At 52.9% G+C, this 115,343-nt stretch carries 99 protein-coding genes and 1 riboswitch (1 of these 100 only partly in view); of the genes, 2 read left to right on the forward strand and 97 right to left on the reverse strand.

The window, feature by feature from the left end; all coding sequences use genetic code 11:
* The 49 genes from FLT43_RS14580 to spoIID form a co-directional block, all read right to left on the reverse strand.
* Nucleotides 1-132 carry the 5' end (the start) of a nucleotidyltransferase family protein gene (locus FLT43_RS14580; protein ID WP_087440220.1) on the reverse strand. 921 nt of this gene lie to the left of the window's left edge, so the window shows 132 of its 1,053 coding nt (coding positions 1-132); it begins with the start codon at nt 130-132; its stop codon lies off the left edge, out of view.
* On the reverse strand, nt 129-791 hold the full coding sequence (locus tag FLT43_RS14585; RefSeq protein ID WP_087440221.1) for an acetyltransferase: 663 nt from the start codon (nt 789-791) through the stop codon (nt 129-131). Before FLT43_RS14585 ends, FLT43_RS14580 begins: the two co-directional genes overlap by 4 nt.
* Nucleotides 788-1,858, reverse strand: coding sequence for an N-acetylneuraminate synthase (gene neuB / locus FLT43_RS14590; protein WP_087440222.1), 1,071 nt, complete (start codon nt 1,856-1,858; stop codon nt 788-790). The genes FLT43_RS14585 and neuB overlap by 4 nt, the downstream gene beginning before the upstream one ends.
* Before the next feature lie 17 nt (nt 1,859-1,875).
* Nucleotides 1,876-3,033 carry a UDP-N-acetylglucosamine 2-epimerase gene (neuC, locus tag FLT43_RS14595; protein WP_087440223.1) on the reverse strand — a complete coding sequence of 386 codons (1,158 nt, stop codon included), beginning with the start codon at nt 3,031-3,033 and terminating at the stop codon, nt 1,876-1,878.
* Nucleotides 3,026-4,198 (reverse strand): LegC family aminotransferase, encoded by a 1,173-nt coding sequence (locus tag FLT43_RS14600; protein WP_087440224.1) that lies wholly within the window; start codon nt 4,196-4,198, stop codon nt 3,026-3,028. The genes neuC and FLT43_RS14600 overlap by 8 nt, the downstream gene beginning before the upstream one ends.
* A 17-nt stretch (nt 4,199-4,215) precedes the next feature.
* Nucleotides 4,216-5,223 (reverse strand): NAD-dependent 4,6-dehydratase LegB, encoded by a 1,008-nt coding sequence (locus FLT43_RS14605; protein WP_087440225.1) that lies wholly within the window; start codon nt 5,221-5,223, stop codon nt 4,216-4,218.
* Nucleotides 5,210-7,087 carry a motility associated factor glycosyltransferase family protein gene (locus FLT43_RS14610; RefSeq protein ID WP_164776345.1) on the reverse strand — a complete coding sequence of 626 codons (1,878 nt, stop codon included), beginning with the start codon at nt 7,085-7,087 and terminating at the stop codon, nt 5,210-5,212. The genes FLT43_RS14605 and FLT43_RS14610 overlap by 14 nt, the downstream gene beginning before the upstream one ends.
* A complete protein-coding gene (locus FLT43_RS14615) occupies nt 7,080-7,673 on the reverse strand; it encodes a DUF8042 domain-containing protein (RefSeq protein ID WP_087440227.1) in 594 nt (197 codons plus the stop codon). Before FLT43_RS14615 ends, FLT43_RS14610 begins: the two co-directional genes overlap by 8 nt.
* A 136-nt stretch (nt 7,674-7,809) precedes the next feature.
* Nucleotides 7,810-8,625 carry a flagellin N-terminal helical domain-containing protein gene (locus FLT43_RS14620; RefSeq protein WP_087440228.1) on the reverse strand — a complete coding sequence of 272 codons (816 nt, stop codon included), beginning with the start codon at nt 8,623-8,625 and terminating at the stop codon, nt 7,810-7,812.
* A gap of 159 nt (nt 8,626-8,784) precedes the next feature.
* Nucleotides 8,785-10,611, reverse strand: coding sequence for an IS1182 family transposase (locus tag FLT43_RS14625; protein ID WP_181823468.1), 1,827 nt, complete (start codon nt 10,609-10,611; stop codon nt 8,785-8,787).
* Nucleotides 10,612-10,762: 151 nt separating this feature from the next.
* A complete protein-coding gene (locus tag FLT43_RS14630) occupies nt 10,763-11,578 on the reverse strand; it encodes a flagellin N-terminal helical domain-containing protein (protein WP_087444318.1) in 816 nt (271 codons plus the stop codon).
* Between the two features lie 103 nt (nt 11,579-11,681).
* Nucleotides 11,682-12,056, reverse strand: coding sequence for a GMP synthase (locus tag FLT43_RS14635; RefSeq protein WP_087444319.1), 375 nt, complete (start codon nt 12,054-12,056; stop codon nt 11,682-11,684).
* On the reverse strand, nt 12,049-12,450 hold the full coding sequence (fliS, locus tag FLT43_RS14640) for a flagellar export chaperone FliS (RefSeq protein ID WP_087444320.1): 402 nt from the start codon (nt 12,448-12,450) through the stop codon (nt 12,049-12,051). The genes FLT43_RS14635 and fliS overlap by 8 nt, the downstream gene beginning before the upstream one ends.
* Before the next feature lie 20 nt (nt 12,451-12,470).
* Nucleotides 12,471-13,940, reverse strand: coding sequence for a flagellar filament capping protein FliD (fliD, locus tag FLT43_RS14645; RefSeq protein WP_087444321.1), 1,470 nt, complete (start codon nt 13,938-13,940; stop codon nt 12,471-12,473).
* Nucleotides 13,941-13,958: 18 nt separating this feature from the next.
* A complete protein-coding gene (locus FLT43_RS14650) occupies nt 13,959-14,342 on the reverse strand; it encodes a flagellar protein FlaG (protein WP_087444322.1) in 384 nt (127 codons plus the stop codon).
* Nucleotides 14,343-14,405: 63 nt separating this feature from the next.
* Nucleotides 14,406-14,654, reverse strand: a complete 249-nt coding sequence (csrA, locus tag FLT43_RS14655) for a carbon storage regulator CsrA (protein WP_087444323.1) — start codon at nt 14,652-14,654, stop codon at nt 14,406-14,408.
* A gap of 1 nt (nt 14,655) precedes the next feature.
* Nucleotides 14,656-15,105, reverse strand: coding sequence for a flagellar assembly protein FliW (fliW, locus tag FLT43_RS14660; RefSeq protein WP_087444324.1), 450 nt, complete (start codon nt 15,103-15,105; stop codon nt 14,656-14,658).
* The gene (locus tag FLT43_RS14665; RefSeq protein ID WP_087444325.1) at nt 15,102-15,503 is read right to left on the reverse strand and encodes a DUF6470 family protein; all 402 of its coding nucleotides are present in this window, start codon (nt 15,501-15,503) and stop codon (nt 15,102-15,104) included. Before FLT43_RS14665 ends, fliW begins: the two co-directional genes overlap by 4 nt.
* A gap of 21 nt (nt 15,504-15,524) precedes the next feature.
* Nucleotides 15,525-16,439, reverse strand: coding sequence for a flagellar hook-associated protein FlgL (gene flgL / locus FLT43_RS14670; protein WP_087444326.1), 915 nt, complete (start codon nt 16,437-16,439; stop codon nt 15,525-15,527).
* 40 nt (nt 16,440-16,479) lie between these two features.
* A complete protein-coding gene (flgK, locus tag FLT43_RS14675) occupies nt 16,480-18,048 on the reverse strand; it encodes a flagellar hook-associated protein FlgK (protein WP_087444327.1) in 1,569 nt (522 codons plus the stop codon).
* 27 nt (nt 18,049-18,075) lie between these two features.
* A complete protein-coding gene (locus FLT43_RS14680) occupies nt 18,076-18,576 on the reverse strand; it encodes a flagellar protein FlgN (RefSeq protein WP_244194333.1) in 501 nt (166 codons plus the stop codon).
* A gap of 14 nt (nt 18,577-18,590) precedes the next feature.
* On the reverse strand, nt 18,591-18,866 hold the full coding sequence (gene flgM / locus FLT43_RS14685; protein WP_087444329.1) for a flagellar biosynthesis anti-sigma factor FlgM: 276 nt from the start codon (nt 18,864-18,866) through the stop codon (nt 18,591-18,593).
* A 186-nt stretch (nt 18,867-19,052) separates the two neighbouring features.
* Nucleotides 19,053-19,463 (reverse strand): TIGR03826 family flagellar region protein, encoded by a 411-nt coding sequence (locus FLT43_RS14690; RefSeq protein WP_087444330.1) that lies wholly within the window; start codon nt 19,461-19,463, stop codon nt 19,053-19,055.
* A 124-nt stretch (nt 19,464-19,587) separates the two neighbouring features.
* Entirely contained in the window at nt 19,588-20,499 is a 912-nt protein-coding gene (locus FLT43_RS14695) for a ComF family protein (protein ID WP_087444331.1), read from the reverse strand.
* Entirely contained in the window at nt 20,492-22,570 is a 2,079-nt protein-coding gene (locus FLT43_RS14700) for an ATP-dependent helicase ComFA (RefSeq protein WP_087444332.1), read from the reverse strand. The genes FLT43_RS14695 and FLT43_RS14700 overlap by 8 nt, the downstream gene beginning before the upstream one ends.
* Before the next feature lie 207 nt (nt 22,571-22,777).
* Nucleotides 22,778-25,816: a YhgE/Pip domain-containing protein gene (locus FLT43_RS14705; protein WP_087444333.1), complete on the reverse strand. Its 3,039-nt coding sequence runs from the start codon at nt 25,814-25,816 to the stop codon at nt 22,778-22,780.
* Between the two features lie 554 nt (nt 25,817-26,370).
* Nucleotides 26,371-26,811: a glycosyltransferase gene (locus FLT43_RS14710; protein WP_087444334.1), complete on the reverse strand. Its 441-nt coding sequence runs from the start codon at nt 26,809-26,811 to the stop codon at nt 26,371-26,373.
* 182 nt (nt 26,812-26,993) lie between these two features.
* The gene (locus tag FLT43_RS14715; protein WP_087444335.1) at nt 26,994-27,716 is read right to left on the reverse strand and encodes a response regulator; all 723 of its coding nucleotides are present in this window, start codon (nt 27,714-27,716) and stop codon (nt 26,994-26,996) included.
* Nucleotides 27,717-27,720: 4 nt separating this feature from the next.
* Nucleotides 27,721-28,881 (reverse strand): sensor histidine kinase, encoded by a 1,161-nt coding sequence (locus FLT43_RS14720; protein WP_087444336.1) that lies wholly within the window; start codon nt 28,879-28,881, stop codon nt 27,721-27,723.
* Between the two features lie 61 nt (nt 28,882-28,942).
* A complete protein-coding gene (locus FLT43_RS14725) occupies nt 28,943-31,648 on the reverse strand; it encodes a stalk domain-containing protein (RefSeq protein ID WP_087444337.1) in 2,706 nt (901 codons plus the stop codon).
* 388 nt (nt 31,649-32,036) lie between these two features.
* A complete protein-coding gene (locus FLT43_RS14730) occupies nt 32,037-35,987 on the reverse strand; it encodes an Ig-like domain-containing protein (protein ID WP_087444338.1) in 3,951 nt (1,316 codons plus the stop codon).
* 144 nt (nt 35,988-36,131) lie between these two features.
* Nucleotides 36,132-37,334: a methionine adenosyltransferase gene (metK, locus tag FLT43_RS14735; RefSeq protein ID WP_087444339.1), complete on the reverse strand. Its 1,203-nt coding sequence runs from the start codon at nt 37,332-37,334 to the stop codon at nt 36,132-36,134.
* Between the two features lie 160 nt (nt 37,335-37,494).
* A complete protein-coding gene (locus FLT43_RS14740) occupies nt 37,495-37,758 on the reverse strand; it encodes an alpha/beta-type small acid-soluble spore protein (protein WP_087444340.1) in 264 nt (87 codons plus the stop codon).
* 218 nt (nt 37,759-37,976) lie between these two features.
* Nucleotides 37,977-40,517, reverse strand: coding sequence for a hypothetical protein (locus FLT43_RS14745; protein WP_087444341.1), 2,541 nt, complete (start codon nt 40,515-40,517; stop codon nt 37,977-37,979).
* A gap of 168 nt (nt 40,518-40,685) precedes the next feature.
* Nucleotides 40,686-43,733 carry an S-layer homology domain-containing protein gene (locus tag FLT43_RS14750; protein ID WP_087444342.1) on the reverse strand — a complete coding sequence of 1,016 codons (3,048 nt, stop codon included), beginning with the start codon at nt 43,731-43,733 and terminating at the stop codon, nt 40,686-40,688.
* 594 nt (nt 43,734-44,327) lie between these two features.
* Entirely contained in the window at nt 44,328-47,960 is a 3,633-nt protein-coding gene (locus FLT43_RS14755; protein WP_087444343.1) for an S-layer homology domain-containing protein, read from the reverse strand.
* A gap of 203 nt (nt 47,961-48,163) precedes the next feature.
* Nucleotides 48,164-49,291: a glycosyltransferase family 4 protein gene (locus FLT43_RS14760; RefSeq protein ID WP_087444344.1), complete on the reverse strand. Its 1,128-nt coding sequence runs from the start codon at nt 49,289-49,291 to the stop codon at nt 48,164-48,166.
* 114 nt (nt 49,292-49,405) lie between these two features.
* Nucleotides 49,406-50,173, reverse strand: coding sequence for a WecB/TagA/CpsF family glycosyltransferase (locus FLT43_RS14765; protein ID WP_174818189.1), 768 nt, complete (start codon nt 50,171-50,173; stop codon nt 49,406-49,408).
* A gap of 15 nt (nt 50,174-50,188) precedes the next feature.
* The gene (gene csaB / locus FLT43_RS14770; RefSeq protein ID WP_087444346.1) at nt 50,189-51,397 is read right to left on the reverse strand and encodes a polysaccharide pyruvyl transferase CsaB; all 1,209 of its coding nucleotides are present in this window, start codon (nt 51,395-51,397) and stop codon (nt 50,189-50,191) included.
* Nucleotides 51,373-53,373 (reverse strand): DUF5693 family protein, encoded by a 2,001-nt coding sequence (locus tag FLT43_RS14775; protein ID WP_087444347.1) that lies wholly within the window; start codon nt 53,371-53,373, stop codon nt 51,373-51,375. Before FLT43_RS14775 ends, csaB begins: the two co-directional genes overlap by 25 nt.
* Before the next feature lie 187 nt (nt 53,374-53,560).
* Nucleotides 53,561-53,992 carry a 3-hydroxyacyl-ACP dehydratase FabZ gene (fabZ, locus tag FLT43_RS14780; RefSeq protein ID WP_087444348.1) on the reverse strand — a complete coding sequence of 144 codons (432 nt, stop codon included), beginning with the start codon at nt 53,990-53,992 and terminating at the stop codon, nt 53,561-53,563.
* A 281-nt stretch (nt 53,993-54,273) separates the two neighbouring features.
* Nucleotides 54,274-54,789, reverse strand: coding sequence for a CDP-alcohol phosphatidyltransferase family protein (locus FLT43_RS14785; protein ID WP_087444349.1), 516 nt, complete (start codon nt 54,787-54,789; stop codon nt 54,274-54,276).
* A gap of 170 nt (nt 54,790-54,959) precedes the next feature.
* Nucleotides 54,960-55,358, reverse strand: a complete 399-nt coding sequence (locus FLT43_RS14790) for a DNA-directed RNA polymerase subunit beta (protein ID WP_087444350.1) — start codon at nt 55,356-55,358, stop codon at nt 54,960-54,962.
* Between the two features lie 18 nt (nt 55,359-55,376).
* Nucleotides 55,377-56,204: a flagellar hook-basal body protein gene (locus FLT43_RS14795; RefSeq protein ID WP_087444351.1), complete on the reverse strand. Its 828-nt coding sequence runs from the start codon at nt 56,202-56,204 to the stop codon at nt 55,377-55,379.
* A 21-nt stretch (nt 56,205-56,225) separates the two neighbouring features.
* Nucleotides 56,226-57,092 (reverse strand): flagellar hook-basal body protein, encoded by an 867-nt coding sequence (locus tag FLT43_RS14800; RefSeq protein WP_087444352.1) that lies wholly within the window; start codon nt 57,090-57,092, stop codon nt 56,226-56,228.
* A 45-nt stretch (nt 57,093-57,137) separates the two neighbouring features.
* Entirely contained in the window at nt 57,138-58,145 is a 1,008-nt protein-coding gene (mreB, locus tag FLT43_RS14805) for a rod shape-determining protein (protein WP_087444353.1), read from the reverse strand.
* A gap of 201 nt (nt 58,146-58,346) precedes the next feature.
* Complete coding sequence (spoIIID, locus tag FLT43_RS14810) at nt 58,347-58,634, reverse strand: sporulation transcriptional regulator SpoIIID (protein WP_006674820.1); 288 nt, start codon at nt 58,632-58,634, stop codon at nt 58,347-58,349.
* A gap of 348 nt (nt 58,635-58,982) precedes the next feature.
* The gene (locus tag FLT43_RS14815; RefSeq protein WP_087444354.1) at nt 58,983-59,765 is read right to left on the reverse strand and encodes a M23 family metallopeptidase; all 783 of its coding nucleotides are present in this window, start codon (nt 59,763-59,765) and stop codon (nt 58,983-58,985) included.
* 84 nt (nt 59,766-59,849) lie between these two features.
* Entirely contained in the window at nt 59,850-61,010 is a 1,161-nt protein-coding gene (spoIID, locus tag FLT43_RS14820) for a stage II sporulation protein D (RefSeq protein WP_087444355.1), read from the reverse strand.
* Between the two features lie 488 nt (nt 61,011-61,498).
* On the opposite strand from spoIID, the gene FLT43_RS14825 reads away from it, so the two are divergent.
* Nucleotides 61,499-61,957 (forward strand): hypothetical protein, encoded by a 459-nt coding sequence (locus tag FLT43_RS14825; RefSeq protein ID WP_087444356.1) that lies wholly within the window; start codon nt 61,499-61,501, stop codon nt 61,955-61,957.
* 980 nt (nt 61,958-62,937) lie between these two features.
* Here FLT43_RS14825 and murA read toward each other — a convergent pair.
* The 36 genes from murA to ychF all read right to left on the reverse strand — a co-directional run bounded on the left by murA (nt 62,938) and on the right by ychF (nt 98,971).
* The gene (gene murA, locus FLT43_RS14830; protein WP_174818209.1) at nt 62,938-64,266 is read right to left on the reverse strand and encodes a UDP-N-acetylglucosamine 1-carboxyvinyltransferase; all 1,329 of its coding nucleotides are present in this window, start codon (nt 64,264-64,266) and stop codon (nt 62,938-62,940) included.
* Nucleotides 64,267-64,565: 299 nt separating this feature from the next.
* The gene (locus FLT43_RS14835) at nt 64,566-64,826 is read right to left on the reverse strand and encodes a DUF1146 family protein (RefSeq protein WP_006680135.1); all 261 of its coding nucleotides are present in this window, start codon (nt 64,824-64,826) and stop codon (nt 64,566-64,568) included.
* Between the two features lie 38 nt (nt 64,827-64,864).
* Complete coding sequence (locus tag FLT43_RS14840) at nt 64,865-67,729, reverse strand: S8 family serine peptidase (protein ID WP_087444359.1); 2,865 nt, start codon at nt 67,727-67,729, stop codon at nt 64,865-64,867.
* A gap of 487 nt (nt 67,730-68,216) precedes the next feature.
* Complete coding sequence (locus FLT43_RS14845; RefSeq protein ID WP_087444360.1) at nt 68,217-69,761, reverse strand: NADH-quinone oxidoreductase subunit N; 1,545 nt, start codon at nt 69,759-69,761, stop codon at nt 68,217-68,219.
* 4 nt (nt 69,762-69,765) lie between these two features.
* Nucleotides 69,766-71,379: a complex I subunit 4 family protein gene (locus FLT43_RS14850; RefSeq protein ID WP_087444361.1), complete on the reverse strand. Its 1,614-nt coding sequence runs from the start codon at nt 71,377-71,379 to the stop codon at nt 69,766-69,768.
* The gene (nuoL, locus tag FLT43_RS14855) at nt 71,380-73,275 is read right to left on the reverse strand and encodes an NADH-quinone oxidoreductase subunit L (protein WP_087444362.1); all 1,896 of its coding nucleotides are present in this window, start codon (nt 73,273-73,275) and stop codon (nt 71,380-71,382) included.
* A gap of 19 nt (nt 73,276-73,294) precedes the next feature.
* Nucleotides 73,295-73,606 carry an NADH-quinone oxidoreductase subunit NuoK gene (gene nuoK / locus FLT43_RS14860; RefSeq protein WP_087444363.1) on the reverse strand — a complete coding sequence of 104 codons (312 nt, stop codon included), beginning with the start codon at nt 73,604-73,606 and terminating at the stop codon, nt 73,295-73,297.
* On the reverse strand, nt 73,607-74,128 hold the full coding sequence (locus FLT43_RS14865; RefSeq protein WP_087444364.1) for an NADH-quinone oxidoreductase subunit J: 522 nt from the start codon (nt 74,126-74,128) through the stop codon (nt 73,607-73,609).
* A complete protein-coding gene (gene nuoI, locus FLT43_RS14870; RefSeq protein WP_087444365.1) occupies nt 74,121-74,573 on the reverse strand; it encodes an NADH-quinone oxidoreductase subunit NuoI in 453 nt (150 codons plus the stop codon). The genes FLT43_RS14865 and nuoI overlap by 8 nt, the downstream gene beginning before the upstream one ends.
* A gap of 17 nt (nt 74,574-74,590) precedes the next feature.
* Nucleotides 74,591-75,601 carry an NADH-quinone oxidoreductase subunit NuoH gene (gene nuoH, locus FLT43_RS14875; protein WP_087444366.1) on the reverse strand — a complete coding sequence of 337 codons (1,011 nt, stop codon included), beginning with the start codon at nt 75,599-75,601 and terminating at the stop codon, nt 74,591-74,593.
* Nucleotides 75,601-76,701 (reverse strand): NADH-quinone oxidoreductase subunit D, encoded by a 1,101-nt coding sequence (locus FLT43_RS14880; protein WP_087444367.1) that lies wholly within the window; start codon nt 76,699-76,701, stop codon nt 75,601-75,603. The genes nuoH and FLT43_RS14880 overlap by 1 nt, the downstream gene beginning before the upstream one ends.
* A gap of 6 nt (nt 76,702-76,707) precedes the next feature.
* Nucleotides 76,708-77,763, reverse strand: coding sequence for an NADH-quinone oxidoreductase subunit C (locus FLT43_RS30510; protein ID WP_087444368.1), 1,056 nt, complete (start codon nt 77,761-77,763; stop codon nt 76,708-76,710).
* The gene (locus FLT43_RS14890) at nt 77,760-78,278 is read right to left on the reverse strand and encodes a NuoB/complex I 20 kDa subunit family protein (protein ID WP_087444369.1); all 519 of its coding nucleotides are present in this window, start codon (nt 78,276-78,278) and stop codon (nt 77,760-77,762) included. Before FLT43_RS14890 ends, FLT43_RS30510 begins: the two co-directional genes overlap by 4 nt.
* Entirely contained in the window at nt 78,263-78,637 is a 375-nt protein-coding gene (locus FLT43_RS14895; protein ID WP_040734613.1) for an NADH-quinone oxidoreductase subunit A, read from the reverse strand. Before FLT43_RS14895 ends, FLT43_RS14890 begins: the two co-directional genes overlap by 16 nt.
* A 472-nt stretch (nt 78,638-79,109) precedes the next feature.
* Nucleotides 79,110-79,532 carry a F0F1 ATP synthase subunit epsilon gene (locus tag FLT43_RS14900; protein WP_087444371.1) on the reverse strand — a complete coding sequence of 141 codons (423 nt, stop codon included), beginning with the start codon at nt 79,530-79,532 and terminating at the stop codon, nt 79,110-79,112.
* A 66-nt stretch (nt 79,533-79,598) separates the two neighbouring features.
* Nucleotides 79,599-81,005, reverse strand: a complete 1,407-nt coding sequence (atpD, locus tag FLT43_RS14905) for a F0F1 ATP synthase subunit beta (protein ID WP_087444372.1) — start codon at nt 81,003-81,005, stop codon at nt 79,599-79,601.
* A 43-nt stretch (nt 81,006-81,048) separates the two neighbouring features.
* Nucleotides 81,049-81,909, reverse strand: coding sequence for an ATP synthase F1 subunit gamma (gene atpG, locus FLT43_RS14910; protein WP_087444373.1), 861 nt, complete (start codon nt 81,907-81,909; stop codon nt 81,049-81,051).
* Between the two features lie 102 nt (nt 81,910-82,011).
* Complete coding sequence (atpA, locus tag FLT43_RS14915; RefSeq protein WP_087444374.1) at nt 82,012-83,526, reverse strand: F0F1 ATP synthase subunit alpha; 1,515 nt, start codon at nt 83,524-83,526, stop codon at nt 82,012-82,014.
* A 34-nt stretch (nt 83,527-83,560) separates the two neighbouring features.
* A complete protein-coding gene (locus FLT43_RS14920) occupies nt 83,561-84,103 on the reverse strand; it encodes a F0F1 ATP synthase subunit delta (protein ID WP_087444375.1) in 543 nt (180 codons plus the stop codon).
* On the reverse strand, nt 84,100-84,585 hold the full coding sequence (gene atpF / locus FLT43_RS14925) for a F0F1 ATP synthase subunit B (protein WP_087444376.1): 486 nt from the start codon (nt 84,583-84,585) through the stop codon (nt 84,100-84,102). Before atpF ends, FLT43_RS14920 begins: the two co-directional genes overlap by 4 nt.
* Before the next feature lie 92 nt (nt 84,586-84,677).
* On the reverse strand, nt 84,678-84,890 hold the full coding sequence (atpE, locus tag FLT43_RS14930; protein WP_005544835.1) for a F0F1 ATP synthase subunit C: 213 nt from the start codon (nt 84,888-84,890) through the stop codon (nt 84,678-84,680).
* 105 nt (nt 84,891-84,995) lie between these two features.
* A complete protein-coding gene (gene atpB / locus FLT43_RS14935) occupies nt 84,996-85,781 on the reverse strand; it encodes a F0F1 ATP synthase subunit A (protein ID WP_087444377.1) in 786 nt (261 codons plus the stop codon).
* A gap of 30 nt (nt 85,782-85,811) precedes the next feature.
* A complete protein-coding gene (locus FLT43_RS14940; RefSeq protein ID WP_087444378.1) occupies nt 85,812-86,189 on the reverse strand; it encodes an ATP synthase subunit I in 378 nt (125 codons plus the stop codon).
* Entirely contained in the window at nt 86,182-86,415 is a 234-nt protein-coding gene (locus tag FLT43_RS14945; RefSeq protein WP_087444379.1) for an AtpZ/AtpI family protein, read from the reverse strand. The genes FLT43_RS14940 and FLT43_RS14945 overlap by 8 nt, the downstream gene beginning before the upstream one ends.
* A gap of 176 nt (nt 86,416-86,591) precedes the next feature.
* On the reverse strand, nt 86,592-87,746 hold the full coding sequence (wecB, locus tag FLT43_RS14950) for a non-hydrolyzing UDP-N-acetylglucosamine 2-epimerase (RefSeq protein ID WP_087444380.1): 1,155 nt from the start codon (nt 87,744-87,746) through the stop codon (nt 86,592-86,594).
* An 86-nt stretch (nt 87,747-87,832) separates the two neighbouring features.
* On the reverse strand, nt 87,833-88,462 hold the full coding sequence (gene upp / locus FLT43_RS14955) for a uracil phosphoribosyltransferase (RefSeq protein WP_087444381.1): 630 nt from the start codon (nt 88,460-88,462) through the stop codon (nt 87,833-87,835).
* A 574-nt stretch (nt 88,463-89,036) separates the two neighbouring features.
* The gene (locus tag FLT43_RS14960; RefSeq protein WP_087444382.1) at nt 89,037-90,287 is read right to left on the reverse strand and encodes a serine hydroxymethyltransferase; all 1,251 of its coding nucleotides are present in this window, start codon (nt 90,285-90,287) and stop codon (nt 89,037-89,039) included.
* A 72-nt stretch (nt 90,288-90,359) separates the two neighbouring features.
* Nucleotides 90,360-90,929: a TIGR01440 family protein gene (locus FLT43_RS14965; protein ID WP_087444383.1), complete on the reverse strand. Its 570-nt coding sequence runs from the start codon at nt 90,927-90,929 to the stop codon at nt 90,360-90,362.
* A gap of 23 nt (nt 90,930-90,952) precedes the next feature.
* Complete coding sequence (gene rpiB, locus FLT43_RS14970; RefSeq protein ID WP_087444384.1) at nt 90,953-91,411, reverse strand: ribose 5-phosphate isomerase B; 459 nt, start codon at nt 91,409-91,411, stop codon at nt 90,953-90,955.
* A 241-nt stretch (nt 91,412-91,652) separates the two neighbouring features.
* Nucleotides 91,653-91,736: riboswitch (ZMP/ZTP riboswitch) on the reverse strand.
* A gap of 44 nt (nt 91,737-91,780) precedes the next feature.
* Complete coding sequence (locus tag FLT43_RS14975) at nt 91,781-92,374, reverse strand: low molecular weight protein arginine phosphatase (RefSeq protein WP_087444385.1); 594 nt, start codon at nt 92,372-92,374, stop codon at nt 91,781-91,783.
* 206 nt (nt 92,375-92,580) lie between these two features.
* Nucleotides 92,581-93,144, reverse strand: a complete 564-nt coding sequence (locus FLT43_RS14980; RefSeq protein WP_087444386.1) for a manganese efflux pump MntP — start codon at nt 93,142-93,144, stop codon at nt 92,581-92,583.
* 109 nt (nt 93,145-93,253) lie between these two features.
* The gene (locus FLT43_RS14985; protein WP_087444387.1) at nt 93,254-94,432 is read right to left on the reverse strand and encodes an L-threonylcarbamoyladenylate synthase; all 1,179 of its coding nucleotides are present in this window, start codon (nt 94,430-94,432) and stop codon (nt 93,254-93,256) included.
* A 211-nt stretch (nt 94,433-94,643) separates the two neighbouring features.
* Entirely contained in the window at nt 94,644-95,435 is a 792-nt protein-coding gene (spoIIR, locus tag FLT43_RS14990) for a stage II sporulation protein R (RefSeq protein WP_164776520.1), read from the reverse strand.
* A 250-nt stretch (nt 95,436-95,685) separates the two neighbouring features.
* A complete protein-coding gene (gene prmC, locus FLT43_RS14995; RefSeq protein WP_087444388.1) occupies nt 95,686-96,675 on the reverse strand; it encodes a peptide chain release factor N(5)-glutamine methyltransferase in 990 nt (329 codons plus the stop codon).
* A complete protein-coding gene (gene prfA / locus FLT43_RS15000) occupies nt 96,672-97,745 on the reverse strand; it encodes a peptide chain release factor 1 (RefSeq protein ID WP_087444389.1) in 1,074 nt (357 codons plus the stop codon). Before prfA ends, prmC begins: the two co-directional genes overlap by 4 nt.
* Before the next feature lie 125 nt (nt 97,746-97,870).
* Entirely contained in the window at nt 97,871-98,971 is a 1,101-nt protein-coding gene (gene ychF / locus FLT43_RS15005; RefSeq protein ID WP_087444390.1) for a redox-regulated ATPase YchF, read from the reverse strand.
* A 307-nt stretch (nt 98,972-99,278) separates the two neighbouring features.
* On the opposite strand from ychF, the gene FLT43_RS29345 reads away from it, so the two are divergent.
* The gene (locus tag FLT43_RS29345; protein WP_164776518.1) at nt 99,279-99,422 is read left to right on the forward strand and encodes a hypothetical protein; all 144 of its coding nucleotides are present in this window, start codon (nt 99,279-99,281) and stop codon (nt 99,420-99,422) included.
* A 115-nt stretch (nt 99,423-99,537) separates the two neighbouring features.
* Here the strand turns inward: FLT43_RS29345 and FLT43_RS15010 are convergent, their stop codons facing one another.
* The 12 genes from FLT43_RS15010 to cls form a co-directional block, all read right to left on the reverse strand.
* Nucleotides 99,538-100,698 (reverse strand): hypothetical protein, encoded by a 1,161-nt coding sequence (locus tag FLT43_RS15010; protein WP_087444391.1) that lies wholly within the window; start codon nt 100,696-100,698, stop codon nt 99,538-99,540.
* A 1,490-nt stretch (nt 100,699-102,188) separates the two neighbouring features.
* Nucleotides 102,189-103,172, reverse strand: a complete 984-nt coding sequence (locus tag FLT43_RS15015) for a hypothetical protein (RefSeq protein ID WP_087444393.1) — start codon at nt 103,170-103,172, stop codon at nt 102,189-102,191.
* Between the two features lie 166 nt (nt 103,173-103,338).
* On the reverse strand, nt 103,339-104,694 hold the full coding sequence (locus FLT43_RS15020; RefSeq protein ID WP_087444394.1) for a sodium-dependent transporter: 1,356 nt from the start codon (nt 104,692-104,694) through the stop codon (nt 103,339-103,341).
* A gap of 577 nt (nt 104,695-105,271) precedes the next feature.
* The gene (locus FLT43_RS15025) at nt 105,272-106,102 is read right to left on the reverse strand and encodes an energy-coupling factor transporter transmembrane component T family protein (protein WP_087444395.1); all 831 of its coding nucleotides are present in this window, start codon (nt 106,100-106,102) and stop codon (nt 105,272-105,274) included.
* Nucleotides 106,095-107,807: an ABC transporter ATP-binding protein gene (locus FLT43_RS15030; protein WP_087444396.1), complete on the reverse strand. Its 1,713-nt coding sequence runs from the start codon at nt 107,805-107,807 to the stop codon at nt 106,095-106,097. Before FLT43_RS15030 ends, FLT43_RS15025 begins: the two co-directional genes overlap by 8 nt.
* Before the next feature lie 129 nt (nt 107,808-107,936).
* Nucleotides 107,937-108,500 (reverse strand): ECF-type riboflavin transporter substrate-binding protein, encoded by a 564-nt coding sequence (locus FLT43_RS15035; RefSeq protein ID WP_087444397.1) that lies wholly within the window; start codon nt 108,498-108,500, stop codon nt 107,937-107,939.
* A 321-nt stretch (nt 108,501-108,821) separates the two neighbouring features.
* Entirely contained in the window at nt 108,822-109,871 is a 1,050-nt protein-coding gene (gene fni, locus FLT43_RS15040) for a type 2 isopentenyl-diphosphate Delta-isomerase (RefSeq protein WP_087444398.1), read from the reverse strand.
* Between the two features lie 284 nt (nt 109,872-110,155).
* Nucleotides 110,156-111,064 carry an L-serine ammonia-lyase, iron-sulfur-dependent, subunit alpha gene (gene sdaAA, locus FLT43_RS15045; RefSeq protein ID WP_087444399.1) on the reverse strand — a complete coding sequence of 303 codons (909 nt, stop codon included), beginning with the start codon at nt 111,062-111,064 and terminating at the stop codon, nt 110,156-110,158.
* A gap of 34 nt (nt 111,065-111,098) precedes the next feature.
* Nucleotides 111,099-111,761 carry an L-serine ammonia-lyase, iron-sulfur-dependent subunit beta gene (sdaAB, locus tag FLT43_RS15050; RefSeq protein WP_087444400.1) on the reverse strand — a complete coding sequence of 221 codons (663 nt, stop codon included), beginning with the start codon at nt 111,759-111,761 and terminating at the stop codon, nt 111,099-111,101.
* 284 nt (nt 111,762-112,045) lie between these two features.
* Nucleotides 112,046-113,272, reverse strand: a complete 1,227-nt coding sequence (locus tag FLT43_RS15055; protein ID WP_087444401.1) for an MFS transporter — start codon at nt 113,270-113,272, stop codon at nt 112,046-112,048.
* A 238-nt stretch (nt 113,273-113,510) separates the two neighbouring features.
* Nucleotides 113,511-113,720 carry a hypothetical protein gene (locus FLT43_RS29350; protein ID WP_174818240.1) on the reverse strand — a complete coding sequence of 70 codons (210 nt, stop codon included), beginning with the start codon at nt 113,718-113,720 and terminating at the stop codon, nt 113,511-113,513.
* A gap of 29 nt (nt 113,721-113,749) precedes the next feature.
* A complete protein-coding gene (gene cls, locus FLT43_RS15065; protein WP_087444474.1) occupies nt 113,750-115,261 on the reverse strand; it encodes a cardiolipin synthase in 1,512 nt (503 codons plus the stop codon).
* Nucleotides 115,262-115,343 lie beyond the last annotated feature (82 nt).

Consider the following 115,343-nt stretch of genomic DNA (forward strand, 5'->3'; position numbering starts at 1 on the left):
CGTGACGGTTCCTAATAATCTATGTTCGCCGTCTACTACAAGCGCAATTTGCAGCCCTGATAAGTCTATTTTTTCTATCACCTGAAAAATAGAGGTGTCCGCGCTAACCCATAGCTTCTTCCAGTCTATCATTTTGAAACCTCCTTCGCTGGAACTCCATACGCTTTTTTGTTACTTGGTAACGTATGAAGAACAAGAGAACCCGCTCCTATCACGCATGAATCACCAATATGTATGTTTTGTACAACGGTTGCACCAGCGCCGATAAATACAGAGCAGCCTATAATAACTGAGCCACATATGGTAGCACCCGGAGAAATATGCGAATGACTCCCAATAATTGTGTCATGATCAATAGAGGCACGCGTATTAATAATAACGTTATCTCCTATAGTCACTCCCGGTTGAATGACACTTCCTGCCACAACTTGTACTCCTGCACCAAGGCTTGCCGTTGCGGAAATGACTGCAGCAGGATGAATAACTTGCTTAAAGTCATAACCTAGAGAAGTAAACTTCTCATAGAGCCGCCTTCTGAGGGAAGAATCCCCTACCAAGCCAATGCCATTAACTAGACTTACTTCCGCAGGATGATAACGGAAAATTACTTCATCGTCTCCTATATATTTCAGTTCCTCGGACAAAGCACCGGAGGCATTGATATCTGTATATCCAATAATGTTGACTTTACACTCATTTAAGATATCCAGTAATACTTTTGCGTGCCCTCCTCCACCTAAGATGATTACTGGTTTTTTGGAGCTTTTGTCTATTTCTGAATAGAAAGTCATAATATCTCGTCAGTCTGGTAGTCTTTTTCTGCTTGGCTACCGATTATTTCCCAGTATTTCATTGGGGAGATTCCGTTTCCTGGGCGCTTTGTTGTGAGGTTATCCTTCGTCCACACTTCACCGTTTCGGACTGGCTTGGCAGCGACTAGGCTTTTACGTGCAACAGGAATATTTTTACTTTCTGATCGAGTCGGAAATTTCCGTTTCAATCCCATAGCTGCTTCCACCTGACGAACGGATTGAACTAACTGATATAATTCTTGCGGCTCTAAGGAAGCTTGGTGATCCGGTCCCGGTAAATTTTTATCTAGCGTAAAGTGTTTTTCAATAACACTAACTCCAAGGGCAACGGAAGCGGTAGCTGCAGCAATCCCATTTGTATGGTCAGAGAATCCAGTAGAAAGATCAAATGCTTGGCTAAGCGTATTTATCACTTGTAAATTTACTTCGTCAAATGGAGTTGGGTATTCTGTTGTACAGTGAAGTAAAGTCACCATTTCCTTCAGAATGCTGTGACCATTATCTGTCCTATAACATTCTTTTATATCCTGAAAAGATACAGGTTCTTGTTGATGTAAGTAGCCATATGCCAATACAGACAAAGCATCTTCAATCTCACCCAATGTCCCCATTCCGGTTGATAGGATCACCGGAAGCCCACTGCGCGCCACATTCATTAGTAAAGGTCCATTCGTTAAATCGCCCGAGGACAGCTTTATTCTTGAAACTCCACATCTTTCAACCAAAAAAGTCAGACTTTCCGAATCGAATGGAGTTGAAATGAATTCAATTCCCTCTTCTCTGCATAAATCGATTAGAGTCATATGGTCATTTTGACTTAATTCCAAATTTTGAAGCAACTCATATTGGGAAGCTGCCTGGCTATGCTTCTTCTGATAATCGGCTATTTCAGCACTTGTGGTCACAAGATTCTGTGCTTTAAATGTTTGGAACTTGATTGCATCCGCCCCCGATTGTGCCGCGACGCGCACGAGCTCTTTTGCTAATTCTAACGAGCCATTATGATTAACTCCTGCTTCTGCAATTATCATTGTTCGCTTATTCATTTCTAACCCCCATCATGCTAGAAACAATCATAAAACTTTTTTTTAGGCGCATGAGTCAGCTTTATGTTTTTTAGTATTTCTTTAATAGATTCTGAAGCTCCCCCTGATCCGTAAGCCGGTACTTGTCGTTGCACATCCCCTTGAAAAGATCCTGAAAGAACTAAGCGGAGAGCCTTTACAATTTGATGAGTTTGTGGTTGACAATCGACGATTGATTTGCTCCGCAGGCGGCCTTGCTGCCGGTCTCCGATATTAACTGTAGCCACCTTCATAGCCGGTGCCTCAATAATGCCGCTGGATGAATTACCGACTACGGCTGCTGCATATTTCATTGCACTTAAATATTTAACCTGCCCTAACGAAGCGCTCACATAAACATTATCCGCTCTTGTTCTAGCATAATCTTCAATTAAGCCTATAAGTTCACGTCCTCCAGCATCTGCGTTAGGTTTAGTTATAATGACAGCATAGTCATTAAACTGTTCAAGTGCCTTCAGTAACTCTTGAAATGATAAAGCAGAAGAATGCTGTCCCAGAGTATCAGGATGATAGGTCACCAGAAAGTAAGGACGATCCAAATGAAACTGCAATGCTTGGCTCAACTCGTTTTGAGATAGCAGTTTTGTTTTGGTCAAGTGATCTAATCCTGGGGCACCATAATTAAACACCCGTTCAGGTGCCTCTCCTAATTGAATAACCCTTTTGCGGTATGATTCCGTAGCAGTAAAGTGTATATACGCCATCTTCGTAATCGCGTGCCGGATCGACTCGTCGATAGCCCCCTCTGTAACCTCGCCTCCGTACAAATGAGCGATGGGGATATTCAGAAACATGGCTGCTTGCGCAGCGGCAAGCGTTTCGAACCGATCTCCAGTCAGCACGACTATATCGGGTTGCAGTATACGAAATGCATCCGTGAAACCGATAATTCCTAGACCGACTGACTTAGACATAGCATATCCGGTATCGCCAGACAGCAGCATATCGACTTTCCAATCTATCGTGAACCCATCTTCTTCGATAACCTTATATGTTGCCCCGAACTCAGGAGCCAGATGCATACCGGTTGCTACCAGCTGTAATTGGAGTTCAGAATCGGAAGAGACTTCCCTCAAAAGCCAGTAGATAAGCCCATATTCAGCACGTGTGCCAGTGACAAAACATAATTTACGCATAAATTTCTCCTGTCAAATGTGGACTGCTTGGAATATTAATAATCTGATTCTGCAGAGATTCAGTTACCTTTAATGGCATCTTCGGCATTTGTTCGTACATGGAAAGTTTATGAAGCGGAGTCCAAATAGGACGTGTCATAAAACCTTTTTTGTTCGTCATCTGCAGTATAGATTCCCTTAATAGTTCATCTGGTTGCTTCAATACAATTGCATTTAGCCAGTAATTGCTTTTTGCATAAGGCTTTTCCTGAAATATACTAACACCCTCAATGGATTCAAATGCAGTCTGGTATTTCATCGCGAGCCTGCGCTTAGCTTCAATTAATCTCGGTAAGTACTCTAATTGAGCACATCCTAGCGCAGCATTAATATTTGGCAGCCGATAATTATACCCCACTTCCGTGTGCACAAAGTTCCATGGGTGGGGTTGTTTGGCGGTCGTAGTAATGTGTTTGGCCCGTCTAGCGATGTTTTCATCATTAGTAACGATTGCCCCGCCTCCGCCAGTAGTCATTATTTTATTTCCATTGAAGCTGAATGCTCCTATGCTTCCTATTGTCCCACAGTGTTGGCTCTTATATGTCGATCCTAAAGACTCTGCAGCATCTTCAACACATACAATATGAAACTTGGCACATAATTCGATAAGCGGGTCCATGTCCGCAGGATGCCCAAATGTATGCATAGGAACCACAGCCCGGATAACATTTCCAGTCTTCCGGTTATAGCAAATCCCTTCACGGACTTCAGCTATCTCGGTTAAGTAATCTTCCAGTGCAGTAGAATCAACGCCTAATGTGTGCGCAGATACATCAATAAAATGGGGAAGAGCATGACAATATGCTACTGCATTGGCTGTGGCTACAAAGGATAGAGATGGAATCAAAACTTCATCTTTCTCTTGAACACCAGCTAATAGCAAGCTAACGTGAAGAGCAGCTGTCCCATTGACGACGGCTACCGCATGCTTGGCTCCCAAATAATCCGCCAGGTCCCGTTCAAACCTTGAAACATAAGAGCCTACTGATGATACCCAACCGCTATCTAAACAATCCTTGACGTAATTCCATTCCTCTCCTTGAAAGCGCGGTTCATGCAATGCTACTACTCCACTTTGTTGTGGCAACAACTCACTTAACTTATTAATAATGTCATTAACTATCATGGTCCATCGCCTGATTTCTATATATTATAAATGCCAGATTTGTATAGACGCAGGTTATCCGGTTGTGTAAACCATTCGATCGTCGACTTCAGGCCCGCCCTTAAACCCTCTTTTCCTTGATACTTTGGGTTCCATCCCAAAAGCCTTTCCGCTTTTGAATTATCCGCCCACAAACGCTCCACTTCGCTTTTATCAGGACGCAATCTTTCTTCAGCAGTTTGAATCGTTATTGATCGCCCCATAACATCGGCAATTAATTCAACCATTTCGCCGATACTAATTTCATAATTACTTCCAATATTAATTTCTTCTCCTACAGAGCTCGGTGATTCCAGCATTGCAATAAACCCATGGACGGTATCTTCGACATAATTAAAGTCCCGGGTTGGATGCAGTGCGCCTAGTTCAATCACATCCTTGCCAGAAGCGATTTGTGTTATTACTGTCGGAATAATAGCCCTTGCAGATTGTCTTGGTCCATATGTATTGAATGGGCGTATAACACCAACTGGAGTTCCGAAAGAACGGTAAAATGAAAGTGCCATCTGATCCGCTCCTATCTTGGAAGCAGAGTAAGGCGATTGTCCCTGCAAGGGGTGAGCTTCATTAATCGGAACATACCGGGCCGTACCATACACTTCACTGGTAGATGTATGGATTACCTTCTCAATATCCAACTCTCTTGCAGCCTGAAGCACATTCAACGTTCCTTTAATATTTGTGTCTACATAAGTATCCGGCGAATGATAGGAGTAAGGAATTGCGATGAGCGCAGCCAAGTGCAGGACCGCATCGCATTCCTTCATCGCTGATTTCACACCATGCGGATCACGAATGTCGCCACTGAACACTTCAAATTGACCACGCACATCACCTGCGCAATTATCAAGCCATCCCCACGTGTTGAACGAATTATATAAGACAAAGGCTCTTACGTCGTAACCTTCTCGGATCAGCGTTTCGGTTAAATGTGAACCGATGAACCCGTCTGCTCCTGTAATAAGAATTTTTTTATTTGACTTCACGATTATGCTCCTCTATACATTTTTCCACCTTATTAATTCCTTCTCTAAAATATTCAATGAGCCTAGGAGTGACCTCCTGCATATTAGAAGTAACGGGGATAAGATGCTTTACCAAAAGCCTTCCACGTTTATGCCCATCTTTCTCGTTAACAATTTTTGGTATATAGCGACGAAAAATTACCAGTTGATGTTGAAGGATTGCGGAATAAATATATGTAAATACAGGTTTATTTACAAGTTGGGACCACTTTTGTTCAATAATACTGACATAATTATCGAAGGAATCCATGGTCTTATCAGTCGATAAAACCTGCCGACAATATTCGTTTATTTCCTCTAGTGTAGAATTACATTTCACTAATTGCTCCAAGAGATCTCGCATCTTTTCGAGCGCCATTTTTCCATTCTCTACACATGATGACTCATGCGATGTTTTAATAAATAATGAGCCATCAGTTTTATTCCATTCTGGATGCTCATCATGCAAATATTCAATTGGAGTATGCTTTGTTCCTTTGATAAGCGCTCCAATTTTGGATGTATTAATAAATTCAATCTTAGAATTGAAAAACGAAATAAGTTCTTCAATAGACTCTAACGTGACCATCATTGGAATAGACGTAGGATTCGTGCCGCCACAAACATTCGGAACCTCTAACTCTGTTACTGTTTCTAAATAATTACTTATCTCTTCATCTGTAAAATGATCAACTTTATTTGCATAAAGCCTATTATTAGGATAAGAAAAGTCTTGGCCAACAAAGATGACATGAGATGCCCCCATATAAACAGCTGCTTGAATAGCGGTTCCTGTTACGGAGCACGCTGAAGCGAACTTTGGTGCATCCTGTTCATTAAGCAGATAGCCCGTTAATGTGTCTTCTGCGATTGCTACATGAAATAGCGATTTACTTTTATTTTCAATGATCTTATGGTGTACATATGTTCCATAAAGCAATGGAATATCGGAATATTGCAAGCCACTAAATACTTGGTAATTTTTTTCACTTCCATCGAGAGTGACAATTAAATCGGGACATATTCCGTTACTAAATAAGAACTGTACACTAGATCCAGCTGCAATGGTAAAAACTTTGGAAGATAGGTGTTGTAAAGCTTCCTTATCCAAATCTGCCGAGGGACCTGAACCGACAATAAGAACTGGTTGATCTTTAAGAGCGTCTTTTAGGTTCTCCACTGAAAAACTGGCAATATTTTTGGACATATTAAACGTTATATTTTTTACCCAGTCCTCTCCAAAGACCACATAGGTAGCTAAGTTACTTCGATACCGGTTAATTTCTTTTTTACACAGGCGATTAAATACTTGCATCTCATCTGAATAAATCCGCTCATACCCATTAAGGCTCACAATTTTATATGAACTCGTAATTACATCGATAACACTGGTAATCATTTGTTCTTGGATAAATCCTTCCCTCCCAACCCCCAGAACAATAAGATTGGGGTGGAGAAGAACTCCTTCTAAATCTCTGGATTCTATTGCTTTAATAAAAATAGCCGGTTCAGGTTCATAAATATAAAATCGCTTATGAGGATATCTCTGCATTAATTCCTCGATATGATAACCTAATCCCATTCCATACACAAACAAATCTTCTGTATCGGAAATATTACTTTCCAATGAATCACACCATCGTACTGCCTCTTCAATTGGGTTGTACCGGCTATGAATATAACTGGTGGAACCATCGGCCTTGATAACTTTGATCGTCACTTCGTTGGAATGAGATTTAACGACTTCAACACTATTAGTATCAACTGAATGGCCCGTCACAGCAGTATAGAGATTAGGGTAAGTTGACTGTAAAACAGATAAATTCCGTTCTAGCACATTAGACATAAATATCTCCCGCAAGTTCATTTATAGATTCAAATAACGGAAAAAATTCATAACTAATAATATCGCCGCCCCAAATAAAATCTTCTTGTATGAGGGCCTCATTAATATTATTAATATGTTGACCTAATCTGTCTATTTTTTCATCAATTCTTATTACCATTTCTCTAGATAAGCCCACTTCTTTTATTAAAGAATTGAGAAAGTTTAAGGAAACATGCAACCATTGCAATCCTTCTGTAAATTCACCAAACAATTTCCAGTCTTTCTTTGATACTTTGCCGTAAAATATAGATACTAGATTTTCTTTATGCTCAAAAATTCTTTCAATATAAGTTCTTATTTGGTCTAGAGTCTCATTAATCGCATCCTTCATGGTAATCGTTTGGATTCTTAGTTCAGAGATGTGGTTCACATTTTTTGAAATATACTCTATATCGGTATCAAAAGCAGTAGTTCCATCTATTGTTGTAGAATAAACTAACTTACTTGCTTGAACAAGCTCTTCCCGAAAAACGTTCCACCAAGGAATGAAATCGGAACCATTTATAATCTTCTTTTTGATTTCCCCATCCGTATATATCTGCATTTTATGCTCTCCTTTACTTCCTTTATTTTAATTATCGGTATACGGCCTTCATTATTTTATGGAGGGGGCATGTCAGGGCATAAAAATAGGCGCTTTCCGCAATTTGCGAAAGCGCCCGGGTTACACCAATTTTCTTTTAGCCTAAAAGTTTCAAAACAGATTGTGGAGCAGAGTTAGCTTGAGCCAGCATTGCTGTACCCGCTTGAACCAGAATTTGATTACGAGTAAAGTCTGTCATTTCTTTCGCCATATCAGCGTTGCGGATACGGGATTCAGAAGCGGACAGGTTCTCAGCGGTTACGCCCAAATTGTTAATGGTGTGTTCCAGACGGTTCTGTACCGCACCAAAAGCTGCGCGTTGCTCAGCAACTGTGTTAATCGCCGCTGCAATTGTGGAAAGAGCGTTGCTTGCTGCAGTTTGCGTGCTAATGCTCAAGTTCGCCACTTTTAATTCAGCAGCTCTCATGTCCTTCAGTTCGGCAGTTAACGAATTTCCCTTTTCAACGCCAATTTGGAAGCTGACACTTGCGCCAGTATTCAGCAATTTAATTCCATTAAAGTTCGTGGAACTTGCAATATTGTCGATTTCTGCAAGCAATGCATCCACTTCTTTTTGGGTGTTGGCACGGTCTTGCGCATCATAAGTACCTGTAGCAGCTTGGTTTGCCAACGTGTTCAAGCGTTGCAGCATGGAGTGTACTTCTGTCAAAGCGCCCTCAGCCGTTTGAATCAGGGAGATACCGTCTTGCGCGTTGCGCATTGCTTGGTTCATGCCACCGATTTGGAAACGCATTTTTTCAGAGATAGCGAGACCTGCCGCATCGTCTGCCGCACGGTTGATGCGGAAGCCGGAAGACAATTTTTCCATTGTCTTGCCCATTGCTGTGTTGTTCATGCCCAGGTTGCGGTGAGCATTGATTGCGCCCACATTCGTGTTAATAAACATCGACATTCTTCATCATCCTCCATGATATCATTATGGGGCCACTTCCTTGCGGCCTATCTTATATATCGAGTAATGATCATGCATTTTTTATACCTGGAACAAAAAAATTTATAGTGAGTGACATTTATCGCGATATCCAACTCTAACACCGAGGAGAAAGACAGTCTATACAGCATCAGAGTCACACAAACAATTATCTTTATGGATACATAAAAAGGGGCTGTCTAATAAGTCCCCAAAATAAAAAGTTGGGCGAGAAAACGTAAGGTTTTCCGTCCAACTTTTTTTGTTCTTTCGCTTTTGCAGGAACGTAACGAGGCGGATGCCCGCCACCTTCAGTAGATTGTGGGCCAAAGCCACAATCCCAAATTCGGTGTGCACCTTCTCCATCCCTCGCAAGGAGAACCGACAGAACGAGCGATTGCCCTTGATGTGACCAAATACGCTTTCTACCTCGACTTTACGCCGAGCATAGATCGCGGATCTCTCGTCATCCTCAAGGGCTTTTTTGGCCTTTGCTTTTAATTCTTCCCAGATCGTATTCCAGTGTACCTGGCGGTTCCCCTTGGCCTTGGTGCAGCTCGCCTTGAGTGGACAATCACTGCAATCTTCACATTCATAAATTTTGAAGCTTTGCTCCAGGCCAGACGCGTTTTTCTTCGTTTGGTATTTCTTAAAGCGAACGTACTGGCCATTCGGGCAAATAAATCGGTCATCGTGCTCTTCATACGTCCAGTTGGAGGCATGCCGGATGTCCTTCTTGTAGCGACGCGTTTTCTCTTTCATATAACTGCCGTAAGGAATGAGAAAATCAAAGTGTGGCTGTTTTTCTTCCCCCACTGCATACAAGTAATTTTCCTTGCTGCCATAGCCTGCATCAGCAATCACCGTTTTGGGCATCGGCAAAGTAGACGCAGCCAATCGCTCCATATGCGGGATGAAGCAACGCGTGTCGGTGGGACGCTGGTGGATGCTGTAAAATAAAACGAACTGGTTTTCTGTCGCCATTTGCACATTGTAACCCGGTTTCAGCTGACCATTCTTCATGTGGTCTTCCTTCATCCGCATAAACGTGGCGTCCGGATCGGTTTTGGAGTAGCTGTTGCGATCGCCAAAGCACGCCTTTTGCTGCTCATACTTGGCGAGCCGAGGAAGAAAGTCCTCCCGAATTTGTTTCAGTGGCTGCTTCAGGGCACTGCGCTCTTTGCGTAAGGCCTTCCTCGCTTCGCTGTCGTTTGCCTGAGCCATTTGTTCGGTGAAATCCTCCACCTTTTCTTCCAGTAGGGCGGCTGCTTCTTCGAGTCTTGCAGGAAGTTCATCCGGGGCTTGCGCCGCGTTTTCGTCGGCTTCTTGCCGCGTGAGCGTATGAATATGCGCAAGGGTCGCCTGTACCTTTTGCTTGAGCTTCTCTTCGAAGTGAAGGGTGGATTTTTTCCACACAAAAGAATACTTGTTAGCATCAGCTTCGATCTTCGTGCCGTCTAAAAAGTAGTTCTCCATCGTGATGTAATTGTCTGCGATGAGCTTTCGGATCATCGTTTCAAACAGTTCGTCCATAAATGCTTTTATGCGCATGCCACGGAAATCGTTCAAGGTGCGGAAGTCGGGTTGCTGCATCGCTGCGAGCCACATAGCCGGGAGGTTTTCACGAAGCAGCTTTTCAATACCGCGACAAGAGTAGACCTTTTGCGAATAACCGTACAGGATGACTTTGAGCATCATTTTGGGATGGTAAGGGCTTCGGCCCCCGCCCACATAATGAGCGAACAACAACTCGTCAGGGATGGCTTCAATCATCTCATCAATGATGCGGGCCACATGATGGTCGGGGATAAGTACTCCCAGATCCAAAATCATGTGCATCTGCTTGTTATCGTAGGCTTTAAAGGTGGGAGCAAGTTTTCGTTTGGAAACCGTTTTTTCTTCCACATCCCCTAGAGGAAGTGTCACTTGCATGGTATACTGTTCAGTAGTAGTCGTCAGATTACGCATAAAAAACCGTCCTTTTTTGAATGATTGTGTGGTAACTTTCATTTTACAGGAAAAGACGGTTTTTTTGTGTATATTTTTCATATTCAACTAAAACGGGGCGTCCAGAAGTCAGTTTTCACTGACTTTCTGGACAGCCCCTTAAGGTAACTTATTAACCCAACAGCTTAAGAACAGATTGTGGAGCGGAATTAGCTTGAGCCAACATCGCAGTACCCGCTTGAACCAAGATTTGGTTGCGAGTAAAGTCTGTCATTTCTTTCGCCATATCAGCGTTGCGGATACGGGATTCAGAAGCGGACAGGTTCTCTGCAGTTACGCCCAAGTTGTTAATGGTGTGCTCCAGACGGTTTTGCACCGCACCAAAAGCTGCGCGTTGCTCAGCAACTGTATTAATCGCGTTCGAAATTGTTGCCAGAGCTGAACTAGCCTTCGCTTGTGTGCTGATGCTCAAACCACTTACACCGAGTGCAGTAGCTTTCATGTTCTTCAGGGCAGCAGTTAACGAATTTCCCTTTTCAACACCAATTTGGAAGCTAACATTTGTGTTAGCATTCAACAATTTAATTCCGTTAAAGTTTGTGGAATCTGCAATATTGTTGATTTCTTTAAGCAATGCATCTACTTCTTTTTGGGTGTTCTTACGATCATTATCATCATAAGTACCCGTAGCGGATTGGTTAGCCAACGTATTCAAACGTTGCAGCATGGAGTGTACTTCCGTCAATGCACCCTCAGCCGTTTGAATTAGGGAGATACCGTCTTGGGCATTGCGCATTGCTTGGTTCATGCCGCCGATTTGGAAACGCATTTTCTCGGAGATAGCGAGACCCGCCGCATCGTCCGCCGCACGGTTAATGCGGAAACCGGAAGACAATTTTTCCATTGTCTTGCCCATTGCTGTGTTGTTCATGCCTAGGTTGCGGTGAGCATTGATTGCGCCCACGTTTGTGTTAATAAACATCGACATTCTTCATCATCCTCCATGATTTCATTATGGGGCCACTTCCTTGCGGCCTATTATATATATCGAAATGTGCTCTTCCTTTTTTTATAGCTAGGATAAAAGCGGTTTATTTTTTTTCATCAAAATAATAAGCAACTTGATCTATTCTCCCCACACCTTGGTATGCGTTCATAATTGTCTTGCTTTGGCGAACGCCTTGGACTTGGGAACCCAGTTGACTTATTTGTCTTTCTATGCGATCGATTATAGACTGGTAAAGCACCTGGAGCGTCTGACAACGTATAGCTTCCTGGTTTCTTTCTTCCTCGGTAAGCATTTCTGTATCGCCAGAGGATATATATTCCTTCAGTTGATCCCATTTTTCCGTAAAATGAAGGAAAGCTGACTCCTGCCATTCTCGCTCCTTTATCTCAAGGATATATTGTTGGCATAGATCGATCATCTCATCATAGGTAGCAATTCTTTTCCGAATATCATGCATAATTTTGACCCGCCGTAATATCTTTGCCGATCGTTTCCCATGCGTCTTTGACAGATTGAATTACTGCTTTGGCTTCCCTTAGCGGCTGTGCTGATTTTTGGATATTAGCTTGAACTAATTGGTCAATGACATATAAATACAAGTTTTTAAGGTTTTGTGCTACTTCGCCGCCTTCGCGTTCATTCAAACAAGCAATCAACTCATAAATGATATCCTGCACCTTCAAAATATGCTGGTGAGCTGACAAGGGATTGCCTTCTGCAAGTGCAGTTTCCGCCTGATTCGTATACTTTAGCGCCCCATAATACAGCATTAGGATTAATTTATGAGGAGAAGCTGTTTCATATTTATTTTTTTGGTATGCTTGATAACCGGCGGTCATATTCGTATACATCTATTCATCCCCTTAACCCACTAGCTTTGCTTAGACAAACCATTGATTTGACTGGTCAACCAGGACTTTTCGTTATTCAATTTACTCATAGCTACTTCCATTGCTGTAAATTGTCTCTTTAATTGCTGCTCTTTCAATGTGAGACGATCTTCCATTTTGCTCATTGATTCCGTGATAAAAGAGATTTCAGAATCATAGCCATTCACGCGGGATTGTAAAATTCCGTTAGCCTTGCTTGTCCAAGTACGAAGCTCTTCACTTAGTATTGTAGCGATTCCCTGCTTCTTGTTTCCCGAACTGTCGGTCTCATCTGTATTAAACATAGCTATTACTTTTTCTGGGTCACGCTCCAGGGCTTCTTTAAACTTCTTTTGATCAAAAACGATCTCCCCCGTCATGTCGGCCCCTTTTTTGTCCTTATCGATTTCTATACCAAGGTCAGCCAACGTGCCGAGGCCAGCAATATTGCTTGACATCCAACTCCCTAGTTCCATGTCCAACTGGCGCAATGTCGAATCACCCTGAAGCGTTGTTTTCCGGTAGGGTGTTTTATCATCCTTTGGTTTTTCTTCTGGCTTGGCCATGCCATCCCGAATCAGCTTGCGAACTTCGTTAAATGCCTCCACGAATCCTTTGACCTTCTCAAGGACCTTGTCTGAGTCTTGTCCAACCGTGATCATCGCCGAAGATACTTTTTGTAACTGCAACGTGACGCCTTCAATGACGCCTTTGACTTCGTTAGAAGAGCTTGTAACAGACAAACCATTTACCGTCAATTCCGCATCCTTTGCGGGTTGAACCTCCTGGAGTTTATTGTCCGTTCCGTTTACCAAGCCCAAAGAATTCAATATGTTAACGCCAGGGCTGATCTCGCTGCCGGTAATTCCGATTCCGGAAGAGCCGCCGCTACCTTGATAGAAATTATTCTCAACTCCTGTTTTGGTCGAAGTAAGCACCAAGGTCTTGTTGCCTGGAGAGGTTTCTACCAATGAAGCAGAGACGGTCTTGCTATTTCTATTAATGTCATTTTTAAGATTCTCCAGCATTTCGCCATACGTCGAACCTGATAGTTTAACCTCAACTTCTTTACCATCGGCCTCGTGAAAAGTAATGGTCTGGCCTTCAAGGGAAGACGAATCACCTTTAACATCGAATGCGTTTGCTTTTAAAACATGTGACTGCGCTAACTGGGTCACGGTTACCTGATAGTTCCCAGTTACAGCATTATCGGAGCCGGCAGCTTTTACGGCCTGCTCATCTGAGCTTTTGGTCGATGTCAGCTTGAAGTTCGCGTTCAATGTTAAATCAGCAGCTTTATCGCGCAGTGTAGATAATTTGGTATTTAAGTTGCGAAAATATGACTGAAATCCTGAAAAGTCATTTTTCTTCTGCTCCAGATTGTTATACGGGATTCTCTCCAACATCATTAATTTTTCAATCATCAACCCGGTATCCAAGCCGGAAGCAAGGCCGCCAATACTAAATCCCATTGTTATTACCACCTTTCTTTATACTTTTTTATCCAAAAACAAGCCAATGAGCTCTTTCATCTTGACCGACAAATCTATCAAAAATTCCGGAGGCAAACTTGCTATGACTTCCTTCGTTTTCTTATCGATTACTTCGACATATAATTCCTTAGCGTCATCGTGGTATTTAAAATGAATCTCTTTGCCGGAGCTGGCAATTGACTCATTCAACTCCTCCACCTTTTTTTGAAGATCCTGCTTATCTTCGATGCTCATATTTATGTAATCCAAGGTTGCTCCAGCTTGAGGAGAAGCTGACTCCCCGTGCATTTCCTTGTTGAGCACATTTTTCAAGGATTGAATGGTTGACCGATGAACCTGTAAGTCTAAACCCGCGGTGTCTGTACGATGAATGCTGCTCATCTATATCCACCTCACTATTTCAACACGCCTATTTTTCCTTGCATTAAGGCTGCTTTACCATACTCATTTTTTAAATTTCTTTAAAATCTCAATCATATTGATATCCTCTTTCTCGCTAGCGCCCTTAGTGGTCTCGACAGCGGAAGAATTCTCTTGTACAATGCTCTCATACAATTCCTTCCGCATGATTTGCACATTTTTCGGAGCAACAAAACCAAGCTTGACATACTCTCCTTCCACGCCAAGCACGCGAACTTCAATCTCGTCGCCGATCATAACCGTCTCGCCGATTTTTCGCTTCAGCACCAGCATCCTATTCTCCCCTTCCTTGAATAAAATGCCGGACGGGAAGATTAGAGTCTGCGATGATATACTGGCAGCCCTTCTGTGTTTTCGGCGAGAAGAGGACGGGGGCTCTTAAATTCACGCTAATCGCATCGTTAATGATATTAACGACGAGCATGGTTACAACTTCTTCAGACATTTGAACACCCAGAGCTTCCACGGTATCCTGGTCGATAGGAAAGCTGTAGTTCTGAACATATTCCGCCGGAATTAAGATAAAGCTTCGTTCCTCCTCCATCGCATGGAGAATATAGAAGACCGATTCATCGTATGGCATTAAGGCGTATCGGGTAATCGATTGAAACCCGATCATGCCTTTGACGAACTCGTAGATCTGATGAGGTTCAGGATGAAGAGCCCCGTAATTGGAACTATGGATCGTAACATTTGATGCGACTGAATCATTGGTTGATGTCATTCCCGAACAACACCTTTCGTTTGCACTTCAATTTCCGGCGGATAAACCCGAATATCGATGGCTACGCTTTGGGAAGGCAGCGCATAGAGCCGCACTTCTTTTTGGCCTTTTTGCATATAACGCTCAAATGCGATCTGGCCGAAGGTCGTTTTCGACTTGGCGATATTGCCAAGTTGGTCGCCCTCTTGCGCTTTCTGTTGCGTAGCCTGGACAGCCACTTGTATCGCCTCGTTTTTCCGCTCGCTGGCCGCAACGGAAGGCCGCTGCAGCCCCAGCTCGTCCCATACCGGCTGCCAATCCGCCTCCATCTCGACGGGACGCTGACGTATCGTTAACTCGGCAGGCTCATAGCGGAAGGAATACGATTGAATCTGTCTCGTAATATCCGATATATTCATTAAGGTTCAACCCTTCTCCAATTAACGAATAAAGTCAATCAGCGACACCTGCATAATCCGCGCCCCGGTTGCCAAGGCCGCCTGCATCACGTTTTCCTGCGTCTTCAGAGCGATAATCGCCTCCGGCATATCGACATCGGCAACCTGGCCGCGCTCTGTCTTCAGACTCACCTTATCATCCGCGAGGCGATTCTCCATCAGCTCGAAACGGTTCATTCGTGCCCCAATCTCAGACCACTGCGTGTTAATGCGGTCGGAGGAGGCGTCAATCCGCTCCAATCCATTCAACAGCCCGTCAATGTCATTCTCCTCTGCCGCTTTGATCATATCGTCCATCATCTGAAACACATTATCATTATCTTTATCGATCGGATTCGTGGTATCGATGGCCTTGCCAAATATCAATTCGCCTGTAATGCTCACCGGGACCGTAACCGCGGGACTTACATTCAATCTATAAATCCCTTCATCGGTCGTTTCTGTCGCCGCTCCGGCACTCGTATAAGGCGGAATATCGGTCTTTTGTCCGTTGAATAGATAACGGCCGTTATAGGAACTATTTCCAATCATGACAAGCTGCTCCTTGAGCTGCTTCAGTTCCGCAGCATTGGCTACACGGGCATCATCCGGCGTCGTCCCTGTCGATCCTTGCTGCACCAGCGTGCGTACCCGCTTCAGCACATCGCTCGCCTGCTGCATCAAGGAATCCATTGTCCGCAGCATTCCCGTTCCCATCTGCGCATTCGCTGTAAACTCATCATTGCGGTTCAGCTCGCTGTCATACCGCATCTGATAGCCGATGCCGACCGGATCATCGCCTGGCCGATGAATGCGTTGACCGGAAGATAGCTTATTATTCAGATCAATCGCATTGCTGTTCATATATCGCATATTGCGAAGCAACTGCGTATTTTGCATAGCACTCGTTACGCGCATCCCTGTTCCTCCTTAAATAACATGCTTCCTTCATTTAACGTTAACGGCCAACGACACCCATCTGATTAATGACCCGATCCAGCATCTCATCCACCGTCGTCATGTTCCGTGCCGCCGCATTATAAGCATGCTGGAAGCGAATCATGTCTGCCATCTCTTCGTCCAGCGACACGCCGCTCACCGATTGCCGGCGGTATTGCACGGAATCGACCATATCGCTCTGCACCTTGACATTCCGTTCCGCGTTCGTTGCCCGCGTTCCCAGGTCACCCATAATCGCGCGGTAATAATCATCTACCGAGCCAGTAGATAACGATGTCATATCGGCCGGATAGTTGAATGATTTATCGCGAAGCGAAGCCAATGCATGCGCAATGACACTATTCCCCTTAACCGTCACGTTCTGCCCGTTCACGGTGTCATAGCGGCCGGAAGCCGCGATATTGCTAACGTTATTCACGATGTCGACATTGACCTGAATATTGCTGAGGGAAAATTCGCCGCCATCCGTCGTCGTAAAGAATGGAATGCCCGACTTGGCGGGATCTGACAACGTATAGCCCAGACTGTGCAGACCGTTAAATCCGTTCACTTGCACCGTCGCAGGTCCCTTCAAGATGGAGCCGGCCGGAATTGTGCCGCCCGCCGGGATCGTCGCCCCGCTCTCCAGCTCCACGGCGCTCTTGGCAACGAGATTCGAGGCAGCCACATAGCCTGCCGCCAGCTCGACATCCACCGTGCCGGTTACCATCGTTCTAACCATCGCATTCATCTGATTACGCACCCGATCGACTTCAGCAAGCGATTGCGAGTAGCCATGAAGTTGTCCTGCCGTAGCGGCTGCATCTGCCGTAATTGGCGTCGATTCTCCGTTCTCGACAACCATCACACCGCCCGCTAGGATGGTAATATCTCCTCCCTCTCCATCGGTCACCTGCACATCAATGATGGTCGAGAGTTGATCAATCAACAAGTCGCGCTGATCCCGGAAATCGTTGGCATTGTCTCCCATGCCTTCCACGCGCTTAATCGTATCCGTCAAGCTTGCTATATTTGCGATAATATCATTCGCTTCGTTCACTTTGATGTTGATGCTGGACTGGGTATCATTCTCCAGCTTGGTCAGCGACTCATCGATATGCTTCAGCATATTGGTGAAGTTAGAGGCCGCACCGACCACTTCGACGCGCGCACTGAGCAGAGAGGGGTCGCGATTGAGGACTTCCCAGGAGTTCCAGAACTTATCCATGACACTGCGCAAGCCATTATCCGACGGTTCATTGAAAAAACCTTCAATCGAACGTATCGTATTATCGATAATACTCCACGAACCAAGCGTCTCGTTCTCTCTGCGGAATTGAAGATCGAGGAAGCTGTCGCGGATACGGGTAATGCTGTCGTACTGCACGCCAGTTCCCAACTGCCCCGGTGCCACACTGTTATACATCCCCGGCATCGCCAGCGGCCGGGTCGCAGAGGCATTCACCCGCTGCCGCGTATAACCGTCCGTGGACGCATTGGCGATGTTATGTCCCAAAGTCTGCATCATTGTCGATTGGACGAACAAGGACCGCTTGCTCGTCTCCAGTCCGTGAAAGGTTGATCTCATCTTCGTTCGTTCCCTTCCTTCATTCGTCTATGCACGCGTATCCATCATGCCGGGCCTGCTATATTGAGGAGCAGCTTGCTCCGGACGGCGGTACAACATGTCTTGATCGGAATAATCTATATGCAAATTAAGCTGATATTCGATAAAATGAATGGACTGCTGAATGAGCGTCTGGTTATGGTCATTGATGAACTTTAAATTTTCCAGCACCGTCCGGATACGTTCTTGCACGGCAAGCATCTCTTGCCGCTCATTAGCTTCGAAAATCAGCTTTGTAATCTCGGTCACCGTAAGCTTCAACTGCGATTTAATCCCCTTCGATTGCAGGAACGACTGCACCGCCTCTTCCCGCTCCTGTTCCAGGGAAGCAAGCTGCTTCAAGCATTTTGATTCCTGCTGGGACAGCTTGACCAAGTTATTGATGTCGTTCTGAATAATCACCTGGGTCTTGGCTTCCCCGATACGGACGAGCTCTGAATAGAGATCCTCCATGCGGCTCAATAATTCCACAATTGGCGCTGCGCTCACATTCGTTCCTCCGCTCATTCAGTTTCTTTGCGAAACAGGGGAAGCAGCTTCTCTGCAATCTTGTCGGCAGCGACATGATATGTCCCTGTCTGTACGGCCTGCTTCAGTTCAGCAATGCGCTCCTGTCGGGCCGGATGGTTCACCCGGTTTTGCGCGTCCAGCATTTCCTTCGCTTCGGTCGATATCGTCAATTCATCCTTGCGGGATGATTTCTGAGAGATTCTCTCGGCCGACTGCTGCTTCTGATAATATTGGATCGCTCCGACGCGCTGCGTTTCATTAATCTTCATCATTACACCTCGTTTCACACGGCAGACGGCCGTTCATCCGGCTCGCATCCCGTACTCGTTCCAACTTGTTACCTTCTATTGTAAGGCATATCCGTATACATAGACAAAACCGATAACCTTTACTAAGATTATCGGTTCCGTGTCAAGGAAAATTTAGTTCTCATCAAAAGAAGTTCATGCCACGGCCTATTTGCTGCGGGACGGGTCAAAAGCCTGGTACGCTCTCGTTCCGGAGGCCGCTTCTCCCTTGTCCGGCTCCTTCGCAATGCCCGCTTCCTGTATTTGCCGAACCAGCCTCGTCCGGCATGGCTCGCACATATGCCCTTCCCGAATCGGGTTGCCGCACACTTCACAATCATATGTCAAATTCGGAGCCTGGTATTCTGAGATGCGTCCTTCCCGGATGAACTGCGTAATCTGGCGCGGACTGACCTTCGTCTCTTCGCTTAGCTCATGCATTGAAGCATGCCGCTTCTCACGTAAATAGGCCACGCACCGTTCATACTCCTGTTCAATCTCCTTCAGACATGCAGGGCAGATGTCCCTGAATGCCTTGGCGAATAGCCTGCCGCAGCGCGGACAATTGCTCAATTCCATCTTCTCGCCCCCTTCTATGCCGTTGAATTCATCATAACTTATTCATCGACAGAAAACGAGAGGATTTTTACTAAACAATGCATATTCAAACAGGGGAAATCCAGTAGAGAACACCCTTTCTTATTCAAGCTCTCGCCCACGTGTAGCTGGCTGTATGTACCGGGATAGAAAAGACGTCGTTCAGCCGCGAAAGCTGACGGGCACAAGCGCGGAGCGTGCTTCCTGTCGTATACACGTCATCAATGATGAGAATGCGGATCTGCCTCCGCCGGTTAATCATTCCCACCGAGGCCGAAGTTAGAGCTCGCGCAGCAACAGCGGGCGCATGCCTGTTCAACACGAAAGCTTCGGCTGCACTCCGCTCCCGCCCCTTACGCTCCTGCTTGCTCTGCTTCTCCCCATCCAGCTTCCGGTCAAGCAAGGCCACGACCGGACGGCTCCAAGCCTGACCCAGCAGACGGGCCAGCCGTTCTGCCTGGTTGAACCCGCGCACCTGCAGCCGCGCATCCGTAGACGGCACATAAGTGACGAGGTCGGGCAGCATCTCCTCCAATGGAGTTCCCCACAGCCACTTCCTCAGCCTTCGGACTGACCGATTATCTTCTCCACCCTCCACCGGATATACAGAGCGAAACAGCATCGAATAGGATGCCAGCATCATAACAGCCATGACCGGCTCGTACCGGATATTTCCCCGGAACTTATAGTCCGCCAGCCACTGCTTCATCGCTTCATTATATCGGACCACGCTCCGGTTGGCGGACAAACCGTGAGAAGCTACCGGATCGCGGGCACAGTCGGGACAGCGAATGCCCCTACCGCAAGACATGCATCCAATCAATTGAATCCACGGAATATCTCTCAAGCATCTGCCGCATAGTTCTTTCGTCAACGCCGCTTCTCTTATTTCCTTATAACAAGCGGCTGCTGACGCGCCCAGCGCCTGGCCGCATACATTACACGGAATCACCCGCGGCCGCAACAGCCGCTGAAGCCTTCGTTCAAGCCAATGCCCCTGCGCTGCCGGTTCAGCCATTACGCCAACTCCTTTCAGAGTAGATGGGCAGCAGATAACCGTACCGTCTCGCCAGCCGGTTCATCCCGCGAATCTGCCGCACCGCCCTGCGCTGTGCCCGATTCCATTGCCGGGAACCGAAGACAACCGTGCCCGCCGGATCATCCTTCGATCGTCCGGCCCGGCCCGCCATCTGGACGAGCGATGCTTCATCGAACAGCTTATCATCCGCATCGAGAATGTACACGTCGCTCTTCGGCACTGTGACGCCCCGCTCCAAGATCGTCGTCGTGACCAGCATCCGAATGTCCCGCTCCCGGAAGCGGAGTACCCGGTCTCCGCGCTGCGCATCCGCTGCGGAAGTCCCCTCCACCCGTACCTCCGGGAATTGCCGCTGCAGCAGTTGCACGACACCTTCCACCTGCCGGATACGGGTGATGAAGATGAATACCTGCGCTCCCCGGCCAACCGATTCCGCCATACGGCGGAGCAATGCCCTAGGGAGCGCCCCACGCGCCAGGCACAACGCGACGGCCGGCATCGCAACTCTTGCCGGAACCGGCAGCGGATGCCGATGATACCGCACCGGCACCCGTGCATGCCGCAGCGTCCCGCGCCTAACCTGACGCTGCATCGCTTCCGGCGGCGTGGCCGACAGAAACACAAAAACGCCCCCTCGGCGGCATACTCGTTCTGCAGCGCGGTGGAGCATCGGATCATTATGATAAGGAAACGCATCCAGTTCATCAATAATAACGAGATCGAATGCCCGGTCGAACCGCAGCAGTTGATGGGTCGTCGCCAGCGTAATTCTGCCCTCTCCCCAACGCTCAGGGCTTCCGCCATACAGCGTCACGACCCGTTCTGCCGGAAAAGCCTTCTCAATCCGCGGCTTCAGCTCCAGTACCACATCCCGCCGCGGCGTCGCCACCAGCGCTCGGCCGCCGTGCAGGAGCGCATCCTCGATCAGCGGGAAGATCATCTCCGTCTTCCCCGCCCCGGTCACGGCCCAGAGCAGGAATGTGCCCGTTACAGCTTGTCCCGCATTGAGCGAACGTCCGCCACCTTTGTCCCGCCGCACCGAAGCGATATACTGCAGCGCATCCGTACTGGCGGCCTCCTGTGCCGGAGCCAGTCCCCATTTCGCGAGACGCGGTCCGAGCTCTTCTTCTCGGGCCGCTCTCCCGGACGCTGCCGCCGGCGGGCGGAAGGAAGATCCTGCTACGAGCAGCGAGCAGGATCGGATGCGTCCCAGATTCAGACAATGCGTGCAAGTCCGGCATTCCATGCTGCCGCAGGAAGCGCAGGCGGATACCGTCATATCCTCCGTGCTGCCGCAGCGATTGCACCGGTACACGGCGGAAGCTGTTCGCCAACGGGACATCGCCTTGCTTGCCCAGCGCTTGCCCTCATCCTCCACCGGCATAATGCCCGCTCGCACCTCCAACCAGCCGTGGAGACATCCCAGTTGAATAAACGTATGCCTAAGCGGAATCCATCCTTGCCAGCCCTTATCTTCCATAAGCGATACAAGCTCTTCGTCCGAGACGAGCCTGCCCTGCAGCGCTTCAGCCAGCTGCCATGCATCCGCTTGCAGTGATGCACGAAGCGCGCCTCCCGCTTCAGGAAGTCGCTCAAGAGCGGGCGCCTGTCGAGTGACTCTCTCTTCAATACGATACACTGCCGCGCTTTCTGCTACCCGGTACGCTTCCTGCCGACCTTCCTTCACCGCCTGCGCATTCGGCTCCGCATCCGGGGCTTCCAAGATCATCACCGTGAACCATTCCTCCTCCCCATGACGATCGGAATCGGTGAACAGGTACAACAATTCACGATAACTGTGCAGCGCATCGCGATAATATTTCGTCCAACCCCGCTTCCCCCACTGGTCCATCCCCTCGTTCTCGATGAAGTCCTCCAGCATCGCCAACCCGATAAATATCGGCAGGGCCGGCTGGAGCACGACCAGCTTCATCCCCCTTCGCTTTCCTCCCTCCTCCGACAGCCAGTAGCCTGCATCTACACGCCAGTCCAACGTCATCCCCGTATGCCATCCGCTCTCCGTTCTTACGGCGTAAACTCTTACTTGCACCCGTTCCCTCTCCTTCCTTAATTTCACGGCGCCGTCATGCGCTGTCGAAGTACAGCCTCATCCCGGCAGACACCAACAGACAACAAAAAAGCACACCCCACCCGCTGTCACGGAATGGCATGTGCTTCATGCTCTACGCCTTGATTGAATTATTTACCTAAATTGTATACGATGAAGCGGCAATTGACAACCCTAAATTGGAAATCTTTACAGCAGCTTGCTCTTCTTCGCCTTTTGCAAAAATTTATCGCTAGATTTATTAATCGTCTTCTTCAAGCCGACTCCCAGCACGAATGCAATCCCGATATAAATAAGCAGGATTAACATATGCTTGGTGACGACAGGCCACAGGATTCCCCCAACCGCTTCCCTCATAATCGTGATAGCATGGGTGAACGGTAAAAACGGATGCAGCTTCTGGAAGAAGGCCGGTGTCATTTGAATCGGAAATGTCCCGCCGGAGCTCGCCAGCTGGAATACGAGCAGCACGATGGATAATGCCTTCCCGACATTCCCAAACACGGATACAAGCGTGTATACAATGGTAACGAATATAATACTGATGTATATCCCGAATAGGACAAACCAAAATTTATGAAGAACATAGGTTTTCAAAAGAAACATATCGCCCAACGTGACAATCGTCGCCTGCCCGATACCCAGCGTAACAAACGTAAGCAGCCGGCCGAAATAAGCCTCATAACTCTTGTATTCATGCTTATTCTCAATATCGACAATCAGCATCGAAATCAGAAGCAGTCCGCCGACCCATAGCGCCAACGTGGTGAAGAACGGCGACATCGCCGAACCATAGTTCGGAATCGGGAACAGCTCATGCTCCTTCAGCAGCACAGGCTCCGCAAAGAAATCACTTTCTTGCTCCGCATCCCCAGTCAGCAGCTTGATGACTTCATCCAAATCGCCCGTTTCTTCAAAAGAACGAATTTTGGACGCAATATCCCTTACCTTTCTGCTAAGTTCCGGGAACTCTCCATTCACCTTGTTTAATTCCGTTTCGCCTAAGCGAACTTTGTCCTTCACCTCGGCCAAGGCCGATTCGATTTTCGGAATTGCGGCGAACAATTCGTTTTCAATTTTCCGGACGAATTCCAATCCTTCTCTGGACTTTTCCATCGAACGGTGGAAAGCAGGAACGACATCCTTATCAATCGTCTCCACCGCATCATCGATGGAGGCAGCCGCATCCTTCGTCACGGAGCTAATCTGAGTAAGCGTATCTTTCGTCGGCTTATTCGCATCGCCGGCAAAATCGCTGGCCCGAATTAATGCCTTCGATACATCTTCCATTCGGCTCTCTATGTTCCGAAGCTTCGCAATCACATCCTCAATCGCGCCGTCATCTACGGATCGTTTCATGTTTTCCGCAACATCGATTAATTTGCTTATCGCATTTTGGCCATCCTTCGTGCGCGCCGCCGCATTTCGAAGCTGATCTTCTACTTTATTGAAATCTTTGGCCAATAATTTATCCGTCAATTTCACGACGGAAACCGCGGCATCCTGTAATTTGCCTGATTTTTCGCGCGCCTCGTTCACGAGCTTCTCGATATTGCTGCGGGTTGTTTTAAATCCGGGAGCAATGACATTATCATAGCTGTCAGCCAACTGGCCGGCCATAATCTCCGCTTTGTCCAGAAACTTTCCAATCAGACTGCCCACAAGCTCTGGCACATTGTTGTTTTCAAGCTCTTTATTGATTTTATCCAGCAGCTCTTGCAGGCTCCCCGCGTTCGTTTTCATGTTATTCAACATGTCAATGAGCCATTGATAATCCGTACCCGTTAATTTGGAGATCTCCTCTACTTTTTCTATCAGTTTATCGAGCGATCCCAAGCTGTTTTCAAGTTGGCTTGCCGCTTCGGATAACGAGGCCGCAATCTCTTTCCACTTGTCGGCAATGGTGCTGCCATCTGCCTGTGCAAGCTGGTCCTTCGCCTTTTTGATCAGGTCTTGCACTTGGGTTAGTTGATCCCGGTATCGCTTGCCGGCCTGCTCCACATCATTCAGTGCCTTCGTCAGCGCGGGAACGATGCGATTATCCAGATCCGTTCGGAACTGTCCAATCAACTCATTGATTTTGATTGCCGTTCGCTGAATTTCCTTCAGCTTATCCACAGCAAGCTCTTTATTGTCGGCAACGGTACGGCGAGCTTTCTCCAATTGGTTATTCAAATCTTCCAATTTGTTTCTCATATCATAGAGTGAGGAGATCATGTCATTCATGACTCCGCCAGTGGTAAGAGAATGATTGACACTCTCGACTCTAGTAATTAGCTGCTGCAATGACCATATTCCTGCATTCACTTCATCGCTTTTTTTGCGCAGCTCCTGTTCCACGACGCGAAGATCAAGATTGGAATTAATCGCATCCGTCATGGCCGACATTTCGGACATCGTGTTTTGCAGGGCCTGCAGGTCCTTTTTGACCGTCGGGATGGTTTTCTCAAACGTTTCATCTCCCTTATCCAGGAGCCTTTCCACATCGGAATCAACAGCATCTTTTTTCTCTTTTTCGAAATCCTTGATTAAAGATAGGGCGGTTTCCGCTTTTTTGATAATGTCATCCGCCTTAATTAAATCAACTTGACCCTTCCGAATCATGCTTTCAATTTCAGGAATATTCTCTTCCAATTTGAAAAGATTATCCTTCATCTTCAAAATCGAAGGCTTGTTCCCTTCCAGCTCCACGCCAATCTCATTGAAAATATCAAAGATGGCGCCGTTCGCCTCTTTCACGAAATTGCTGCGGATCGTTGACGTTACACCCGTCGCCCCGGCCGATGTCACCTTTGGCGCGATGGCATTTACTTTTTCATTGATATAATAATCCAATTCCGCCTTCTCGGGATGACTCGATATGACCGAGGTGATTTTCTCGGAGAAATCCTCCGGAATGACGATGGCCGCATAATAATCCCCGTGGTTGACACCCTCCATCGCGTCCTCTTTATCTACGAACCGCCATCCTAATTTATCATTTTCCTTCAATGATTCGACGACCTTCCCGCCCACGTCGATGCTTTTATCCTGGACTTCGGCGCCCTTATCCAGATTGACAACGGCTACGGCTACATCCTTCGTATTGGCGTACGGATCCCAGGACGGAAGAATATTGAACCAGGCATATAAGGAAGGCAAAATGACTACCGCCAAAATGACAATAATTGCAGCCGGATTTTTAATGATGTTGCGAAGGTCTGTTATGTAAATTTTCAGTATATTCATCGTTCACCATACCCTGTCTTAAGCTGTTAATGTAATGAATCATTTGCTGCATAAATATTTCATGCCTTTACAAAAAGCCACTTAGATGCCGCCATAGAGCCACAAGCCGGCGTGAATTCATCGCTGTTTCCTCATCTCCAGAACCCCAGAACTAATTTGGATATTTAGTCAGACGTTCTAGCTATTATACTTGTTATAGTAGCAAACTGCAAGGAGCCGCTTCTAAAATAGGTATGCTGCTATCTGAATACTGCCGTCTTACCCCTCTCATAGAACAGAAAAAGATGCCTCCATATACGCAAGCCTGCGGCAACAGGCTCACAGAAGCATCCTTCAACAATATAGCTTATATCAACGTACCGCAAGTCGAAGCTAGTCCCTGCGTCCCTGCTAATCAGTATGTCTTGGAGAGGCGGTAATCAAAATAAGTGATGGTTGAAAAAATGGCCCGGAGCAGATTTCGAACGCAGCAAAGTGAGGTTAATTCAACACATTGCCTCTATCCGGGCTCTATTCTTCTGATTGCCCCGAACCATTTGCAGCACATAACTTGATCAGATAGCGCTTCCAGACATAAAAGGAACCTTCCGCAGGTCCTCCGCCCGATTCAAGCGGACCACGACCAAAGCTGCTTCCGCCGGCTGGCTCGATTCCAGCTTATCCAATACCCGCTCCACTTCTTCAGGCGAGACAACATCCGCATTCCAGCTTATTCCTGCTCCCCGGACCGCACGCTCGGCGATTGCCAGCGTTGCGTCCGTCGATCCGCAGTCCAGCAGAGTCATATGCAGCTGGCGCCCTCTTAACCAAGTATAGAAGCCAAAGGCCCGTACCATCCATTCGATGTGGCGTTCATCATTCTCGCTTACGATGACAACATGCATCCATGGCGCAGGACGAGAGCCCCGCATCAGCTTCTGCCACCCATGCGCGAGATGAACGGCCGCCACCGCCATCCCATAGCACCCAACAATCCAACATAGCATCGCGATCATGCGGCCACCTCCCTTTGTAACACTGTATGCCGAAGGAGAGGGCAGGGTGACGGACAAGAATCGCGAATCTGTGCCGATAGCATGAAAAAAGGACACATTTCCAGCGCCCGGCAAGCCTTCTCGGCCTCAGTACCGAGAAGCTTCGCTTGGAAATGCGTCCTCTCTATTCATTACCACAACGATTACAAAGTGACCCAGCCGTTCTTAATGGAGTTAATGACCGCTTGCGTACGATCGTCAACCTCCATTTTTTGCAGAATGCTGCTGACATGGTTCTTGACTGTCTTCTCGCTGATGAACAAGTATTCACCAATCATCTTATTGCTCTTGCCTTCAGCCATCAGACGGAGCACTTCCGCCTCACGGCGAGTAAGCGGGTTGTCTTCCGCCGCCACGAATCGCACGCCTGAATCATGTGAGGATTGATTGCTCACGACGCCATGCCCATCCAGAATCGTCATTCGCCGCAGCTGTTGAATCAGCTTGCCTGTCACCTTCGGATGAATGAACGCATAGCCGCTGACGACTGAACGGATCGCGTTGATCAGCGACTCGGCCTCCATATCCTTGAGCAGGTAGCCGGATGCGCCCTTGCGCAGCGTCTCGAATACATAGCTCTCGTCGTCATGAATGGATAGAATGATGACTTTGACATCCGGGAAAATATCGCGAAGACGCTCGGTTGCGACGACGCCGTTCTCCACTGGCATATTGATGTCCATCAGGACGACGTCCGGCACTTCCGTGTTGCAGAATTCTACAACCTGAATCCCGTCGCCGCATTCCCCGATGACTTCCAGATCGTCCTCCATGTTCAAAATCCGCTTCAACCCTTCGCGAAAAAGCTGATGATCGTCAGCAAGGAGTACTTTGATGCTAGGCTTTTCCTGTGTTCGATGCTCCATAGATTTACTCCTCTCTCTTCTCCACATTTGTCGGAATTTGTATCACGATTCGCGTGCCGCGGTTCTCGGCGGAATAGATCTCCATGTGGCCTTCGAGCAGTTCGACACGCTCCTTCATCCCAAGCAGACCGAAATGCATATGTTCCTTCGATTTGACCTCCAGGGAATCCAGCTTGAAGCCGAATCCGTTATCCCGGACGACAACCCGTACCTCCTCCGGCTCATAGGTCAATTCACAGGTAACGTTCGTCGGATGCCCATGCTTCGCCGCATTGGTGAACGCCTCCTGCACCAGCCTGTAGATGGCCGCCTCCATCGCCGACTTCAACCGGCGCTCATGCCCCCGAATCTCGAAGGAGGTTCGAATCCGGTTCTTCTCTTCATAATCATGAATGAACTTGCGCAATGTCGGCACTAACCCCAAATCATCGAGGGCCATCGGCCGCAAATTGTATATAATCTTCCGGATTTCCTCCAGACCGAATCGCACTTGCGATCGTAAATCTACTATTTCGTTCTTGACCGACTGAAAATCCTGCTTCGTTATCATTCTTTCTACAATTTCCGTCCTCAGCACTAGATTGGCCAGTGACTGAGCAGGACCGTCATGAATCTCCCGGGCGATTCGCTTGCGCTCCTCTTCCTGGGCCAGAATAATCTTCAGGCCGAGAAGCTGGCGATTCTTCGCCGATTCCAGAATGCGGGTCACTTGACCCAGATCTCCGGACAGGTATTCCAGCGCCACGCTCATTTGGGAACCAATCGTCTCCGCACGTTCAATCGATCCCTCCACGGCGCGCAGCCGCTTCTGCAGATCGTCCCTGCGGGTCTTCAGGTAGCCTTCCTTCTCACGGTATATCATCAGTTCCAGCTGCAACTGCGTTGCTTTCTCATAAGCTAGCTTAATATCCTCTTCCGTGTAGCGGACAAAGTCACGGCTTACCTCGGTCAAACGCAAACGAGCCAGACGATATTTCCGTTCCAGCTCGTCCACTTTATCGCAAATTTCCGCCGTCTGATTCAACACTTCCTGAAGCTCGTGACTCATCGTAATGGCTTCATTCCGGGAGGAATCCAATATTTCAAATATTTGATATTTGCTTTCTTCCATTACTTTGATGGCGTTCTTAATCACGCGATCAATGTTTCCGACCTGATTGTCCACTAACGCTCCGTCTCCTTGACTTTAGAGGATGAATTGGATATTCATCCTATATCATACCATATTAACGGATAGTAATGGACTTCGTTTTTTTATCCCATTTTACAGATAGGCCTAATTGTTCCGACACCAATCTCAGAGGGACTAAAGTACGACCTTGCCGGACAATCGGAGCGACATCAGACTTAGTTCTCTTCCCATTCTGAGTAAAAGACTTCTCTCCCACAGTCATGTCGATCATCGAATTGCCGCGCAGCGCAGTTACCCGCTTCGTCTTCGCATCCCAGTCGGTATCTCCGCCGAACGCATCAATGATGGTGCGCACCGGCACGTAAGTGACGTTATTCAAGATCAACGGAGCGACATCCAGCTGCTTCTTCTCTCCGTTCAGTTGAGCTGTCTTGCTGCCTACCGTCAATTCCATCGCAGGGCGGTTCAAGACCGCATCCGTTCCGGCCGGAAGCTTGACGATAAGATTATCGATCGCAACCGTGCCCTGCGGCACCCGTTCATCTTGATCCTCTTTTGGATTATATAAGTAAATGCGCTTCAGCTTCGCCGCGGATGACAGATTCAGAGCGGCCAGGTCGGCCTCTACCGTCTTCCAGCCTTCCCAGTTCACCGACTCCACAATACTGATGTAGTGCGCCTTAGAGCCATCGTGAATCTCCATACGCAAATTGTTGAAGCTGTTATCTCCATAGACATCCAGCTTCATTCCGCTCGTGCCGGCCGGCAGTGTGATGCCATTGCTGCCGTTCAGTTCCGCATAGGCGAACTTGTCGCCGCTTCCGGACGTCATGTCATAGGACAGCTTCAGCACCTTGTCATTGGCAGAGCGGCCGCCAAATCCGCCCTCCACCGTCACCTTGCCGGTTGTCGCGTTCTTCGGCAAGCCAGAGAACGATATCGGATAGTTGACCGCATTGAAGTCTTCCAGCTTCTTCTCCGCTCCCGGAGTGAGCGGAATCATCGTCCGCACGCCATCATAGCTCGCAATGGCATACCCGATCTTGCCGCCCTCTGGCACGGAATCGACTTGAAGAACGCCGTCGGTTACCGTCCCCTTGAATCCGCGCAGCTCCCATTCGACGGAACTGGTCGGCAGTGTTGCGGTACTGCCATCCTGCAGCGTCACTTTGACCGGCAGTGTGGCCTTCGTGCCGGCGACCAGAGGCGCCGAAGAAGCGGCGATGCGGATGTCATCGACCTGCTCCGCCCCGATAACCTGTACCTTCTGCGTCGTCTTCGCTCCGCCGGACGTCGCCGTTACCTCTGCGGTTCCGGACTTCATCGCGGTGAAGGCGGAGCCGTTCCATTTCAGCTTGTCATTGCTGGAGCTCCACTTGATGTCAGCGTTCGAAGCATCAACCGGATTGTAGTACTGGTCATAGGCCTTCAAGCTGAAGGTTGCTTGCTGCCCGATGAACAGCGTCTTGTCTCCGGCCAGCGTCATGCCCTTGACTTCTCCCTTCGGAGCCGTCGTATACACGCCGATTCCATTGACGACCGAGCGGATATTATTGCCGCCTTCCTTCGTCTCGAAGGTCAGCTTCGTCTCCGTCTCGCCCAGCGGGCGGTTGGCCATCGTCGTCGATCCGCCCCCATCCAGGTTGACCGCTCGCCATATGCCCACCTCTGCCAAGGCTTGCTGGAATTCCTTCAACGTCAATCCAGAGCTGATGCTGTTCGATTGAGCCGTTACGAGGTAGGCATAGCGCCCGTCCTTCGAGTAACCGATTGCCGTTCTCGCCGTTGCCGATCCGCCGCTGATTCCGCTCGTATCGCGGGTGAAGCTGACCGTCTTGCCATTGTCGACAAGCAAGGTGTGCCCGCTTATCATCATCTGGAAGGAGGAAGGATCAACCGACTGGCCATTGCTCTGCGCGATGAGATGATAGTTCGCCTCCACGCTCTCCCCGACCTGCAGATTGTTCCGCATGAACTGCGCCGCCGTTCCGTGACCGCGCAAAATGTACCCATCCTCCGGGACCTCTATCGGCAGCGCGCCCGATTCCGATATTTGTTCCACCACGCCGTTCCGGACCAGCGCCTCGGTAGGGGTCGTCGAGGTATCATTCGGGCGGACCGTTCCCTTCCATGCACTCGTATAAATATACAGCGCGTTGATATGGCTGTGCTCGCCGCCGGGCTCCTTATTATATTTCATCTTGTTGATTCCCGAGAGCGGGAACGTCTGGCCATCCGCCAGCTGGATGGTGCCATCGAACCGGTATTGATCGATAGTCGGCGTGCCGTCCTGCTTGACCGCAAAGGCATACATGCCTTTCAGCTCCGCCGGGCTCGTGATGAGAACCCCGTCATCAATCGAGGCTCCCATCGGCACGCGATCCGAGCTCATCATCCAGAAATCTCCGTTTACGCCGGCAACAGCTCCGGTTTCCTTCGTCATCCGCGTTACCGTCTGGCCTACCGCCGTCTGACCGTTCTGGCCCGTCATGACATCGAGCTTAATGTACGGATTTTTCAGATCTGCCTCAATAATATTGAGAATGGTCGTATACGTCTTACTATTGCGAACCGTCGTATATTGATAGGTTACGAGCTTCGCCCCCGAGGTGATAATCTCCTCGCTTAACTTCTTGAGCGACTGTACAGATCCGCTCGCTTCAACGACCGCCGGAGCTCCCCAACCCCAGCCGGCTGCCGGCTGCATCAACAGCGCTCCCGACAACACCAATACAACGGCTACCCGGACACCCGGGTGCCGCTTCGGCATCCGCCCATCGGATGCTTCGACTCTTTTCATGTTTCTACTCTCCCATTTCCTTGCTAGTATGTAATATAAAAACTATGAAGACAACACTACCTATAAACTCTATTAGAGGAAGCTCAAAAAGCCGCTTTTGATCACGATGCAGTACAGAAAGCAACTCGGCATCGAATCTTGCATTCACTCTCGAAGTCCACTGCTCATGTAGTCCTGCCTACATTCCGCTGCTCCTTCTTCGAGTTCTTGCAACCTTCTCGGTGCTGAAAACCAGCTTTTTGAACATACAACTATTACATATAGACGACTCTATTCTACTAAAAGTTGCGTTTCTGTAACCAAATATCCTATATTTCCCGGGACATATGACGACAAAAAGCCCCATCCTCTGTTCCCGACAAAGGATAGGGCTTTGAATTAGAGTAAATTAGAAGCTGATCGTAATATGATCGATGGAAAGCAACAACCGGCGCAGAAGAACAGCCGCTTGCGCTCTCGTTGCGGAACCTTTCGGATCGAATCTGTCCCGCTTCACGCCTTGAATCAGTCCCGATTGCACAGCCTGAGCCACAGTTGGAGCTCCGAGTCTCGTAATCTGCTTGCTGTCTTTGAATACGCTCAGCACCGTTGTTGTCGCCCGAGGCAGAGCATGTCCGGAAGCCTCCGACGCCCGCACCATCATCTGTGTCAGCTGCTCCCGGGTGATGCTGTCGTTCGGCTTGAAGGTACCATCCGGGAACCCGCTGATAATGCCAGCCTTTATCGCTGCGCCGATATAGGCGCCGTTGATAGAGGAATTGCTCACATCCGGGAAGCGTCTGGCCGCTTCTGCATTCGGTTCTAATCCGAGGGCCCGCGAGATGGCAACAGCGAATTCCTCCCGCGTAATCGGCTTGTTCGGCTCGAACTTCGTGCTGCTGCGTCCTTCCATAATCATCTTGGCCGACATCGCTATCATATCATTGTTAGCCCAATGGCTCGTCACATCGGCATAGACTTTGTTGCCAATCGTCAACGCGGCAAGCACGCTCTTCTTCACCTTGACTACAGCAACCGTGACCGTACCGGAGCGGTACAGCTTCGTCGGAAGATAGGCAAGTTGGCTGTTGCTCGTCTGATACTCGACAATCGCGGTCCGGTTGGCCGGTACCGAATCCGTCGTTCTTATTTTAATGACGGCTTCCATCTTCAACTCGGTCAATCCGCTGACCTGGCTGCCGGAATAGCCGTAAATCGTAAACTGATGCGCCTGCACCAACGCCGTCGCCTGCACCCGGCTCAACGCATTTACGATGTTGCCCTGCTGCGATTGGGCCGGCTCAATCTCGATCAACAGGTAAGAGTTCGAGATCGACCCTTTCAAGCTCTGCACGATCTGAATAATCGTATCGCGGCTAATCGTGATGCCGTACAGCGTGTTCCCATACTTGATGGCGAACACCACCGGCTCCGTCGTGATATAAGCGGAGTCGAATGCGCTCAACGGAATGGATACCCTTGCCGCTGTCTCTCCGGACGGCACTTCATACATCAGCTGCTTATCCGCGCCGCCCGAGGTTGCCACGAATTGAAATGCCGTCTTAAGTTTGTTCGCATCCAACGTATAGCGGTTGACCACTTGCCCGCTAGTGGCGCGGTCGGATGACTTCTGCGCTGCATCATCCACCAGCACGAACATGGACTCAATGAAGGACGTATCCTTCGCCAGCTTGACGAAATTGGCCCCTGCCAAGTCCTCCAGGCTTACCGTCACATTCATATTGCTGATCGCCTTAATCTCAACGCCCGATGTCGATCGGATCGGCTTCGCTCCGCCGGTATTATAAGTCACCGTCAGCTCATCCGCCTTCGCAGGAGGATTCAACAGCTCGATGGTGACCTTCGTGCCGCTAACAATCACTTGTCTGACCGACAGCAGTTGGCTGCCTGCACGGACATAGAATGGTCCGCCAGACGAGAACTGCATGCTCTCCAGCGTCTTGTTGAACGTCAATACGATCGAAGGAGAGGTCCAATTCGCCGATTGCACGACTGGCGTGTCGCTGTCCGTCGTATTGCCGACAGAGATGAGATTCAGGTTCACGGCGAAGTTTCCGTTTAGATCCTTTAGCTGGGGATAGCCCCGGACATAGGACACCGTAACGATATCAGTCTTGAGTACGGTCGATTGCAGCGTCAGGAATACTTTGTTCTCTTTAATTTCGACCTTAGTTACATACCGGGCCTTCTCATTCACTAGGACCGAGAAATGGCTTACCAACGGGATAGAGTTTATATCAAGCGCCTTATTATAGGTCAGCGTTAACCGATTCCCGGTAACGCCGGTCTCCGTTAACTGAGGAGGCTGCTTATCATGAGTGTTGCGCACGAAGACACCCTCGAAGGCTGCAATTCGTCCTCCACGCGTATCCTCCAGCGGGTAACTGCCTGGTGTGTAGCTGACGTTCACGACTTCACCATCCGAGGCATACCGATTCAGGGTAAGGTAAATATATGACCCGCTATTGGTGATTTTATCGATGCCGACAGCAGAACCGTTGAACGTAACGGTGAACTGGCTATACGCGTTTGTGGATACGCTCTTTAACGACTCATTCAAGATAATGACTAATTTATCATTCGTAACAAAGCTCTCTCTTACATTCGTGAGAGAGGAAGTGACTTTATTCTCTACATTGCGGGCACTGAAGGCGGCAGCCACATTGCCCAATACATCTCGAACAAGCTTGAACTTCCCGGCATAACTAATGCGGACATCCTGCCCCACGGACACGCCGCTTTCCAAGGAGACGTATACATAATTGCCTGACGTATAGGCATTGTCTACCCGGCGCTCCTGATTGTTTACCGTCACAGTAAATTCATTCGCTGGCGGATTCGCGCTCGAATCCAGTGCTTTATTATACCGAATTTGTATAAGCGAACTGTTATACATTTTAATGTCTTCAACCTTAGGCGGATTACGATCCGTTACTCCGGTCGAAAATGTCCATGCATTGGTAAGCCCCTGGAATTCATTGCCCGATCGATCCTTTACAGCCCCGCGTGCAATATTTACGGTATAGACCGTGTTGTCCTGCAGCTTGCCGTTGTTGCCTTTCAGAAGAATCCATAACTCTTTTTCATTATTGACTCGGACGTCAATCGATTCCTTCACCGAACTTCCTTGCCGAATCAGCTCCACGCCAGAACCAGTATATGTAATCGGTTTATTGAATGTAGCGATAATTACATTCGTCACCGATACCCCGGTTGTATTCCGTGATGGATGAAAAGTTGTGATTGTCGGAGCAGAGGTGTCAACGGGAACCGTCTGAAAGCTCCAAGAATCAGCTTTTGTTGTAAAATAACCATCAGCATTGCGGAAGGCTCCCGCCGGTATTTCGACCGTATACGATTGATTCTGCTCGAATGACAGAGTGTTGGATTGAAGCGTAGTTGTACCGCCACCTGTTAAAGAAGTAACCAAAATTGTATGCTTAATCTTCCCATCGGAAGACTTGATCAATATTTCGCCGCTTCCTTGATAGGCAGGCTTATCAAACGTAAGCTCTAACCGCGTCGTTTGGGCTGCTCCCGCGCCCGGGGCCGGGACTCTTTTTACGATCGAAGGCGGAGTGGTATCTGTTCCTCGCCCCGTCTCAAAATACCATTTCGTTGCATCTGAAATCCCCGCTACCGGAGTGCCATCCAATTCAAGGAAAGCTCCATCAGGCATTCTGATATAATAGGCGGTCCCTTCATCCAACTTATACTTGATAGTATAGGCTGCTATAGTCCCATTTGATATTAACTCAAAGTCAGAAGCTCGAATTTCGGCAACAATTTTACCAGTACTTAATGAGACGATCTCTATCAATCCAGTTCCCGCTTTGACGGGCTGCTTGAAGGTAATTTCAAGACTCGGGGTAACACTAACCTCCTTCCCTTGCGGGGAATAGGATTCCACCTGCGGTTCGGACTTTACAGTAAAGGACCAGGCTTGCGCTTCATTAAATTTGTTGGTCGATTCAGTATAGAACATAAGCCGATCAATGGTAACATCATAAGTCGCCCCCCGCTCCAGAGGCGGTATGCCAGACAGCGTAAAGGTCTGGTTATTTGCCGTGGTTACAAGGCCGCTCCCATCCTTGCCGTCCCGCGAGAACTTCAACGGTGTTCCTCCGCCCCGTTTCGTGACGGTGACGAATCCGTTGACCATCACCATCGGTTGTTTGAACGAAAATTGGATCGGTGAGTTCAACGGGACAACAGGCTCCCCTGTCACGGTAATGCTCGGGTCTGTGACCGCTTCCGCTCGCACGATCCCAGGTCCCCATCCTATCGCTCCACTTATTAGTATCACGATGGCAAGTAAGGCTGAGAGCCATCTCTTCATTGCTATTTGCTCCTTTCCTTCCGAAAGACAGTTGTACTTTATTTGTCGGTCAGAAGGGGCCTTTTTTTTAGAACTAGGCAAAAGTTATCAACATACAAAAAAACCTTCCTCCACCCTATATGGCAGAAGAAGGTTCTCAAATCATTATGCCCCAGCTTGCTCCCGGAGCGCATCGGCTTTGTCGGTCCGTTCCCACGGAAGATCGACATCTGTACGTCCGAAGTGGCCGTAAGCAGCCGTTTGCTTGTAAATCGGACGACGCAAATCCAGCATGCCGATAATTCCGGTCGGGCGTAAATCGAAGTTATTTTTAATAAGTTCAACGAGCTTTTCTTCACTTACTTTGCCCGTGGCGTACGTATCTACACTGATCGACACCGGATTCGCTACGCCGATAGCATACGCCAGTTGGATCTCGCACTTATCAGCCAGACCAGCCGCTACGATGTTTTTAGCCACATAGCGGGCCGCATACGCCGCAGAACGGTCAACCTTGGTTGGATCCTTCCCGGAAAACGCGCCGCCTCCATGGCGGGCATAGCCGCCGTACGTATCGACGATGATTTTACGTCCGGTCAAACCAGCGTCGCCTTGAGGACCCCCAATAACAAAGCGTCCTGTCGGGTTAATAAAGTATTTCGTATTCTCATCCAGCCACTCAGCCGGCACGACAGGCGCAATGACCTTTTCACGAATATCTTTCTGAATTTGTTCCAGCGTTGCTTCTTCCGCATGCTGCGTCGATACGACAATCGTATCTACACGCACTGGCTTGCCATCCATATATTCAATCGTAACTTGCGTCTTACCGTCAGGACGAAGATAAGGCAGCGTGCCGTCTTTACGCACCTCGGACAGACGGCGTGCAATCCGGTGGGACAGCGCAATCGGCAGCGGCATTAGTTCCGGCGTCTCATTAGAAGCAAAACCGAACATCAAGCCTTGGTCTCCCGCTCCGATATTGGCTGTCTCTTGCTGCATTTCGCTTTCGTTACGGGTTTCAATCGCTGCATTCACCCCTTGGGCGATATCAGGGGATTGCTCATTGAGCGAGGTCAATACGGCACACGTATTATAATCGAAGCCGTACTTGGCACGTGTATATCCGATTTCCTTAATGGTATTCCGGACAATGGATGGAATATCCACATAATCCGCCTTGGTGCTGATTTCACCGATTACAAGTACCAATCCCGTCGCAACGGATACTTCACATGCAACCCGAGCGTTCGGATCATTAGCCAAAAAGGCGTCCAACACCGCATCGGAAATCTGGTCGCATATTTTATCCGGATGTCCTTCGGTTACAGACTCGGATGTAAACAGATGGCGTCCTTTCAATGACATAGGACTCGACCTCCTAACCCTTAATATGGCTCCCTTATGAGCAGCCTAAACAAAAAATGAACCTTTTCCTTGATGGAAAAGGTTGTTATACCAGCCTTCGAAAAATCATAATACTGTATTTGTCGGGTCCTGTCAATGAATGAACAAAAAGTTCTTCTGCCTATTTTTGCCGCAACGCATGGGTCACAAGACGTTTCGTAATTTCACCGCCAACAGAGCCTGCATCACGGGAAGTCAAATGCCCCCAATCATCGCGATGAGCTGCCGGTTGAGCCGGCATGCTGCCAAGCTCGGAAGCAAATTCCGTATCCATTCCCAAATGAGCGCCTTGATGAGCCACAGGCAGACCGAATTCAGCAGCTATCTCATACTTCATTTGATAAAGTGCGTTTTTGCTGTCAGGAACCAGCTTTTTTCTTGCCACGGAATGATTCCTCCTTCAGGTATCGGTATACCTATTATGCACATCAACAGTCGAACCACCCGCAGGAAATGTTGCCCGCTCTGCCAGCTCATGCTAAAAGTTACTCTGCCTTTTTGACTGATTCGTAAATCGTGTATCGCCTTTGAAGCACCCCATCGATCAAATTAGGCACGCAGATATTAAAAAAATCCCCTCGTGAGAGGGGATTTTGCGATAAATTACTCGCGGTAATTTTTGAGATTATATCTGCTGCTGTAGCTGGCCAATTTAATTCTTTCGTCTTGGAAGGAATCATAGAGAGACACTTGAAATGCTCCGTTCTCGACCTGTTCGAAGAAAGCATGGGATATTGATGTTGAGAACGATTTGTTTTTTCCTTCCGAAAGATCCTTGAATTCGATAGGAGGGGCTTCGAATTTGCGTCCACTCGTATCAGTAATCTCTAGGATTAATTTATGACCATACTCTCCCATATTATATTGCGCTTCACGAGTCAAGTCATACGTGAACTCAATAGACAAGCTTGGCGATTTACTCGCCGTTGCATAGAAGTTCGAAATCGTTAAGGTGTAAGGGAAGAAATCGAGTTTATTAAAGTCTTTTTTGAACGAAGGCTGCTGCATATCCAAATTCATCGCTACAGCATTTACGTAACCGTCGGACTCTCCTTTTGGAGGAGTTAACTTGTTTTCAGTAATTCCTTCCCCGATAACAAGCTGCATCTCTTTTGCATCAATGGAATTTGGAATTTTCGACCATACCGTGACAATATTATATCCTTGTGGACTTGTCGGGCCCTCAACTTGGGCAATGTTTGCTTTATAATATCGCCCGTCTTTCGTCCGGTAATAACCGACCAATTGCGACAGTGTTGTTTGCCGCTCTTCCAGACTCTTCATGACTAAATCAGTGTATACAACCTGCTCTACATTCCCTTTGTACACTTTGCTGTTCCGAGCCATAATATCAGCCTTGCGGCCTTGTGTCATCAAATTATGATAGGAGCCATATTCAACAACAGGTATCTCAGCTAATCTTCCAATATTTGTGAACTGGATCAATTGAGCGGCATCGGTTTCTCCGATTTTTTCCAGAAGCGCAATCTGAATTTGGGTGAAATCCAAATAGCTTGGAATTTTGGTCACTACATAAACATCCACTTCTTCTTTTGGCCCAATGATTAGGGTGCCGTTTGAACTAACAACCTGCGTTTTGCCGCTGATGTCTGCCGAATCCAATTTAAAGACACCCTCTAGGGCTGGCAGTTGTATTGTCTTGAACTCTTTATTGCGAATCTTCATTTTTGCCGATACAATATCCCCGTCTGTCCAAGGGAGTCTTTGCAGAGAATCAATAGATACGCCCAACGTTCCTTTGGAATGCTGAACATTATATTCTGTTCCGATTTTATTTTGCATCGTTTGCAGTTCTGGAAGCGCGTAGATTCCTTCCGGATATTTGAACTCGGTGTTTTTCTGCTCCGGATCGGATGGGCGGTTCATATGAAGCTTCAGTTCATCTGTACCAATTTCTGTAGATACGACAGCCGTTAACGTAATAGGACGTTTTTCCATTGGCTTCAGTACCATATTCTCCATCGATTTCGCTACAATCGGCACCGAAAATCCTTTTGGACCTCTCATCTCAAACTCATATTTTGGCACAGTAACTTCGCGATTGGACAAGTTTTCGAACATGAATGTAACCGAGACATCATTTTTATCATGGCTTTGGTTCGTCCAAGCTGAAGCTATTTTGGTGCTAACTTTAGACTCACCGATTGTAATTACTTTTTCACCATATGCTTTCACATTTGAACTGTTTGTTGTCGATTTGGGAAGAACGAAGGTGCCCACAGGAAGCGTAATTTTGGCTGTCTCATCTTCCTCAAGAACTTGCATCTCGAGCTTATCCACTTTAACTTTATTAGGGATCATGGTCATAAAGTTCAACGTTTTTTTCTCGCCAGGTTGAAGCTTATACTCTTTGCTCGAATTATCCGGTACGAGCGGATAGCTGTTTCCGTTCGCTGTTTTAACGACATATTTATAGGCTGGGTTTTCAAGCATCTTGAAGCCGGCATTCTCCACATTGACAGCAACGTTAACGTAATGATAGTCATCGGATGGGAAGATATTAACTCGACTGACACTTGTCTTTATCGGAATGTCATTCATCCGAATCGATTTATATTTCCCTGTTTGCGTTGCCGTTACATAGTTTGAAGGAATTTGAAACGTGCCTAATTTCTTTTCAAAGTTCGGTTGGCTAAAATCCCACTTAATGACATCGAATATCAAGTCATTCGCGGTAAGATGCTTAGCCACCTTGGCATAATAAGTCAGGGTAAGTGAAGATTGAGCAGGAATCGTCTTTTTCCCTTGATCTTTCGTAGTCAGATTCGTTGGGTACACCGTGTTGCTTTTCGTTCGAACTTTGGTCCAATAGTCGATTAAAGGAATACTTCTGGCTTCATTATTCGTATACGTAATCGTATACGTCAAAATATTGGCATCCTCTTGCTTGTACAAATTGACGTCGGTTAATTTCACCGAGCTTTTGGCTGTAACTTTTACCGGGCTTAACTTATCAAGCGTATAGACAGCGGCCGTAGGTTTGTTCGCTGTAGTTTTCGTTGACTGGGATGTATTCGTTGCTGTCTTGGCAGCAGCAGCATGAGTGTCAGGAGCAATAACGGAAAACGTGCCTAAAGCGAGGGATAACGATAATATAGCCGCTATCGTTCTGTTCTTATTCAATCTGCTTCCTCCTATGTATCCAAAATAATCTTATACCTAGTATAACGCATTTATGGAGGAGAAAGTTGCGATTTTTTAAGGGAATGAAGGGTTACAGTGTTGTAAGGAAGTGTTTTTTAGCCTTCAAAAAAAGAAAGCCCCATACTGGGGCTTTCTTTTACGTGCTAATTACTCCATGTAACCGTACTTTTCAAATCCTTTTACGTTACGGAAAGCTCTGTCGTGCAACACTGGAATGTCACCAGCATCTTTGAGTTTAACGGTGAATTGAGCATCCTTTTCAACTTTTACATCACCTGTTGTAAAGTTGACGTAGACGGATGTGGTTGCATTTCCTTCTACCAAGTCTTTACCCTCGAAATCAGTGACTCCCACAATCGTAGCTTTTGTAGGACCCTTTCCAATGTAAATTGTAAAGTATTCCGCGCCCGTACCAAGACGAGTAATGTCCGCATATACTTTGGAGTCCAGAGTCAGAACAGCTGAATATGTGTCACCTGTCACGGTATTCTTTTTGGTAATAGCTTCTGGTGCTTTTATTACTCTGATACTTGTTACTTCCGGCTTAATTTCACTTGTGATAGAAATGCTATCCTTGAAAATTGGGTTGCCGAAAGGATCTGTAGTACGATCATTAGTAACGTAAAGTCTAGCATTGTACATATCTACTGGCAATCTTTTATCCTCAAACTTCAGGGTAAGAGTTACACCATTCATTATCGCAGAAGTAGGAGTATACGTCTGGCCATCTGCCTCAACTCTGAAGTCATCTGCATAAGGGTAGTTCAACTTGCCAGTCATCTTAACTTTAATCTCTTCGCGGTCAACAACTTCTGCTGTACCTTGGACGAACTTAACTTGAGCATCGTCAAATTGCTTTGCTTCCAGAGTATAAGTATCGCCTTCTTTTAACCATTCGTCATCAGTATCTTTTACATAGCTAACTTTTACAGGAGCTGATTTTACCTTGTCACCATCAAACAAAGTCCCACGCTTCGCAGCAATACGAACTGTGTCTGGTTGAGTTAGAACTGGAGACTCAAAGTCATCTCCCAAGATCTTTCCATTGTAGGTATATTTCGCCTTGACTGTAGCGTCGCCTTCTCCACTCGTTTTCACCGCTTTAGGGAATTGAACGTAGAGATACTCTTCGCTAGATTCTTTAGTTGCCCAAACACGGAGGCCTGAATTATTTTCGTCTGCTTTGATAACTTTAGAGTATGGAAGCATTGTGTTGTTCACATATGCATTGTCTCTAATGTTATTGATTTCCAACGTATACTCGCCTTGATCCAAAGACTCAATCAAATCGAGAGTAACCTTTTTCTTGTTCTTCTCATCCACAGTTGGTGCCTTGAATGGGTTACCGTCAGAATTAAGACCAGCATGCTTGAACAACTTGCCGTCTTTGTTTTTCAACACATAGTTATCACGGTTAGTCGCAGTGTTTGCGTTCACTTCTTTGTTGAACGTAACAATAATCTTGTGTTCATTGTTTTTCACTTCAACTTTTTCAACTTCTGGACGTTCTGCATCCAAGGAAGGATTAACTTTGACGTCACGGTTAGCCTTATTATCGCTATAATCCGTTACGCCTTCAATGTAAACTGTGTTTTCACCAAGATACAAAGCTTTTTCTTTAGTGAATTTTACAGTTACTACATTGTCCTTGATATCTACAACGCCAGAGTTGTTGGAGTTGCCATGATAAACTTTGCCCACCGACCGAACTGTTTCGTTAAATTCGATTTCCAGTTCCATTGGATCTTTTGCTTTCGCAGATACGACTTCTGGAGCAGTTGTATCTTCAGAAACAGTGAATGTCGTATCGACTGGAGCAATTTTCAGACCGGAGAAATCTTCAATATTGCTAACCGACAATGTGTGCTCGCCTACCGGCAAATCAGCTTGCACAATAGCTACGTTTGGATAAGAGTAAGTCACACGTGCGCTTACTGCTTTTCCGTCAACTTTGTAGTTGCTTGAAGTGTAAATACCCGTTTTCTTGACCGGCTCGGAGAATACGACCTTAAATGCTTTTGTACCCAAGCCTACAACTTCTTTAACTTCAGGTGTTTTCACATCAATCGGCGTGAATTTAATCTTCTGATCGAAAGTTTTGGACTTATCTTCGTTTTGAACGCCCTTAACCTTCAATTCGATTTCTTTTTGGTTCTTCATTGTAGAAGAATCTTCTTCCGCAAGAAGGATCGTTACAGATTTATTGTCTTTAGACAATTTTACGCTATCGATGTTTTTCGCATCTTTAACTTCGTAGTTCTCTTTCTTCTCAGCGGACTTAGGATCTACAGTACCGTCAAAAGTAACAACTACTTCTTTCAGGTTTTCAGCTGTAACGGACTCGATTTTTTGAGCCGAAGTTACAACATAAGTAACCTTTGTAGTGTACTCTTTGCCTTTGTATTCGAACTTGATTTCAGTCTCTACATTGGCTTTCAGGGCTTCTTCTGCTTTCAGTTCGACTTTAACTACTTCCTTGTCGGACATAGTTACTTCAACATTTCTTGCGTCGATAACTTTAGCGGACTCAACTTTAGGTCCTTTCGAAGCTTCGTCAGCTGCGAAAACTGCTTCTACGAGTTGGCCGCGAGTTGCGTTCGCTTTAGGATTTGCATCCTTGGAGAACAGGCCTGCGTCAACTGCAGCTTGGAAGTAGTCCTTAGCCCAGTCAGAAGCGCTGTTTTGGGAGCCTTCAGGGATATCGTATTTATATCCAAGAACCAAAACTTTAGCAGCTTCTTGAACTGTGATGTTGTCGTTCGTACCGAACAGTTGCTTCGAAGTGTTGATGCCTTGCATCAAGCCTTCAGCAGTAACTGCTTCGATGTATTTAGCTGCCCAGTGCTTAGGACCGTAGTTCTTGTCCTTGTAGGAGTACACGCCTTCTACTTCTTTCAAGCCGAGAGCTTTAACAACGACTCTCGCGAACTCAGCGCGAGTCGTGTTTTGCTCCAGTTTTGCATCGTCAGTTCCTGGGAATCCTGCAAAGATACCAGCATCTTTCAAAACGTCGAATTTCTCTTGTGTCGTCTTAGCTGCATCGGCACCGAAAGCTACGTTAGCGAACATGGAGAACGCCATAGCCACGGAAAGCAGCAGCGCCAATCTTTTCTTCATAACCTTTTTGTCTCCTCCTCTAAATTGCTTCGTTTGTTGAGAATCTTGCTTAGAAGATTGATAGCTCATTTCCCTCATTCGCCGATTCACCCCCTTCCCAGAGTAAGAGCGAATTGTATTCAAAAAATAAGTCTGCAACATGGGACATGCCACAGAAACTAGTAAACAAATGAAAATAAATAGAAATGCTCATACTACTCTAGACATTATACAATGACAAACGACTAGCGTAAAGCATATTTTTGTGAAATACAGGGAATACTAATGAATTTATCCCTTTGTTTTTCAACTTCATGTATATAAACGCGCGTTGCTCGAAAAAGTTGCGGCTTCTAAAAAAAAATCTCAACTTTTTTAGGCGCTTCATGAAGTCTTCAAAAAACACTGCTTGTCCGCCATGCCTAGAGCATGGCTCTGCTCCACATTCCGCCGAGTTCCTTATGTACGAAGTTATGTAAGCAAGAACCATTCGTTGTCACAAGTGACAGTATAGCGCGATTCATTCCATTCGTCACGGGCTAATGTTTACCAACGAGTGTAAGTTCACCCATGAACAACAATTTCGCACAGCGCCTCACAGAATTGGGGACAATTGCAGATGAAGAAGAGCCGAAGCGCAGTTCGGCTCTTCCCTCCATTACCCGTAGCAGGCACGGGGCAAACATCACCAGCTTATTTCACTTTACCCAAAATGCGTTCGCCCATGACTGCGGCGTCGGCTCTCGTAAGATTCGACTTCGGATCGAAGCGGTAGGTCGGCTTCTTCTGGCCTTCCTGCATCTGATTCGGAATACCGTTGATGATGCCGGCCTTCGTCACGGCGAGAATAGGGCTTATGCTATAGTGATCGATGAGATTCGCATCAGTAAACGTCTTCTGCAATTTGGCGAGATCCTTATCCGGATCGCCAATCTTCAAGTTCAAAGCGCGCGAAATCATCACAGCAGCTTCTTGACGGGTCAGCTCGCCGTTCGGCATGAACAGACGCGGAGCGAGACCGCGGACAATCCCTTTGCGGGCGGCCGTCTCAATATAGCGGTAATCCCACAGCAGGTCCGGAACCTCGTAGTTGATCACATCATCGAAGGTCAAGTTGTCCTCATCGTAATCCAGCGGAATATTCAACATCTTCACGAGCATTGTCGCCATTTCGCCGCGCGTAATATTGTCATATACCCCGAACTCATTCAAGTTCTTCGCCTTCATGAAGCCGCGGGACATCATCAGCTCCAGGCTCTTGCGGGCATATTTATGCGAAATAATATCGTCATAGCTATAGCGGACCGCGAAGACGGCATAGTAGCCGAAGCCGTCGAACGGCGCCGTAATCGTCTTTTTCTTCGTATCCAGCTTGCCGCCGAGATTCTCCCAAAACTTGTTCGTATTGTTCCAACGCCATACGCCGACATTGCGCGCATGCTCGTTCACGATATTCGGATCATATTTAATCGTAATCGTGCCGCGTTGGGTCGGCTCCATCCACATCCGGTCGCCGCGTTCGTAGAACTTCTTCGCCTCATCATAAGGATGCGACGGGCTGACCAGCTTATAGTCCTGATTCAGAACGCTGTCTTCTGTGCTGAAATATCCCGCGTCGATCCAATAAAGACTGGAACCGAGTCCGAAATGCGCCTTCGGCAGCAGCATGGTGCGCGCTAATTCATCCGGATCGATCCGCCGCAGCTGGCCGTCCAGGAATTCATCGCTTCCGCCGGTTACCGGCTTGCGCACGCCGACCTGGTTCTCGCGCGTAATCGTCCGCCCGTCATCCGGGTCGGCGATGCCGAACAACAGATTCTGCTTGTCGAACAGTTGGATTTCCTTCGGCGTCTGACCCGGTTTAGGGTTCATGTCGCGGAGCATCGTGCCTTTCGGCAGCTGCACGACCAGATCCCCTCCGAAGGTGGACAGCTTGCCGTTCTTGCCGATCGTCGTCTTGTATTGAGCACCCGGCAGCGCGGCATCCGCATAATTAACCTCGATGGTGCCGTTAATCTTTTGCTTTCCCTGCACAACCGTAAATTTGATCTTATTCAGGCCTTTCTTGAGCGTAGTCTCGCCCCGGAAAATATCCTGCTCGCCCTTCACCAGCTCCTGCTTGCCGATAAGCACCTGATCCGCGCCTTCCGCACGAATACTTACCATTAAGAAGTTCTGGTTCACGACACTCTCGTCCGGCAGCTTCGGAGACAGGATCTCGAACGTGTTCTGTTCGCGCGTAATCTCGAGCGTCTGGCGGGCCGTCGTAACCCCTTTACGCACCTCGACGGTGACGTTCTTCTTGCCGGAAGTCGGGAACTCCAGGCTGTGCAGCAAGAACAAATAGGACCCTGTCGTCGTATTCTGTTCCTTGAACAGAATCGCCGGATTCGTATTCGGACTGCCGTTAGCAAAATCGCCCTCGCTCAACGTCGTAATCAGTTTGCCATCGATATACACATTCATCGAAGTTGCGTTCTGGATTTCCATCCATACGTCAGCCGAACGCTCCTTCGTGACATACTCATAATCTTTAATGAGCTTAAATTTCTGTTCCGTATCTTCCTTGTTCGGATTGGTCGGATCCTGCGCCGCCGGCACCGGATACATCTTCACAATCGCCGGAACATCCTTCGAGAAGAAGAATACGGTAATCGTATAACTGATCGGAACCCCATTCGCTACCCCGTCGAACGTAATCTTGTTCGGGCCTGCAACCAAGTCGCCCAGAGGGTGGGTGAATTTTCCCGTAGCGGTATCTACGTTAGTAAGATCCTCTTTTTTTCCGTTAAATGTAATGGTGAGCTTTTTCAATTCATCCCCGTTCTGCAGATTGAAATTGATAAGCTGCCCTTGAATCTCAGGCAGGCCATTCGCCATATCGAAGGTCTTGCCGTCATGCACGTTCGTCAACTTAATGTATGGACCTGGAGAATAGCTTACCTTAATCTCGTAAATCTCCCCGCCGACCTCGATTTTCAGCGTTTGATCCCCGGCCGGCATCGCATCGATCCGGATCACCGGCTCGCCGTTAACGGTTTTTAGATCAGGATTGCTTTGGAATTCGGTGGTCCCCACCTGCTTGCCATTTTGCCAATCGGTGATCTTAACTGGCTGACCATTATAATTATTCAGGTCCAGCTTCAGATACAGCGGCAGCTCGAACACCGTGCTGTTCTGCGCGAACGTCGCTTCGGCGCCGAACGACACCGTGTTTCCGCTCTCCTGCGGATTGAACAGCTGCTTCACGCCCAGGATCTCGGCCGCATTCGCGTCTCTGACCGTGAAGTGATTGTTGAAGACATTCGTTTTGCCGTCATAGGCGACCTTTAAGTTCAACTTATATTTCCCGGTATCGGCCGGAGAAGCTGTACCAGCCGTCTCATATTCATAAATGATATAAGTCGAGCCCTCTTCCTTCTTCGTCACGTTCATGATGCTGGTCTCATTGAAAACTTCGGTACCGTCACTATTCTTCGTGATGGCCACATCGACGGTAGGCGTCCCAGGCGTGTTGTTCTGCTGCGCCTTCGGCACAATGAACTTCCCTTTGACCGTGCCGCTCACCGGAGCGGACACATAGTGGTTCGCCGTCGCGTCAATCGCGCTGGTGCCGATGAAGGTGTCATAGCCGGTAAGTACGCCATTGAACGAGATAACATGGCGCGTAATCGTATAAGTCAGGTTGCCGTTGGTGGCTACGATGACAAGCTCGTTCAGGCCGGGCTGAAGCGCAATCCCGGAAGATACGAACATGCCCGCGCCGCCGTTGAACATTTGACGCCCGTTGAGGGTTACCGTCGACGCGTTCGGCGCCTTCAGGGACAGGGACGCGGTGTCGCCTTTCACAATCAGCGGCACGCCGGACTCGAGAATTCTGCCATCCGACAGCTTAATATCCGAGATAGCCGGCGCATTGCTGAACTCTACAAAGGCGCTCGCCTCTACGGTGTTACCATTTGGCCCCAGACCGGTGATCGTTACGATATTCAAGCCGGTCTTCAGCGGAACCGCGCGGAAAATAAACGAATTGCCGGTAATAATCGGCTTCACATCGGTTCCGTATGTCGTGTGCTCAATCTTCCCGTTTACTTCCAAATCAACCCGGTAGCCGATCGAGCTGGAGGAGACCCCGTTAAAGGTTCCTTTCACTTCAACCGTTTCGGTATTGACCTGGGTCGGATGTTCTTTGGCTGTGCTCAAATTATCAAAGTGAAAATATCTGGCACCATCTTGATCTGCCGCTCTGGCCGTATCCAGCGGAATCGACGCGGATATCAGCGCAACGACGAGCAGCAAGTACAATGGTCTAAGCCACGCACGCATTGTATCGCCTCCATATGACTGTATTGATTCCAAACGCTACATACCCCTTTTTATCGGTTCCGCATCGCATATTTTTTAGACAAATTCCAAAATCGAGTTAAATTATTGACGAAAAACTATCGCCCGGCGCATTGGCAAAAAAAGCATAAAAAAGCTTGCTCCACAACCGGAGCAAGCTTGGTTCTAACTACAACGCGATTCGATTATTTCGACCGCGAATCCGCATTCGCCTTCACGCGCATGCGATGAATCATATTCAAGAGCGGCCGCTTCGTCTTGCTAACGATGCCGATGACCTCAGCGCCGAGCTGAAGCGAGACAATCAGAATGCAGATGACGACAAACGTTACCCAGTTCGCATCATGCGAAGCCGCCACCGACTGAATGATGGCAAGTACGCCGAAGAACGTGGCAATGGCATAGATGATGAGCACCGTCTTGCGGTGGCTGAAGCCCAGCTCGCGCAAGCAGTGATGCAAATGCCCCTTGTCCGGTGCGAAAATCGGCTTCTTCTGCACCGCTCTGCGCACGATCGCGAAGAACGTGTCCGACAAAGGAACGCCAATAATCAACAGCGGCGTAATAAACGATACGATGGCAATCTGCTTAAAGCCGAGCAAGGACAATACCGCCAAGCTGAATCCGAGGAACAGCGATCCGGTATCCCCCATAAATATTTTCGCCGGGTGAAAATTGAAGAACAAAAACCCGATAATGCTGCCAAGCAGCACGGCACACAACAAGATAACCATCGGATTGCCCATGAAGACTGCCATGACGAGAATGGTGGCAATGGAAATGGCGGATACGCCAGCAGCCAACCCGTCCAGCCCGTCAATCAGGTTAATGGCGTTCGTCACGCCCACGATCCAGAAGATCGTCAGCGGAATGGCAATCCATGATTCGATATTCCAATACTGGTCGCCGAACGGCACGTTGACGAAGTCAACCGTCAGATCGAAGCCGAACACGACGACGCAGGCGGCGATGATCTGGCCGACCAGCTTCACCTTGGCACTCAATTCAAAGCGGTCATCCAGCGCGCCCGTCAGCACGATAATGGCGCCACCGGAGAGCAACGCCCATATTAAGCTGGAATCACGGTGTCCGAACAATATATCAGGAACAAATAATGCCAATAAACATAACGTGATAACAAAAGCAGCAAAAATTCCTAAGCCGCCCATGCGCGGCATAATGCGGGTGTGCACTTTACGTGCATTGGGCACGTCGACTGCACCGACTTTTATCGCGAACTTCTTAACTAGCGGCGTCAAACCGGTGGCCAGCAGCAAAGCAACCAGTCCACCTACTACATATACGGTTATCATCGGTTGTTCCAACCCCCATTTATGGTACCGGATTGAATTATACTCCGTTCATAAGGGAAACACCAACAGCAGATTATGGAGCATTCTTACGAAATCATAAGCATAGGCTCCATTTCATTGCACTTTTGTCACCTTATCTTTATCGCGTATCACTTTCCAAGCGAACTTCGGCAAGGCCAGCATTCGGCCGAAGCGCTTCGGCTCCCGAAGCAGGCGGTAGAGCCATTCCAGCCGCAGCCTCTGCATCCATGCCGGGGCGCGCTTGCTTCTGCCGGAGATGACATCGAAGCTTCCCCCGACGCCCATCATTAACGGAACCTTCAGCTCATGCCGATACTTCGCAATCCACGGCTCCTGCGTGTCAAGCCCGCGGGCGACGAACAGAATATCGGGAGCGGCCTCGCGGATGGACTGAATGACCGCCTCATCCTCCGCTTCGCCGAAGAAGCCGTCACGCACGCCGGCGATCTCGACCAGCGGGTATTGCTGACGCAACCGTTCCGCTGCGGCGTGAACCACGTCAGGCGCCGCGCCGAGGAGAAAGACCTTCCAGCGGCGCACCTCGCCTGCCTTCATCAGCTCATGCAGCAAGTCGAAGCCCGTGACCCGCTCCGCGACCGGATCGCCTACATAGTTCGCGGCCCATACGATGCCTGTCCCATCTGGAATGATGAGATCGGCCTGCTTCATGACACTCATGAACTTAGGATTCTCCAATGCCTCCATCACCATGATCGGATTGGCTGTAATCAGTTGGATCGAATGCCCGCTTTCCATTACATTCCCCAGACAGGCAACCGTATCCTGCATATTCAGCTTCGAAAAGCGGATTCCATATATAGACACAGCAGGTATTTTCGCCAGACTGTCGATATGGCCCATCATGCATCACCCACTTTATTTCTTCTCATGCAGCTTGCGGACGATATGTTGCGCAGGCGTCATCGCTTCGCGCTTCAATGCTTCAATCGCGTTCCGATGGTCCTCCCGCCAGTCGTCTGCACCATCCAGCAGCTTCACCAGTTCATCAGCCGCAGCCTCGCTGTCGAGACTGTCCGTCGAACCGGCCGCCGTCATGCCAAGCCGGTGGAGGAACTGGTCAATCTTCGGATCATAGGATATGCCAACCATCGGAACCTCCTGAGAAGCGGCATAGATGAGCGAATGCAGGCGCATGCCGACGAGCGCGCGGCAGCGGCTGACCTCGTACAGCATCGCCTGCGGATGCTCCTGAGCGGGGCACAGGCTCATCACCGAGCCGCCGCCCCCCGCCTCTTCACCTTGGGCGGAATCCGCATCCCCGTTCCAGGCAGGAACCTCTTCCCGCAGCAGGTCCATGACATACTGCGACGCTTCCGTATCGGCCTCCCCGTGGAACGGGAGCATGCGCAGATGCACAGCCCGCTGGCGGGCCGCCTGCTCCAGCAGCCCCGCTATCGCCCGCATATCCGAGCGATCTTCCTTCCAGAAGCGGAGCGATACGCCCACGATCGGACGGCCGGCCGTATCGAAGCCCTGCCCGTCCCCTTCCGCATGCGGTCCGTTCTCCCTCATGGCTCCCCGGCCTTGTGGAAGCTCCAGCCCCATGACCGGGTCGGGAACGACATCGATGCGTTCCCGCCCCACGCCCATGCAGGCCAGCAACTCCGCCGACTCCGCATCGCGGACGGACAGATAAGCCGACTTGTTGAACACGCGGCGGATATAAGGGTAGAAGGCCTGTCTTCCGACCGGCCCCACCCCTTGCGCGTAAATGAAGGTCGGCTTGCGGAACCACTGGGCCAGCTTCAATACCGCCAAATAATACGGTATCGTCTTCCAGCTTGTCGCATCCTGCAGCAGACTGCCGCCGCCGCTGATCAGGCCGTCGCATTCGCGGATCGCGCCGAGCAGCTCGACGGGCTTCATCCGATGCGCGGCTTGCACCCCGTACAGCCTGGAGGTCGCCACCGGATCGCCCGATAGCACAATCGGTTGAATCCGGAGGCCCTCCTCCTGGCCCGCCCGCTCCAGCGCGGTCAGAATCGAGAGCAGCACGGCCTCATCCCCGCTGTTGCCGAATCCGTAATAGCCGGACAGCGCTATGCTTCGAACTTCGGCCGCCATGACTCCCAACACCTTTCAATGATAGTCCAGATCAGCACGAAGATAAGGGCGACCACGATGCCAAGCCCGATGCCCAACACCGTGCGAATCAGCGAAATCATGACCGGAGTATGGATGTGGGCGAACGTATCCACCATGGACAGCTGGCCAATGGAGCCGATGATGAACAGATAGACGCCGAAGCGGTAGCGATACGCAATGAAGGCGCCCGCAATCAGCAGCGGATGGGCCATCAGGAACTCCTTATTGCGCGGACGGACGCCAATCGTATTTTCGAGCAGGGCCCGGAAGGTCGCTTCTCCCGGAAGCAGCGTTCCGGCATTGCCAGTGCGGGACAGATAGAACAGCCCAACCCCACCGACGATACCCAAAGCCACGACCCACAGTACGGTAATCGGCGTGAACAGCCAACGTTTGCCTTCCTTAAACACCGATTCGCCCCGATACAGGAACACATACAGCGCAGTCAGCACAATCGGCACGAAATGCAGCAGGCTGACGCCGCGGAACTGCTCCAGCACCAAGCTGTACGTAATGTTGTTCAACATCGCAATCACGAACGGAACCGCCATCAGCGACAACACCGTTGTACGAAGGAACAATGCGAGCGCTTTGGCCAACCGGGCTCCCCCCGCGGTAATCGTCGGGCTCATATCAACCCGCCGGACAGCAAGCACCATCGCAATCGTCGGCGCGCTGATGGCGACTCCCAGGGCGAGCGCCTGCTCCAGCAGATTCGGCTTCAGTACGAACAAGCCTGCGCTGCCGATCAAGCCGATAAGGAAGGCTGGCAGCATCACATAAGGAACGAAGAACGAGATCATCAGCGCGATCAGCGCGACTCCGCCGATAAGAACCAGCAGCTTCGCGTAACGCTGCCATGGCGCGTCGACGACATGGAACGCTTCCGCCTGCCCCAACGTATATCCATTGGCTTCAATCGAAGCAATGGCATGGCCCGGTTCCTTCAAGCTGTGAACCATATTGTCAATCGAATTGACGATTTCCGCTTTGGTGAAGTCTTTCTTCACCCCGATATTGAAATAAATCATCCGAATATTGCGGTCCTTGGTCGCGAGAGACAAGCGATCACCCAGCACATCCGGCTCATTGAACGCTTCCTGATCGGTAATGGAATGCAGGCGGATGGCATTATAGTCTGTCAAATACGCCAGCCTCTTCATTCCTTTTTGCTCCACCTTCAATCCTTCGATGGCGGCAATCGCGATATCATATTTTTTCAACAAATCAGCAAATGCAGTCAGGCTATTCATTTCCAGATCATCATTGAACCCCTTGACCGACTCGCCGTCGAAAATAATGGTCTTTACGCCGATATCGTGATAGCTCTTCAGCAGCGCATCCACCTGCTCCTGATTGTACGGGAGCGCGTCAGACAGCCGCGGCACAATGTGGAAGCCTTTGGCGAGCAGCTGCTCAACCGCAATCGGATCCTGCGGCAGCGGCTTCATGGACGCGCTCTCTACAGGCGCCTCGATAATAAGGCCATTTCTCCCGCTCCACAAGCGCACATTTATATCGAGACCGAGGAATGTTTTCTCGATCATCGGGGACAGCTGCTCCGCATACTCCGGACTCGTGAAGAGCAGATATGTATAATTTTCATTAAGAGGCGGCGTCTTCTGATCAAGCAAAGCCGCATCCTGAGAGTTATACAGCAGGACGCGGTTGGCATTGCGAAGCTCGGCCAACGAACTCTCGAACATGGCCATCGATACGACGCCGGCTTCCTTCAACCGATCAAGCTGTTCATTCATATAATTCGCCGGCTGAGGCGCGTAAGCGGCAGCCTCCACCAGGTTGCGATAATTCACGATCAATTCAACTTGATTCGATGATTGCTCCGTCTGAACCCGCTGGACAGCAACCGGTATGGCAGCCACCAATCCGACGATGACAAGCAGCCACAGCCACTTTTTCATGCGGCGGTTCCATCTTTCCAACTGTTGAAACACGAAGTTCCCTCCTTAATCCAATACCGGCACGGATGTCTCATGTCGACAAAGCCCGCCCAGACCCGAGAGCATATGACCTCGTTCGACAGGAACAAGACATAACGAGTCGATCACGGATCGCTTATCGTATAGAATAACCGAACCATGCCGAATCATTGCATGAAGATCCCGATTCCGTACCTTTCTTCTAAGTGCGGTCCGCCAGCGCGAACATCAACTCGCCTTCCGCGACAACCTGGTCACCCACCTTTGCTACGGCTTGCCCTTTGCCGACGCTTCCTTTCAGACGAGTAATCTCGACCGACAGTGTCAGCGTATCCCCTGGCACAACCTGCCCGCGGAACCGGAAGTGATCGATGCCGGCGAAGAAGGCCAGCTTCCCCCGGTTCTGCTCCAGCTTCAGAATCGCAACGGCCCCGACCTGAGCCAACGCTTCCACAATCAAGACGCCAGGCATGACCGGATAGCCCGGAAAATGTCCGGCGAAGTGCGGCTCGTTCATCGTGACATTTTTGATGCCGACCGCCCGCTTGCCTTCTTCCAGCTCCACGATCCGATCCACCAGCAGAAACGGATAACGGTGAGGGATAATTTCTTGAATTTGCTCAATATTCAGCATGTGTACATGCTCCTTTCGATAAAATTAGGACTCGCATGAATAAAAGCGGTCCTTCCCGTCTACACTAACATCATCCTTCATGACTGCAGGCGTGAAGGTTAAGATAGAGAGCTTCCCCAGCGGCGAGGCGCTGTTACGGGAGGCTCTTTGTATTCTCATGGGTGTGAACACGCTCTTGTCGTCTGCAGGACAGACGGGTTAATGCCGGTATCCGGCCTCTCTCTAAATGGTTACAGTTTTTCGCTGCCTTTTTGTCTCGCGAGGCATGGGCTCACCGCCGTTTATGCTTCGCTCTTTCGGTTCACACGGATGACGAGAACGAGATACATGAAAGTCGTGACGAAGGAGAACAGAATGACGCCCCATAGGATGGCATGCGCTTGCGGCCATTGAAAATAAATGAACAATATGGCGATATAATACAATACCGTCGTCAGCTTGCCCATCCAGTTGGCGGGAACCGTCCGCTTGCCTTTGAAATGCATCAGCGCCGCTCCCGCGATCATCCCCGCATCGCGCACCAGCATCGCCAGCGCCGCAGCGATAGACAGATCGCCGGCCCACAACAATGACAGCATGACCGTCAGCATCATCAGCTTGTCCGCCAACGGATCAAGCATCATCCCTACCGAAGTCACCATATTATGCTTGCGGGCCAGATATCCATCGAGAATATCCGTAAGCCCCGCCAACAGCCAGATTCCGAATGCGGCGAACCGCTCACCGAAGAAGAACAAAGCCAAAAAGACGGGGATAAGAACGAATCGAACCATGGTCAGCGCATTAGGCAAATTCAAACGTAAGACCCCCAGTTCCCCCCATATTACAGTTCCTCCAACTCATTATACATGCCTGTTATTAAAATGAAAACCGCACACAGCTCAAGCGCAGAACGGGCCAAATCGGCGCCGGAAGCCGACGAGAGAGAGAAAAACACATAAAAAACCCCGCCAAAGCGGGGCCGACATCAGGCAAACACCAGTTGAAACAGGTGTCTCCACGTATCAAAATTGAGCGCTTCCGCTACCGTGCCCTTACCTACGACGACGTATCCGGTGATCAACCCTGCAATCAGCGTCAACACGCACGTCAGCGGAACAATAACCAGACGGACCAACCATTTGACCGAACTGCGCGACTTCTTTTTCGCGGTTCCGTTGGATTGTCCCTCTGTTTTCTCTGTATTATTACGGCGCTGCGGCTTGCGTGCGGCCGTCCGCTCCGCCGCTCCATGAGCCGGCCTCGGTGCACCCGCATTCCTTGGCTCCCGCGGAACCGTCTCCTCTCCCCGTCTGCGCGCAATGCGCTGCAGCGAGATATCCTGCTGCTCCGGCTCGTAACCCGGCAGCTTCTTCCCGTCACTCATTGCTATTCACCTGCTTCATTACGCACGCAGACTATTGGCCAGCCCCCACATCGCATCACCCGACATCAATGCCCGCGAAGCCAACTGATAGGCCCGCTGCGCCTGAATCAAATCCGCCATCTCGTCCACCATCGACACGTTCGATTCTTCCAGCATGCCCTGCATCACATAGACGTGGGGCGCATTCGGATCTGAACGATCCCCGGTCAGATTCAAGGTCTCCACGATCGTGTTCCGGTCGGCTCCCTGCGGCAGCACATACAGATTGTTCTCCGTCTGCACGAGCAGCTCCGGCTTCAGCGGCCGAACCACCTTAATCTGTCCGAGCTCCTCGTCCGGCTCGCCTGTCTTCACGCCGAACACCCGGCCGGCCTCATCGATCTTCATCTCATAGCCCGCCGGAATGCGAATCTCCGTATCGTTGGTGCTCATGACGGGATGACCTTCAGCGGAAGTAAGAATCCGTTCATCCTCATCTATTATATAATGGAAAGAACCTTCGCGCATCCATGCCGTTCCGGTTGGGGTCCCTACTTCGAACAACGCGTTCCCCTGCAAGGCCACATCAGTGCTGACTCCGGTATGCTGCAGCGAGCCTTGGCTCATGTCGCGGCTCAGGTCGGTCAGCATCGAGCCGTATCCGAGCGTATATCCCATCGGGGTGACCCGCCCAGGCTGCCGGAAGTCATCATTATGCTGCTGCACGTTGGTCAGCACGTCGGCGAAGGATGCCGTCTTGCGTTTGTATCCCTTCGTATTCAAGTTCGCCACATTGTCCGCGATGATGTCCAGCTTCCGCTGAAGACCATTCATCGAGACTGCAGCCGATATCATTGTCTGATTCATGTCGTTCCTCCCGCCCTGGCGTTAGACTCGGCCCACTTCATTGACCGTCTTGTCCAGCGTTCTGTCATAGAACTGCACAACCTTCTGATTCGCTTCATAGGCACGGTATGCCGTCATCATATCCACCATCGATTGTGCCGGATCCACGTTGGAACGCTCCAGCACGCCTTGGCGTATCTCCACGGCATCGCCTGCCGCCACCGGGGTAGACTGGGCGGCGCCTTCCTGCAGCCGGAAGCGGCCATTGCCGGCCCGAAGCAGATCATTCGGATTGTCGATGCGGCTTATAAGCAGATCTCCGCCTGCGATCGCCGTGCGGGTCCGGATATCGAATAATTGTCCTTCGCCGTTCACCTGGATGAACTCCAGAGCTTGTTCATTCTCCAGGACGATCGGCGCATTATTGCGGTTGAGCACCAATGAACCATCTGACGTGACCAGTTCATTTTGCGCATTCATATGAAAACGGCCGTCACGGGTGTACATGATCTCATCCCCGGCCTGCACCGTGAAAAAAGCTTCCGGCTGGAATACAGGATTGCCGTTCGCATCCTGGCCCTTGCCCGTCGCATCGAAGGTAACGCCTGGCACCTGGATATCGGAGAGCAGCGCGAAGTCGCCCGGTTGCTTCGTCTCCAGCAGATCGCCCTGCATAAAGATCAAGCGGCTCTCTTCCGCGAAGACGCCCGTGTTCAGCCGGCCGATCGTCTGCCCTTGGGCCGGATCGTTGCCCCTTAAGGTCAGCAGCATCTCAGGAAAGGATCGGCTTACTTCATTAACCGCCTTATACCCTGGTGTCTGCAGGTTAGCCACGTTATTCGTCACTGTGTCATGCCGGCGCTGCTGGGTAACCAGACCCGATGCAGCGGTGTATAATCCTCTAATCATGGAAGCTCCTCCCGTAACTGTAGACAATATACCTTGTATATCGGATTATAGGAACCGTTTCTTAATGACTTTATCCAAATTATCGAGCATCATGCCCGTTCCCTTGACGACGCAATGCATCGGATCTTCTGCGATCAGCACCGGAACCTTCAGCTCTTCGGCCAACAGCTCGTCCAATCCGTCCATCAGCGCGCCTCCCCCGGTCAGTATCACGCCGCGATCGATAATATCCGCCGACAATTCCGGCGGTGTCCGTTCCAATACCGATTTGGCGGCTGCCACAATGGAGGAGATCGGATCCCACAAGGCTTCACGCACTTCATTCGACGTAATCGTCACCGTATAGGGCAGGCCGGATACCATGTCTCGGCCCCGGATATCCATCTCGCGCTCATTGCCGGATCCCGACGGGCGAACCGTACCGATGTTGACCTTAATATCTTCGGACGTGCGCTCCCCGATCAGCAGCTTGTACTTCTGCTTGATATAGCGCATAATCGCGTCATCGAACTTGTCCCCCGCGACTTTAATAGAAGAGGCGGTCACGACATCCCCCATGGACAACACGGCCACGTCGGTCGTTCCGCCACCGATGTCGACGACCATATTGCCGCTCGGCTGGAATATATCCATGCCTGCGCCAATCGCCGCCGCCTTCGGCTCCTCTTCCAAAAATACTTCCTTCGCGCCGCTCCGCTCGGCCGCTTCCCGGATCGCTTTCTGCTCAACCGAGGTAATGTTCGTCGGGGCGCAAATCAGAATCCGTGGATGCGAGTACCATTTGCGGCCGCCGACGCGTGAGATGAAATGCTTCAGCATCGTTTCCGTAATTTCAAAATCGGCAATAACGCCGTCCTTTAAGGGACGGATCGGCACAATATTGCCCGGAGTCCGTCCAACCATTCTTCTCGCTTCTTCCCCAACGGCTAGCACCCGCTTGGCATCGCTCTCAATCGCCACGACGGCCGGCTCGTCGAGCACAACCCCCTTCCCCTTGACATGGATCAGAACGTTCGCCGTCCCTAAGTCGATTCCGATATCCTTGCTTAGCATAAGTTCAAGAGCCTCCACATTCATTTTTCAACTGATTTTCGATGAAATCCGACCGATTCCTGCATAATATTTACTCATCGTTTACCATATCATACTAAGAGCGCTGGATTCAATGAAAGAATGAAGGAGGATCTGTCTTATTCGGAACAAAGCCAGGAGGCGATACGATCCGGCGGCGATTCGCATGTTCGGAACTGCCGGTCAGGACTTCCCTGCCGTCATCACTTCACGTTTTTTTGAGCTCGATTTCTTGTATTTGATCTTGGTCGCTTCCCCTCCCCGAAGATGGCGCACAGATTTATGGTACTCGAGAATGTGCTTCACCTGGTCCGCCAAATCGGGATTAATCTCGGGCAGCCGTTCGGTCAGATCTTTGTGTACCGTGCTCTTGGATACGCCGAACTCTTTGGCGATAGTGCGAACCGTATGCTTGGTCTCGACGATGCAGCGGCCGATTTTTATGGTCCGTTCCTTGATGTAATCGTGCACGTTCCCGCCTCCCTCTACTCGGTTTAATTGGTACATTATATGAGTGGGCCGCACACTTATGCGTTGTTGGACCGCCTGACAAGCCTGGCTTAACCGATAAATTTGACAAGACGGGGAGGAGAGCCCCGGGAGACGGGGGTGGAACCTCAACACTTGTCCTGTCCAAAAATGGCGTTGCCATGCGGAAAAATTCGGAGCCGAATACCGTACGGAAGCGATCTCCGGAGGGCTGTCCACCGAAATAGAACCATCTGAAAAAAATTTAATCCAGGCTGTCCCGCTCCATCCCCTGGAACGGCAAGAGGCGGAAGCATGTTCGCTTCCGCCTCTTCCGGAGAATGGAGAAGATTAGTTTTTCGCCAGCAGACTCGTCGGATTAACCGGCTTGTTATTGTCGTACACTTCAAAGTGCACGTGCACGCCCAATGCTTTCTCCAGCTCGCTCCGTCCGGCCGTTCCAAGCGTGTCGCCCTTCTTGACCGTATCGCCTTTCGCGACTTTGACATCCGCCAGACTTTGATAGACTGTCTTCATGCCGCCGCCGTGATCCACTTCCACGACGAAGCCGTTTTTCGGGTGCTGCTCGGAACGGGTAACTTTACCGCTCATCGCAGACAGGACGTCGAACGCTTTCTGATCTTTGCGGGCCAGGTCGATTCCTACATTCGGCGTGAAGGTCTGTTCGAACTCTATCAGCGCCGCCGCTTGCTCTTCCTTGCTGGCCGTCTCATCATAGTAGGACATGACGACGTCTACTTCCTGCGCGTCTTTGACCGGCCATCCCAACGTCTCATTGGATGCGACCACTTCGACTGCGTCTTCGTTGACCGTTCCCTCCGCCTGTGCTCCGGAATCTACCACCGTCTGATCGACCTGCGCCGTCTCCGCGTTCGGGTCGAGCGGCCGGTTCATATCCTGGTAGACCCACACTAACGTTAGGATGATTGCTGCTGCGGCCATGTACAAAGCAGGAAAGACCCATCGCTTGGACAACAGCTTTCTCCATGTGGAAGTGTGAACCGCCTGCGCTCCCGGGATTGGTTTGGAAGCTTCCGGCATGTTCGCTGCATTGTTAGCCGATGAACTGGTTGTGGATTTGTTTTTCGAGTTGTTTTGGTTTTGTTCACTCATTTGTGATCACCTCAGTAACCATTGTTACCGGGGCTATCGCTTTTATACGTGCAAGTTTGCTAATTTTTTAGATTCATAGTTCTCTTACGAGGATGGCCGGTTCGCGGTTAATAACTTCGAAGCTTTGTCCAACTGCACCCCTGTATAATAGTAGGTCAATATCCGCTCGGCCGCTGCTCCCTGCTTCGCCATGCCCTGGGCCCCATACTGGCTCATGCCGACGCCATGGCCGTAGCCGTATGTCGTGATGCGCAGCTTGTCACCGTCCCGCTCCCAATCGAACCCGCTCGAACGCAGATTCAACTTCTCCCGGATCTCCCGGCCGCTGAAGCTCTTTGATCCGAATTGAACCTCATCCACCCGCTTCCCCGCGGTGCGGGATAGGATGCGCACATCCTCCGCCAGCCCGTCTCCAGCCACTGTGCCCGAGAACGCGCTTCCCGCTCCGCCTCCGCCCTGCCGCGAGGCTTGGGCCAGACCCGGTACTGCGGCCGGAGTCAACCCGAGCTTTTCCAGGACTTCGTTCTGCGCGAGTTCCACCGTCTCGGCGTACCGTGGAGACTCGGCCTGATCCCAAGGGCTGGGCACACTCTTCAAATAGGGCACCGGATTCTTCCAATAATCCTCGGCATTCTCGGTATAGCCGTTGCTCGTCGAGAAGAAGGCGGCCATAATCGGCTCCCCTTGATAGGTTACCACTTGATCCCGCGTCTCATTGACAGCCCGGTTGAGCTTCGCGATCGTGCGCTCCGGCCGCTTCGCCAGCTCGGCCAGCGGGATGTACACCTGATGGGCGACGGTATCCGTCACGTCAGCCCCTTCAGGGACGCCGGCGGTGTCGCCAGTCCGAAGGCGGCGCACGATATACGTGCGGGCAGCGATCGCCTGCGCCTTCAGCGCCTCCAGCTCGAAGTCGGCCGGCATCTCCGCCGCCAGGACGCCGCGTACGTATTGCTCCAGCGGGACGCTCTCTATCTTGCGCGGATTCGCTAGATAGACGCGCACTTCCGTCCCGCCTTCGGGCGTGCCTGTCAAGGGCGGCGCCGGGCCGGGACCAGTCTCCGCGGCGGGCGGCCGATCCGCCAGCCGGTCTACCAGCCCTAGCGGCAGCAGCACCGCCAGCGCCACCAGACCTGCCGCCCAGAGGACGGCTTGTCCCAGCCCGTCGTTCCGCCGGGACAATCGCCTTGCCCCAGAACCGCCCTTCCACCGCTTGGCAGACATCCGTGTCAGCAGCATCGTCATTGATTCTCTCTCCTTATCCACCCAATGACTCCCTCTGTCTATGAACCCGATATAGAGGGAAGGGGGTAATCTACTTCCATCCTATGCTTTTTTGAGAGACGAAAGAACCGGAATCTGACAAGCTTTCTTCGCAGTCTGGCCGTGGAACGATCTCGGTTACAGGCTATCCGTATTTAGGGTATTTAGGGTATTTAGGGTATTTAGAGTATTTAGAGTATTTAGAGTATTTAGAGTATTTAGAGTATTTAGGGTATTCAGCGTATTTATCGTACCTATCGTATTTTTCCGTTTTCCCGTATTCATTTTCGATTGGCCGCGGTCGATATTATGTACGGCAGCCTGCTCAAGAAATCGAAGGTTCTCGCACCAGATTGGAAGGGGAGCGCACCATTCGCTACCGCATCTTCTGTTCCGCTTCTTCGCTATCACAGCCGACTTTTTGAACAGCGCTTGCAGGAGAATCAAATGGAGAAGGAGATGGAGAAGCAATGAAGATATCTATTTCATTGGACGGCTTTGAAGGACAGGAAGTGGAGGCGAGGGCCAACGGCTTGGGCAAGCAGCGATTATTCATCAACCACCAGCCGGTGCCCGTCGGCAAAAAGGGGCGGATGACGCTCCGGAGAAATGACGGAACAGAAGTGATCGCGACATGGAAAAACAGCTTCATCGGGGATCTCCCGAAGTTGGTCGTGGACGGAAGCGCTATTGAATTAGCAAAGCCCTTGCCGTGGTATGTCAAGGTATGGTGTGCGTTGCCGCTTGCGGTTATCGCCTTCGGCGGAGCAGTCGGCGGCGCCCTCGGCGCATTAGGGATGATAGCGAACTTCGCCCTCTTCCGAACGCATCTTCCTGTCCTAGCTAAATTCATCACGACGCTGCTTGTGACGCTTGGTTGTGCCGCCGGATGGTGGATAATCGCCATGGCGGTGACCGGAAGACTGTGAGGGGAACTGAGGAAGAAGCGCAAAATCACAGAAAGGGACTGTCCCCTATTCATTAAATGCGGCCGGAGGTAAGGCGGGACGACAGAGAGTGTGGAGACGGGGAAGAAGACGGGAAAGAAGAAGATGGGAAAGACGCAGCGGGGAAAGCGGCGGTAAATGGATGAGGCGGCGAAATCCTGCGTTTATCAGGCTGTTGGTAAGAGACCGCGTCGGATCCTGGGGGCATCATCGCCTTCAGGAAGCATCATTGCCTTCGGGAGGCACCGTTGCCTGCTGAGGCTTGAACGTGTGGAGGGAATTGCTGCTATTTTACAGGAATTTCGCCTCAATGAGTCCACATCCCGAGGAATTGCTGCAAATCTACATCATTTTAGGCCCTTTTGCTTCAAGCCGAAATGAAACGGGTGAAATTCCTGCAGTTTTGCAGGATTCCCTTTCTGGTCAAGTCGTCCATATCGAATTGCTGTATTTGCGCAGGATTTCGCTTACTGAATAGGTTGTAGAAATCGTGCAATTTTGCAGATTTCGTTTACTGAATAGGCGTGTCTGGAGAAATCGTGCAGTTTTCAGGCCGTTGGAAAACCCCCTGTTTTTTATTAAGGGGTGAGATTGTCCATTTTCCTACTCAAAACTTGGAGCCGTAGCGTTTTAAATGGATTTTTTCTACGGAGAGACGAGATCCACCACATAAAAAATGAAGTGCCAAAAAATCCCTTGGACTTTCTCAACAGCCTGCGTTTTGCAGGAATTTCAGTACCAGAGTAAACGTCACCAGGAAAAGCTGCATTTTCGCAGTTTTATCGGCAAATCGAGCTGTGAGAAAAAAGAGGGCTACCTCACTGTAGCGAAAAACTACTGGTGGGACAGCCCTCTCTTGCTTCATGAAGACTGGATCCGCCGCATCCGAATCTGCGCCGGGGCGAATCCAGTCCGTATCAATTACAGCTATTACCGTAAGGAGAACGAAGCGGAAATCCGGCTTACGCCCAGGTCGGCTGAGCGCTGAACAGCGGAATCTCCTGTTCTTCCTTCACTTCCTGCGGCTGCTCCTCAAGCGAGACGCGATAAATATCGGCTCCAAGCGCGGACAGCTTCTCCGCGATATTAACATAGCCGCGGTCGATATGCTGCACCCCGCTGACCTCGGTCGTTCCTTCCGCCACGAGTCCGGCACAGATTAGGGCCGCGCCTGCGCGCAGGTCTGTCGCGCATACCTTCGCCCCGACGAGCTTGGCGCCTCCCGTGACGACGGCGGTGCGTCCGTCGACCTTAATGTTCGCCGACATTAGATTGAACTCATCGACATGCATAAAGCGGTTCTCAAATACCGTTTCCGTGACGACGGAGGTGCCTTCTGCCACGAGCAGAAGCGCCATCATCTGCGACTGCATATCCGTAGGGAAGCCCGGATAAGGCAGCGTCTTCACGTCTACGGCCTTGAGCGGCCGTTCGGCCCGAACCCGGATTCCATTCTCGTCCGGTTCGATCTGTACGCCCATCTCTTCCATCTTCGCAATGACTGGACCGAGATGATCGGCAATGGCTCCCTCAACGTACACATCCCCGCCGGTCATCGCCGCCGCCACCATATAGGTGCCTGCTTCGACCCGATCCGGGATGACCGTATGCTCAGCCCCGTGCAACTGCTCTACACCTTCGATGCGAATGACTCCGGTGCCCGCGCCCCGTACCTTGGCGCCCATCTTGTTCAAATAGTTGGCCAAATCGACGATTTCCGGCTCGCGGGCCGCGTTCTCAATCGTCGTCGTGCCTTCGGCTAGCGTAGCAGCCATCATAATATTTTCAGTCGCGCCGACACTCGCCACGTCCAAATAGATCTTGGCGCCCTTCAGTCGGCCGTTCACTTTCGCTTCAATGTAGCCCTGACCCAATCCAATCTGCGCACCCATCGCTTCGAAGCCCTTCAGATGCTGATCGATAGGCCGCGTTCCAATCGCACAGCCACCAGGCAAGGAGATCCGTGCCTGACCCGCGCGGGCCAGCAATGGGCCCATCACGAGGAACGACGCCCGCATCTTGCGCACCAGCTCATACGGAGCTTCATACGAGTGAAGATGCTCTGCGTTTACGCGAATGGTTTCATTGGAATATGTAAGGTTGGCTCCCAGCTTCTCCAACACATGGTGTATCGTCTTGACATCGTCGAGTGGAGGCGCGTCACATATTACACTTACGCCATGCTCTCCCAATAACGAAGCAGCGATGATCGGCAACACAGAATTCTTTGCGCCGCTTACGCGGACGGTTCCCGTCAATCGCTTGCCTCCGCGGACGATAAATTTGCTCATCATGTTTCCCTCCGCGCCTTTTTTCGCCCCATCCTCACATCACTGTACAAGATGGTAGGTCTCTCTCTTGCCCAACCCTCATCATACCATCGCCTAACGGGCCCGACAAGCGATATTTTTCGACATACCCTGCCACAATTTACTTGGGGCTACTCCCATTGTTGACATCTTTATTCGATGTTATTCGACAAGCACCGAATCCAGCCTGCCGTCCCCCACACTCTGCCAACGGCAGGGCAGCGGCAGGACGGCTGCCGGCTTGCGGCGAATGTTTTTTCATTTCCTCTTAACCACAATCGCTACGCTCCAAACAAATAACGCACGGACTGCGTCCAGCCCCAGTAATCGATGAAGAATCCCGCCACTGCGCGCCCGACGATAATCGCCAGAAGCAAATGCAGCATTTTGCCCTGCGGGCTCTGCGGATGGCGGATGAACAGATCGAGCTTGACATGCTGCAGCGACCACCAGGCGACGCCGATGCACAGCAGCGTGACGAGCATATTCACTACTCCGCCCCAACCGACAGCTGCCGATATGTTCGACCACGAATTGTCCATAACCGAGCCTCCTTAAAGAGAGGTTGTTCAAAAAGTCGTTACCGCAGCGCGACGAGCATCGACACGAACTCCGCCCGCGTCGCCTGCCGCTCCGGAGCGAACATGTCCCCGTCCATCCCCTGGATGAGGCCCTGCTCCTTCATAGCGGCCAGCATCGGAGCGGCCCAATGGCTCACGGGCACGTCACGGAACGGAGCCTCCGCCGGGCGCTCCGGCTTAATTCCGAGCGCCTTCCCCATCATGACGGCCATCTCCGCCCGCTTGACCGGCAGACCCGGACCGAAGCGGCCGTTGCCGATGCCGCCAGTGATTCCGGCCTTCGCGACCCGTGAGACATCGGCGTAAGCCCAATGCTTCGCCGGAACGTCCGTGAAGGTTGGGGCTCCCTGAATGCTTCCGCTCAGTTCGAAGGCTTTGGCCAATACGGCCGCCGCTTCGGCCCGGGTAATCTGCCGGTTCGGACGGAACAGCGCCTCGTCATAGCCCGAGATCCACTTGGAACGGACAGCCTCCACTATCGCCTCCTGAGCCCAGTGGCCGCCGATATCGCGGAAGCCTTCAACCAACGGCTCGGTGCTGAAGGACAACCGGTAATATTTCGTATCGAACTTCTTATCCGTCGTCAGGCGGACATAATACGTCCCCGGCTCCAGGACAGCGCCCGCCAATATCTGCTCCAGCTTGGCGCCGCTTTGCGCGCTGGCGATCTTCTTCTGCTCCTTCGTCATCACCGTCATGCTGACGTTCCGGGCGGACGGAATGTTCTTCAATGCCACCTTGCCATAGACCGGACTCTTGACCGTGAACTGGAACCAGTCCACATCGCTGTCCTTGTCGAATACGCCGACATATTCGGTGCCTTCGCTCATCGTGACCGCTTCATACATCTTGTCGTTCGGTTCATTCGGATCGGTGTATTGCGTGATATATTCCACATGCAGCTTATACTCGCCTGCGACCGGTTCCGGATGCGCCGTGACGACATTCTGCACTTGAATATAATATTTCCCCGCGGGAAGATCGGTCAGCACAGCCGATTCCGACCGTCCCTCCTTCTCTTCGTCGATCCATTGCGTGCGAATATGCGAGCCGCGCACCTCCAGCGCCGGATCGATCCGCACCGTATCCACGCTGACCTTCAGGCGCAGCGTGCCTTTGCGCGGCAGCTGAATCATATACCAGTCGACATCGCCCGTATGGCCGAATGTGCCGACAATATCCTGCGTTCGGGCCGGAATCGTGTAGGCCTGGTACTGCAGGTCATTGGATTCGAACGGATCCTCGTAAATAAAGAACCGGGAAGACAGCTTATAGGACAGCGTTTCCTTCCCTTCATAGCCTTGATGCTGAAGACGGATCATGTTCAGACCCTGCTTCACCGGAATAACGGTCTTCTTGCCGCCCGCGTCGCTGTATGTCTTGCCTGCGCTCTGCTTCCCGACATAATGCGTCGCCTGAACAGTGCCCTTCCCTTGGATCCGCTCCAGCGAGAGCTGCAGCGTCCCTTCGTAAGGGGCATCGACCGCGAACCATTGGGTTCGCTTATTCGGGGCGAATACACCGCTGAGCGACGTGTCGATAGGGAACACGCGCGCGCTGCCGCGAGTCGTATTCGTGCCGAAGGCTTGCTCATCGTAAGGGATGCGGAGCGCCTCGTCGACGCGCAGCAGGCCGTATCCGCTCTGCCGATCCCAGCCTGGCGATTCGATATTCTGCGCGGTGCGGCGAAGATGCTCCCGAATCTGATATGGCTTCAGTCCGGGATATTTGCTCCACAGCAGGGCGGCCGCCCCGGCCGCTTGCGGCGCAGACATCGATGTTCCTTCTTCCGCCTTGTAGCCGCCGCCGAGCGCTGTCGTATAGACATGCCACGGTGCGACCAGATCGACCTCCGGCCCTGTGTTCGACCGCGGTTCTACCAGCAGATCGGGCGAGCTTCCTCCGACAGCGAGCACAGTCGGATAGGCTGCCGGATATTTGACCTCCACCTTCTCCTGGTACCGCAAGCCGTCATTGCCCGTGGCCGCGACGAGCAGCACGCCCTTTTTCTCGGCGTAATTCACGATATCTTCCATATATTTCGAATAACGATACAGTCCTACTGACATGACTACAATTTTGGCTCCGTGATCGACAGCGTACAGTATGCCTGCACCTAATTTGTCTTCATCCCCGTAGCCTTGGGCATCCAATGCCTTAATCGGCATAATCTTCGCGTTCCACAGCACCCCCGTGGTACCCTTCCCGTTATTCCCCACCGAGGCAAGCACGCCTGCTACGCTGGTGCCGTGGCCATTATCATCCATAGGCAGGCCTGCCTCCAGCAGGTTCGTGCCTTTGACGAGATTATGCTTCAGATCAGGGTGGTTCAGGTCCACTCCGGTATCTACTAGCGCGATCGTAATATTCGAGTTGCCCTTGGCCTGCGCCCATGCCTTATCCGCCCCGATCTGGCGTAAATAACTCTGCTGGGAATAGAGCGGATCATTGGGCTTGACGCTCGCGTTCAGCGTCCGAACGGACTGATTCGGTTGAACATATTCAACATGCTCAGACTGTCTCAGCGTCTCCAGCCATTCCCCGGCGGCCTCCGCCTGATGCGGCTTGACGATCGAGATATTGATCGCCTGCTGCTCGCTTACGATGTCGCTGTTCGCCAGCAGCCGTTCATCGTGATGTCCATTTTTCCATTTTATAATCCAGGAGTCGGCTGCCTCTTCCTTCGCGGCGCTTTCCTTCCGCATCTCGCTTAAGGAGAGAAGAGTGCCTTCCTTCCCCGCCCGGTCGACCGGCCGCAGATTGCGAATCTCTGCCTGCAGCGGAGTCAAGGAGTTCACCAGGACAAGCAAGGCCAGGGCTGCAACCAACATCGATCCGACGGCTGTTCGCCATCGTGTCTTCATAACTTTCATCCCATTCCAATCATTCAGGTTATGCACGGATGCCGTGCATCATTCAGAGGATGATTAAACCAGACCGTCACCCTGCTGTCAATCGGTAAACCTTGCTTGTTGACAGACCCTTCCTGTCAGTCATGTCATTCGCCATGGAGCCCATTGCTATTGTACGGGATGCCGAATGACTGCACAAGGCGTCGTAAGATATATAAGATTCGTCACACGAAAAGGACAATCCTTTATTTACAGGCAATATAGTTCCCTGGTCCTATCATCGACATATTGTGCAACGACGGGCTAGCAAAGCCTGCCCCCAGGCTATCGCGAATCAGCCGCCAGCGCCCATTTGCAAGGAATCTGGGGCATGAAATCCGGTGAAGCCGTCGTATATTTTTGTGCGGGAAAAAGCGCCGTCTGTTCGCCGCCTGCCCGATAAAAACAGAAAAGCCCCTGAACCTGGTGCCCAGGTTCAGGAGCCCAAATGACTCATTTTTTATCTCACCAGCAAATCGGCCCCGATGGAGAATACCCGGCTTAGCGCATGGATGACCGGGTTCGGGAATGCCCCGAGCCCGACAATCGCAAGGACACATACAATGATGACGAGGCCTTGCGTCCATGGGATGCGCACCGCTTCCTCATTGCCCCCGCGCATATACATCTGGCGAATGAAGCCGAAGTAGAAATAGAAGGAGACGACGCTCGCGACCATCATGACGATAGCGATCCAGAGCGTGTGCGAGGCAATCGCTCCGAGAATAATGAACAGCTTCCCGAAGAAGCCCGCCGTAACCGGAATCCCGGCCAGCGACAAGACGATCACCGTCATCGCGACGGCCAGCCACGGCGAACGGTAGTAGAGACCCGCATAGCCGCTTAGATGATCATGCCCGGATGACCGCTCGACAACCATATGAACGGCAAAGGCTCCGAAGGTCATCAACAGATAGGCGATAAGATAATAGATGAATTCCGCGAAGTTCGACGCGTGCAAATGCTGGCCGAACAAGTTCAGACTGACCGGAACAAGCAGATAGCCTGCGTTCGCGATTCCGGACAAGGCCAGCAGCCGCTTGACGTTGGCCTGGCGAAGCGCCATCGTCGTTCCGACGACCATGGACAAAGCTGCGATGGACAGCAATATCGTCGACAAGTCCGAATAAATGGCCATATCCTGGCCCAGACCGAGATACATACTGTAGAACATGCGGAAAATGACAGCCAGCGTCGCCGCTTTGGACACGACGCCCAGAAAGGCGGATATCGGCGTCGGCGCGCCCTGATACACATCCGGGGCCCAGGCATGGAAAGGAGCCGCCGCGATTTTGAAGCCGAAGCCGACAATCATCAGGATGAAGCTGACATATATGAGCGGCTCGAACCCGGCGGTCCGATCAGCCAAGGCATGGGCGATTCCATTGAATGCCGTGCTTCCGCTGATTCCGTACAGGAACGACATCCCGTATAAGATAAAGGCCGAAGCGACGCTTCCGAGCACTGTATACTTGAACGCGCTCTCCGTCGATTTGCTGTCATTCTTTTTCATCGCCACTAAAATATACGACGTGATGCTGAGCAGCTCCAAGCCGACATAGAGCGTAAGCAGGTCGCCGGACGATGCCATCATCATGCCTCCGATGGCAGCAGGAAGGAGCAAATAATAATACTCTCCCCGGTTCGGCAGCTCTTCCTTGCGCAGATTGCCGAAGCTCATCATAATGACGAAGCCGACGCCAATCAGGATGATGGCCTTCACGATCAGGGCGAAGCCGTCGATGCGATAGCTGTGCTCGAGCAACTGCACTGCCTGCGCGGCTTCTGCCGTCAGCTTCGCCCGTTGATACAGCTTGAGCAGGACGAAGCCAAGCGATACGGCGATGGCGAGCAGCGAGAGCACGCCCATGACGTCGCGATGGATGCGGCGGGGAAGCGCCAGGTCAATGAGCGAGATGACAATGGCCGCAATGACTAGCGTAAGCTCAGGCGCCAGCAGTGCGAGATCGGCCAAATGCAGCAGTTGAACATGTGGCGTATCCATGAGCCTACCCCCTCACCTTGAATAGTTCGATCATATGCGCAACACTGTTGTCTATCGGGGCGGTCACGAAGGACGGGAACAGACCGATAAGGACAATGCAGGCGGTCAGTACCATAATTGGGATTGCCTCCGCCAGCCGCGCATCCTTCAGCCCCTCGAAGCGCGTATCCATCGGTCCGTACGAGATGGCGAGCACCCCGCGGAGCACATAGACTGCGCTGAAGATGAGCCCGAGCGCCCCGAGTATCGCGGCCCATGATGCAGTGCCGTACAGCCCGAGCAAGGTCAGCAGCTCTGCGACAAAGCCGGACAGCCCCGGCAGGCCGAGCGATGCCAGACCGGCCAGGAGCAGAATCCCGCATAAGAACGGCATGCTCTTCGCCAGGCCGCCCAATTCCCCGATGCGCGTCGTGCCCGTTCGCTCGCTGAGACTGCCGACGAGCAGGAAGAACAGGGCTGAGATGAAGCCGTGCGACACCATCTGAACGACTGCGCCCTGGATGCCGAGCTCGTTCATGGCCGCGACGCCGAGCAGCACGAAGCCCATATGACTGATGCTGGAATAAGCCAGCAGCAGTCGCAGCTCCCGCTGCCGGAAAGCCAATACCGCGCCGTAGATCACATTGATTACCCCGAGCATGGCCAGCACGGTCGCCCAGGAAGCGGTCTCCTGCGGCAGCAGCGCCGCCCCGAATTGGACGAGCCCGTAAGCCCCCATTTTCAGCAAAATACCCGAGTGAAGCATGACGACCGGAGCCGGAGCTTCGGCATGCACCTGCAGCATCCACGTATGGAACGGGAAGAACGGCAGCTTGATGCCGAAGGCGATTAGCAGCAGCACGAACACTGTCGTCTTCATTCCCGAGGTCAGATAGAAGACGCTGTAGTCCGCCTGATTGACGTAAGCCGCCGCGCTTCCCAGATTGTCCATAATGACATTCAGATTGCTGCTGTAGATATAGTGACCGCCATCCGGGAAATCCGGATGGTTCGTGAAGCCCGCGGTTACCGTCAGAATGACGAAGGCCACGAGCAGCAGGGCCGATCCGAGCCCATTATAGATAAGGAAGCGGTTCGCCGCCTTCTCCCGGTGCATCAATCCCCATATGCCGATGAGGAAGAAGGTCGGCACCAGCGTCCATTCGAAGAACATGAAGAATAGGAGCAGATCCCGCGCCAGGAAGACGCCGATCATCCCGACCTCGAGCAGGAGGAAGAGGATGTAGTACGTTTTCCATCTTTTTGTGATGCCCAAGGAAGCGATGGCCGCCATCGAGGCCACAATCGTCGTCATGACGACAAGCGGCAGCGATAAGCCGTCAATCGCCAAATGATAATCGATGTTGAACGACCAGGATTGAATGCCGCTGGCGATCTCCAGATTCAGCGGAAGAGAAATCCAGGCGTATTGCTCGGTTAATGACGCTCCCTTATCGACCAGATCATAGATGCCGTACACCGTAAGCGCCAGAATGAGCGGCAGGAGGGTCGCCGCGATGCCGATGATTTGAATCGCGCGCTTGCGGCCCTTCGGCACGAACAGCAAAATCAGCACGCCCAACAGCGGAGAGAAGGTCAGCAGTGTCAACAAGGGCAGTGATGTAAGCCCGTTTACCATTTACCAGAACCTCCTTCCGAGCGCCAGGATGAACACGATGAGCGCAGCGAATCCGAACAGCGACATTAGCCCGTACGTCTGCAGCTGCCCGTTCTGCAGCCGGGTCGACGTCTTCCCGATGCCAACCGCAGCTCCCGAGACGAGCCGGACCATCCCGTCGACAATCCACTTGTCGAACGCCTGCAGTACGCGGCCGAGGCCGGCAAGCGAGCGAACGAAGATCAGCTGATACATCTCGTCGATATAATACTTATTGGCCACTAGCCGATAGAACGGATTGGACGCTTCCCGCGAACCGCCACGGCGGCTTCCGCGCGGCCCGTACCATATATAGCCCAATCCGATGCCGAGCACGCCCGCCAGCACCGATATAATCATCGCGGCTGCATGGACGGAGGAGCCCGGTTCATCCCCGTCCAGCCACATGCCCAGTGCGCCGCTGAATGGAGTATGAACGAACCCGGCGACCGCAGCCAGTACGGCCAGCACGATGAGCGGGAATATCATGGAAGCCGAAGATTCCCGGACATTCTCCGCAGCTGAACCGGCGGCAGGCGAACCGGTGAAGACTAGGAAGAACAATCTCGCCATATAGAAGGCGGTGATGAATACGGTGACCGCTCCAACGATGAAGAGCAGCATATTTTGTTCCCAGGCAGCCGCCAGTATGGCGTCCTTGGACCAGAAGCCGGACAGCGGCGGAATACCGGACAACGCCAGGGCGCCGATGGCGAAGGTCCAGGCCGTCACCTTCATCCGGTTCCCCAATCCGCCCATGCGGAATATATCCTGTGTATGTATGGCGTGAATGACACTGCCTGCCCCAAGGAACAGCAGCGCCTTGAAGAAGGCATGGGTGAACAGATGGAATATTCCGGCCGTAATCGCGCCGAGTCCGAGCGCCATCATCATATAGCCAAGCTGACTGACCGTGGAATAGGCCAAGATTCGCTTCATATCCCGCTGCGCCGCGGCAATCGATGCCGCGAAAATCGCGGTGAAGCCGCCTACGCCCGCGACGATCATCATCGCCGTCGGCGAGACCGAGAAAATATCAAAGGTCCGGGCGACCAAATAGACGCCGGCCGCAACCATCGTCGCCGCGTGGATCAGCGCGGAGATGGGCGTCGGTCCCTCCATCGCATCCGGCAGCCACGTATGCAGCGGGAACTGGCCGGATTTGCCGGCAGCTCCCAGGAAGATCAGCGCTGCGATCCAGGTGCCTAAGCCGGTGGAAATGCCGTACTGCGCCATGGAATCGGCATTGGCGAATACGTTGCTAATCATCGTAAAATCAAGCGCATGGTTCGGCATATGCCAGAACAGGATAAGAATCGCGACCAACAGCCCGACATCGCCGATGCGGGTGACGATGAAGGCTTTTTTGGCGGCGGCGCGCGCCGCCGGCCGCTCATACCAGAAGCCGATCAGCAGGAAGGAACAGACCCCGACCAGCTCCCAGAATATATAGAGCTGAATGAGATTCGGCGACAGGACAAGTCCCAGCATGGCGCTCGTAAATAGAGCAATGTATGCATAGAACACCGTCTGCCGCTCGTCGCCCTCCATATAGGCTTTGGAATACACATTGACCAGCGTGCTTACCAGCGTAACAATCACGAGCATCAGCGCATTCAGGTTCGTGATGTCAAATCCGAACTCGAGACGGATGTCGCCGATGCGGAACCATTCGAAGCTGCGGGTGTAGTCGTCAGGCGCACCTGTCATCCGCTCCCACAGGATGAGGACGGAGAGTACGCATGCGGCGAACGAGCTGAAGACGCCGAGCATGACGGCAACACCTTTCATCTGGCGGCCGAATGCCGTCAGCATGAGGAACGCGAGCAGCGGAATGACCGGGATCATCCATGCATATTGCGACAAGACGGATTCCATTGTCGTATCCTCCTTACGGTTATCTCTTCAATTCGTTATATTCGTCCACGTTGGCCGTGCCGCGGTTCCGATACAACGCGATTAGTATGGCGACGCCGACCGCCGCTTCCGCCGCCGCGATCGCGATCGTGAAGAGCGAGAAGATCTGGCCCTTCAGATTCGGCACGACCCCGTACTTGGAAAAGGCAATCAAATTCAAATTGGCCGCATTCAGCATCAGCTCGATGGACAGAAGCACGATGACGGCATTGCGCTTCGTCAGCACCCCGTAGAGTCCGATGCAGAACAGAATGGCTGCCAGCGTAAGGTAGGAAGCCAGCATACTACCCATTTAATCCGCCTCCTTCTTCGCGAGCACGATGGCCCCGATGAATGCGACGGTCAGCAGCACCGACAGCAGCTCGAACGGGATAACATGCTCCGTAAATATCTGCTTCCCGAGCTGGAGCGTGTTGTCCTGGGCCAGCCCCGCCGGCTCAGGCGCGGGGAAATCGGTGCCGCGTATCGTAAAGAACAGGACCCCGAACAAGGCCAGACAGCCAAGCGCGGCCAACGTCTCCCTTAACGGGCGCGATACCTCTTCATCCTGCCGATCATGACGGGTCATCATGATGCCGAAGATCATCAGAATCGAGATGGCTCCCGTGTAGACCAGCACCTGGACGAAGGCGACGAACTCGGCTTCCAGCATAACGAAGATGCCCGCGAGCCCGAGAAAGGCGAAGGCCAGCGATACGACCATATGAACAACCTTCGTAAAATTAAGCATCAATACCGATCCGGAAATGATACATATGGCAAGTACGAAGAAGGCTGCCGTTTCTCCCGTCCACTCGATGGAGAAGTTAAACATTTTTTCTGGCGCCCCCTTTTGGCATGGCTGAATTGTTCTCCTGCCGTATATTCTGGTTGTTCTCGTTCAACCATTCCATGTTTTTGAACAGATCGTCGCGGCTGTACGCCGCCAGCTCGAAATTGTTCGTCATGACAATCGCTTCCGTCGGACATACCTCGGTGCACAAATCGCATAAAATGCAAATTTCAAAATTGAGGTCAAACGTATCGATAACCTTGCCCTTCTTCTCTGGATCCGGATTCGGCTTCCCGGTAAGCGTGATGCAATCCGTCGGGCAAATGCGCGCGCACATGTTGCAGACGATGCACTTGTCCGGATCGAAATATTGAATGCCGCGGAACCGGTCAGGCAATTCCAGAGGCTTATCGGGATACGGATAGGTGACTTTTTTGGAAGTCAGCGCCTTCATCGTGACGCCCAGCCCTTTGAATAATCCTTTCACGTATTTCCCCCCCTAGCCTATTTGCTGAATAATTCGATATATAGCGCCGTCACGAAGACATTCAGAAGCGCCAGCGGCAGCAGCACCTTCCATCCGAAGCTCATCAGCTGATCCACGCGAATGCGCGGCATCGTCGCCCGCAGCCAGAAGATGAAGAAGACGCAGAACGAAAATTTGAGCACGAACCATAAAATCCCCGGAATAAAGTCAAGGAACGGAAATGGCGGATGCCAGCCGCCGAGGAACAGCACCGTCGTCAGCGCGGAGAGCGCGAACACGTACACATATTCCGCCAGCATGAAAAAGGCAAACCGGAAGCCGCTATACTCCACATGATAGCCGGCGACCAGCTCCGACTCCGCCTCCGGCAAATCGAAGGGAGTCCGGTTCAGCTCGGATATCCCCGCAATGAGGAAGACGACGAAGCCGATAATCTGCGGGAACAGATTCCATTCCCAGAAATAATTGCCCTGCCCTTCTACAATGGTACGCAAACTGAGCGATCCATTCAATAGAATAATGCCAACGACGGAAATGACAAGCGGAATCTCGTAGCTGATCATCTGCGCTGCAGAGCGCATTCCGCCCAAAAGTGAATATTTATTGTTGGAGGCCCAGCCGCCGATAATGATGCCGATAGTCGTAATGCTGGAGAGAGCGGCGTAGTAGAGCAAGCCCACATTCAAATCGGCAAAGCCGAGCCGTTCACTGTACGGGATCGTCGCCAGGACGGCGAACGCGGGCACATAGGCGATGACGGGCGCGAGAATGAACAAGGCCCGATCGGCTTTGCGCGGAATGGTGTCTTCTTTAATAAGCAGCTTGAATATATCCGCGACCGTCTGCAGCAGCCCGAGTGGACCGACCCGGGACGGGCCGTGGCGGTACTGCATCCAGCCGATCACTTTCCGTTCGAAATAGATCGCATACGTGACGAAGCCCAGAACGGCAAGCAGCATGACAATGGCCCAGCCCAGGAAGATGAAGGCATTCGTCCAGGTGAGCGATTGTTGGATTAGGTCTTGCACTAGCAATCCACCTCCCCGACGACGATATCAACTCCGCCCAATATCGTAATAAGGTTCGTCATCGTCTCTCCGACGAGCAGCTTCGGCAGGATTTGCAGGTTGACGAAGGATGGACGCCGGAACTTCAAGCGATAAGGCTCCTGCTTGCCCCGGGATACGATATAGCAGCCGATCTCGCCGCGCGGCGACTCAATCCGCGCATAGATCTCCCCTTCCGGCGGGCGGATGACGCGCGGCACCTTGCCCATCGTCTCGCCTTCACTCGGGAATTGTTCCACCGCCTGCTCCAGAATGCGCAGGCTCTGGCGAATCTCCTCCAGCCGGAGGACGTACCGCGTGTAGCAATCGCCGCCCGTCCCCACCGGGACATCGAATTCAAACCGATCGTACAGGCTGTATGGCTCATCCTTCCGCAGATCCCACTTCACGCCGGTGCAGCGAAGATTCGCTCCGCTCAGCCCATAGGCGATAGCGGTCTCCGCATCATAGGTTCCGATACCTCTGATCCGGGCCAAAAAGATCTCATTCCCGCTTACCAGCTTGTCGTATTCCTTCAATCGCTTGCGCATGTAAGGAATGAAGTCGCGCACCTTGTCAATCCAGCCCGGCGGAGCGTCCCACTTGACGCCGCCGACCCGCATGTAGTTGTAGGTCAGCCGCGCGCCGCACAGCTCGTTGAACAGATCGATGATGATTTCGCGATCGCGGAACGCATACAGGAACGGGCTCATCGCCCCGATATCCAGCAGGTAGGTGCCCCACCAGACGAGATGGCTGGCCACGCGCTGCAGCTCCATTACGATCAGCCGGAGAAAGTCGGCGCGTTCCGGTATTTCCAACTGCATCATTTTCTCGACGGCATGGACAAGCACATAGTTATTCGTCATCGCGGACACGTAGTCCATTCTATCAGTATAAGGGATAATTTGCGTGTAGTTGAGGTTCTCGGCCAGCTTCTCCGTCCCCCGGTGCAGGTAGCCCATCACAGGGGTCGCTTCCTTAATCACTTCACCGTCAAGCTTCACGACAATGCGAAAAACGCCATGCGTGCTCGGATGCTGAGGACCGACGTTCAAGAGCAGTTCTTCTGTGCGAATCAAGGGTGATTACACCTCCGAATCCAACGGCTCGTAGTCTTTGCGCAGCGGGTGGCCGACCCAATCGTCCGGCATCATGATGCGGCGTAAATCAGGATGTCCGGTAAAATCGATGCCCAGCAGGTCATACACTTCCCGTTCACACCAATTCGCGGTAGGCCAGATCGGCGTTACTGAAGCAATGGACGGCTGCTCGCGATCGGTCTTGACATGAACGGCCGCCTCGGCCTTCGTAGATAAATTGATGAAATAGTACACAACCTCGAGATGTGTCTCACGGTCTACGCCAGCCAGATTCCGTAAGTAACTGCAGGACCACTCCGGATGATGCCGAAGCAGGCTTGCACAAGCCAGCCAATGCTCATTCTTCACGGTAATCGTCGGCAAATGCCCGTTCTCTTCATTGATGACAGCCTCCTCCACCGCATCCTCGGCCACCTCCGCCTTCAGCAGGGCGACCAGCCCATCAAGTACGGGCTGCTTCGGAGAAGGCTCCTTCGGCTTCGGCGGCTCCTCGGTCGCCTTCGCCCGCGGCGCGCGTGCCGGCCGCTCAGGCTTGTCGCCGGCTGCGGCAGCCGCTGCCCGGGCAGGCCGTTCGCCCGCAGCTCCTGCGGCGTCCGCGCCTCCTTCGGCCGCGGCCTTCGCCTTCGCGGCGCGCCGCTCCTCCGCCCCCTTCAGGCGGGCGGCCTTCTCCTCCTCGCTAAGCGGCGCGCGCTTCGCCTTGTCCGCCGGCGCTGGCGGTTCAGCATCCTCCGGCTTCGGCGCAACTGCTTCCGCTAGTTCCGCTTCCTTCCCTTCCTGTGCGGCAGAAGGATCCTCGACTTTACCGCTGGCGGCAGCAATCTCATTCTCGTTGTGCCCGGCTTCTCTCACCTGTACATCTGTCTCGGCTTGATCGGTTTCCTTCACCCGTACGTCTTTTTTAGCTTGATCGGGTTCCTCAACCTTCACAGCCTTGCCGGTCTGATCTTCTTTCACGGCCTTGCCGGGCCTTGCAACCTTCTCTTCCTTCTCAGCTTCTATCGGCGGCTGAACCGCCTCCTGATCCTTCTTCTCCTCGCTCACGCATCCGTCACCCGCTTTCCCGTCTTCGCTTCGTAGCGGATTTTCGCTTGCAGCTTGTTAATGCCGTAAATCAATGCCGCCGGATTCGGCGGGCAACCCGGTATGTAAATATCGACCGGAACAATCTGATCTACGCCTTTGATGACCGCATACGATTTGACATAAGGCCCGCCGGCCGTCGCGCAGGAGCCCATGGCGATGACCCATTTCGGCTCAGGCATCTGATCGTACAGCCGCTTCAACAGCGGACCCATCTTCTTCGTTACCGTTCCGGACACGATCATGACATCCGACTGGCGGGGAGAGGTCCGGAAGATGACGCCGAAGCGGTCCAGATCATAGTGCGAAGCACCGGTGCCCATCATCTCGATCGCGCAGCAGGCAAGACCGAACGTCAAAGGCCATAGCGAGTTGCTGCGCGCCCACCCCTTCAATTGCTCCAACGTCCCGAAAAAAACGTTGCGCTCCAGCTCCTGCCGTTCTTCCAACGTGATTGATTCTAAAGAGAGTCCCATCGAAACACCTTCTTTTTCCAGGCGTAAATTAGACCAACCAACAGCAATCCGACAAAAATCAGCATCTCAACCAGCGCGAACAGACCAAGCTGCTTGTACGCAACCGCCCACGGGTACAAGAAAACGGTTTCCACATCGAAAATGACAAACATAAGCGCAAACAAATAGTACCGAATGTTAAATCGAACTTGTCCCACACCAACCGGATCGTTACCGCTTTCATACGTTGTTTGTTTCATGTCTGTCGGCTTCTTCGGCCTGAGCAGCCGGCCTGCTGTCAGAGCGGCCACCGGCAGAAAAATCCCGAGTCCGATAAAAATGGCCACGATGACGTAATTGTTGATGTACTCCAAAGACATCCCCTCCGTCGCAGCTATCGTATTACAGACAACCCTGTATTGAATTGTTCTAAACCCGCCACAATTATAACAAAACCTACCAATCCCGTCTATGCAATTCCTGGCATAATCTGTATTCCTTTTCGTAGAGCGGCAATTGGACATATTGATATATTTTATTCATCGTAACGGGCCAATAGAAGCATTTCAAAGAAGCTGTCGTGACAATATAGACATATTCGTTCGAATATAAATCCAGAGAGGTAAACCCTATTAATACTATCGGATTAGAAAGAATGATGTAAAAGAATGATGTGAGATTCATCGTTGAGGTAACGTTGTTGCGGAATGCTTGCATCGAATGTCCGCACCCAACGGAAGCCGGGGCGGCTGCGTTCCACTAACCTGGGGTCAATTCCGGCGGCAAGGCGACGCGCAAGCCCTCCGGATACAAATCAAGCCGAGACGCGAACAGCGCCTCGGCTTGAGTCTATTATCGTGACACGTTCCGTTGGGACACTTGGATCCGTGTTACGGCACGTTGGAGTGACAATTCCGCACGGCGGAAATCGACGTGATCCTGTTTGCTCCGTTGAGCCATTGCCAGGCGTTGTTCCGCACGCGCCTTTGCTGCCTTCGCGCGCTCGATGTCGATCTCTTCCGGCAGCTCCGCGCTTTCCGCAAGGACAACGACCTTGTCTCTGCGTACTTCCACGAATCCGCCATGAACAGCAAGCCATAGATCCTTGCTGCCTGTCTTAATCTTCATCGGCCCGACCTGCAGCGGCGTTACCATCGGGATATGTCCTGCCAAAATGCCGAGTTCACCTTCCACGCCCTTGACGGTAATCATGTTCACTTGATCCTCGAACACTTTATGCTCGGGTGTGACGATTTCCAATAAAAAGGTGCTCACTGCGGTTCCTCCTTCCGTTCCATCCGGAACTATCCGTTCCGGACAGCCCGTTTCACGTCAAGCCGCTTACAGCGTCTTTGCCTTCTCCACCGCTTCTTCGATGGTGCCCACGAACAGGAATGCCGCTTCCGGAAGGTCGTCGTGCTTGCCGTCGAGAATTTCCTTGAAGCTGCGAACCGTTTCCTTGACCGGCACGTATTTCCCGGAAATGTTCGTGAACTGCTCGGCAACGTGGAACGGCTGGGACAGGAAGCGTTGAATCTTCCGCGCCCGGGCAACCGTCAGCTTGTCATCCTCCGACAGCTCATCCATACCGAGAATGGCGATAATATCTTGCAGTTCTTTGTAGCGTTGAAGAAGCTTCTTCACGTCTTGCGCCACATCATAGTGCTCCTTGCCGACGATATCCGGCGACAGAGCGCGGGATGAAGAAGACAGCGGATCGACCGCCGGGAAAATACCCATTTCGGAAATTTTCCGGTCCAGGTTCGTCGTCGCGTCCAAGTGAGCGAACGTCGTCGCCGGCGCCGGGTCCGTATAGTCATCCGCAGGAACGTAGATTGCCTGAATGGATGTAACGGAACCTTTTTTGGTCGACGTGATCCGTTCCTGCAATTGTCCCATCTCGGTTGCCAGCGTCGGCTGGTAACCTACCGCGGAAGGCATGCGGCCCAACAGGGCGGATACTTCGGAGCCCGCTTGCGTGAATCGGAAAATGTTATCGATGAAGAGCAGCACGTCGCGGCCTTCTTCGTCACGGAAATATTCCGCCATCGTCAGACCGGTCAAAGCAACGCGCAGACGCGCTCCAGGCGGTTCGTTCATCTGACCGAACACCATCGCGGTCTTGTTGATAACGCCGGAGTCTCTCATCTCATGATAGAGGTCGTTCCCTTCACGAGTACGCTCGCCTACGCCGGCGAAGACGGAAATCCCGCCGTGCTCCTGCGCGATGTTGTTGATAAGCTCCTGTATTGTAACGGTTTTACCTACGCCCGCACCGCCGAAGAGGCCGATCTTACCGCCTTTGACGTACGGAGCAAGCAAGTCGATGACCTTAATCCCGGTCTCCAGAATCTCCGCTTGCGTCGTCAGCTCATCGAAGCTAGGAGCCGGCTTATGAATCGGGCTGGACAGCTCGCGGCTGACGTCCCCCGCATTGTCAATCGTATTGCCCAGCACGTTGAAGACACGGCCCAATGTCACCGCGCCTACCGGTACTGTAATCGGATGTCCCAAATCGGTTGCTTCCATGCCGCGCACCAGACCATCTGTCGAAGACATCGCGACGCAGCGCACTACGTCATCGCCCAGATGGACGGATGCTTCCAATGTCAAGTCGATGTCAGGCGCGCCAGGAGTCGTCGATTTTCGTTCAATCTTGATCGCGTTCAAAATCTCCGGAAGTTGACCGCGTTCGAACTCAATGTCGACAACCGGACCGGTTACGCTAATCACGCGTCCTTTGTTCATCTCGTTCCCTCCTACTGAAAAACTTGCGCTATCCCGTTATCCGCTAAGCTTGAGCGTTCGCTCCAGCTACGATTTCAGAAATTTCCTGCGTGATCGCCGCTTGGCGCGCACGGTTATAAGACAATGTCAGCGAGTTGATCATCTTCGTCGCATTCTTCGTCGCGCTGCCCATAGCGGTCATCTGCGCGCCGAATTCGCTTGCCTTCGCATCCAGCAGCGCGCTGTAGATGAGCGTCTCTGCATATTTCGGAAGCAGATCATGCAGCACCACCTCCGGCGAAGGTTCATACTCATAACTGGTGGCTTCTCCGCTCAATGCGTCATCATCCAATGGAAGAAGACGCTTCTCGACCGGCACCTGCGTGATCGCGTTGACGAATTCGTTATAGAACAGGTTGAGCTCGTCGTACTGCTCTTCTTCGAAATATTTCACAGCTTTATAAGCTATCGTTTTAATATTCGCGAAGGTTGGGGAATCCGGCAGCTCCGTCACGACCTCCACCATCGGCATTTCCCGTCTGCGGAAGTAATCGCGGCCTTTGCGCCCGATGACGAACAATGCATATTCATCTGGCGAACGGTGACGCTCGTTAATGACCTGCATCACTTTGCGGAGCACGTTGGCATTATAGCCGCCCTTCAATCCGCCGTCGGAAGTAATGACGAGATATCCCGTCTTCTTCACCGGACGCTTCGCGAGCATCGGATGCTGAATGCCTTGCGTGCCTGCGGCGATGCTGGAGACGACTTCCTTGAGCTTATCCGCATAAGGACGAGCCGCTTCCGCCTTCTCCTGCGCGCGGCGAAGCTTCGCTGCCGCAACCATCTCCATTGCCTTCGTTATCTGCCGTGTACTCTGTACACTCTTGATCTGACGTCGTATTTCGAGAATCCCTTTAGCCATTTACCTTCACCTGCCTTTCACACTTTGCGGAGGCAAAGCGGAATTCATCCCTGTGCAGGCCGGGCCGCCATTGGCTTCCCGGCTTGCCTGTTTACTCTATAATCAGCCCGACACGGCGAAGCTCTTCTTGAACTTGGCGATCGCTTGCACCAGTGCCTCTTCATTTTCTTTGCTCAAATCTTTCGTATCCCGGATCGATTGATAGATTTCATCGTTGTTCGATTGCAGGTACATATGAAGCTCCTGCTCGAAGCGAAGAACATCCTTAACCGGAATATCGTCGACATGGCCTCTCGTCGCCGTATAGATGCTGACGACCTGCTTCTCGACCGGAAGCGGCTCGTTGACACCCTGCTTCAGGATTTCCATCAGACGGGCGCCGCGCTCCAGGCGGGCGAGGGTCGATTTGTCCAGATCGGAACCGAACTGGGAGAATGCCTGCAACTCGCGGTATTGGGCCAGATCCAGCTTCAGTGTGCCGGCGACCTTCTTCATCGCCTTGATCTGAGCCGATCCCCCTACGCGGGATACGGAAATACCGACGTTAACCGCCGGACGCTGGCCGGCAAAGAACAGATCGGACTCAAGGAAGATCTGTCCGTCCGTAATCGAGATGACGTTCGTCGGAATGTACGCCGATACGTCATTCGCTTGCGTCTCGATGAACGGCAATGCCGTCAAGGAGCCGCCCCCATTCTCATCGCTCAGCTTCGCTGCACGCTCCAGCAAGCGGGAATGGAGATAAAAGACGTCGCCCGGATATGCCTCGCGGCCCGGAGGACGGCGAAGGAGCAAGGAGAGCTCGCGGTATGCCGCCGCTTGCTTGGTCAGGTCGTCGTATACGACCAGTACGTGCTCGCCTTTGTACATGAAATACTCGCCCATCGCGCAGCCTGCGTACGGTGCCAAGAAGAGAAGCGGCGCCGGTTCGGATGCCGCTGCCGTAACGACAATCGTATATTCCAATGCGCCGTGGCGGCGCAGGGTTTCCACGACTTGAGCTACGGTCGATTGCTTTTGGCCGATAGCGACGTAAATACATTTTACGCCGTTGCCTTTTTGGTTAATAATTGTATCGATAGCGATGGTCGTCTTACCGGTCTGACGGTCGCCGATGATCAGCTCCCGCTGTCCGCGGCCGATTGGCACCATCGAGTCAATCGCTTTAATCCCGGTTTGCATTGGCTCATGAACCGATTTACGGTCAATGACGCCTGGCGCGTTCGATTCCACCGGACGGAATTCGGTCGTCGCGATTTCTCCCTTGCCGTCAACCGGCTGTCCGAGCGAATTCACGACGCGGCCGAGCAGCGCTTCGCCTACCGGCACTTCCATAATGCGTCCCGTACGCTTGACTTGATCCCCTTCGCGAATATCGGTATAAGGACCAAGAATAACGATACCAACGTTGCCTGCCTCCAGGTTGAGAGCCATGCCTACGACGCCGTTGGAGAACTCCAGAAGCTCCCCGGACATGCAATTCTCCAAACCGTGAACGCGGGCGATTCCGTCACCGACATTGATAACCGTGCCGACTTCGGCCACTTCGATCTCAGCCTTGTAGTTCTCAATTTGACTTTTAATCAGTGTGCTGATTTCTTCAGGTCTGATGCTCAATTCGCTTCACCCCATTCTTCCGTGCTTATATCGTTTAACGTACTTGTGTTTTCAACGTTTTTTGAATACGTTCCAGTTGGCCGGACAAGCTTCCGTCATACAAGACGTCGCCGATGCGCACCTTCATGCCGCCGATGATCGAAGCATCGACCACATTGTGAACGCGGATCGTCTTGTTGAGCATCTGTCCGAACTGGGCGGCAACCTCTTGCTTCCCGGCCTCGTCCAGCGGAAAGGCAGTAGTCACGTAGGCATCAGTCACGCCGGTCGCTTCGCCGACGATGCGGACGAAGTGAGTCTCCAGCTCGGGAAGGATGCGGATGCGCCCCCGTTCCGTCAGGAGCAGCAGCGTATTCAGGACAATCTCGGATACTTCGCCTTCGAACGCCTGCCGAAGAATGGCCTGCTTCACGCTGACATCAATATTTGGCGCGGAGAACAGGACGTACAGTTCCGAAGTCGAGTTCATGACTTCAACGACAGCCTTCAACTGCTGTTCGGTCTCGGCAACGGCTTTGCGCTCAGATGCCAGATCGAACAACGCTTTGGCATAACGTTTCGCTATATCTTTGCTCATTGTTTGCCCCCTACCTCTTTCAGGTACTGGCCAACCAATTGATCTTGATCCTTTTCATCCACCTGCTTCTGCAGAAGCTTCGAGGCGATGGCGACAGACATGCCGCTGACTTCATTGCGCAGGGCAGCCACAGCCTTGTTCTTCTCGCTCTCGATATCGCGGGCTGCTTCTTCCTTCAAGCGTGCTGTCTCGGACTTCGCTTGACCGATGATATCGTCGGCCTGTCTAACGCTGGTCTGCTTCGCCTGCTCGATAATGTCATAAGCTTCTTTGCGGGCAGAATCAAGAGCCTGCTTCTGCTCTTCGATGTAAGTCTGAGCTTGCGTCCGGCTGTTGGCAGCTTCGTCGAGCTGCTGCTTGACCAGCTCGCGGCGTTTCTCCATGACGCTGAACAAAGGCCCGAATGCATACTTTTGAAGCAAGAAATATAGGATGAGGAAAGCGGCAATCGCCCATACGAAATTTTCCCACACGAATTTCACTACAGTCACTCCTTTCCGTTAACATGACGCGCAAGTACAAAACGAAGGCGCGGATGGCATCGGCCTTCCCCGCCAGACCGTTTCACTATTCATTAAGAGAACATTGCCAGGAATGCGATAACTGTAGCTGCAAGTGGAATAACCTCGACGATACCGACACCGATAAACATGGTCGTTTGCAACATGTTGCGGGCTTCCGGTTGGCGGGCAATCGACTCCACCGTACGGCTTACGATCATACCGTTACCAAGACCTGCGCCCAATGCGCCCAAACCTACTGCAATTGCTGCTGCTAACATACCCATTTCCATTTGAAAAGTCCTCCTCAAATTCATGTATTTGTGAATTGCTTGTGTGTATATGTCTCACCCGAAGTAGCTCATCAAAAATGATGGATTCGGCAGAGTTTGTTAATGTTCTTCATGTATGGATGCTTGCCCGATGTACACCATCGTTAGCATCGTGAAGATAAAGGCTTGCAACGCGCCGATAAAGATACTGAAGCCTTGCCACGCCGCGAGGAACGGAAGACCGAAGATGCCCGCTCCGATAAGCGTCGATATCAGAATCTCCCCCGCGAAGATGTTCGCGTAAAGACGGATGCCAAGCGCGATCGGCTTCGCCAGATTCTCCACAATGTTCAATGGAAGGAAAATCGGGAACGGCTCGAGATAATGCTTCAAGTAATGCTTGCGATTTTTCTTCAGGCCCAGGAAATTCACAATGACGAAAACCATGAACGCCAGACCGAAGGTTACGGAAACATCCGCTGTAGGCGACTTATACCATAGCAGGTGGACGTGCTCCGGTTTGCCTTTGGCAGCGAGGTCATTGAAGACCTCTTGGCTCGTCGTAATGATCTCCTTGCCGAAGATCGTTACCGGATGGTCCGCCTCCGTGATGACCGCGAACGGCAATCCCAGCAGGTTGGATACGAAAATAAACAAGATAAGCGTCATCCCCAAGGAGATGTATGCCTTCCCTTTCTTGAAATCCATTGCGCTGCCGATAATCCCCTGTACGAATTCGACAACCCATTCCATGAAGTTCTGCATTTTGGAAGGGTTCTCGACCGACAGATTACGGACGGCCAATCGAGCAATGATGAATACGACGACTACACTGATGAGAAGCGTGAGTATGATGGATAAATCCAACTGTAGCCCGCCAACCTCAATAATCGGTGATGAGTGCATAAATGTGTTCACCCCTTTCCAATAAGCTGCTTATTCACCTTTTCTCCATTCCATAATGACGCTGACGATAATGGTCACGACTTGCATGAATATCAGTCCAACTATAGTCGATACGAGCGAGACCTGTTCGAACTTCATGCCGATCATCACGGCCAAGAGAACGATACACATTCTCGTAACGAGCCCAAGACTGAATCTTTGCCTTGTATGACTGGCGGCAAGTTCGGCCAATTGTCTCACCTTCATCGACAAATAGCGCGCATTAATGAGACCGACGACGGTTCCTAGCGTCAAGCCGGCTGCATAAGGGCGGTGCTCCGGTGAAAAAGCCCATACGAGAAGGAACATCGACATCAGGATGAAGGCCACCCTGGTCACGGCATGGACAATCGAAGTCATATCATTCATCTTGTTCCCCCATGAACTTCCTTACAAAATAAATAATGTTCATGATGCCGAGACACATCCCGGCGATCATGCCGACGGCCATCCACAGCTTGGGCCCGTCCAACATTTGCGCCAGCCATTTCCCCGCAAAGTATCCGATGACGATGTACACGGCGAGCGTGACACCGGCCCCGCCGATGCTGAGAGCGATGAACCAAGCGCTGTCATTGCGTTTCGAAGTCTTCATAGGCTAATAATTCCCATTCATTTTACTGAACAATACGAGATTTTGTCAATTCGTTAAAACCTTGTATTTATAAGGATGAAAACGTTGTATTTTGTCTCTCGATGTCGTAAAAATCCGCGTAAACCGTACAGTATCACTGTATGCTGGTACGTTAGGGTATAGAAGATGCTCCGAATTCAAATTGTGAACTTTGTGTGAAAAAACTCCGGACGCTCCGCTTGCCGCCCGAAACTGTGAAGAATCGCACTGACAATACGCCGGGATGCTTTCCCGTCCCCGTATGGATTCGCCGCTTGGCTCATCCGGGAATATAGCTCCTGATCGGTCAACAATTGTTTGGTTCGGCTATACACCTTCTCTTCGTCCGTGCCGACAAGCTCCAGCGTGCCCGCTTCAATGCCTTCCGGGCGCTCGGTTGTGCCCCGAAGCACAAGTACGGGTACGCCAAAGGACGGCGCCTCTTCTTGCATGCCGCCGGAATCCGTAAGGATAAGATGCGTGTGCGGATAGATGTTGTGAAAATCAGCGACATCGAGCGGCTCGATAAGCTTGATCCGCGGGTGATTGCCCAGCATCTCATGTGCCGGAACACGAACAGCCGGGCTTGGATGCACCGGATAGACAATCGCGATATCCTCGAATTCGTCGGCGATGCGCCGCACGGCACGGAAAATATTGCGATGCGGCTCCCCTTGCGATTCCCGGCGGTGAGCCGTCATCAGCACGAGGCGCTTGCCCTGTGCCCATTCCAGCACCTCATGGGTGTAATCGGAACGTACTGTATATTGAAACACATCTGTTATTGTGTTGCCTGTGACATATATCGATGATTCTTTCTTGTTCTCCTGCTTCAGGTTGTTCGCGGACCATTCTGTCGGAGCAAAATGCAAGTCCGCCAACACCCCGGTCAACTGCCGGTTCATCTCTTCCGGATAAGGCGACAGCTTGTTCCATGTGCGCAATCCCGCCTCGACGTGACCGACTGGAATCTGCTGCATGAATGCGGCATAGCTGGCCAAGAAGGTCGTCAGCGTATCGCCGTGCACAAGCACGATGTCCGGCTTCGCCTCCTTCAGCACCGGCTCCAGCCCTTGCAGCACCCTGATCGTAATATCGTTCAGCGACTGCTGGGCCTGCATAATGTCCAAATCGTAATCCGGCCGAATGTTGAATACGTCCAGCACTTGATCAAGCATTTGACGGTGCTGGGCCGTCACGCAGACGATCGATTCGATCTGGTCCGGATGCTTTTGCAATTCCAGAATGAGAGGCGCCATCTTGATCGCCTCCGGGCGGACACCGAACACCGTCATCACTTTCAGTTTCGACATTTCGCTCTCCTCCGCTATTTCCATATTATCGGCATGCTATTACCCTATTATCGGCATGTTATGCCACATTCTTTTAGCGATATGCCTTATTTCGTACCGAAAAGCCGGTCGCCCGCATCGCCCAATCCCGGCACAATGTAGCCGTGGTCGTCCAGACGCTCGTCCAGCGCGGCCAAATAAATATCGACGTCAGGATGCGCATCCTGAACCGCCTTGACCCCTTCCGGCGCCGCAATGAGGCACATCAGCTTAATCTGGGTGCATTCGCGATTCTTCAGCGCATCAATGGCAGCAATCGCCGATCCGCCGGTCGCCAGCATCGGATCGATGACGATAAGCGCCCGCTCATGCACATCGGTCGGCAGCTTCGTGTAGTATTCAACAGGCTTCAACGTCTCTGGATCGCGGAATAGACCGACATGTCCGATTTTGGCCCCCGGAATCAGCTTCACTACCCCTTCCACCATGCCCAGGCCGGCCCGCAGAATCGGAATCAAGCCAAGCATGCGGCCGGAAATGACCTTGCATTCCGTCTCCGCCACCGGCGTCTCCACAGTGGATGTCTGCAGTGGAAGTTCGCGCGTAATCTCATACGCCATTAGTGTCGCGACCTCGTCGACCAACTCGCGGAAATCTTTCGTGTTCGTGCGCTTGTCACGAATCAGTGTCAATTTGTGTTGAATCAAAGGATGATCGCAAATGATCAATTTGCCCATATAACATGTCCCTCCGCTTTTTACTCATGTTGCTTGCTAGAAAATGTCCAGCGATTCTTATTCATCGTCAAACAGGCCTATTATAACATTCCCGCCTTGTATCTGCACGTTTTCCAGATCACTTTATGACTCCCATTTGTCGCCTGACCGATCGTAACACATCGGCTCTATCCCTATTAGTGACATCCCAACCTCTGGTTATACCTGGATCAAAAATAAAGTTTGTGTCCTTTTTACATTTTCTCCGTCCAATCTCGTCTCTTTGTTATCCTTTGTGCCGCTCTCCCCTTGAGTCAGATTTATCTCCTTTGCCGCTCTTTACACTACTCTCCCATCTCGTCAGATGTATCGTCCCTGCCGTCCTTTACGCTGCTCTCCCATCTAATCAGGTTTGAAAAGGACAAGGGTTGGGAGGGAGCATACGAACCATACGAAGGCCAACTCGGTAAAGACGTCATTTATGAGCTGTGGGGATAGCGGCTATAAGGCTGACAACCGCATTTCCCCCCATAAAAAAATAGGCCCTCCCCAAAGCTGCCGCTTCGGGGAAAGCCGTACTACGTATCTATGCCGATTAATATTTGAGCGTCTGATACAGCGGGTATTGCGCCGTCAGCTCCTGCACCATCCGGCGCGCTGTCGCCAGCGTTGCTTCGTCGGCCGGGTTTTTCAGCGTCATGGCAATCACCTTGCCGATCGTGCGCATCGCCTCGACATCCATGCCGCGCGAAGTCGCAGCCGGCGTGCCGATGCGGATGCCGCTTGTGATGAACGGACTCGTCGGATCGAACGGAATCGCGTTTTTATTCACGGTAATGCCGACCGAGTCCAGCACCTTCTCCGCATCCTTGCCGGTAATGTTAACGTTGCGCGTGTCAATCAGCATCAGATGATTGTCGGTGCCGCCGGATACGATGTTCAGCCCTTCTTCGACCAGAGTCGCCGCCAGCACTTTCGCGTTCTCGATGACCTGTGCCGCATATTGCTTGAAGGAAGGCTGCAGCGCTTCGCCCAGCGCGACTGCCTTGGAAGCAATCACATGCATGAGCGGACCGCCCTGCGTGCCCGGGAAGACGGCTTTGTCGATCGCCTGCGCCCAGGCCGAACGGCATAGAATCATTCCGCCGCGCGGACCGCGAAGCGTCTTGTGCGTCGTCGTCGTCACGAAGTGCGCATGCGGAACCGGGCTTGGATGCAGACCCGCGGCCACCAGTCCGGCGATATGCGCCATATCGACCATGAACAATGCCCCTACGTCATTGGCGATGGAGCCGAGCGCTTCGAAATCGATGATACGAGGGTAGGCGCTGGCGCCGGCAACGATCATTTTCGGACGATGCTTGAACGCGGCTTTGCGTACCTTGTCATAATCGATGAGGAACGTGTCCTCCTCTACGCCATAAGCCACGAAGTTATACAATAAGCCTGAAGCATTGACCGGGCTGCCGTGGGTCAAGTGGCCGCCATGCGCCAGATTCATGCCAAGGACCGTGTCTCCCGGCTTCAATGCTGCCAGATAGACTGCCATGTTCGCTTGCGCGCCGGAATGCGGCTGCACATTCGCGTGCTCGGCCCCGAACAGCTCCTTCGCGCGGTTGCGCGCAATGTCCTCCACGATGTCGACATGCTCGCAGCCGCCATAGTAGCGCTTGCCTGGATAGCCTTCCGCATATTTATTCGTCAGGACGGTCCCCATCGCTTCCATGACCGCTTCGCTTACGATATTTTCCGAAGCGATAAGCTCGATATTGTTCCGCTGACGCTGCAGCTCCAAATCCATCGCTTTCAGCACTTCCGGATCCGATTGTCGTAAATGTTCTACCATTAGCCAAGCCCTCCCATTTCATCGTTCATCATAATTAAAAATCAACCTTGCGAAAACAGGCCGCGAACCGCGTCAGTCGCATGAAGCTCCGCTATCGTCCAGCCAACGGTAGACCGCCCGCTCGCCGCCAATCAGCTTCGGCCGCGTCGACGCCATCGTCACCCTGGCCCTGCCGATGGCGCGGAGCTCCGTTCGCAGCGGAACGGCCACGCGGCGCAAATGCATGCCGATCAGCGTCTCGCCGATGTCGATGCCTGCATGCGCCTCGATGGATTCGGCCAGACATGCGTCCGGCAGCATGCGGTACGCCTGTGCCGCCATTGAACCGCCCGCATGCGGGACAGGCACCGCGGCGGCCTCCTCCAGCCGGAATTGCTCCAGCGTGCGGCGCTCTACGACCAGCGCGCGGTTCAGGTGCTCGCAGCATTGAAAAGCGAGCTGCAGGCCGAACTCGGTCCGCAGCACATTCAGCCCGTCGAACAGCATTCGGGCCACGTCAAGCGTGCCGGCCGTGCCGATCCGCGCGCCGGCCACTTCGCTTGTGCTGCAGCCGATGACGACCAATTGGCCCGGAGCAAGCTTCGCTGCAGCTGCCAGTTCCCGGGCAGCCTGCTCGGCCTGCCGCTCATAAGAAGAATTCATGTCGCTTCCTCCTCGCTGATGCGCTACGGCGCCGGGTTGTACTTGCGCTCGGCTTCCACCACCTTGCGGATGCGGCCTGCATGGCGCTCCCCTTGACTGAATTCCGTGCCGAGCCAGACGCGAACGATCTCTTCCGCCAGACCAGGGCCGATAACCCGTTCCCCCATGGCGAGCACGTTCGAATCATTATGCTCCCGCGTCGCCTTCGCGGAGAACAGATCATGTACAAGCGCGCAGCGCACGCCAGGCACCTTGTTCGCGGCGATGGACATGCCAATCCCGGTTCCGCAGATGAGAATTCCTCGATCAGCTTCGCCCGCAGCCACCTTCTCGGCGACAGGCACGGCATAATCCGGATAATCGACTGAATCGGTGCAATGGCAGCCAAGATCCTCCGTCTCATGCCCCAGTTCGCGAATGACCGCGATAATACCATCCTTCAGCTTCACACCTGCGTGATCCGCTCCAATTGCAATTTTCATGTACGTTCCCTCCATCCCATCATTCCCTCGGGGAGGCCCAGGGCCCTCCAGGAAACAATATGCTGTCTGTCCATTATAACCAATTTTCGAACGGTTGGCCCGCATCTTCGACATCATTTTGCCGAAAGCTCGATTCTCTCCTGCTGGCATCGGAACAAGGGGGTGCATCCCTCCCGTATCTGCTTTGAACCACCTCTCGAAAAAGAAAAAAAGAGCATAGCATGGCCTTAACCATGCATTGCTCTTTCGCCCAGGCGACCGGCCGTATATCACTCGATGCTCCACCGTGGTTCTCCCACTTCCGTCGCCAGTTACACCGAGTGCCATTCATCTATTTCCGATAATAAGGGATGCGCCGCAGAAATGCAATCACTTTGTGTCAGGCGGGGCCAGCTTGTCCATCACGACGAGAAGCGCCTCCCGAATCTGCATCGCGGTCATCCGATATTCCTCCAGCGAACCGCCGAACGGGTCCGCGACATCCGGATTCGGGCAGAGCCGCTCCAGTTCGGCCAGCTTCGCCCGTTCCTCCGGCGTCGGTTCCTGTCCCAGCGCCTGCCTCAGCTGCAGCTCGGCGGCCAGTTCCTGCAGCCGATTGCGTTCCCCGGATCCACCTTCTCCCGGCTCCGCGTATTCCCTCAGTGTATATGTCTTGTCGGCCGCAGCGGGGAATCGCTGCAGCACATGGCGCTTATGGCCGACGGTCAGCGTCAAGATGAGATCAGCCCAAGCCACCTCGGCTTCCTTCAGCGCCGTCGAAGCGAACGTCTCGTACCCCTCGACATGGTGCTCCTTCAGCACGGCGGCGGCATGATTCGACATCGGCGTCCCATCCCATGCCGATACGCCCGCCGACTTGACCTCCAGCTCCAGCCCCCGTTCGGCGGCTAACTGGCGGAGCATCGCTTCCGCCATCGGACTGCGGCAGGTGTTGCCTGTACATACGAATAATATCCGGTTCATCGGCCGTCACTCCTTTGGATGGTATGTGATTCTATTTTCGGCAAGGCAGCACGGCTGCGAGCGTCCCGGCTCCCTGCTTATCGATAACTCCGTCCACTGCATCAACGGCGGATGTTGTCACGTTCGTCGTCATGACCACTCCCCCAAGGAGAGGGTCCTATCATCCATATCGTACCCGAATGTCTCTTCGATTCACAGTTCAACCGCTACGGCAGCAAAAAGAGAATGCCGAAGGTGAGCAAAATCACTCCTCCGACCGCTTCCCCGTACTCGCCGATAGTGGCTCCGACCCGCTGGCCGAGCACCAATCCAATCACAGACATCGCTCCCCCGGCCAGACCGAACGCAACGATGGTCACCATGAGATTCGTATGGAACATGCCTAGCGACACGCCGACGGAGAACGAATCGACGCTTACGCTCAAAGCGAACAGCAGCGTTCCCCAGATCGACATCTCATAGAAAGTGCCTGGGGAGCCGCTCCGAAAAGAACTTAAGATCATATGTCCGCCCAGCATAATGAGCAGCCCGCCGGCGGCCATCACCGCCACATGTCCAAGAATGGAGCTGACATAATGGCCCGTCAAGACGCCAAGCAGCGGCATCGCGACATGGAACAGCGCGATAATTCCGCTGATGCGGAGCATCTCCATCGAGCGCACCCCTCTCATGCCGAGGCCTAGACAAAGTGAAAAGGCGTCAAAACCGAGTGCCACGGCCATGACGATTATTGTGATCCACTGACCTGCCGGTACTGCCGTCTCCCACATCGCGTTCTCCCCTTGTCCATCGTCTGAGATCAGCGTATGCGGACAAGGAGGCAATGATGACAAGTCCTTGAAGGCGGGAGACGGGGAAGCCGGCGGGTATCCCGCTCGTTCAGCAGCGGATAACGCGGTGGCCGGCGGCCTTCAGCAGCCGGTTCATGACCGCCAATCCGATCCCTTCGGTGGAACAGGCTTCCGCCATAATGAAGCCGACCCCTTCCTCGTCGAAGCGGCGCAGCCCTTCATACAGCCGGTGCGCAGCCTCCTCCGGCGCGGACAAGCTGCCCAGCGGGACGACGACATCCGCGCGGTAGGCCGCGGCATGCTCGGTGAAGGCGAGCACGCCGGTGCGCTCCCCGCGCTCGCGGGCGGCGTCGAGCTCCGCCTGGATGCGGCGGGCCGCGGCTTCCGGCGAGGCGCTCTGCACGATCGCGAGTGTGCCTTGAGGCGCATAGTGGGCATATTTCATGCCCGGGGAGCGCGGCGCAGCTAACGTCCCGCCGGCTACCTGCGCCGCGGGCTCCGCCAGTGCGCCGACCGGATCGACAGCCGGGTCGATCGTGATATCGGCGGCAATCTCGCGCAGCATGGCGATCGTCACGCCGCCGGGGCGCAGCACATGGATGCGTTCGCCGTGCAGCTCCACGACGGTCGATTCGACGCCCACGCCGGTCGGTCCGCCGTCGACGATGCCGCCGATGCGGCCGTCCAGATCCTCGGCGACATGCTCGGCCCGCGTCGGGCTCGGGCGGCCGGAACGGTTGGCGCTTGGCGCAGCTACCGGGCAAGCGGCGGCGCGGATCAAGGCCAGCGCCGTATCATGCGCCGGCATGCGGACACCGACCGTATCGAGGCCCGCCGTCACCCGCGGCGAGACGGCTCCGGGGCGCGCCGGCAGCACGATCGTAAGCGGGCCGGGCCAAAAGCGGTCCATTAGGCGCCGCGCCGTACCGCCGAACGGCTCGACCAGCTCATCCAGCATCGCCATATCGGCGATATGCACGATGAGCGGATTGTCGGACGGGCGCCCCTTGGCCGCGAAGATGCGTTCGACGGCCCGCGTATCGCGCGCGTCGGCGCCGAGGCCGTAGACCGTCTCGGTCGGAAAGGCGACCGTCCCCCCCGCAGCCAGCAGAGCAGCCGCCTCCCTAATAGCCGGCTGTCCCTCCAGCGGCTGCGCGGCGTCGACCGTCCAGCGCTTCGTCGCTTCTTCCTCAAGGCCTGCCGTACCCTCCGCAGCCTGGTCCTGGTCGGCTAGCTTCGGTTCATTGAATCGATTCATGACGTTCATTCCTTATTCTCTCAGATGGGGATCAACGCAAGAAAGATGCCAAAAGAGCTTCGGCATCTCCCAGTCCATCCCGTCGAATTGATGTCTTCTTCTAGTTGTACCATAATTGCCGAGAGCTCGTCCAGCATGCGGACCCGCCCCGCCCGCCCGCGACGGTCGGCAACCTAAGAAATCCGATAGCGAACCAATGGCATACAGAGGAACCTATAATTTAACCGATAAGAGCATTCCACACCTCTGCCAGCCATTGCAGCAAGCTTACCAGCATATCCCACAAAAAGAAGCGCACTTCTGTTCCGCCATCCGTACTTGGCTCCGCTCCCGGACCGGCAGAACCGCCGTCCACCCCGGCCGTCCCGCTGGCCTCGCCCGCTGAAGCTACATCCTGCCCCGTTGCTGCCGATGAGACGATTTCGCTTCCGGCACCGGAGTCCTCCGCCTTCGCCTGGCCCGTATCGCCATCAATGAAGCAGAGCGGCGGGAACAGTACGCACCACCAGTTCTGGCCTTCCCCCGCGCCCAGCGTAACGAGCAGCGCTTCGTACATGCCCGCCGGATAAACCTGGCCGCCGTACAGCTTCGCTGGGAACGGCACCTCGCCTAGCGTCAGCCTCGCCGAATACGGCATGCCTTCATCCGCCAGCGTTCGGGCGACCGTGTTCTCCAGCTCCTTGAGATGGGCGGCGATGAATTCCCTGGCCTCCTCCCGCGTCTGCGGAGCGGTTTGCTGCCCTGTCCAGCCGTTCAATTCCTCGACGATGCCATCCCGCACCAGCCGCTTCACCCGCTGATCGTCGTCCGTATCCGAATTCGCCAGCACGCGCAGCCGAATCGCATCCTCGGGTATCGCCGCTGCCGTTGTCTGTCCGGCTTCCGCCGTTGTTCTCCCTGCCAAGCCTGATTCTTCCACAGCCGCTGCCGCGCGGCCTTGATCCCAACGCATCCACGTCCCTGCGGCGACGATGGCCAGCAGGAGACCGAGTACGAACATCCGTGATTTCATGTTCTTCTACTCCTTGTGAGGTTGGGCGCGCCTCTTGTCTATCAGTATGTCCGGCAGCGGCACGATTAAACGTCCTTGATTCACAATTCATAGAATAAAAAAATAGAGTCCCTCCCCCCGGGCTCGCCTGGGAGACAGGCTGCGAAGGAAAGGAACTCTATCAAAAAGTAACATAATATTATCTAGAGATTTACACGCTTATAGGCATGCGTTGAAAGATTCGATCGATAGCCGCTCTTGGCTCCTGCGCTCAGCGGCCTGATTCTTCCGTGCCGTCTTCCGCTCCACCGCGGCCAGCCGCCTCCCCATCTTCCGGGCGCGAGGCGCGCACGCCGATGACATGGCGCTCGATGCCGGCCAGATCCGGCACGATGACGAGGCGCTCCCCGTACCCTGCCGCCTCCAGCAGCGCAGCGACATCGCGGGCTTGGCCCTGGCCGACCTCGAAGCCGATGAGGCGCGGCGGGCTGTCCAGCAGCGGCAGCATGGCGACGATGCGGCGGTACGGGTCGAGCCCGTCCGCTCCGCCGTCCAGCGCCGTGCGCGGCTCATAATCGCGCACCTCGCGCATGAGCCCGCCAATCTCGGCAGCCGGGATATACGGCGGGTTGGACACGAGCACGTCCAATCCGCTGCCGGCAAGCGGCGCCAGCAGGTCGCCCTCGCGCCAGCTCAGGCGCGCCGCTACGCCAAGCTGCCCGGCGTTGGATTGCGCCATGCGGAGCGCCGCGGGCGAGATATCGGTCGCCGTCACCTGCCAGGACGGCCGAAGATGGGCCAGCGTGCAGGCGATGGCGCCGCTGCCGGTGCCGATATCGGCCGCCCGCAGCGCGGTCCCGGCCGGCCAGAGGCGATCCGCTTCGGCCATGATCGCCTCGACCAGCAGTTCCGTCTCCGGGCGCGGAATCAGCACGTCCGGAGACACCGCGAACGGCAGGCCATAGAAATGCTGCTCCCCGATAATATATTGGGTCGGCTCGCCTCCGGCCCGCCGTTCCATCGCGGCCTCGTACGGACGGCAGGCCGCTTCGGGCATCGGATCGGGCAGCCGCACGAGATAGGCTGCCCGCTCCCATCCAAGCACATGGCGCAGCAGCAGCTCCGCATGATGCGGCGCATCCTCCACCCCGCCAGCCGCCAAAAAAGAAGAAGCCTGCACCCAGGCTTCTCTTATCGTTAACGGCCAGGCTAGGCGGAAGGAGCCCCGAGCTCCCTGCTCCGATCCGCCGGGCCGGCTCATGCGTGATTCTCCCGCTCCATCAGCTCGGCCTGTTCGGTCAGCGTCAGCGCCTGAATAATCTCTTCCATATCCCCGTTCATCACCTGATCCAGCTTATGCATCGTCAGGCCGATACGGTGATCCGTCACGCGGCTCTGCGGGAAGTTGTACGTGCGAATGCGCTCGCTACGATCGCCGGTGCCGACCTTGCTTTTCCGTTCGCCCGCATATTTGGCTTCCTCTTCCTGCCGCTTGATATCAAAGATCCGGGCCCGCAGCACTTGAAGGGCCTTCGCTTTGTTGTCGTTCTGCGACTTGCCGTCCTGACAGGTCGCCACGATGCCTGTCGGGATGTGGGTTACCCGCACGGCCGACTTCGTCGTGTTGACGGATTGCCCGCCGGCGCCGGACGAACAGAACGTATCGACGCGAATGTCCTTGTCGAGAATCTCCACTTCGACTTCATCGATCTCCGGCATGACGGCGACGGTCGAGGTCGAAGTGTGAATGCGGCCGCCTGATTCCGTCGCCGGAATGCGCTGCACGCGATGCGCGCCGCTCTCGTACTTCAGCTTGCTGTATGCGCCCTTGCCGGAGACGAGGAAGATAACTTCCTTGAATCCGCCCAGATCGCTGATATTCGCTTCCATCAGTTCCGTACGCCAGCCCTGGGCATCGGCGTAGCGTGTATACATGCGGTATAGATCAGCTGCGAACAGCGCCGCTTCGTCGCCGCCGGCAGCGCCGCGAATCTCGACGATGACGTTCTTGTCGTCGTTCGGGTCCTTCGGGAGCAGCAGCACGCGGATGCGCTCCTCCAGCTTGACCTTGCGCTCCTCCAGCTCTTCGATCTCCATCTTCACCATTTCGCGCATGTCATCGTCCAGCTTTTCCTGCAGCATGGCTTTCGCCGCATCCAGCTCGCTTATTACGTTTTTGTACTCCATATAGGCTTCGTACGCAGGCTGTAAATCGGACTGTTCCTTCGAATAGTCGCGCAGCTTCTTCGGATCGTTCGCCACATCCGGATCGCACAGCAGCTCGCTCAATTTGTCATAGCGATCCGCCAAAGATTGCAGACGGTCCAACATATCACGTTCACCTCTTTCTAATATGCAACTTTCTAACGTTCTATTTTCAATTACCCGATTACCCGGCTTGCCTGAGGCTACCAACAGCAATATGCCGCTGCCGGGCAATCGGCGCATGCTCTTATCTATACATTGAACCGGAAGTGCATGACGTCTCCGTCCTGCACGACGTATTCCTTGCCTTCCAGCCGCAGCTTGCCTTGCTCCTTCACAACGTTCATCGATCCGGCCGCGACCAGATCGTCATAAGACACCACTTCCGCCCGGATGAAGCCGCGCTCGAAGTCGGTATGGATGACGCCCGCCGCCTGCGGCGCCTTCATGCCCTTGCGGATCGTCCACGCGCGCACTTCCTGTACGCCCGCGGTGAAGTACGTATACAGCCCAAGCAGACGGTACGCCGCCTTGATGAGCCGGTTCAGACCGGACTCTTCCAACCCGAGCTCCTGCAGGAACATCTCCTTGTCCTCGCCGTCCAGCTCCGCGATCTCCGCCTCAACTTTGGCACTGATCGGCACGACCTCCGCATTCTCCTGCGCCGCGAAGTCGCGTACTTGCTGCACATACGGATTAGCGTCCGCTTCCGTCACGCCATCCTCGCTTACGTTCGCCGCATAGAGCACCGGCTTCATCGTCAGCAGATGCAGATCGCGGACGAGCAGCTTCTCGTCATCGGTCAGTTCCAGGCTCCGTGCCGGCTGATCATTGTACAGCACTTCCTTGAGGCGCTCCAGGACATCGGCCTCCTGGGCGAATTTCTTGTCGCCGCTCTTCATGTTCTTCTTCGTCCGATCGAGACGCTTCTCGACCGACTCAAGATCCGCCAGAATCAATTCCAGATTGATGGTCTGGATATCGCTAACTGGATTCACTTTGCCGTCCACGTGCGTAATATTCTCATCCTCGAAGCAGCGAACGACGTGAACGATCGCGTCCACCTCGCGGATATGAGCCAGGAACTTGTTCCCGAGCCCTTCGCCCTTGCTCGCGCCGCGAACAAGGCCGGCAATATCGACGAACTCGAATGCCGTCGGCACCGTCTTGTTCGGCACGACGAGCTCGGTCAATTTGTCCAGACGCTCATCAGGAACCTCAACCACGCCGACATTCGGATCGATCGTACAGAACGGGTAGTTGGCGGATTCCGCCCCCGCTTGCGTAATCGCATTGAACAATGTCGATTTGCCGACATTCGGCAGTCCGACGATACCAGCTTTCAAAGCCATTTATAATGACAACTCCTTCATTCGATGTGCTCTATCCATAAGTCCATTGTGCCAGCAGGATTCAAGGCCTGCCCTATCATTGACCATTACTGTATAAAAGACGCAAAAATTCCTTAACCATTATAACCAACAACACAAAAAAAACCTAGTCATCGACTGGATTTTTTCCGAATTGTCTACATATTCCGGGTTCGGCTCCCTGTGCGCGGCGAGTGGATAAGTCATCCGACATCGGCAAAAAGTAAGAACCGGGCCTTGATAACCGCCCGTATCAATAAGCTTAGGAAGAAAAGAGGTGCAAGAGACGATGGAAAATAAAACGCATCGCGGCAACTACAAAGGCACAACGAAAATGAAAGCCCAAAACCAGGACATGGCCTTCGTGAACGATAACGTCGAAGTTGCCAAGTCGGTCAATCCGCTTCCCGATAAGCGGGCAAGAGACAAATAAGAGGATTCTCCGCTTGCGGCCAACCGGCCACTGATCACTCGAGCCGAGGGAAGGCGGGCCGCCTCAGGCGGCCTTCCTGCAGCCGCAGCCGACGAGGTCTAGGTCAGGTAGAGGTCTAGGTCAGATAACGGTACAGACTCCGTATAAGACGGCTTGCTCCATAGCGCCCGGCATTCGGCATCTCCACCTGGTACTGCAGGCATAGCTTGAGCACTTTCGCGACGACGAGCGGCTCATTTTCCGGTTCGATCTCGGGCTCCGTGCCGCGGCCCCCCGCGAACAAGGAGGACAGCATCCCGTCTGCGACCAGCATCGGCCCGTTCCAATTCCACTGCAGCCACTCTTCATCCCATTGCACTGTCGAGGCCCCGATTTCCCAGACGACTTGCCGGGAGCGCTGGCGGTGTGCCTGAATCGTCCGTTCCAATGCCTTCATCCAAAATTCGGCCCGCTCCTCGCGCGATGCGGCTCGGGCAAGGGCCAGGCATGCAGCCTGGGCGCATACGGAAGAGATGGCGCCGTCTGCCCACGGGAATTGAATCCGGTCGAGCCGCGGCAAGGCGCAGCCTCGAATCAGCTGCTCCCACTCGTTCCGTCCCAGTCCCTCCTGCCCGGTCAACGCCATGCAGATGGAACGGACAGCTTCCTCGCTCGCATCGTCGCGGTGTTGACCGAACGCAAGCGAAGGATTGAACGGCTTATGAAGCCGGCGGCGGCAATCGGCAAGGGCAATTAGGCCGTTCAGCCTAACGCGGTGCGATTCCCCATGCAGAGAAGCGTCAAGCAGCATATCCTCTGCTTGCGGCGCTGCGTCCTGCATCAAGTGAATGACATAGATGGCCTGAATCGCCGTCTGCTCGTCTTCATGCAGGAGGGCGGTCCACTCTGCGAACCGATCCCGGAGGGCAGCCAGCCACCGTCCGGCCAACTGCTCCGCTTCATCCTCCCCTGCCTCGTCCCGGATCCGGGCGTTCGGCGTGACGCCGAACGGAAGCCGGCAGGTCGCCGTCACACGCAGCACCTGGGCAATGCCGTTCAAAATCGTCGCCTTGGCCACTGATTTGTTCTGCACGGTCAAAATATCGATCAGCGAATGGATCAACCCGCAGACGGCGATATCCATCTCATTGCCGTCGCTGCATAATTGTTCGAATAGCGAATGGGCCGCATCTGCCGATTGCTCCCGCGAACCGTTCTCCATCACGTTGAGCAATTCGGGCAAATAATCTCCAGAGCCGAACGCATGCAGCCATCCCGCATCATAAGCCGTCCCCATTACTCTCTCCTCCGTATGCCGCCCTTTCCATCGGGGCCGTGGTTTTAATTGCCATTATATCACTTCAGGCCCGGGAAGTTACTGAAAAATATCGGAAAATGTCGAAAAGAAAATGCCCGTTGGCCATAGCTCCCCTTATTGCCCCCTTCAAAAGTGGATAGAACTGCTGTTTCAATCGCCTGGGAAGCGGTGAAATCTATACTAGCATGACATTCTCCCCCTTTTCGAATAGATCGCACGGAACGCTCCCTGCAGCCTTGCGCCGCAGGGGGCGTTTCCATTGCGGGACGCATTCGGGATGTCCGGCATCCGAAGCAGGAACTCGCTGCTCCGTCGCGGGGCAAGACCGGATTATCCCCAAACCTTACCTTACATGAGGAAGACTCGCTTAACGTTCAAGAACATCAAGGACACGGCTAACGTTCCGGAGCATCAAAGACTCGCTAACGTTCCGGGGCATATTGGAAGATGCAAATATGCAGGATTTTCGCCGAAGCTGCCTAACGTGGCAGGGAAGCCTGCAAATCTACATCAATTTAATGCAATTATGGCTCTGAACCCGCCGTTACAGGCGAAAGGCTGCACCTTCAACTGTACCATTTCCCTAGACACGTCTATCCGGAAGGCGAAATCCGCAAAACTGCACATTTCTCCAGACACGCCTATTGGGTAAGCGAAATCTGCAAAACTGCACGATTTCTACAGACACCTATTCAGTAAGCGAAATCTGCAAACTGGACGATTCTACACCTATTCAGTAAGCGAAATCCTGCGCAACTACAGCAATTCGATATGCACGACTTGACCAGAAAGGGAATCCTGCAAAACTGCAGGAATTTCACCCGTTTCGCTCCGGCTTGAAGCAAGAGGGCCTAAAATGATGTAGATTTGCAGCAATTCCTTGGGATGTGGACTCATTGAGCCGAAATTCCTGTAAAATTGCAGCAATTCCCTCCACATATTCAAAACCCAGGAGGCCACGATGCCCCCTGAAGGGCAACGATGCCTCCTGAAGGCAATGATGCCTCCTGAAAGGCAATGATGCATCTTGAAGGCAATGATGCCCCCAGGATCCGACGCGGTCTCTTGAATCCCGTAAAATCAGGCCGTAGAAAAGTCCATGGGAATTTTCTCTACTTCATTTTTTATATGGTGATCTCGTCTCTCAGTAGGAAAAATCGACTGACAACGCTCCGAGTGCCAAGTTTTGATTAGGTAAGCGGAGATCTCCACCCATTCGTAAAAAACAGGGCTTTCCACCAGCCTGACACTCGCAGGAATTGTTCAGAAGTCACCCTCCAACGCAATAAAAAACTGTAAAATTGCAGCTTTGGCCCCCATGCAGACGTTATCCAGAAAGCGGGGACGCAGGCGCATAAGCCTAAAATAGGGCTAGAATCTGGATAGAACATAGAACAGTCCGGCCAGAATCACTCCGGCCGGACTGTCTTCATCCGCCTGCTGGTTGGCGGCGGATGCCCAAAATAATTTTACTCCGTTACGACAATTTGGTAGGCATAGCTCATCGGCGGCAGGGACAAGGTCATAAATTGCGCATGGAAGCCGATAACTTTTTGGCCGGCCTTCAGCTCGCTTACCTTCAGCTCCTGGCCGTCCTTGGTCACGATCGTCGTATCCTTATTGATGGACAGCACCAAATCGGTATTCCCGTCGGAATCCACATCCAGCCGAATGGACGCTTGATCGTCCTTTCCATTCACATCCAGAATCGTGCCTGTCTGGCGAACCGTCTCTTCCTTGACCACGATGCTGGTTGCATTGCTGATCGGAGGCAGGCTCCTCGTCATGACCGCACTGTAGCTGGCTTTCACGCGGACATTATTCTTGAGCGCATCGGCTGTCAGCTTGTTGCCCTTTTCATCCTTGATGACCGTCTTGTCGGTAATGTTCAGAATAACCGGGGTCTCGCCCAGCAGCTCGATGCGATCCTTGCTTGCGTTCACGATGATGCCATCCGTTTTCATTTCGTTCTTTTGCTCGTCATTGTCATTGCTTGGGCGCTCCACGACGATTTTTTCCGCCGTGCCTTGCGCCGGAATGCTGCGGGTCAGCTTCGGACCGTACCAAGCGGTCACCGTCCAGCCTTTTTGCACCGCTTCGTGCAATTGCGCCTTGTTGCCGTTCTGATCGACAATCGCCGTATCCTCCGTCAAGGCCAGCACCACCGTATCTTGCGCGTTGGCCTGCACGCCCTCGCCAGTCACCGTGGCGTAAGCACCGTTCTTGTTGATGCGGATTTCTTCCATTGTGCCTTTCGTGGCGAGCCAGTCCTGTTGGATTGGCCGATCAAGATCCTGATGCTTGTTGTCTTGTTGAGAACGATCTGCCTGTTGGCTGACGACCTGACCACTCACTTTGTTGATATTCTCTTGGGCCGCCGCAGTCAACGGCATGGCCGCCATCACAAGCATGCTTACTGTCAATATCATTTTTGTCCATGTACGCTTTTTCATCTGAATTCCTCCCTGTCGCGTCCTGTTCCTGCAATTTCCGCGCTTCACCCGTTGCATATCATGCGGGAGAATTGCCGCGTTCATTGTTACAGACGGGCCCAGGTTGGCAGATGTTGCACTTCGCCGTCATTTTTTTTCGGATTAAAGGACAAGGGATCACAAGCTGTCACAATATGCCGATGGAGGAGAGGAAAATGAGAATAATCAAGATCGGCGCGACATAGCGCATCATCGTTCCCCACACCCGTCCCATCAACGGACGGAGCCCGGCTTCCTCCTTGGCGCCGGTCCAGACGAAGCCGATCAGCAGCGTCACGAACAAGCCGCTTAACGGCAGCATAATATTGGAGGTGACGAAGTCGAGCCAATCGAACAGATTGCGTCCGCCCGGCTTCCAATCCGTCAATACACCGCCGGCCGCCAGCGTCGCCGGGAGGGCAAGGACGTACACCGCGCCCATGACAAGCATCGTTGCCCAGCCGCGCTTCATCTCGAAGCGCCGGATAAGGAAGGCTACCGGAACTTCGAGCAGCGACAGGCAAGAGGTAAGCGCCGCGATGGCAAGCAGAATGAAGAACAGCCCCCCGAACCACTCGCCATACGGCATCGAGGCGAAGGCGGCAGGCAGCGCCGCGAAAACAAGGCCTGGCCCCGCATTCGGCTCGATTCCGAACGTGAAGATCGTCGGGAAAATAATGAGTCCGGCAATCAGCGCATACACCAGATCCCCGGCCCCCACCGCCAGAGTAGCCGCAGGCAACGACTGATGCGAATCCACGTATCCGCCATACGTAACCATCGCCCCTATCCCGAGAGAGAGGGAGAAGAAAGCCAGCCCCAGCGCCATCAGTGCGGATTGAAAAGTCAATTTTGAGAAATCGGGATACAAAAAATAGGATATGCCTTCGGCGGCACCCTCCAGCGTTAATGTCCACACCAGCATGACCAGCAAAATGATCAGCAGTCCGGGAATGACGATTTTATTGAACTTCTCAAGCCCTCCCGTAATGCCGCGGGCAATGATGTAGCCGGTCAGCAGAAGTACGGCCAACTGCCACAGAACCGGCCCCCAGCCGGCAGTGAAAGCCGTGAAATGACCTGAATAATCCGGATCGGCATACAGGACGCCCGTCAACGATTCAAAGGCATAATGAAGCGTCCACCCCGCAATGGTGCTGTAATACGTTAAAATGAGAAAGGGAGCAAGCACCGCAATAAATCCGATCGCGCCCCAGCTTCTCTTTCCGGACAGCTTGCGGAAGGCCGTGACCGGATCCCCTCTGCCCGCCCGGCCCACTGTCAGCTCGCCCAGCAGCACCGGAAGCCCTACCAGCACAAGGCAGAGAATGAACAGGAGGAAAAAGGCGCCTCCCCCATTTTGTCCGGTGACATAGGGGAACTTCCACATATTTCCCAGCCCTACCGAGCTCCCGATGGCTGCCAGAATAAACCCGGAAGAGCTGCTGAATTGATCTTTCTTCTTGTCGATGCGACGATAAGTTGATTTTTGTTGTCTTGACATGCGTACCGATTGCACTCCTTGCTCTGCTCTATTTTTTCTAGGTTACCTGCAAACACCGGTCACTGCAATAGTTATGCCAAAAAAAACAAAGGAACTGTCCCATCGAACGCTTATAAATGACAAAGAGACAGGACGGGATTGCGGCAAAATGTGGAAGAAGAGAAGATGGCGGGGCCATGCGGCAGAAAAGAGATGAGACAGTGAAATCTTGTATCAACTCTTTTTACGAAGGGGTTGAGATTGTCCAGCCATTTTCTAAACTCGGCTCTTAAAGCGTTTTAAACCGATTTTCTTCTGCTAGAGGAGATCTGCCACATAAAAAATGAAGTGCCGAATACTTCCCCTGGACTTTCTCAACAACCTGAAAGCGCATCAATATCTCCGATTTTTGCTTTCTATCCATTGCTATGGCTGAGATTCCTGGGTTATGCAGAAAATGGATATCATATCCGAGAATGATTGAACAAACGGGCTTGGCCGGCAAATGCGGTATTCTTCGTTCAACAGGCCGGGGCTGTCTCACGGCAGTCTAATACTGCTGATGAGACAGCCCCGTTCGGTCCCGGCGCCGATCGCCTTAGGCGAAGGGATACCAGAATGTCCCGAATCCCTGAACGCGCGCTATAATCGCTACGATCAGCGCGACGGCGCTAATCGTTATAATGACGTAATCCTCCCGCTGCCATACCGTGGCCGAATACCAGGTGCGGCGCGCATGCTTGCCGAAGCCCCTCAGATCCATCGCATTCGAGATCGTCTCGATCCGATGGAGCGAAGACTGGACAAGCGGGATCGCGATCGAGATAAAGTGCTTCAGCCGCTGCGAGAACGAGCCTTCTCCCTTGCCAAAGCCGATCCCGCGCGCCTGCATCGCATTCGAGATGTTGCGGAATTCAGCCTGCATGTCCGGAATGTAGCGGAAGGCGATGCTGAACGCATAGGCGACCTTGTACGGCACGCCCACCCGGTTCAGGCTGCTGGCCAGCCGCGTCGGATGCGTCGTATAGATAAAGAGCACCGTAATCGGCATAAGGGACATATATTTCATCGAGAGTGTCAATACGTAGATGACCGTCTCCAACGTCAGCACGTTGTAGCCCAGATTGGCGATAACCGTCGTCGAACCGGTCACCACGCTCCCGTAAGCCGGTGTCACGACGAGGGTGAACAGCGAGTTGAACACATTGAAGACGATCATGAGCCAGACGAGCAGGCGAATGCGCCGCCACGGCAGCTTCGCGCTGACGAGCATGATGATGCCCAGCAGGAAAAGCGGCACGAAGACGCGCAGATCCTGGAACAAAAAGACGGCGACCGTCCACACGGCCAGCAGGAGCAGCTTGGCCGCCCCGTCCATCCGGTGGAACAGGGTGTTGCGGTCGATGTAGAGCATCCCCGCCTTACTCATGATGATTCACCTTCTTCTCATGTGCAATGAAATCGCGCACAAGCATCTCCGGGGCCGCGGCGCCCGTCAGCCGTGCCAGAGCGCCCAGCGATGTCTCCTTCAGATTCGCGCGCGCGATAGCGGATACATCCGTGAGCACCGATGCCGTCTCGCCGCAAGCGATGATGGCGCCGTCGCAGAGCACGGCGGCCCGCTCGGTATACTCCAGAGCGAGATGCATGTCATGGGTAATGAACAGGAACGACAGCCCGCTGTCCGCCAGCCGCGAGATGAAGCTCATAAATTCCGTATAATGCTTGTAATCCTGTCCGGCCGTCGGCTCGTCCAGAATCATCAGCCGCGGTTCCAGCGCCAGAATCGAAGCGATCGTAACGCGCTTCTTCTGGCCGTAGCTCAGAGCGGAAATCGGCCATTCCCGGTAGCCGTACAGACCGCAGATGCGGAGCGTCTCCTCGACCCGGGCAGAGACGTCCTCCTCGCCAAGCCCGCGCACGCGCAGGCCCAGCGCGACTTCATCCCAGATCATCGCCTGGGTGATCATATGATTCGGGTTCTGCATGACGTAGCCGATCTGCTGGCCGAGGCGGCGAATCGACCAGCTGCGGGTGTCTTCGCCCAACAAGCGGATCGAGCCGGACGAAGGCTTCGCAATCCCGGTCAGCAGATGGGACAAGGTGGACTTGCCCGCGCCGTTATTGCCCAGCAGGGCCAGCCTCTCTCCTTGCCCAATCGTCAGGCTGACTCCGCGAATGACCTCGCGCTCGCCATCGTAGGAATAGCGGACATTGTCCATCTCGACCAGCGGTTCGCGATCAGGCAGCGGCTTCACCGAATCAGCCGCAGCGGCGAAGGCGGCCAGGCGGAAGCGGTTGTCCGGATCCGCGCTGACCCGCTCGAGCGAGGACGGGCGATCTTCCGGCGCCAGCTCGCAGCCGGCATATTTGAGCGCGGTCACGTAGAGCGGTTCGCGCAGGCCATGCGTGCTCATGACGGAAGAAGCCAGAATCTCGTCAGGGGTTCCCGTCCGGACAATCCGTCCCTCTGCCATAATAACGATGCGATCGACGGGCTGCTCCAGCACGTCCTCGACGCGGTGCTCGATAATGAGAATCGTCTTGCCCGTCTGCTGGTGAATGTCCTCGATCAAAGCCATCGCATGCTTGCCGCTGGCCGGATCCAGATTCGCGAGCGGTTCGTCGAAGAGCAATACGCCGGCCTCCATCGACAGCACGCCCGCGAGCGACACCCGCTGCTTCTGTCCCCCGGACAGCTCATGCGGGCTATGTCCGATATGAGGCAGCATGTCGACGATCTCCAGGGCGCGGGCGACCTTCGGCTTCATCTCCGCCACCGGCATGCAATCATTCTCGAACGCGAAGGCGACATCCTCGCCGACCGACAGTCCGATGAACTGGCCGTCCTGATCCTGCAGAATCGTGCCGACGCTGCGGCTGATCTCGAAGATGCTCAGATCGGCCGGACGGCGTCCTTGCAGGCTGTATTCACCGCTAATCGTCCCGCCGTACGTAAATGGAATCAGCCCATTGATGCAATGGGCCAAGGTGGACTTGCCGGAACCGCTCGGTCCGGCAATCAATATTTTCTCCCCCGGATAGATATCCAGGGTGATATTTTTCAAAGTCGGTTCGGACAAGCTGCGATATTGAAAGCTGAAATCCCGAAACGAGATAAGCGGTTCCCTCATTATTTCGATAGCTCCTGTCACATGCTGCATGCCAATCCATGTTCCACCTGGAGAAGGTCCTGCAGGAGGACTTCCGCTCCCGCCGCAGGCCCCCTCCTATGCTGTGGAACTCCATTCGTTTCTAGCAGCTTATTTAAGTACCCGCAAATTCGAATTGCGGCGGTTCAAACGGATAAGACCAAGCACGGCCGAGAGGCCCAGCACTAAGTGAACAGCGATGTTAGCCAAAGTCGAAGCAACGAACTGGAGCCACATTTTGTCCGGCGCCTCTCCCAGCAAATACACATCCAGGATGCTAGACAGTCCGAAGCCGGCAGCCAGCGCCAGCGAACCGGTGATCGCGAGCGTCCAGATGGCGCCCTTCGTCGAACGGCCTTCGTTGACATCGAAAGATTTGTTTATGTAGACGAGCCCCATTCCGAATCCGGACACCGCGGATCCAAGCACCCATGTCCACCAGATCGTGCCGCCGCCCCAGGTCAAATCGGTAATGATATGACCGATGGCCCCGCTCAACAGACCGACGATCGGACCGAACATCGCCCCGAAAATGGTCAGAATCGCTATGGCCGGGCGCAGGCCGGTCTGCGGTACCAGCGGAATCGTAATCGTGCTTAGCAGGCCGTATAAAGCCGCTCCGATCCCGATGGCAACAACCGTTTTGGTGCTAAAGTTGAACATCGATTGCTTCATGCTTCAACCCTTCTTTCCTGGTTTGATATGTATCGACATTCGCCCGTTCGGCAGGCTTAGGAGAGCGATATGCGTAAAATCCGAACGTTTGATTGTGATTCCGATAATAATATAAAGGATATTCCAAAGTAAGGGTACAGTTTTTATTTCCCATAAATGAATGCGACTCACAGTTCTGGCAAGGCGAGCGGAACAAGCTGAGAGAGGTGCTTCACAGGCGCAGGTTGGACACCGCTCCGGGCCCGGTGAGCCGGGAGCATAAAGGAAGCCACAGGCTCGGGGTCTGTGGCCGCTGGATGTGTCCATTATAGCAGAGCTTGTCTAATTTGGCATCAGCCGGTTCGTGGCGCGCAGCTCCCGAATGCTGCCCGCTCCGATGCCGAACATCGCGATGCGGAGCTCCAGCTCCACCTGCGCGAGCACCTCGTCCACCGCCTCCTCCGAATCGGCGGCGGCGGCCAGCAGGGAGCGTCCGAATCCGGCCAGATCCGCGCCGAGCGCGAGCGCCTTCGCCGCATCCACGCCGGTTCGGAGTCCGCCGCTGGCGATTAGCGGCTGATGCGGCAGCGCCGCCCGAATAAGCCGGACGCTCTCCGCCGTCGGAATGCCCCAGCCGGCGAAGGCTTCGGCCGCGCGGCGGCGAATCGGGTCGGCCGAGCGCAGCTTCTCGACCTGGCTCCACGACGTGCCGCCCGCACCGGCCGCGTCGATGAATGCCGCGCCGGCTTCGGCGAGCTGCCGCGCGGTATCGCCGGCGATTCCCCAGCCGACCTCCTTGATGCCGACAGGAACGTCGAGCTGGCGGCATAATTCTTCAATACGACGCAGCAATCCTGAGAAGTTGACGTCTCCTTCAGGCTGGAACACTTCCTGCAGCGCGTTCAGGTGGAGAATTAAACCATCCGCTTCCACCAGCTCCACGGCGCGGAGGCATTCCTCGATTCCCATTCCCATGTTCAACTGCACGGCCCCGATATTCGAATAGATCGGCACCGTCGGCGCGATATCCCGAATGCGAAAGGTGCCCGACAATCCCGGATTCTCTACCGCCGCCCGGACCGAGCCTACGCCCATCGCCCAGCCCCGAACCTCCGCCACCGCAGCCAAGCGGCGGTTAATCGGAGCAGCTATACTGCTGCCCCCGGTCATCGAGCTGATAAGGAAAGGCGTGCGAATCCGCTTGCCCAGCCATTCCGTCGCCAGATCGATCTCCCGGAAATCCAGCTCGGGCAGCGCCTGGTGAAGAAAGCGGTAATGTTCGAGCCCTGTCGTGACCCCGACGCCATTCACCGCTTCCTCCAAACAAATGCGAATATGCTCCGTCTTGCGCTGCTCGGTTGCTCCTCCAGGATCCCGCTGCCGTTCTTCCATTGTGAACCTCCTTCATCTTCTTCCTGTATCATGAATGCAACGAATGCCGCGAACAGGAACCCGTCCGCTGCCGTTTCTGTCGCCCGCAAAAAGCCACCTTCGGCGATTTTTCAGCATCATTAGCATAGCAAATATGGATGCTATCGTATACGTTCATATATTTTGAAAAAAGGCCTTCGAACCAGGAAGGCGTCCCTTCCGGTTCGAAGACCTCGCAGTCTGTCATCACGATGCGGCCAAGTCCTGTTCGTGGAGCCGGCCAACTCGCGCTGCGGTATTGGGCATCACTCCGTCTGATCGGAATTCGCCGCGCCGGATCCCGAATTGTCGCCGAAAATCTCCTTCTTCAGCCGAATGCCCGTCGGCGTCGCCGCCAGACCGCCAAGCGCCGTCTCCTTCATCGCCATCGGCATGCTCTGTCCGATGCGGAACATCGCTTCAATAACTTCATCGCACGGAATGACGCTCTCCACTCCGGCCAGCGCCAGATCGGCCGCCACCATTGCATTGGAGGCCCCCAAAGCGTTACGCTTCACGCACGGCACCTCCACTAACCCGGCAACCGGGTCGCAGACCAGGCCAAGCATATTTTTCAGCGCGATAGCCATCGCGTTCGCCGCCTGCCGCGGCGTGCCCCCGGCCAGCTCGGCAATGGCCGCCGCCGCCATGCCCGCCGCCGAGCCGACCTCGGCCTGGCAGCCGCCCGCCGCTCCGCTGATGGATGCATTGTTCGCCACCACAAGGCCGAACGCGCCAGCCGTGAATAGAAACTCAACCATCTGCTCCCGAGTCGGGTTCAGCTTCTCCTTGAGCGCGAACAGCGTCCCCGGGACGACCCCCGCGGCGCCGGCCGTCGGCGTCGCGCAGATCAGCCCCATGGCCGCGTTCACTTCATTCGTCGCCATCGCCTTGCTGACCGCATCGAGCAGCGTGATGCCGCTTAATGCTTTACCGGCGGCGATATATTGCTGGACCTTGACGGCGTCTCCGCCCGTCAGGCCCGAATGGGACTTCACGCCTGATAACCCCCGGGCGACCGCTTGCTCCATCACATCGAGGTTGCGCTCCATCTGGGCGATGACCGCCTCGCGCGTCATTCGCTTCACTTCCATCTCTTGCTCTATCATCACGTGCGCCATTTTGCACGATCGTTCCTCTGCCAGCGCGACCAGCTCAGCCACATTGCGGAACATGCTTCATCACCTCTCCCTTAGATTGGACAGCGCATCAATCTTCCATGCGGAGCACTCGGTTCACGCCGGAAAGTCCGCGAATCTGCTCGAACATCGCTTCATCGATCATTTCGTCGGTCTCAATCACCATCAGCGCCATTTTGCCCTTCTCCTTGCGGCTGACCTCCATATGGCCGATATTGACCCGGGCATCGCTCAAAATCCGCGTCACCCCCGCAATGACGCCATAGCGGTCATGGTTCAATATAAGGATGGCCGGACACTGGCCGGACAGCTTCAGCTTGAATCCGTTCAGCTCGACAATCTCCACCTTCCCGCCGCCGATGGAGATGCCGCTCACTTCCATGTCCTCCTGGTCATCCGACAAGCGGATACGAGCTGTGTTCGGATGCTCCGGCACCGCATCTTCGGCCGTTATCTCGACCGTCATCCCGGCTTCCTCCGCCAATTGGAGCGACTGTGGAAGCCGGGCGTCATTCGTATCAAAATCGAGCAGACCGGCCACGAGCGCGACATCTGTCGCATGGCCTTTGTAAGTCTCCGCGAAGGAGCCGTACAGGAAAATATGAACCTTCTTCGGCTGTCTCCCGAATATGCTGCGGGCCAAGCGGCCAATCTTGGCAGCGCCCGCCGTATGTGAACTGGACGGTCCAACCATAATCGGACCAATGATGTCAAACACGCTGCGATATTTCATCGCGATTCCTCCTTCTACGCGTATCCATGATCGAATCCGGCTCCGCACGTCATATGATAGGATACGCAGCAGGGAGCGCATCCTGTACGGCGAATGATGAAATGAAAGCACTTTCAGCATCACCCTACCAATCCGGCGGCCGGAAGGCAAGCCCTCTTTCCGGCTAGATGTCCATCTAGAGGGGATTTTCGCATAAAAAAGACCGCTTTGCACGAACAAAAGCAGTCCGAATTGTCTGCCCGGTTACGGGCGGCTGTGCCGTGACGCCCCCACGCAGCCCACGATCACATCGAAGGACTTCCCGGATCCGGCATCGCCTCCAGCGGACGTTCCGGTATGCGGGAAGAGCGGACATAAGCGTAGATGATAAATAATGCCGACAGTCCGCCGAATACGAGGACCATATAAGAAAGCCCGATCGTATCGAGCATAAAGCCCGTCGCGAGCAACACGACCTGGAACATGACCCGGTCCAGCATCGTGCGGAACGAGAAGAAGCGGCCGTGATATTCCTTCGGGATCGTCTTCTGAAAATATGTCGATAACAGCGGGAAGAAGAAGCCCGCCGCGAGACCGAACAAGCCGAAGGCGAACAGTGCCATCCCGCGAATATCGGCAAAGAACAAGAGCGAATGTCCCAGCGCGCTCAGGAGAGCGAACAGACACAGCAGCTTGAGCAGTCCGCCCTTGCCCGAGATGCGCTTGACGAAGAAGGCGGCAGCGATGAAGCTAATCCCTTCGACCGCATACAGCCACCCTTTGATCTGGGTGTCATGATGAATCTCGCTGATGTTGATGACCATCAGATTGAAGCCGCCGATGAACAAGCCCGGTATGAATGACAGCCCAAGCGCCATGACCGCGACCGGCATCCGCTTGAGCATCGGCACGATCTCCTTGAAGCCTCCGCCCTTCTTCTTCCCTGCGGAGGCCGCCTTGCCGGACGGCAGATCCTCTTGCACGTTCAGGAAGAACGTCGATACGAGCAGCAGCGCATAGCCGACCATGGAAGCCACATAGAGCGACGCGAGGCTCATGACCGTCAGCATCATGCCGGCCAGCACGGTGCCGATAATCCGGGCGATGGTGGAGGCGTTCATATGGACGCCGTTCAAGGTCAGCAGGTCTTTGTCAGCTACGATGCGCGGAATCACGGATTGAAGCGCAGGGAAATAGAATGCCGCCGAGATCTGCAGCGTAATGTTGAACAGCACCATCCACAGCACGGAGTCGGTCGCCAGGGCAATGAACATGAAGCAGACGCCGGCCATCCGACCGAGACCGGCATAGATTAGCACCAGCTTCTTGCGCGACGAATCGATTACTTTTCCCGCATAGGGGCCGATCAGAACGCCTGCCAGCAAGCCGATGAACAGAATGATCGACTTCATGAAATCCGAAGGCACCCGATGCTGCATAAATTCAAGATTGGCAATAATGGAAGTCCATAGACCGAGGCCGGCCACGAACTCGCCACAGAGCACAATCCATACATTCCGATTCGTCCACATCCGAATCCTCTCCAATTCTATGTACAGATGGACTTATCATACCATGTTCACGCCCATGACAGGTAATGGTTCCATGCCGCTCAGCGCCGCCTCCCTGCGGCGTCAGACGGCCCCGTTCGGCTTTTCTAAGCTCAGGCCAAAAAGGCCAGCGGCCTTCCCTCCGATGACCTCTCTCGCGTCTATCCTGCATTCCATCATCATGCTCATCGCGTCGAGAGCGAGGCTCGACCCATTATCCCTAATCGGTGACGAGCAGATTGTTCCCCTGGCATTCGTGCTTCCATTCACACCGGTCGCCGCATTTCCGCCCCTTGCCGCGCGGAACGCACACCTCCGTGCCGAACCACATCGCACGGAGAGCCGGGCCAATCACGCTCGCCCGTGCCCTTGATCCGGGCTGCCCCGTTCGCCACGGATCGGCAAGAGATCGCGGGCGGTGCCCCGCCAATCGCGGCCCCGTCAGACTCCCGCCTCCACCTACAGCAGCGGCGAGAACAAGCGGGCTGCCGACTCGAGGAAGCGGGTAATGACTTTTTTGTTGGCAAATTGTTCATCCGAGATCTGCACGGCCGACTCCAAATCCTGCTGAAACTCCCGGGTCAGCTGTTCGACGCTCTCGGTCCGGATCAGCAATGCATTCACCTCGAAGTTAAGGTGGAAGCTGCGCATATCCATATTCGCGGTGCCAATCGTCGCCACTTCGCCGTCCACGATGATGAGCTTCGAATGGAGAAAGCCTTTTTCATATTCGTAGATTTGAACGCCCGCCTCCAGGAGACCAAGGAAATAGGAATGGGAGGCCAGGAACGGCAGCCATTTATCAGGCTTGCCCGGGAACAGCAGCTTCACCTCGATGCCGCTCAAGGCCGCTACCCGCAGCGCGGTAAAAATGTCCTCATCCGGAATGAAATACGGCGTCGCTATCCAGATCGAGCGCCGGGCCGAGGTCAGCATGGAGAAGAAGAGATTCTTCATCGTCTTGAATTCCTGATGCGGCCCGCTCGCGATCATCTGCACCGCGCCCGCCGTCGCCTCCACCGGTTCAGGCCGGAGATATTCCACCCCATAGAGCGCTTCTCCGCTCGTATGGGCCCAGTCTTGCAGGAAAATGATCTGCAGCGTCTGCACCGCGTCGCCGCGCACGATCATGTGCGTATCCCGCCAGAAGCCGTATGTCTTATTGCGGCTCAAATATTCATCCCCGACATTGAGGCCGCCGATGAACGCGACGTTGCCGTCAATGACAACAATCTTGCGGTGGTTCCGGTAATTGACCCGATTGGAGAAGATCGGGAACTTCACATTGCCGAAGACAGCCACCTGCACGCCGGCATTCCGAAGCTCCTGCAGGAAGGGCTTGCGCAGCTGCATGCTCCCGACCGTATCGATCATGAACCGGACCTCGACGCCGGCCCGGGCCTTGTCCATCAAAATCTGGGCAATGCGGCTTCCAATGTCGTCATCGCGGTAAATATAATATTCCATATGAATATGATGCTGGGCCTGATTCAGCTCCGCAAGCAATGCCCCGAACGTCTCTTCGCCGTTGTTCAGAATGCGCGTGTCCGACGCAAATGTAATCGGGCTCTTGCTGATGCGGCTGGTCAAGCGGAGCAGATGGCGCTGATCCGGTGTCATGGAAGCCAGCGCCTCCTCCCGCAGCTGCTTCGGCTCATTCTCCACGAAGGTATAGGTATGCTTGTCCTGCTGCGCCTTCCGGGTATACCGGCGGCGCTTGCGGTAATTTTGGCCGAACACGAGATAAAAGATGAAGCCGACGACAGGCACCACCGCCAGCACCAATAGCCAGGCGACCGTGCTGGAGGGATTCCGGTTCTCCATAAAAATGATGATAGCCAGCGTAACCACCGCGAGCGTCGTCATAATGCTCAGCGCCGTCGTGATATTTTGGCCAATCGTGCCATTCGCATAATAACCGAAAGCAAGTAACAAGATAAGAAATAGTCCAACTTGCAGCGCTCTTCTCATGACGAGGCCCCCATTCACGCCAATACGGCGCTTCTCTCTCAGGTATTTGTGAAGCATCTTGCGCGGCATTGCCGCATTTTCA

This window comes from Paenibacillus thiaminolyticus (assembly GCF_007066085.1).
GTDB classification, from domain to species: domain Bacteria; phylum Bacillota; class Bacilli; order Paenibacillales; family Paenibacillaceae; genus Paenibacillus_B; species Paenibacillus_B thiaminolyticus.

What these genes read in the sequence shown, in the direction of transcription:
- FLT43_RS14585 (WP_087440221.1), bottom strand. Translation starts at nt 791, where the DNA reads ATGACTTTCTATTCAGAAATAGACAAAAGCTCCAAAAAACCAGTAATC.
- neuB (WP_087440222.1), bottom strand. Translation starts at nt 1,858, where the DNA reads ATGAATAAGCGAACAATGATAATTGCAGAAGCAGGAGTTAATCATAAT.
- neuC (WP_087440223.1), bottom strand. Translation starts at nt 3,033, where the DNA reads ATGCGTAAATTATGTTTTGTCACTGGCACACGTGCTGAATATGGGCTT.
- FLT43_RS14600 (WP_087440224.1), bottom strand. Translation starts at nt 4,198, where the DNA reads ATGATAGTTAATGACATTATTAATAAGTTAAGTGAGTTGTTGCCACAA.
- FLT43_RS14610 (WP_164776345.1), bottom strand. Translation starts at nt 7,087, where the DNA reads ATGTCTAATGTGCTAGAACGGAATTTATCTGTTTTACAGTCAACTTAC.
- FLT43_RS14615 (WP_087440227.1), bottom strand. Translation starts at nt 7,673, where the DNA reads ATGCAGATATATACGGATGGGGAAATCAAAAAGAAGATTATAAATGGT.
- FLT43_RS14620 (WP_087440228.1), bottom strand. Translation starts at nt 8,625, where the DNA reads ATGTCGATGTTTATTAACACGAATGTGGGCGCAATCAATGCTCACCGC.
- FLT43_RS14625 (WP_181823468.1), bottom strand. Translation starts at nt 10,611, where the DNA reads ATGCGTAATCTGACGACTACTACTGAACAGTATACCATGCAAGTGACA.
- FLT43_RS14630 (WP_087444318.1), bottom strand. Translation starts at nt 11,578, where the DNA reads ATGTCGATGTTTATTAACACAAACGTGGGCGCAATCAATGCTCACCGC.
- FLT43_RS14635 (WP_087444319.1), bottom strand. Translation starts at nt 12,056, where the DNA reads ATGCATGATATTCGGAAAAGAATTGCTACCTATGATGAGATGATCGAT.
- fliS (WP_087444320.1), bottom strand. Translation starts at nt 12,450, where the DNA reads ATGTATACGAATATGACCGCCGGTTATCAAGCATACCAAAAAAATAAA.
- fliD (WP_087444321.1), bottom strand. Translation starts at nt 13,940, where the DNA reads ATGGGATTTAGTATTGGCGGCCTTGCTTCCGGCTTGGATACCGGGTTG.
- FLT43_RS14650 (WP_087444322.1), bottom strand. Translation starts at nt 14,342, where the DNA reads ATGAGCAGCATTCATCGTACAGACACCGCGGGTTTAGACTTACAGGTT.
- csrA (WP_087444323.1), bottom strand. Translation starts at nt 14,654, where the DNA reads ATGCTGGTGCTGAAGCGAAAAATCGGCGAGACGGTTATGATCGGCGAC.
- fliW (WP_087444324.1), bottom strand. Translation starts at nt 15,105, where the DNA reads ATGACATCAACCAATGATTCAGTCGCATCAAATGTTACGATCCATAGT.
- FLT43_RS14665 (WP_087444325.1), bottom strand. Translation starts at nt 15,503, where the DNA reads ATGAATATATCGGATATTACGAGACAGATTCAATCGTATTCCTTCCGC.
- flgL (WP_087444326.1), bottom strand. Translation starts at nt 16,439, where the DNA reads ATGCGCGTAACGAGTGCTATGCAAAATACGCAGTTGCTTCGCAATATG.
- flgK (WP_087444327.1), bottom strand. Translation starts at nt 18,048, where the DNA reads ATGAGATCAACCTTTCACGGACTGGAGACGAGCAAGCGGTCCTTGTTC.
- flgM (WP_087444329.1), bottom strand. Translation starts at nt 18,866, where the DNA reads ATGAAGATTAATGAAACGCAGCGCGTCGGAGCGATCCAATATTATCAG.
- FLT43_RS14690 (WP_087444330.1), bottom strand. Translation starts at nt 19,463, where the DNA reads ATGGAATTGAGCAATTGTCCGCGCTGCGGCAGGCTATTCGCCAAGGCA.
- FLT43_RS14695 (WP_087444331.1), bottom strand. Translation starts at nt 20,499, where the DNA reads ATGGCTGAACCGGCAGCGCAGGGGCATTGGCTTGAACGAAGGCTTCAG.
- FLT43_RS14705 (WP_087444333.1), bottom strand. Translation starts at nt 25,816, where the DNA reads ATGAATATACTGAAAATTTACATAACAGACCTTCGCAACATCATTAAA.
- FLT43_RS14710 (WP_087444334.1), bottom strand. Translation starts at nt 26,811, where the DNA reads ATGATCGCGATGCTATGTTGGATTGTTGGGTGCTATGGGATGGCGGTG.
- FLT43_RS14715 (WP_087444335.1), bottom strand. Translation starts at nt 27,716, where the DNA reads ATGGAGCATCGAACACAGGAAAAGCCTAGCATCAAAGTACTCCTTGCT.
- FLT43_RS14725 (WP_087444337.1), bottom strand. Translation starts at nt 31,648, where the DNA reads ATGAAAAGAGTCGAAGCATCCGATGGGCGGATGCCGAAGCGGCACCCG.
- FLT43_RS14730 (WP_087444338.1), bottom strand. Translation starts at nt 35,987, where the DNA reads ATGAAGAGATGGCTCTCAGCCTTACTTGCCATCGTGATACTAATAAGT.
- metK (WP_087444339.1), bottom strand. Translation starts at nt 37,334, where the DNA reads ATGTCATTGAAAGGACGCCATCTGTTTACATCCGAGTCTGTAACCGAA.
- FLT43_RS14750 (WP_087444342.1), bottom strand. Translation starts at nt 43,733, where the DNA reads ATGAGGGAAATGAGCTATCAATCTTCTAAGCAAGATTCTCAACAAACG.
- FLT43_RS14755 (WP_087444343.1), bottom strand. Translation starts at nt 47,960, where the DNA reads ATGCGTGCGTGGCTTAGACCATTGTACTTGCTGCTCGTCGTTGCGCTG.
- FLT43_RS14760 (WP_087444344.1), bottom strand. Translation starts at nt 49,291, where the DNA reads ATGATAACCGTATATGTAGTAGGTGGACTGGTTGCTTTGCTGCTGGCC.
- FLT43_RS14765 (WP_174818189.1), bottom strand. Translation starts at nt 50,173, where the DNA reads ATGGGCCATATCGACAGTCTGGCGAAAATACCTGCTGTGTCTATATAT.
- csaB (WP_087444346.1), bottom strand. Translation starts at nt 51,397, where the DNA reads ATGGCGGCCGAAGTTCGAAGCATAGCGCTGTCCGGCTATTACGGATTC.
- fabZ (WP_087444348.1), bottom strand. Translation starts at nt 53,992, where the DNA reads ATGCTGAATATTGAGCAAATTCAAGAAATTATCCCTCACCGTTATCCG.
- FLT43_RS14790 (WP_087444350.1), bottom strand. Translation starts at nt 55,358, where the DNA reads ATGAGTGACGGGAAGAAGCTGCCGGGTTACGAGCCGGAGCAGCAGGAT.
- FLT43_RS14795 (WP_087444351.1), bottom strand. Translation starts at nt 56,204, where the DNA reads ATGAATCAGACAATGATATCGGCTGCAGTCTCGATGAATGGTCTTCAG.
- FLT43_RS14800 (WP_087444352.1), bottom strand. Translation starts at nt 57,092, where the DNA reads ATGATTAGAGGATTATACACCGCTGCATCGGGTCTGGTTACCCAGCAG.
- mreB (WP_087444353.1), bottom strand. Translation starts at nt 58,145, where the DNA reads ATGCTAAGCAAGGATATCGGAATCGACTTAGGGACGGCGAACGTTCTG.
- FLT43_RS14815 (WP_087444354.1), bottom strand. Translation starts at nt 59,765, where the DNA reads ATGAGTGAACAAAACCAAAACAACTCGAAAAACAAATCCACAACCAGT.
- spoIID (WP_087444355.1), bottom strand. Translation starts at nt 61,010, where the DNA reads ATGACGATGCTGCTGACACGGATGTCTGCCAAGCGGTGGAAGGGCGGT.
- FLT43_RS14825 (WP_087444356.1), top strand. Translation starts at nt 61,499, where the DNA reads ATGAAGATATCTATTTCATTGGACGGCTTTGAAGGACAGGAAGTGGAG.
- murA (WP_174818209.1), bottom strand. Translation starts at nt 64,266, where the DNA reads ATGAGCAAATTTATCGTCCGCGGAGGCAAGCGATTGACGGGAACCGTC.
- FLT43_RS14835 (WP_006680135.1), bottom strand. Translation starts at nt 64,826, where the DNA reads ATGGACAATTCGTGGTCGAACATATCGGCAGCTGTCGGTTGGGGCGGA.
- FLT43_RS14840 (WP_087444359.1), bottom strand. Translation starts at nt 67,729, where the DNA reads ATGAAGACACGATGGCGAACAGCCGTCGGATCGATGTTGGTTGCAGCC.
- FLT43_RS14845 (WP_087444360.1), bottom strand. Translation starts at nt 69,761, where the DNA reads ATGGATACGCCACATGTTCAACTGCTGCATTTGGCCGATCTCGCACTG.
- FLT43_RS14850 (WP_087444361.1), bottom strand. Translation starts at nt 71,379, where the DNA reads ATGGTAAACGGGCTTACATCACTGCCCTTGTTGACACTGCTGACCTTC.
- nuoL (WP_087444362.1), bottom strand. Translation starts at nt 73,275, where the DNA reads ATGGAATCCGTCTTGTCGCAATATGCATGGATGATCCCGGTCATTCCG.
- nuoK (WP_087444363.1), bottom strand. Translation starts at nt 73,606, where the DNA reads ATGGGTAGTATGCTGGCTTCCTACCTTACGCTGGCAGCCATTCTGTTC.
- FLT43_RS14865 (WP_087444364.1), bottom strand. Translation starts at nt 74,128, where the DNA reads ATGTTTAACTTCTCCATCGAGTGGACGGGAGAAACGGCAGCCTTCTTC.
- FLT43_RS14890 (WP_087444369.1), bottom strand. Translation starts at nt 78,278, where the DNA reads ATGGGACTCTCTTTAGAATCAATCACGTTGGAAGAACGGCAGGAGCTG.
- FLT43_RS14895 (WP_040734613.1), bottom strand. Translation starts at nt 78,637, where the DNA reads ATGTCTTTGGAGTACATCAACAATTACGTCATCGTGGCCATTTTTATC.
- atpD (WP_087444372.1), bottom strand. Translation starts at nt 81,005, where the DNA reads ATGAACAAAGGACGCGTGATTAGCGTAACCGGTCCGGTTGTCGACATT.
- atpG (WP_087444373.1), bottom strand. Translation starts at nt 81,909, where the DNA reads ATGGCTAAAGGGATTCTCGAAATACGACGTCAGATCAAGAGTGTACAG.
- FLT43_RS14920 (WP_087444375.1), bottom strand. Translation starts at nt 84,103, where the DNA reads ATGAGCAAAGATATAGCGAAACGTTATGCCAAAGCGTTGTTCGATCTG.
- atpE (WP_005544835.1), bottom strand. Translation starts at nt 84,890, where the DNA reads ATGGGTATGTTAGCAGCAGCAATTGCAGTAGGTTTGGGCGCATTGGGC.
- atpB (WP_087444377.1), bottom strand. Translation starts at nt 85,781, where the DNA reads ATGCACTCATCACCGATTATTGAGGTTGGCGGGCTACAGTTGGATTTA.
- FLT43_RS14940 (WP_087444378.1), bottom strand. Translation starts at nt 86,189, where the DNA reads ATGAATGATATGACTTCGATTGTCCATGCCGTGACCAGGGTGGCCTTC.
- FLT43_RS14945 (WP_087444379.1), bottom strand. Translation starts at nt 86,415, where the DNA reads ATGAAGACTTCGAAACGCAATGACAGCGCTTGGTTCATCGCTCTCAGC.
- wecB (WP_087444380.1), bottom strand. Translation starts at nt 87,746, where the DNA reads ATGTCGAAACTGAAAGTGATGACGGTGTTCGGTGTCCGCCCGGAGGCG.
- upp (WP_087444381.1), bottom strand. Translation starts at nt 88,462, where the DNA reads ATGGGCAAATTGATCATTTGCGATCATCCTTTGATTCAACACAAATTG.
- FLT43_RS14960 (WP_087444382.1), bottom strand. Translation starts at nt 90,287, where the DNA reads ATGGTAGAACATTTACGACAATCGGATCCGGAAGTGCTGAAAGCGATG.
- FLT43_RS14965 (WP_087444383.1), bottom strand. Translation starts at nt 90,929, where the DNA reads ATGAATTCTTCTTATGAGCGGCAGGCCGAGCAGGCTGCCCGGGAACTG.
- rpiB (WP_087444384.1), bottom strand. Translation starts at nt 91,411, where the DNA reads ATGAAAATTGCAATTGGAGCGGATCACGCAGGTGTGAAGCTGAAGGAT.
- FLT43_RS14975 (WP_087444385.1), bottom strand. Translation starts at nt 92,374, where the DNA reads ATGAACCGGATATTATTCGTATGTACAGGCAACACCTGCCGCAGTCCG.
- FLT43_RS14980 (WP_087444386.1), bottom strand. Translation starts at nt 93,144, where the DNA reads ATGTGGGAGACGGCAGTACCGGCAGGTCAGTGGATCACAATAATCGTC.
- FLT43_RS14985 (WP_087444387.1), bottom strand. Translation starts at nt 94,432, where the DNA reads ATGAACGTCATGAATCGATTCAATGAACCGAAGCTAGCCGACCAGGAC.
- spoIIR (WP_164776520.1), bottom strand. Translation starts at nt 95,435, where the DNA reads ATGAAATCACGGATGTTCGTACTCGGTCTCCTGCTGGCCATCGTCGCC.
- prmC (WP_087444388.1), bottom strand. Translation starts at nt 96,675, where the DNA reads ATGAGCCGGCCCGGCGGATCGGAGCAGGGAGCTCGGGGCTCCTTCCGC.
- prfA (WP_087444389.1), bottom strand. Translation starts at nt 97,745, where the DNA reads ATGTTGGACCGTCTGCAATCTTTGGCGGATCGCTATGACAAATTGAGC.
- ychF (WP_087444390.1), bottom strand. Translation starts at nt 98,971, where the DNA reads ATGGCTTTGAAAGCTGGTATCGTCGGACTGCCGAATGTCGGCAAATCG.
- FLT43_RS29345 (WP_164776518.1), top strand. Translation starts at nt 99,279, where the DNA reads ATGGAAAATAAAACGCATCGCGGCAACTACAAAGGCACAACGAAAATG.
- FLT43_RS15010 (WP_087444391.1), bottom strand. Translation starts at nt 100,698, where the DNA reads ATGGGGACGGCTTATGATGCGGGATGGCTGCATGCGTTCGGCTCTGGA.
- FLT43_RS15015 (WP_087444393.1), bottom strand. Translation starts at nt 103,172, where the DNA reads ATGAAAAAGCGTACATGGACAAAAATGATATTGACAGTAAGCATGCTT.
- FLT43_RS15020 (WP_087444394.1), bottom strand. Translation starts at nt 104,694, where the DNA reads ATGTCAAGACAACAAAAATCAACTTATCGTCGCATCGACAAGAAGAAA.
- FLT43_RS15025 (WP_087444395.1), bottom strand. Translation starts at nt 106,102, where the DNA reads ATGAGTAAGGCGGGGATGCTCTACATCGACCGCAACACCCTGTTCCAC.
- FLT43_RS15030 (WP_087444396.1), bottom strand. Translation starts at nt 107,807, where the DNA reads ATGAGGGAACCGCTTATCTCGTTTCGGGATTTCAGCTTTCAATATCGC.
- FLT43_RS15035 (WP_087444397.1), bottom strand. Translation starts at nt 108,500, where the DNA reads ATGAAGCAATCGATGTTCAACTTTAGCACCAAAACGGTTGTTGCCATC.
- fni (WP_087444398.1), bottom strand. Translation starts at nt 109,871, where the DNA reads ATGGAAGAACGGCAGCGGGATCCTGGAGGAGCAACCGAGCAGCGCAAG.
- sdaAA (WP_087444399.1), bottom strand. Translation starts at nt 111,064, where the DNA reads ATGTTCCGCAATGTGGCTGAGCTGGTCGCGCTGGCAGAGGAACGATCG.
- sdaAB (WP_087444400.1), bottom strand. Translation starts at nt 111,761, where the DNA reads ATGAAATATCGCAGCGTGTTTGACATCATTGGTCCGATTATGGTTGGA.
- FLT43_RS15055 (WP_087444401.1), bottom strand. Translation starts at nt 113,272, where the DNA reads ATGTGGACGAATCGGAATGTATGGATTGTGCTCTGTGGCGAGTTCGTG.
- cls (WP_087444474.1), bottom strand. Translation starts at nt 115,261, where the DNA reads ATGAGAAGAGCGCTGCAAGTTGGACTATTTCTTATCTTGTTACTTGCT.